Source organism: Lysobacter sp. A289 (assembly GCF_054072675.1).
The window spans coordinates 1,315,185-1,428,725 of record NZ_JBSVRN010000001.1 but is presented as its reverse complement, the minus strand read 5'-3'; the positions used below and the strand labels follow the sequence as shown (position 1 = coordinate 1,428,725).

The window sequence follows — 113,541 nt, the reverse complement described above, 5'->3', positions numbered from 1 at the left end:
ATGCAGTCGGCAATCTTGTCGTTGTGCACGGATCCGAAGTACAGGTTGCCGGCAACCCTGCCAGCGTAGCTGCCGGGGGCCACCAACGTGTTTGATGGGATTCGCCCGTAAACATACACGGTGCCGGTTACCTTCCTGGATTCGCCACTGGGGGGAGTGACGATGACCGGTGTCGTTGCAAGGTATGGTGGCGTGGACGCGCTGGACTCGCCCCATGCTTGGCTTCTCGCCACGTCGGTGTACAGCTGGAACGGCAATGTGTCGGGGTTCGGACCGTTCGCGTCGTCAATTCCAGCCAAGCGACGGTCATATACGTTGCCGCCGCCCGAGGTGGTGTTGCCCAGGCCGATGCAGGCCTGTAGTGACATCGTATGTCCCGAGTTCCCGTTCCCTGGGGCGGAAACATCGCATTCGTAACTGATGGACCCCGTCACGTCGGTGGATCCTGATATTTCCACCGTTCCGAAGGACAAGTCACTTTCCAGAATGCTGCAGGTCGCCGCGGCGTGCGCGGCAGGTGGCGTAACCAACGCAGAGAGGGCCAGCAACAGAACAATCAGGAAGCGCAACCGGTTCATGGCAATGTCTCCGGGGTGCAGGTCAGTGGGCCGATCCGTGGAATCGGGGCCGGGGTGGTGGGGTAGTCGAAGCTGACCTGGCAGTTGCCGGTCGCCGTCGAGATACGAAGGGTGTTGTGGTCGCCGAGGGCATCAAGGTAAACCTCGCCGTCATAGCCGATGAAGGTCGCCGATGCCGGATTCACGGGCAGTACGGCGCTGCTGCCGGCAGGGAGCGGGGTGCCGGTGGCGTCATGCAGCACTACCACCGCAGCCCGCACCGGTTGCACGTCGAATGGCACTTCGGTGCCGGCGCGGTCGCTGGGGACGGCAAACATTTCGATCTGACCGAGCCGCATGTTGGCCGGCAGGTCCATCGGGTCGATCGCCAAACGATTACGCTGCCAGGCGCTGAGTGGGGTGACCAGCAGTAGGCCATTGTCATTGGTGGTGCCGATCAGGCGGTTCTCCAGCTTGACCGGCACCTCGGCGATACCACCGGTGGATACCACCGCGAAGGCATCGTTGATATTGCGCGAGGCGAACACGTCGCCGCTCATCAGCACCAGTCCGCCGTTGGCACCCGCATAGCCGTACCAATTGCCGGCCGAGCCGGCCACGCCGCCGTTGACCCGGCCGTGGTCGCCTAGCCAACCCGCTTCGGCCAGGCCACTGCTGCCGCCACTGCCGTCGGCATGGCTGGCACGCACACGCCAACTGAGGCCACCGACAGTCGGCACCGACTGGCTGATGTCGACGTTGGCACTGTCGCGGCCGGCGTTGCGTTGCAACGAGGTATTGAGCGCACGTCGCTCGCCGAGGTTGACCGAAATGCCGAGGTACAGGCTGCGGTCGTCGCCGTCGTCGAGGTTCTGGTTGATGCTGAAGTTGAGCGCCCAGTCGCGGCCGAAGCTGCGGTTCCAGTACGCGCTGGCGTAGCGGCTGGCCTCGCTTCCGGGGTACTGCAGGCGCAGGTAGCTGGCGCCGAAGCTGCCCAGTTGCCCGGAGTTCCAGCCGACCAGGGCACGGTCGCTGGCCCGCGCCGGCGCCTGGCCATAGCCGGAGGCGATATCGCGATAGTCATCGTGGGTGCGCTGGGTGCTGAGTGACAGGTTGAAGCGCGAGTTGTTCCAGCTGTAGGCCAGCGCCGTCTGCGAGCCAGTCTGGTCGTGCCAGTCGCTGCCGGCGTAGGAGGCGCTGACCACGCCGGCCTGGCCCAGCGACCACACCGCACCGGCGCCGGCATTGCGCAGGTTCTCGCTGCCTTCGCCGTGGGCCTCGATCGTGAAGACATCGCTCAGGCCATAGCGCCATTCGCCGCTGACGACCGGACGATTGCCGTAGGAGAACGACCGCAGGCCGTAGTCTTCGCGGATCAGGCCGGTGGTGACCGACCAGTCCGACAAGCCGCCGGCGAGCAGGTTCTGGCTGGCGTAGAACGGAAAGTTCAGCGTGCGCACCGCGCCGAACGCGTCGGTGATGACCAGTTGTGCGTTGCCGGCGCCGTTGATGTTCGGCTGCGAGGTCAGCTGGAAGGGCCCGACGGGGACTTCGCCGGAATACTGTTTGACACCGTTGACGTAGAGCTCCAGCTCCGACGGCACGGCAACCTCGCCAAGGAACGCCGGTAGCGGGGTGGTCACGCGGTACGGCTGCAGGCCGAAGTCGCGGCCGATGCGGATGCCACCGACGCGGACCGCGCGAGTCCAGCCCAGGTTGCCGGTAGTGGTATCGCCGACGCTGAGGCTGAGCATCGATCGCGGAAATGACCACTCCCAACTGGAATCCAGCCGGACACTGTCGCCCTGCCAGCGTTCGCTCGCATCGCTGCGGAACGCGCGCGTGACCGCGGTGGTGCTGAACACTCCGGTATGGCCGCCAAACGCGCGCAACTCGGCGTAGGCGGTAGCGTTGCTGGAGCGACTTCCATGGTTGGCATAGAGATCATAATTGAGCAGCAGGCCCGGCGAATTTGTGGCGGGCAGGATCTGGTCGCGGTCGGGAGCGATCACGGTGGTCTCCAGGTCGAGCTGCGACAGCGGAGCGGTGATCGACACCCGTTGCAGCGCGGCGTCGTAACTCACCTGTACGCCGGGCAGTTCGTCCAGCGCAACCAGTTGTCCGGACGCGGCATCGGGCAGGTGGAAATTGAGTTGGGCGAGGGTGTCGGCGCGGGCAAACAGGCGGCCATCGCGTGATACGAACGGCAGTAGCAGGCCGGTTGGTTGCTGGTTCAGTTCGACATCAAGATACAGTGGCAGGTCGGTCTGGGCCGAGGGCACCGGACCCAGCGCAGGCACGGACGGGCCCGCCGCCAGGGCATAGGTCGGCAGGCAGCAGGCGAGCAGCAGCAGGGGCTCAACGCGTCGCAGGGTCGAGCGTGAGCGTTTGCTCGACGGCTTCGCCATTGATCCGCACCTTGAAGCTGCCATTGTCGAGATACCGGGATGCGGACGCCGGAAGCACCCAACGCATGGTCTGATCCGGCAATACGTAGCCAACCAGGCCTGGCATCAGTTCGTGGCGCTTGCCGCCGGCATCGAGGTAGGCGAGGTCGGCCAGCTGCGCATGCCTGCGCCCGCGGTTGCCGACCACCAGGGTTGCTGCGTCGTCGGCGCGCTCTATGCGGGGGCTGAGGTCGTAGGTGATCGGGGTGTCGCCGGTCGGCAGCACGAATACCGGGATCGAATAACGCAGCAGGAACTTCAGCCCGGTCTGGTTGGCTGTCTCGCCACTGGGCACTTCGTCGACGATGATCCGGTAGCTGGTCTCAGGGCCGGTTGGCGGTGGGCCGGTGCGGATGACCCGGACCAGTTGACGCGCGCCGCCGGCCAGTTCGACCAGTGGCGGGCTGATTGCAAGATCGGTGGTGGGTTCGAGGGTGTCCGTGCCGTCCTGCTGGGTCCAGCGGAACAGCCGGACCTGGGCACGCACCGGAGTGTCGGTGGCGGTGTTGCTCAGCCAGACTGCTTCGCCTTTTTCGTCGGCATGCAATTCCACCGAAGTAGGTGCGACTTGCAGGCTCGCCGCCAACGCCGGGCCGCAGGGGCCAAGCAGCGCCAACAGCATCAGGGCTTTCCAGCTTGTAGGAATCAATCGGCTCATGGCATTCAAGGCAATCTGCGTGACTTCAATAGGTAATGGTGGCGGTGATGGTGTCGCTGTAACTGCCGGCGCGCGGGTTGTCGATCGTCAACTTGCCGTGGATCTGGATCTCCTGCTCGACGCCGCCGTAGCTGTCGCCGTACACACAGCCGGCGGTGGCGTTGCCCCATTGGGTGCCGGCGGCAGCATTGCAACTGTTGGTTCCGGTATTGCCGCTGTAGAGCTGGTAGGCGATGGTGTCGCCGCCGGCGGCGGCCATTTTTCGATCGTTGGCACCCGTGCCACGCAAGCCCTGGTCCAGGCTGATCCGGTAGGCCACGGGTACGTTGCAGCTGACCCGCAGCGAGCCGAAGGCTTCAAGCGACTGCCCGGGGACCACGGTCTGGTTGCCGAAGGCGACGTCCGCGGCGCTGACGAAGGTGCAGCTCGCGACGACATCGAGATAGACCTCGAATTGCGTCTCCAACGACCCGGCCCGGGCCGGTCCGGCCACCGCGCAAGCGGCCAGCATCGCCGTGCATAGCGCCGACTTGATGGCATTCATGGCTGGAGGAGACCGGGCGAGGCGGTGGCAATCGGGAGCAAGCGACATGGGCGGCATCGCAGCCGCCCATGTGCCCCGGACCGGTCGTGGACGCAGTGTCCGCGCCGGCCCATCCCCAATCAGAATGTGACGGTGGCGGTGACGGTATCTGAGTATTCGCCGGCCAACGCATCGCCGGGGATGGTTGCCGTCGCATACACGATGTGAGGCTGGTCGTACGGTGCTCCGGTTCCGAAGCCCTTGCCGTCACCCGTGGCGACGGCGCCAGCATCCCAGATCGTGCCGGTCGCGCTCTCTTGGCGCAGCTCATAGGAGATGGTGGCGGTGCCGGAGGCGATCTGCATGTTGCGAGTGCCGATGGCGCCGCTGTGAAGGCCGTCGTTTAGTACGAGCTTGTAGCCCGCCAAGCCATTGGTGCACTGCACCGTGACCGAGCCGGTGGAACTGACGGTTCCGGCGGTAGCCGTGCGGTTCGGGAAACTGACGTTTTCCGTCGCGGTCACGTGACACGAGTTGATAATCTCGATTTCGACATCAAACGTCTTGTTGTTGACCGCATGGGCCGGGGCAATCGCGCCGGCGGCGATCAGGGCTGTGGCAAGCAGGCTGGTCTTGAACAGGTTCATGGGACTATCGGCTCCGGCGCTCGTGGCGCGTTACGGGAAGGGCTGCCAAAGTCCTGACGCAAGTGCCGTGCCAGTTTTTCGACAGCCGTTATCGGGTGCCGAATCATTGACTCAGCGGTGTGGCGGGGAATTGGCGCGAGACGACAAATGACCGACTGCGTCACATTAAGTCGGGGGGGCGCGTCACATTCAGTCAGGTGGCAGTTTCGTAAAAGGGCTCGGTTCTGTGACTGCAATCGGATCGCTTGGGTGATGTCCACCCTCATCGCGGCCGATACTCACGCCCCGTTGCGCCTTCCATTTGGGCCGTCGCGGAAATGGGCGATAATGTCTGGATGCCAGTCAATATCAAAACCCCCGAAGACATCGAGAAGATGCGCATCGCCGGCCGCCTGGCCGCCGAAGTCCTGCAGGTTGTCGCCCCGCACGTAAAGCCGGGCGTGACTACCGAGGAGCTTGATCGCATCTGCCACGACCACATCATCAATGTGCAGAAGGCGATCCCGGCCAACGTTGGTTACAAGGGCTTCCCCAAGACCGTCTGCACCTCGGTCAACAACGTCATCTGCCACGGCATCCCCAACGAGGCCAAGGTGCTCAAGGACGGCGATATCGTCAACATCGACGTCACCGTGATCAAGGACGGGTGGCATGGCGACACCAGTCGCATGTATATCGTCGGAACCCCTTCGGTGCTGGCCCAGCGCCTGGTCGATGTCACCCGCGAGGCGATGTTTCGCGGCATCCGGGTGGTGAAGCCCGGCGCCACGCTGGGCGATGTCGGCCATGCGATCCAGCAGTACGCGGAGTCCGAGCGCTTCAGCGTGGTGCGCGAGTATTGCGGTCACGGCATCGGCAAGGTCTACCACGACGAACCGCAGGTGCTGCATTACGGGCGCGCTGGCGAAGGGCTGGTGCTGGAGGCGGGAATGACCTTCACCATCGAGCCGATGATCAACGCCGGCAAGCGTCATACCCGGGTACTGCCGGACGGCTGGACGGTGGTCACCAAGGATCGTTCGCTGTCGGCGCAATGGGAGCACACGGTGCTGGTCACCAATGATGGCGTGGAGATCCTGACCCGCGTGCCAGGCGACGACAACGACCTATGAACGACCCCGACCCTGGCGCCATTCAGGGCGGGCAACAAGATGCAGTATGGGCGGCGAGTGCCCGTGATGAGTTGGCCGTGCACGACGCCGGTTTTGCGGCCCGTTTCGACGCCGATGCCGACATAGACCGGTTGCTGGCCGAGCGCGCGGCGGCGGTGGATGTCGTGGTGCAGGCGGCGTGGCAGCGGAGTATTCCCGCGGACGCAGAGCTGGCGTTGTTTGCCGTGGGCGGCTACGGCCGTGGCGAGTTGTACCCGCAATCGGATATCGACCTGCTGGTGATGGCCGAGCCGGCCGCGTCCCGGGCCCATGCCGATTCGCTGGCCCGGTTCTTTGCGGTGTTGTGGGATAGCGGACTGCCGGTGGGCCATGGCACGCGCTCGCTTGAGCAATGCACCGAGGCCTCGATCGAGGACATCACCGTGTTGACGGCCCTGCTGGAGGCGCGTCCGCTGGCCGCCAACGAGCATGAGCGCCGCGAGTTGCAAGGCGCGGTATCGCCCAGGCTGGTGTGGCCGCCACAGGAGTTCTTCGAAGCCAAGCGCATCGAGTTGCGCGAGCGTCACGCGCGTTTCGACGACACTGCCGACAACCTGGAGCCCAACCTGAAGGAGGGCCCGGGTGGCTTGCGCGACGTGCAGACCCTGAACTGGATGGCGCTGCGGATCATCGGTACCGCCGACATGGAATCTCTGGTCGCCTTTGGCCAGCTTGGCGCTGATGAGGTCGCCACCCTGGAGCGCGAGCGACGTGCACTGGCGCGGTTGCGCTACGGCTTGCACCTGGTGGCCGGCAAGCGCGAGGAGCGGTTGCGTTTCGACTACCAGAAGTTGCTGGCGACCCGACTGGGCTTCGAGGATGTGGGCGGCACCCTGGCGGTCGAGCAGATGATGCAGGGCTTCTACCGCAACGCCTCGCTGGTGCTGCGCATTGGCGAGCGCCTGTTGCAGCGCTTCGAGGAGCAGTTGGAAGGCGAAGCCGAGCCCGAACCGCTGGATGACCTGTTCGAATTGCGCCGGGGCTACCTCGCCGCGCGCGACCCCGAGTGGCCGCACACCCCCGAGCAGGTGTTTGCGCTGTTCGCGACCTGGGCCGCGCGCGGTGAGTTGAGCGGCCTGCATTCGCATACCGCGCGGGCGCTGGCCGAGGCGCTGCCGACGTTCCCGGATTTCGGCCATGCCGAACCGGCGCTGCGGCAGCAGTTCCTGAAATTGCTGCGTGGCACGCAACCGGTGCGCACGCTGACCCGGATGGCGCGGCTGGGTGTATTGGGGCGCTGGATTCCGGCATTCCTGCAGGTTTCCGGGCGGATGCAGTTCGACCTGTTCCACGTCTATACCGTTGATCAGCACACCCTTGCGGTGCTGCGTAACCTGGCGTCGTTCGCGTCCGGCGGGCCGAGTGACCGCTTTGCGTTGGCCCACGAGGTCTGGCCACGATTGCGCAAGCCGGAACTGCTGTTGCTGGCGGCGTTGTTCCACGACATCGCCAAGGGGCGTGGCGGTGATCATTCGGTGCTGGGGGGCGAGGATGCGCGAGTGTTCTGCACCGCTATGGACCTGACCGAGACCGATACCGCGTTGGTCGAATGGCTGGTACGCAAGCATCTTCTGATGTCGATGACCGCGCAGAAACAGGACATTGCCGACCCGGACGTGATCCACCGCTTCGCCACCGCAGTTGCCGACCGCGAACGGCTGGACCACCTGTACCTGCTGACCTGCGCCGACATCGCCGGCACCTCGCCGAAGCTGTGGAATGCGTGGAAGGACCGGTTGCTGGCCGATCTGTACGCGGCTACCCGGCTGGCGCTGCGACGCGGCCTGGAGAATCCCCTGGACGCCGCCGACCGCAGCGCGGAGACGCGTCGTGCGGTGCATTCGATGCTGAGCGCGTTCGGCATCGATGATGCCGGGGTCGATGAGTTGTTCGAGCGCATGCCGCTGTTGTCTTTCCAGCGCGGCCGGCCGGAGCAACTGGCCTGGCAGGCGGCCTCCCTGCGCGGAGTGGCCGCCGGTGATACGCGCGTCCGGGTACGTGCGGTGGCCGCCCATACCGGTGCGCTGGAGGTGTTCGTGCACTCGCCGGATCGCGACGGGCTGTTTGCGGCGATCGTCGCCGTGCTGGACCGCTGCGGGTTGGCGATCCAGCAGGCGAGGGTGCTGGACGGCCCCAACCACACGATCTTCGATACCTTCGAGGTGGTGCCGGTCGATCCGCGCCATGCACCGGTCGCCGATACGGTGGCCAACCGCCTCGCGCTGGCCTTGGATGGCGCGTTGGAGGACATCCGGCCGGCCCGACGCACCTTGCCCCGCCACCTGCGTCATTTCAGGATACCGCCGAGCATCGGTTTCAACGATACCGGCGATGGCCGCAGCACGCTCAGCCTGGTTTGCACCGACCGGCCCGGCCTGCTCGCCGATGTTGCCCAGGCCCTGCGCGACCAGGACCTGCGCGTGCACGACGCACGTATCGCGACCTTTGGCGCCCGCGCCGAGGACGTGTTCCAGATCACCGCCACCGATGCCGACGGCCACAACCAGCCGTTGGACGAGGGCCGCCAGCAGGCGTTGAGCATTGCGCTGCTCGCCTGCATTGAAGGAGAACACCAGTGAGTCCAGGCATTTCCGCGACCGATGAGTTGAAGGCCACCATCGAAGGCGCCTTCGCACGGCGCACCACGTTGACCTCGGCGGAAATCGAAGGCTCCACCCGACCGGTCGTGGAGCGGGTGATCGAAGGCCTCGAGAACGGCGAGTTCCGGGTGGCCGAGCCCGATGGCGACGGCGGCTGGAAGGTCAATGAGTGGTTGAAAAAAGCCGTGCTGTTGTATTTCCGCACCCAGGACATGGAAGTGGTGGAGTCCTACCCCGCACCGTTCTGGGACAAGATCCCGGCGCGCTTTGGCGACTTCGACGAGGCTTCGTTCCGCCAACTCGGCGCGCGCGTGGTGCCTGGCGCGATCGTTCGTCGCGGCGCCCACATCGGCAAGGACGTGGTGCTGATGCCGAGCTTCGTCAATATTGGTGCATACGTGGGCGAGGGCAGCATGGTCGACACCTGGGCGACGGTGGGTTCGTGTGCCCAGATCGGCAACGGGGTTCACCTGTCCGGTGGCGCCGGCATCGGCGGCGTGCTGGAGCCGCTGCAGGCGACGCCGACGATCATCGAGGACCACTGCTTCATCGGCGCGCGTTCGGAGGTGGTCGAAGGTTTCATCGTCGGCCACCACAGCGTGATCGGGATGGGCGTCTTCCTCGGCCAGAGCACCCGCATCTACCACCGCGCGACCGGCGAGATCAGCTACGGTTCGGTGCCGCCATACAGCGTGGTGGTGTCGGGGCAGCTGCCATCGAAGGACGGTTCGCACTCGCTGTACTGCGCGGTGATCGTCAAACAGGTCGACGCCAGGACCCGCTCCAAGACCAGCGTCAACGAATTGTTGCGCGGCCTGGCGGATTAGCCGGGCACATCGAAAAACGGTGGATTACGCCTTCGGCTAATCCACCCTACGATCGCCGGAGTGTAGGGCGCGATGGCATTGCGCCGGATCTACGATCGCCCGGATCGCGAACAACGGAAATGACCAACATGACCACTGTCTATGGCCTCAACAACTGCGATACCTGCCGCAAGGCGCGCAAATGGCTCGACCGCTTCGGTATCGAGCATGCGTTCGTCGATTACCGCGACCAGCGCCAGGCGCCGGAGACGCTGGCCGCGTGGAAGGACCAGTTGGGCGGCTGGGAAACGATGATCAACAAATCATCCACCACTTGGCGCCAACTGCCCGACACCCGCAAGACTCCGGGTTCGGACGCCGAGTGGAAGCTGCTGCTGAAGGAATACCCGCAGCTGATCCGGCGCCCGGTGGTGGTTACCGATGACGGCCAGGTCAGCCAGCGTTTCAGCGACAACGGCTTCAAGGCACGGTTCGGGATCGAACCGTGAGTGGCGTTGTCGACCTTGCCTGCGACTTGATCTCGCGGCCCTCCGTTACACCGAATGATGGTGGATGCCAGGTGCTGGTCGCCTCGCGACTGGCGGGGGCCGGGTTCGTATGCGAGTCGTTTCGTTTCGGCGCCGTCGAGAACCTGTACGCGACCCATGGCGATCCGGCCGCTCCCACCCTGCTGTTGCTGGGCCATACCGACGTGGTTCCGACCGGCCCGCGGGAAGATTGGTCCAGTGATCCATTCGTTCCGGAGATCCGCGACGGCATCCTGTACGGGCGCGGCGCCGCCGACATGAAAGGCAGCGTGGCCGCGTTTGTCGTCGCCGCCGAGCAGTTTGTTGCCGCCCATCCCGGTCACCCCAGCCGCATCGCATTGCTGTTGACCTCCGACGAGGAAGGCGATGCGATCGACGGCGTGCGCCGGGTGACCGAGACCTTCCGCGGGCGCGATGAGCGCATCGACTGGTGCATCACCGGCGAGCCGTCATCCACCGCGGTACTGGGCGACCTGTTGCGCGTGGGGCGTCGAGGCAGCCTGACCGGCACCGTGGCCGTGCGCGGCGTGCAGGGCCACGTGGCCTATCCCGACATGGCGCGCAATCCCATCCACCAGGCATTGCCTGCGCTGGCCGAGCTGGCCGCGCGGGTCTGGGACGATGGTTACCAATCGTTCCCGCCGACCAGTCTGCAGGTCAGCAACCTCCAAGCCGGCACCGGCGCGAGCAACGTGATTCCCGGCGAGTTGCAGGTCCAGTTCAACCTGCGCTACAACCCAGCTTGGAACGCCGCGCAGCTGGAGAGTGAATGCGAGGCGGTTCTGCGGGCCCACGCGCTGGATTACACGATTCACTGGCATCGCAGCGGCGAGCCGTTCCATACCCCCGAAGGCCCGCTGCGTGCCGCCGCGCGTGACGTGCTGGCCGGCTTCACTGGCGCGGCCCCGGAAGAAAGCACCGGTGGTGGCACGTCCGACGCGCGCTTTATCGCGACCCTGGGCACCCAGTGCATCGAGGTCGGTCCGGTCAACGCCAGTATCCACCAGGTCGATGAGCACGTGAGCGTAGCGGACCTGGAAGCCTTGCCCGGACTATATTTGGCCCTGATCGAGCGGTTGCTGCTCGCGGAGACACCATGATCAACAACGACGTACTGCGCAGTATCCGTTTCATGCTCGACCTGAGCGACATCAAAGTGGTGGAGATCACCAGGCTGGCCGATCCGGATTTCCCGATCGAGAAGCTGGATGTGCAGGCGTTCCTGAAGAGGGACGAGGACGCCGACTTCATCGAGTGTCCCGACGACGTCCTCGCGCACTTCCTGGACGGGCTGGTACTGCACTGTCGCGGCCGCGACGAGAGCCTGCCGCCACGGCCGGTGGAAAAGCGGATCACCAACAACATCGTCCTGAAGAAGCTGCGTGTCGCCTTCCAGCTCAAGGACGTCGACATGCACCAGGTCTTCGACGCCGCAGGCTTCCCGATCTCGAAGCCGGAGTTGACCGCATTGTTCCGCCAGGCCGACCACAAGCATTTCCGTCGTTGCGGGGACCAGGTGCTGCGCAATTTCCTCAAGGGATTGACCCTGCGCCTGCGGGGCAGCGAGTAACGGTCGGCCCATCCCGGCGTCAATGCCCGGGCGAAAACCGGGTGCACGAACTCGACGACGTACCTTTAACGCGGCTCTGGTTATACCGATGGCCTGAAGTCACGCCACCTGTTCGCAGCGCGGCGTGTGCTTGTCGTGGCCTGCGCGTGGGAGGGTTCGATGTTCCTGAGTATGCACGAACAAGAACGGCTCATGATTTACCTGGCCGGCAAGCTTGCCCTGGAGCGCAAGGCTCGGGGACTCAAGTTGAATCTGCCCGAAACCACCGCCGTCATCACCTCGTTCCTGCTGGAAGGCGCGCGCAACGGCGAGACCGTCGCCGACTTGATGGAATCGGGCCGCAACGTGCTCGGGTGCGATGACGTAATGGAGGGCGTGCCCGAGATGCTGGCGCAGGTCCAGGTGGAGGCGACATTCCCGGACGGCACCAAGCTGGTAACCGTAACGGATCCGGTGCGATGAAGATCTCCAATCCGTTCGAGAATCCAGACTTCCCGTCCGCGGATCAAGGCGAGCGAAGGCATGCCTCGGACGACCCGGGCCGCGATTATCCGGAATGCACGTCCGAATCGGAGGGACGGACCCGCTCGTCAGGCATTTGCGGGCCAAGCGAGCCGCGCCGCCCGGGTACCGGCGAGCGGCAGGCGCCACGGCGGGAGTCGGCAAGTGAACTGAAAGAATCCGATCCGCTGATCCCGGGCGAGGTGCTGCTGGGGGAGGGCGACATCGAGATCAACATCGGACTCGAGGTGACCACCGTCAGGGTGGTCAACGGAGCCGACCGGCCGATACAGGTCGGGTCGCATTTCCACTTCGCCGAGGTCAACGCCGCCCTCGAGTTCGACCGGTCGGTGGCCTGGGGCCAACGCTTGAACGTGCTCTCGGGCGGTTCGGTGCGGTTCGAACCCGGTGCCGTCGAGGAAGTGGAGCTCGTGCCGATCCAGGGGCAACGCGTTGTTTTCGGCTTGCGCGGGTTATGTGGAGGCAAGCTCGATGACTAGGATTGCACGCGCCGAGTACGTTGCCTCCTATGGCCCCACCAAGGGCGACCGCATCCGCCTTGCCGATACCAACCTGGTGATCGAGGTGGAGGAAGACCGTTGCGCGGGTGGCGATGAAGCCGTCTTTGGGGGCGGCAAATCCATCCGCGAATCCATGGGGCAATCGAGCGCGACCCGTGCCGAGGGCACGCCGGATCTCGTCATCACCGGTGCGGTCATCCTCGATCATTGGGGGGTGATCAAGGCCGATGTCGGCATTCGTGACGGCCGCATCGTTGCACTGGGCAAGGCCGGCAATCCCGAGACCATGAACGGCGTGCATCCCGATCTCGTGATTGGCCCGTGCACCGAGATCATGTCCGGCAACGGCTTGATCATGACCGCCGGCACGGTCGACACCCACGTCCACTACGTGGGTCCGCAGATGCTCGAGATCGCGCTCGCCTCCGGAACCACCACGGTGGTCGGCGGCGGCACCGGGCCGACCGAAGGTTCAAAGGCCACCCTGGCCACGCCCGGATCGTGGTGGATGCAACGGATGCTGGAAGGCTTCGATCCGTGGCCCCTCAACGTGTTGTTTCTCGGCCGTGGCAACACCGTTTCGCGCGAGGCCCTGTGGGAACAACTGCGCGGCGGTGTCGGCGGATTCAAGGTCCACGAGGACTGGGGTGCCACGCCGGCGGCTATCAACGCCGCGTTGTCGGTGGCGGAAGAATCCGGCGTCCAGGTCGCGATCCACTCCGACACCCTCAATGAAGCGGGCTTCGTCGAAGACCTGTTGGAGGCGGTGGCGGGGCGCACCTTCCACTCGTTCCATACCGAGGGCGCGGGTGGCGGCCACGCGCCGGACATCATCCGCATTGCGGGTGAGCTCAACGTGCTGCCGGCTTCGACCAATCCCACCCGTCCTTTCACGCACAACACGCTGGACGAGCATCTGGACATGGTGATGGTTGCCCACCACCTGAATCCGCAGGTGCCCAACGACCTGGCTTTTGCCGAAAGCCGCGTCCGTGCCGGCACGATCGCGGCGGAGGATGTGCTGAATGACCTCGGCGCGATTTCGATCATGTCCTCCGATGCGCAGGCGATGGGCCGCATTGGCGAGGTTGTCATCCGCACCTGGCAGACCGCGCACCGGATGAAGAAAATCCGCGGCAGCCTGCCCGGCGATGGCCGTGCCGACAACCATCGGGCACGCCGCTACGTCGCCAAGTACACCATCTGCCCTGCCATCGCACACGGGCTGGAGAAACACATCGGTTCGGTGGAAGTGGGGAAAATGGCCGACCTGGTGCTGTGGCAGCCGGCTCTGTTCGGTGTGCGGCCGGCACTGGTGTTCAAGGGCGGCATGGCGGCCGTCGCCGCCCTCGGCGACCCCAACGCGTCGATCCCCACGCCTCAGCCCGTGCTCGAACGGCTGGGATTCAACGTGCATACCCGCGCGGCCGCGTCCACCAGCGTCGCGTTCGTATCCCAGGTGGCCATCGACGACGGCCTCGCCGGCCGCTTGAACATTAATCGCCCGCTGGTTGCGATCGAGAATTGCCGGGGGCGAACGAAGAAGGACCTGCCCGAGAACACGGCCTTGCCGCACATCGAAGTCGATCCCGACACCTATGCGGTCAGGGTGGACGGCGAGTTGATCGAGCACGAGCCCGCCACCGAGCTGCCGATGGCGCAGCGCTACTTCCTGTTCTGACGCAGCCAGAATGCCGTCCAAGGCTGCCCTGCTGCTGCTCGCCGATGGACGGTTGCCCGCCGGCGGCTACGCGCATTCCGGCGGTCTCGAACCGGTCGTCCATATGCAGGGTTTGAAGGGCGCCGCCGACGTGGAACGGTTCCTGGAGGGCCGGGCGGCGACCACGGGTCTGGTTGCCGCGTCTTTTGCGGCCGCTGCATGCGAGGCTGCCCGCGCGGGCAATGCGCTCCTGTTGAAGGAACTGGACAGCGAACTGGATGCCCGCATGCCGTCGCCCAGGGCACGCGCCGTTTCGCGCGCCCTGGGTCGCCAGTTGCTGCGGGCGGCCTCGAGCATCCACCCGCACGCTTTGCTCGCGGGTCTGCAGGGGAGTCCACACCAACCGGTCGTCTACGGGGTTGCAGCGGCTGCGCTGGGGCTTGGTGCCCGTGATGCCGCCCAGGTCGTGCTGCACGATGCGGTTGCCGGGCCTGCCTCGGCAGCTGTGAAGGTGCTCAGTCTGGACCCGTTTGCCGTACACGCGGCACTCGTGCGGCTGACAGGTTTTCTCGACGAGTTGACCGCACAGGCGGCCAGCCATGCGCGGACGCCGCCCACGGACTTGCCGGCGATGGGCTCACCCTTGCTCGATATCGCCGCTGAACATCACCACCGCTGGAAGGTGCGGCTGTTTGCCTCCTGAGCCGGCAGCCCGCAGCGCAACCACGATGATCGCGCGTGCATCGCTGGCGACCGAGCAGGTCGTGAGCGACAACGGCCGTGCAGTGAGCCGCGTGCGCGTGCTGCGATCCCACGCCCCTCTCATGCTGCGACCGACGCTGCCGAAAGGCCGCGAGCCGCTGGTTCATCGCATGACCGGCATCGCGCGGGTGTCGTTGGCCACCAGCGCCGCCGGCCCCCTGGGGGGCGACGATTTCGCGCTGGACATCCAGGTTGGCGCGGGCAGCACGTTGGTCCTGAACGAGATCTCGGTCACGCTGCTGCTTCCGGGCGCGCGGGGAGGGCGCTCGCACATGCGTATCACCGTCAGGGTCGATGAGGGTGCAACGTTCCTGTGGCTGCCGGAGCCGGTCATCGCCGCACGCGGGTGCGATCATCTGCATGAGATCGACATCACGCTCGCCTCCGATGCACGTCTGTTCCTGCGCGAGGAGCTGTTGCTCGGGCGCCACCGGGAGCAGCCCGGGCATCTGACCCAGCACGTGCGCGTGATTCGAGCCGGTCGTTCGCTGTTTCAACAACAGCTTGTCCTCGGCCCGGCAGCGAAAGGATGGCGAAGCTCCGCCGTGCTGGGGGCACGCAAATGCATCGGCAGCGTGCTTGTCGTTGACCCCGCATGGCACACCCACACACCCGGCACGCGCGTGCTGGGGCATGACGCGGCGCTGCTGTCCCTCGAGGGTCCCGGCGTCCTGGTGAGTGCGCTGGCGGACGACACGCTCGGGCTGCGCCGGCAGCTCGATCACGGTGTTACGCTGCTCGGGGAGCCGTGGGCACCGGCCACCGCATCGGCCACTGGAGACTGTCTTGACTGATCCCCGGAACACCACGCGAACCCGCTCGCTGCGCCTCGGCGTCGCCGGGCCGGTCGGCACCGGCAAAAGCACCGTCATCGCAACGCTGTGCCGCAATTTGAATGCGGAATTCCGCATTGGCGTGATCACCAATGACATCTACACCGACGAGGACGCCCGGTTCCTGCGCTCGGCCGGAGTGCTTCCCATCGAGCGGATCCGTGCGGTCGAGACCGGCTCATGCCCGCATACCGCCATTCGCGACGACGTGACCATGAATCTGCTGGCCGTGGAAGATCTCGAGAAGGACTTCGCTCCGCTCGACATCGTCCTGGTCGAAAGTGGTGGCGACAATCTCACCGCAACGTTTTCGCCCGCGCTGGTCGATGCGCAGTTGTTCGTCCTCGACGTGGCCGGCGGCGGTGATGTCGCACGCAAGGGTGGGCCAGGCATCGCCCGCGCCGACCTGCTGATCGTCAACAAGGTCGACCTGGCCGAGTACGTCGATGTCGATGTCGAGCAGATGCTGAAAGATGCGCGGGCCGCGCGTGACGACAGGCCGGTGCTCGCGCATTCGAAGAATCGCCACGAAACCGACAAGCAGCTGTGCGACTGGGTCAGGCAGCTTCACACCGCGTTTGTCAACGGCACCCACTCGCCATGCGACCCCGGCCCCATGGCACCGCACCACCATGCCAGCGAGGACGGCGGGCACGTTCACAGTCACGAACACGGCGACCATACGCACCTACACCGGTAACGACGCTCCGGCCTTGCCGGAACTGCCAGGGAGCTTTCGTCATGCGATCGGCGCCGCCCACATCCAGCAAACTCACGGCATTGATCGGGATGGGCGTCGTCAACGCAGCGCTTTTCATCCTCGGCTGGGGCGCCTTCTTCCTGGTGGTCCTGCCCGGCGACTACATCATGGGCGGGCAGGTGGTGTTCGGGACCGGTCTGGCGGTTACCGCGTTCACGCTGGGGCTGAGGCACGGTTTCGATCCCGACCACATCGCGGCGATCGACAACACCACACGCAAACTCGTCGCGGAGGACGGCCAGCACCCGGTCACGGTTGGCTTCTGGTTCGCACTCGGACATTCGACAGTCGTGGTCGTCACCGTCTTGCTGCTGGTGGCGGGACTCAATGTGCTCGCCAGCCAGATCACGCTTGAGAACTCGACGCTGACCTCGATCGCCAGCGTGTGGGGCGTGCTCGTTTCCGGCCTGTTCCTGTTGCTGATCGGCCTCATCAACCTGGTATCGCTGCAGGGCATCTGGCGGGTGTTTCGTAACATGCACAGCCAGCAACTCGACGAGGCCGAACTCGAACGACTGCTGACCAACCGCGGCGTGCTCAACCGGATTCTCGATCCGGTCGCGCGGCGTGTGGACAAGCCATGGAAGATGTACGTGGTCGGGCTTTTGTTTGGGCTCGGCTTCGATACCGCCACGACGATTGCCCTGTTCGTGATTGGTGGTACGGCCGCTCTCACCGCGCCGTGGTACGTGGTGCTGGTGTTGCCCATCCTGTTCACGGCGGGTATGACCCTGGTCGACACGCTCGATGGCGTGATCATGCATCACGCCTACGCATGGGCGTTTGCCTCGCCGGTACGCAAGGTCTATTACAACCTGACGATCACCATCATCTCGGTCGCCGTCGCGTTCCTGGTCGGTGGACTCGGGCTCATCGGTCTTGCAGCGGAAGCGTTTCCCGGCAGCTCCGGATTGCTGGGCTGGATCGCGGCCCTGGATATCGAGAACCTGGGCTATGTGATCGTGGCCATCCTGGTTTTTACTTGGCTCGCGGCATCCGCTTACTGGAGAATCGCGAAGGTGGAATCCCGGTATTCGGGTGACGGTGGTCGCGCCGCCGACACGTGAGCTACATGGGTGCCGGTGACCACCGCCGCTAGTCCTCCAGCGTCAGCTCGGTCCACGACCAGCTCGAGTCGCCTGGACCGGATGGCACTCCGACCGCGTCGCGGGCATGCATCACTTCGGCCAGCCCGGTCGGCACACCGTGCGATCGGTCATAGGCGTAGAGCGTGATGGGCTCGCCGGCAGCGGCCTTGAATTCGAATGTCGCGCCCTCGTCCGGCAGGCCGACCAGGGCGATCTTGCGCCACCTGGTTTCCTGCGCGTGCCAACGCGATGGAGCCAGCGTCTGGCCCTGGATCCGGATCGATGCGACGTCGGCGCTGCCGGGCAGGACCAGACCGCCTTCGATCGCGCCCCGGGCGGAGCGCAGGTGGATCCGCAGCTGGCGTTTGCCATCGATCACTGTGTCCTGTTCGACCTGGAGTACCGGTGGCGCCAGCGCCGGGCCGACGGGACCCGCGAAGCCGCGGCCCGACCACGGCAAAACGCGCTCCGATTCCAATGCAAATCCGTTCTCCCGCAGGAAGCCGGCGGGCAGGTCTGCTCTGGGTTGCAGAAACACCCGCGCGCCTGAATCGGTGCCCACGTAGACCAGGTTCATCGGTCGCGGGACATGGGCATCGAACGCTGGCCGCGCGAGTGCCAGCACGGCGCATGCAATCGTCGCCAACAACGCCGCGCCACCCAGCACGACTTCACCGCGGCCCAGCGACCTCAACGCCGGTATCAGTGGCAGCAACACCAGACCGGTCAGCAGCGTCGCTGCCGGCAAGCCCGGATGGCCGATGGCGCTGTAGCTGTCCACCGCATAGGGAAACCACAAGGCCGCGGCGACCACCGCCGCGACCCCGGCCCACACGCGAGGACGCCCAGGACAGGCGTGGCCACACAGTGCGCCGGCCAACAGCGGCAACAGGCCCATGTGGCTGGCACCGGGCATCGCCATCACGGTGGCGATTGCGATGGCCGCAAAAGGAAGCAAGCTCGCGGCGGCTGTGGTCGCCTCGCCGCACCATCGCTGGAGCAGCCATCCCGCCAGCAGGGTCACCGGCAGCGCCAGCAACACGAAGGTCGCAACAAGAATGCCACCCTGGGCCGTCCATGCCGCCGGCATTGCCCCCAAAGCCTGCATCACCGAGTGGATCGCCCAGCCGATCCCGCCCAGCAGGGCCAGTCCGGCGAACATGCCGGCCCCGGCACCGATCAGTGGCAAGACCCGAACGGCTTCGCGGCGCACCAGACGCACCGCCAGCGCCAGCCAGGCGGCCAGGCCCAGTACCAACAGCCAGACATTCCAGGTGACCGGCCAGCCGGCCAGCGCGGCCCCGAACACATTGAAGAACACCGCGTCGTGACTGGATTTCAGCGGCACTGTGGTACTGGCCAGCGCGCGCGCCATGGCCAGTGCGTTGTCGCCATGTTGCTGCAACGAGCCGGGATCCAGATGGGCGATGTCATCCAATGGCGTGTGGTATCGCGCTGCGCCCCGGGCCCAGGCGAAGTTGACCCCGACCAGGCCCTCGCGCCGGTAGACGGTGAAGTCTGTGTCGTTGGGCAGGGTCTTGTAGATCTCGTAGTCCAGCGATGAACTTCCCGGTCGCGACAGCGCACGGCGCACGGTCGAGACGATTGCGGCGTTGCCGGGCTGGGTCTCGATCAGCAGGCTCGCACCGGTGGTGCCGCGGGCCTCCAGGTTCACCGCCGAGCGGATGTGCTTGAACTCCGGTTCGCGCGCGAAGGCTTCCGCGCCGATCAGGCCCAACTCCTCGCCATCGTTGGCCAGCAGCCAGACATCGCGCGGCAGCGGTGGGCCAGCCTGCAGTGCGCGTGCGACCTCGATGATCGCCGCGACCCCGGCGCCATCGTCGGAGGCGCCCGGCCCGGCGGCCACCGAGTCGTAGTGGGCCGACAGCAGTACCGCGTCTTCGGCACTCGCACCCGCCAGCTTGGCGACGACGTTGTCGACCGTCGCGCAGGCGCTGCCGCCGCAAGCAAAGCGACGCTGGACTTCGGCATCGATTCCCAGCCGTGCGAACTCGGCCACGATGCGGTCGCGCACTGCGGCGTTGGCGGTGCTGCCGGTCGGGTGGGGGCGTTCATCGCCGAGGATGCGGACCAGCACCTGCTTCGCCCGCGCGGCCGAGAATGCCTCGGTCGGCGCATCCATGCCAAGCGGAGCCGGCGGCCGGTTGCCACGCAGCGACAATCCCGCGACCAGCACGAACAACGTCAGCAGGATGGTCGATGCCAGTTGCGAGCCGGTCGGCCCTGCTCCAGTCGGTCGATCACCAGTTGGTCGAGTACCAGTCAGTCGAGCCCGGGCTGCGCGCAGACCCGCGCCAATGGATGGTGTCGTGTGCGGCATCTTCTTCCCCAGGCCCACCGGAAACGGCCTGCCGATGATAGCCGTGATCCGGCTGCACCCGTCATGGCATGCACCGCGGCGACGGTCAGCGCGGCAGGGGGTGCTTCAACGCTTGCCCTACGACGCCTGCGCGATGGGCAAGCCGTGGGCATTCCAGGCTTCGAACCCACCCGCCAGCGGACGCACGTGCTTGAAGCCGCGGCTCTTCAGCTGCCGGGCGAGCAGTGCCGCTGACGCCTCGTTGGGACAGTCGCAATAGATGATCACTTCCGGCTGGGCGGCCATGTCCAGCTCGGCGATGCTGGAAACTGCGATCGCGCCGGGGATCCAGCCCGACAGCTGGCGTTGATCCGCCGGACGCACATCCAGCACCAGTGGATTGATGCCGGTGCCCATCAACTCGTGCAGCTCGGCCGGCGAAATGCGTGCCATCTGGATCAGGCGGATGAAGCGCTGCCGCTTCCAGACTTTGCGCAGGACAAATACCGTGATGGCGGCCAGCAGCAGGATCAGACCGATCCGCCCAAGCGACTCCAGCCGCATCAGGACATCGTTCACGGCCTCGTGGAAGATCGCCCCGGTGGCAACCGCGACGCTCGCCCACAATGCCGCGCCGATGCCGTCGTAAAAGGCAAAGCGGCCCAGGCCGGTCCGGGTCTGGCCCGCCAATGTGGTGGCCAGCGCGGCGAAGCCGGGAATGAATTTCGCGACGATCAGCGATGGCGCGCCCCAGCGCGAATAGATGCCCTGGGTGGTGCCGACGCAGGAGTCCGGTGAAAGTGAAAGGCGGCAGATGAAACGGATCATCGGCCCGCCGAACCGGCGCCCGCCGGCGTACCAGAACGCATCGGCCAGCACGGCTGCGACGGTGGCGACCAGCAGGATCGACCACAGGCTGTCGCCCGACTGCACGGCCATGGCGCTGGTCACGACGATCGGCGGATACGCCGGCACCGGAACGCCGCCCTGGTCCAGCAGGACGGCGATGAACACGACCCACAAGCCGTAGTTCTCGATCAGGTGGATCAGCGCATCCACGGCGCGACTTATGCCGTTGTGTCAGCGGGCGTATGCAGGGAGGCCAGCGCGCCAGTCCATTTGGCCAACTCGTCCAGCATCTGCTGCGCGGAATGGTCGATCAGCTCGTTGGACACGAACGCGCCTTGCTCGTCCAGAGACTTGCCCACCATCGGCACGGCAACGCCTTCGACCATCGGCATCATCTTCAGGGTGGTGACCAGTTGCTTGGCCATCTGCACCGCGCGCAGGCCGCCGGACACACCGCCGTAGCTGACGAAGCCGCAGGCCTTGTAGTTCCACTCGCGGTAGACGTAGTTCAACGCGTTCACGAACGACGGCGTCGGGTTGAAGTTGTACTCCGGGGTCACGAACACGAACGCGTCGGCCGCCGACACGCTGGCCGACCAGGCCTTGGTATGCGCGTGCTCGTACTGCTGCATGGCGGGGTGGGTTGGCTCGTCGTAGACCGGCAGGTTGAAGTCCGCAAGATCGACCAGCTTGACGTCGAACGCGCTGTGTTCGGCAGCGAAATCACTGAACCAGCGCGCTACGGCAGGACCGACACGGCCCGGGCGGGTGCTGGCAATCACGACATGGAGTTGGGGTTTCAAGTGGTGCTCCTTATGGGTGGGTGGTTTTAAAGTTGAGGTGAGAGTATCTAAATGGGAATGGGAAGGCCGGCCCCGCCCGGGAGGATCGGGGGCCGGCTGTCCGTCAGTGCGGCATCCGGCCGAATTGACCGCTGTTGAAGTCGGTGATCGCCTGGTGGATCTCGTCCTGGGTATTCATCACGAACGGGCCGTGGCCGACGATCGGCTCGTCGATCGGCTCGCCGCTGAGCAGCAGGATGGTCGCGTCACTGTTGGCCTCCAACAGCACGTCGCTGCCGTTGCGGTCGAGCATCACCATCTGCGCTTCGCGGGCGATATGCTCGTCGTTGACCTGCACGGTGCCACGCAGGACGATCAGCGCCGCAGTGTGGCCTTCGGGCAACAGGAATTCGGCGGCATGGCCCTGGCTCAGGCGCACGTCCCACACATTCATGGCGGTGAAGGTGCGTGCCGGCCCCGCATGACCGGCGTACTCTCCGGCAATCACCCGGATCCGGCCGGCGTCGCCGGGCAGGGCCACCGACGGGATGTCCGCATCCAGCAAGGTCTGGTAGCCCGGCGCGGACATCTTGTCCTTCGCCGGCAGGTTGACCCACAGCTGCACCATCTCCAGCGTGCCGCCGGTGCGGGTGAAATCGTGCGAGTGAAACTCCTCGTGCAGGATCCCGGACGCGGCGGTCATCCACTGCACGTCGCCGGGGCCGATCTTGCCGCCTGCGCCGGTGGAATCGCTATGCTCGACCTCGCCTTCATAGACGATGGTGACGGTCTCGAAACCGCGGTGCGGATGCTGGCCGACGCCACGCGGCTGGTTTGCCGGCTCGAACTTCATCGGCCCGGCGTAGTCCAGCAGCAGGAACGGGCTCAGGTGCTGGCCATGGCTGTTGTAGGAAAACATCGAGCGGACGGGGAAGCCGTCGCCCACCCAATGCGGCTTGGGGGCGCTGTAGATGCCGAGGACCTTCTTCATCTTGATCTCCTGTTGCTTGGGCCGGAGTGGGTCTGGGCCGATGGAGATAGCTTAATTTCATGACGATTGACCCGGAAGCCCCGGTTTTTTATCCTCATCGTCCTGTATACAGAACAATGGTGGCGTGATCATGCAGGATCTCAACGACCTGTACTACTTCGTGCAGGTGGTCGATCACCGTGGCTTTGCGCCGGCGGGACGTGCGCTGGGCGTCCCCAAATCCAAGCTCAGCCGCCGCGTTGCTACGTTGGAGGAGCGGTTGGGCGTGCGCCTGATCCAGCGCTCCACACGTCGGTTTTCGGTCACCGAGATCGGCCAGCAGTACTACGGGCATTGCAAGGCGATGCTGGTTGAGGCGCAGGCGGCGCAGGAAGCCATCGACCTGACCCGCTCCGAACCCTGCGGAATCGTCCGCGTCACCTGTCCAATCACCTTGCTGGACGCGAACGTCGGCGCGATGGTGGCCGATTTCATGGTCGACAATCCGGGAGTGACCGTTCACCTGGAGGCGACCAACCGTCGCGTGGACGTGGTCGGCGAAGGCATCGACGTGGCCATCCGCGCACGCACGCCACCACTGGAAAACAGCGACCTGGTGATGCGGGTGCTGGCCGTGCGCACCTCATGCCTGGTGGCCAGTCCGACGTTGCTGGCCGGGCGCACGCTGCCGATGATGCCGGTCGATTTCACCGGCCTGCCGAGCGTGGATCTAGGACCGCCGCAATCGCAACATGTCTGGTCGCTGCAAGGCCCGGAAGGTGCCTCGGTCGCGATCCCGCACCAGCCCCGGCTGGTCACCGATGACATGAATGCCCTGCGTGTCGCCGCGATTCGTGGCGTCGGCATCGTGCAGTTGCCGACCATGGTGGTCAGTGATGCGTTAAAGCAGGGCGCGCTGGTGAAGATCGCCCCGGAATGGGCGTCACGAAGCGGTATCGTGCATGCCGTGTTCCCGTCAAGGCGCGGACTGCTGCCCTCGGTGCGAAGCCTGATCGACTACCTTGCGATGCGGTTCGAGCAGCTTGATCAGGAGTGAGTTCTCGGGACACCTGCGCAGATGCAGGCACCTTCCGGGGAAGTGCTTGCGCACGGTATCCATAAGGAGCAGGATCGGCCAATGATCCTCGTTTTCTCCCAGCTTGCATTCGCGTCCGCTGTCACCGGCCCCGGCCCGTGTGCGGCGCATTCTGCTGCGCAGCTCAATTCGAATAATAACGTCAGCCTTCCGCAGGCCGGCGATTAGCGAACGCGACAAACGCTCAATCGATCCCCAAGGCCTGCACTGTGAAGTGCGGGCCTTTTTTGTTTTCCGCCACCCAGCGTCACGGAGCCCACGTCATGTGTTCAATCTTCGGCATCTTCGGCCTGCAGCCCGGCGACGACCTCCCGCAACTGCGGCGGCTGGCGTTGGAACTGTCACAGCGCCAGCGCCACCGCGGTCCGGACTGGAGCGGGGTGTATCTGGACGATGGCGCGATCCTGGTCCACGAGCGCCTGGCCATCGTCGACCCGGCCGGCGGCTCGCAACCGCTGCGCTCCGCCGATGGGCAACTGGTGCTCGCGGTCAATGGCGAGATCTACAACCACCGCGAGCTCAAGGCCTCGCTGGAGCAGCCCTACGACTTCCAGACCGGATCGGATTGCGAAGTCATCAGCGCACTGTTTCGGGAAGATGCCGATATCGTCGGCTGGCTGAACCGCCTCAACGGGATCTTCGCGTTCGCGCTGTGGGATCGGGAACACCGGCGTTACCTGATCGCGCGCGACCCGATCGGCGTGGTGCCGCTGTACTGGGGTCACGACGCCACCGGCCGGCTGTGCGTGGCCTCGGAGATGAAGGCGCTGGTGGAGGTCTGCAACGATGTCGCGCAGTTCCCGCCGGGGCATTACTACGACAGCCGTAGCGGTGAACCGGTGGCGTACTACCAGCGCCCGTGGCGCGAGCACGACGCCACCGTGGGCGTGGAGGTCAGTGCGCGCGAACTGCGCGAAGCCTTCGAGGCCGCGGTGCACCGGCAACTGATGAGCGACGTGCCATACGGCGTGTTGCTGTCGGGCGGCCTGGACTCTTCGCTGGTGGCAGCCTGCGCGGCCCGGTTCGCGCGTAAGCGCATCGAGGACGACGACAGTTCCGAAGCCTGGTGGCCGCGCCTGCATTCGTTCGCCATCGGTCTGGATGGCTCGCCCGACCTGGCCGCCGCCGAGATCGCCGCCGAGGCGCTGGGCACCGTCCACCACGGTTTCACCTACACCATCGAGGAAGGTCTGGACGCGTTGCCGGAGGTGATCCGGCACGTCGAGACCTATGACGTGACCACCATCCGCGCCTCGACCCCGATGTACCTGCTGGCGCGCCGGATCAAGGCGATGGGGGTCAAGATGGTGTTGTCGGGCGAGGGCAGCGACGAGATCTTCGGCGGCTACCTGTACTTCCACAAGGCACCCGATGCCCGCCAGTTCCACGAGGAGTTGGTGCGCAAGATCGACGCGCTGCACAACTACGATTGCCTACGCGCGAACAAGTCGATGATGGCCTGGGGCGTGGAGCCGCGAGTGCCGTTCCTGGATGTCGAATTCCTCGAAGTAGCGATGAGGATGGACGCGACCGCGAAAATGGTCGGGGCCCGAGCCGACGGGACGCGAAGGATCGAGAAGGCCGTGTTGCGTGAAGCCTTCGAGGGCTACCTGCCCGATTCGATCCTGTGGCGGCAGAAGGAGCAGTTCAGCGACGGTGTCGGCTATGGCTGGATCGATGGCCTGAAAGCGCACGCCGCAGCGCAGGTAAACGATCGCGAAATGGCGGCCGCGGCAAACCGGTTTCCGGTCAATCCACCGCAAAGCCGGGAAGCGTATTTCTACCGGCGGATCTTCGAGCGGCTGTTCCCCGGCGAGGCCTGCGCGCACACGGTGCCGGGCGGCAAGTCGATCGCCTGCTCATCACCGGCCGCGATTGCCTGGGATGCCTCGTTTGCCGATGCCGCCGATCCGTCCGGGCGGGCCGTGGCGGGGGTGCATCGGGCGTCGCTGCAGCAATGACTGACGGTGGTCGCGAGTGGCTCCTTCCGACCCAAAGCAAACACTGCTCATTTCTGCAACTGGACTCACGCGATTACTGAAAAGAGCAACCTCGCGATTGACGTCGATGCACCGCACGCGCCCCTATGCCCGGGGCTTGAGGGCCGCGATGAGTTGGTTCAGACTTTCGGCAAGGGGCTCGGTGTCGGCGGCAGAAAAGGACACATTCCGCCGGAAAGCTTCCGGGATCCCCTGCGCGGGCGTGCGCAAGGCGCGCCCCTCATCTGTGAGGGAAATCAGCACCCTTCGCTCATCGGCTACATCACGCCGACGCACCACAAGCCCGCCGGCTTCGAGGCGCTTGAGCAGCGGTGTCAAAGTGCCGCTGTCCAAGTGCAACCGTTCACCAATAGCGCTGACCGCCAGGGGCTCGGACTCCCATAGGACCAGCATCACCAAGTACTGCGGGAACGTGAGCCCAAGTTCGGCCAGCAGCGGCCGATATCGTCGCGTGATGAGATTGGATGCGGCATAGAGACCGAAACAAACCTGGTGGTCCAGTGAAATCAGACCGTCATGTGTACGGCGCGCTTTGCTTTCTGGCATGTTGAGTCCCGTTCGAAAAGTCGGCCGCAATCATTGCGTCAAGTCGATCACGACCTTGCCGAAATGCGCTCCCGACTCGATGTAGCGGTAAGCGTCCTTCACCTCGGCAAACGGGAACACGCGGTCGACCACAGGCTTTATGCCGGCTCCAGCAACGAGTTCGGCTGCCTGCTCAAGCATGTCCCGGCTTCCAACGTAGATGCCAACCATGCGCTTGGCACTGATCGACAGGGTGCTGGGATTGACCTCTCCACCGAAGCCGCTCACACCGCCAATGACAGCAATAGTCCCACCCACGGCCGTGGACGCGACAGAGCGGGTGATCGTTCCCTGTCCACCGACTTCCAGCACCACATCGACTCCCTTGCCGCCGGTCAGACGCAGCACCTCGTCCTGCCACTCGGGGCTTGCACGATAATTGATCGTCGCATCCGCACCGAGGGCGCGTGCTTGCACCAGCTTTTCGTCGCTGGACGAGGTGATGATCGCCTGCAGGCCTGCGGCCTTGGCCATCTGCAAGCCCAAGATTGAAACGCCGCCCGTGCCGAGCAGGAGAACGGTATCGCCCGGACGTACGTCGGACGACTCGAAGATGGCATTCCAAGCGGTGACACCAGCGCATGGGAGCGTGGACGCCGCGATGTAGTCCACCGCGTCCGGGATTTTCACGAGGGTCTCCTCATGAAGCGTGACTTCCTCGGCAAGCATGCCGTCGATGTCACCACCCAAGGCGTTCCGGATCTTGGCTGGATCGGGTCTGCCCTCGCGCCAGCGGGGGAAGAAGGATGCGGCCACCCGATCACCAGGCTGGACACGGGTGACCATCGAACCCACTGCGATTACGTCTCCCGCACCGTCGGAGCAAGGAATGATCGAAATATCCGTCTTCACCGGGTACGCGCCATTGGCAACCATGAGGTCGCGATAATTCAAGGACACGGCCCTTACTTTCACCCGTACCTCGTAGGGTCCGACAGGACGCTCGACAATGTCTTGCAGTTGCAGTCCGTCGATCTTTCCGCCATGCGAAATCCGGTAAGCCTTCATGTTGCCTCCTTAAAAACAAATCTTCAGGTACGTGCGCTCTCCACATTAGAAGCGAGGCGCTCGCGGTCGATTGTACATAAATACATTGCGCGCAATGAAATTGCTTGTTTCAAGGAGGGCCGAACCGGCGCTCCCGTTGGCACAGCCGCGGCGGGCCGACCTCCACTACAGTTCAAACCGCGCAATGACGGTCGGGCTCTTGGCAGGCAGACAACGGCTAATCTTGGCCGCTAGCTGACGTTGTCGAGGGGCAGATCACGACCCATAGCAGACGTCGCTGCAGCGACCCGTCGCTCGACGCGACGCAGTACGCAGAAGAATTTGCGGCGTCCTAACTGTTCATTCAGGCCGATGCCGCTTCGCGGCACGGCTTAGTTCGGAGTTAGCTCGCGCAAGGTTCGGGGTCAGCTCCAGAGCCTGTGGGTGACGGCTCCGACGGCACCTCCGTACAATGAATCGCCTCGCGCTTGTTCAGGTCTTCAGCCTCGCGCTCAGCACCTTGGCCGTGATCAGCAGCCTGTCACCGTAATCAACATTGGAGATATTTCTTGAAGCTCTTCTACACGGCGGGCTCCTGCTCGCTGTCTCCCCATATCGTTCTACGTGAACTCGCGCTGCCATTTTCGCTTGAGGCCGTCGATCCCGGTACCAAGATGACCGCGTCCGGCGCGGACTTCACGAGCATCAATCCCAAGGGTTACGTGCCGGCGCTTCAACTGGACGATGGCGAGGTGCTGACCGAGGGTGCGGCTATTGTTCAGTACTTGGTCGACAAGCATGCCCCCGGCACGTTGGCGCCACTTTCCGGTACGGTCGAGCGCGCCCGCGTCAATGGTCACCTGAACTTCATCGCGACCGAACTGCACAAAGGCTGCGTTCCGCTCTTCAACCCTGCGATGGCGCCCGAAGCGCGAAAAACGATCACAGAAAGTCTCGAACGCAAGCTCGAGGTGATGGAACAAATCCTCGCCGATGGACGACCTTATCTGACCGGCCCGGACTTTACAGTGGCGGACGCCTACCTGTTCACAATGCTGAGCTGGTCGCCCAGGATTCAAGTCGACCTCGAATGCTGGCCAAACCTCGCCGCGTTCAGCAAGCGCGTGCTGGCGCGCAAGGCCGTACAAGCCGCTCTGAAGGCGGAAGGGCTACGACAGGCTGCTTGAAAGCCTGCCACGGGCGGGCTCCTGGCTGTAAGGCCTTCGCCCGCCACGCCGTTTTTTCAAGAAGCCCGCCTTGGACCGGCAAGTTAGGGCTCAGGCCTGACATTCCGACATATGGTCCTTGATGGGTCAGGCCCGGATCCGATTACCGCCGATTTAGTGAACAAGAGCAGGAAAAGGATTTATGTAGTTCACTGCGTTGCTCGCGGGACGGTTCCATGGCACTCCGTCTTATGGCGGCACTTGCGCCAGCCGTTGATTCCGATGCGCACGTCTTGGTTCCTGATAGACGTCACCCTGTCAAACGGGCGGACGTTCCGGAGCAAGATTCAGCGTGCCCCCGCCAGGTGGGCGATTGAGCAGTGCCGCCTAACAATGCGTTCAAGTGTCCCAGATGTCCGCTTCCGGCCGATAGCGGACGTCGGCCTGAAAACCAGCATGGGTAATTTTTCGAGCCATCGATAGCGGGCTCGTCAAAAAAAGCCTAAGTGGCAGCGCGCCCGCCCTTTTAGTCCGAGTTTTCCGGCCTCCGTCGGCCATGCGCCGGCTTCATCGCATTGTGCTCCCTCTCGGGACGCGTAGCGGGCAGCCTGCTCGTGCGCAACCCTGCTCAGAACCGCTGCAGCCCCTGCGCCCGGCTATCGCGAACGCCGATCCGCAGTTTCGCCTTCTATAAGGAAAGTCCGATGCCTCAGCGATATCCGCTCGACCGTAAGGCCCGACCCGATCGCACGACGCCGACCCTGCCGGCGTACGGTGAGCAAAGGAGCAGCGCCCGCTGCGTCGTTGCACTTGGAAAGGTCGTGGCGGTGTCCACCCTGCTGACCGCGGTATTTGTCGCAACAGCAGCGACTCCTGTTCCAACAATACTGGACGATGCCTGCGCGCTCGCGGACGTTCCATTGTCGGACGCGCTGGTGCATGTCCCGTTTGAAACCGTGGACGGGCGCATCTACGTCCAGGCCCGGGTCAATGGGCGCGGGCCATTCCGGTTCGCGGTTGATACAGGTGCAAGTGGGATGGCCCGTGCGGATGCCAGTCTGGTCACTTTGCTGGGCCTGTCGATGCATGGAGAGACCACCACGTCGGACGGGGTAAAAAGCGCGAATGTGGAGACGACCCACCTAGACTCGCTTGAGCTCGGCGGTGTTGTCCGACCCAATTTAGAGGTCATCGCGCGCGACTACAACAGCCGCAACGCTCCGGATGCAGTGTTTTCGGGGATCATCGCTCGCGAGTTCTTTTCCGACGGGCTGCTGGTTATCGATTACCCACGCAAGACCCTGACGTTCAGTCGCGCGCTGCGACTGTCGGCGTCTGGAAATAATGCTCTCGGTTACGAGCGTGCTTTTCGCATACCGGTGTCGATCGGTGCAATGCAGACCGTGGGACACCTGGATACGGGTGCCAATATCGGCTTCGTGCTTCCCCAAGCGTTGTACGAGAAGGTCGCTGCGGGTCCGCTGGAGCAGGCAGGCCGCGCACAGCTCACCAATGGTCAGATCGAGACCCAGCGCGCCACGGTGCATGGGCCCTTCCGGGTCGGAGAGGTAAGCGTCTCCGACGTGGAAGTACGCGTCTCCGCACAATTCCCGGAACTGCTCGTCGGTGCACATGCGCTCCAGAATGCGGTGGTTCTGATCGATCAGCGGTCGAAGACTGTCGCCGTCTGCGATTGAAGGAAGCCGGTCTGCCGGGTCGATCTAGAGTCCCGGCTCCGCCTCTGCAGCCGACCGCTCGATCGCATCCACCAGCTCATGCAGCACGACGGCGTCGTCGAAGCCTGGCGCCCGTCGCGTTCCCTGCCGGATGTCCTGCGCGAGCAGGGCGTAGATGCGCGCCACGTTGCGTGCGGTCGCGTTGTCCGGCAAGCCCTCGTAGACGTTGGCAGGCGGCATCAGCGGCGCCAGTCCAGGGGCATCGCCATTGCCACCCCTCACCGCGAGGTCCACGAGCTGGGCGTGGCCGCTGGCGCCGGTCACCTGGATGTCGCCCTGCGTGCCGTTGATCTCCCACAGCAGGTTGACCCCGCGCGAGACGCCGCCGCGATAGTGGATCGAGAATGCCGCGCCGCTCTCGAGCGTGCCCTGCACCAGCACCTGCTCCGGGCTGGTATTCGCGATGACGTCCCCGCTGTCCTGGACGTGCACCGTGTCCCGGTGGCGGACCAGGCGCGCCGACAGGCTGCGGACACCACCGAGCACCTCGCAAAGTCCGGCCAGCGTATGCGCCAGCGGGATGGTCAACAGCGTCGCGCCATTGCCTGCATCGTAGAGGTAGGCATGCGCGGCATCGGTTTCCCCAGCCCATTGTCCGCCGTTGCCGACCAGCGTGGTCGACAGCACGTCGCCGATGTAACCACCGGCGATGAGGTCGCGTAGGTGCTCGATCTCCGGAGCCACCCGCATCTGCGTGCCGATCGCTGCCACCACGCCGCGCGCCCGTGCCAGGGCGGCCAGCTCGCGCGCCTCGGCCAGGCCGTTGCCCAGTGGCCATTCGCAATACACGTGCTTGCCGGCCTCCAGCGCCGCCGTCACCAGCGCATGGTGGTGCGGCACCTTCACGGTGACCACGACCAGGTCCACCTCGGGCGACTCCACCAGCGCCTGGGCGTTGGCGAACGCATGCGGCAACCCGAACGCTTCGGCGGCACGTTCAGCGCTGGCAAGGCTGGTGTTCGCCACGCCGACCAGCTCGTAAACGTCGACCAGGGCGGCGAGCGCCGGGACGTGGGCCGTTGCGCCCCAATGGATGCCCGGGTTGAGGCCGATCATGCCGACACGGATGCGTTTGCTGTTGTTCACTTCATGCTCCTGGTTGGACCCATGCTGCGGCTGCGGCCCTTTGACCCGAGATGGTCACGCAGACGGGGGTTTCAACCGTAGATCGCGCTGATCTGTTCAGGGCTCATGCCGTGGCCGGGGTCGTGGATGACGATGGTGGCATCGTCCTGCAGGCGGGGTTGCACCACTGGATCCGGCGCTGGCCAAAGCCGCGCACGTGCAGTTGCCTCGATCATGGGTGCTCTATTCGACCGACAGCCCTTCAACCTTCTGCCACCCACGCGGCAACAACCCGCCGCGCGTCGCGCGTCCACCCAGGTAGGCCTCCAGATCCTTCCAGGTCACGGTCATCGTGCGCGCACCGGACTTCACGCTGAGCGATGCCCCCGGTGCGAGCACGGCCACCGCGACCACGTGCTCGGTGCCCAGCTTGGCGCGGGGAATATCAATCAGCTTGTTGCCCTTGCCCTTGTCGAGCTCCGGCAACTCCGAGGCCGGGAAGGCCAGCAGGTGGCCGGCGCTGGTTGCCACGACCACGCGATCCTGCGCCAGGTCGCTCACCGCCGCCGGTTGCAGCACGTTGGCGTTGGGCGTGAGCGACAGCATCGCCTTGCCGGCCTTGTTGCGGCTGGTGAGGTTCTCGAAGCGGGTCACGAAGCCATAGCCGTGCGAGCTGGCGAGTACGAAGCGCTGATCGTTGTCGCCACTGGCGATGGCCTGGAATGATGTCTTCGCGGCGGGGGAGAAACGCGCGGTCAGTGGTTCGCCGTTGCCGCGCGCGGAGGGCAGGCCATGGACCACGGTCGAATAACTGCGGCCGCTGGAATCCAGGAACGCGACCTGCTGGTTGCTGCGGGTGCGGGTGGATGCCAGCAACTGGTCGCCGTCGCGGTAATTCATCGCCGTCGCGTCGACGTCGTGCCCTTTCGCCGCACGCACCCAGCCCTTTTCGCTGAGCACCACGGTCATGGGCTCACTGGGCGCCAGGTCGGTTTCCGACAGCGCCTGTGCGGCGCCGCGTGCGACCAGGGGCGAGCGCCGGTCGTCACCAAATTTTTTCGCATCGGCCAGCAATTCATCCTTGACCAGCTTTTTCAGCTTGCGCTGGCTGCCCAGGATCGCCATCAACTGCTCGCGCTCCTTGGCAAGCTCGTCCTGCTCGCCGCGGATCTTCATCTCTTCCAGTCGCGCCAGTTGGCGCAGGCGGGTTTCCAGGATGTAGTCGGTCTGCTCCTCGCTGAGTGAGAAGCGCTGCATCAGCGCCGGCTTGGGCTCGTCCTCGCTGCGGATGATGCGGATCACTTCATCCAGGTTGAGGAACGCGACCAGCAGTCCTTCCAGCAGGTGCAGACGCTGCTCGACCTTCGCCAGCCGGTGGTTGAGCCGGCGGGTCACCGTGTCGGTACGGAACGTCAGCCATTCGGTCAGGAACGCCTTGAGTCCCTTGACCTGCGGACGGCCGTCCAGGCCGATCACGTTGATGTTGACCCGGAAGCTTTTCTCAAGGTCCGTGGTCGCGAACAGGTGGCCCATCAACTGCTCGACATCGATCCGGTTGCTGCGTGGGATCAGCACGATCCGGGTCGGGTTGGCGTGGTCGGACTCGTCGCGGATATCCTCCAGCCACGGCAGCTTCTTGGCCCGCATCTGGGTCGCGATCTGCTCGATGATCTTGCCCGGCGAGGCCTGGTGGGGCAGGCCGGTGATGACGATGTTCGGACCTTCCTTTTCGTACACGGCGCGGGCGCGCACGCTGCCCAGGCCGGTCTCGTACATCTGCAGCAGATCCGCGCGCGGGGTGATGATCTCGGCCGGGGTCGGGTAGTCCGGGCCGAGTACGTGCTCGCATAGATCGCGAGTGGTCGCGTCCGGATCCTCCAGCAGGCGGATGCAGGCGCTCACCACCTCGTTGAGGTTGTGCGGCGGCACGTCGGTGGCCATGCCGACCGCAATGCCGGTGGTGCCATTGAGCAGCAAATGCGGCAGCCGCGCAGGCATCCACGACGGTTCTTCCAGGGTGCCGTCGAAGTTCGGAACCCAATCGACCGTGCCCTGGGTCAGCTCGGCCAGCAGGACCTCGGCGATCGGGGTCAGCTTGGACTCGGTGTAGCGCATCGCGGCGAACGACTTGGGGTCGTCGCTGGAACCGAAGTTGCCTTGGCCTTCGACCAGCGGATAGCGGTACGAGAACGGCTGCGCCATCAGCACCATCGCCTCGTAGCAGGCGCTGTCGCCGTGCGGATGGTATTTGCCGATGACATCACCGATGGTGCGCGCGGACTTCTTCGGTTTGGAACCCGAGCCCAGGCCCAGCTCGCTCATCGAGTAGATGATCCGCCGCTGCACCGGCTTGAGGCCATCGCCGAGGAATGGCAGCGCGCGGTCCAGCACGACGTACATCGAATAATCGAGGTACGCGCGCTCGGCATATTCACGCAGTGGGACTTGTTCGTAACCGTGGAAAACGGGCCGTACGGAATCAGTCATTGGGTGCGACGGCCTCAGCGGTGCAGTTCGCCTGCAGCCTCGGGCTGGTAGCGGATCGAAAGGACTTCAAGGGTGATCGTGCGGCCGCCAGGCACCGGCCAGTCGATGACCGCACCCACGTGCAGGCCAAGCAACGCGCTGCCGACCGGCGCCAGGATCGACACCTTCTCCGGGCTGCCGTCGGCATCCTTCGGGTAAACCAGTGTCAGCTCACGCTCGGCGGCGCTGTTGACGTCGCGGAAACGGGCGGTCGAGTTCATCGTGATCACGTCATCGGGCATCTCGGCCGGCTCGAGCAATTCGGAGCGATCGAGCTCGTGGCGCAATGCGTCGGTGTTCAGGCCCTGTGCCAGCGGCTGTTCGAGCAGGGACTCCAGACGCTCGTAGTCCAAGCGCGACAGCAACAGCGGCGGGGTGGTGGTAGCGTTCATGCTTCATGGCTCCAAAAGCAATGCGGACGACGCATCGAAAAACGCGCGTCGTCCGCGGGAATCTGTCGTGGTGGGTTGAAGTTAGCTCTGAATCGGGCGCGCATCAACTGCGATGGCAGGAGCGGCCCGTCGAGCCCTTCCCGGATGCATTGTCCCACTTTTCGGGAATTTTATTCGCACGCGGGGCGTTGACAAGACTTTCCGCGCGCCGCAACATACGCGGCCCGCACAGCCAGATTGGTTTTGCGGTTTGCCCGGGTGGCGGAATTGGTAGACGCACTAGCTTCAGGTGCTAGCGGGGGCAACTCCGTGGAGGTTCGAGTCCTCTCCCGGGCACCAACACCGTTCGACGACTACCATGTCGGACAAACAAGAACCCCGCCCCGGCGGGGTTTTTTTTATTGCCGATAGCCTGTCCAACCCGCTTGCTCACTGCTCGGCGGCGATTTTACCTACAGCCTGTTGACGCGGCACCTGTAACATCTCGGCGATGAACAAGCCTCCCAGCAAGCGCCGTGGCGCCAAAAAATCGACCGGCAAGACCGGAACCTCGCAGTCTGCCGGTAGCGCCAAGCCCGGAAAAGCTGGTCGAGGGTCGGCCAAGGCTGGCGGCAAGAAGCCTGGTTGGCTGCCCGAGCCGCCACCGAGCGGTGCCCGCAAGCCGCCGTTGGCGCCGCTGCACGGTAGTGCCGTGTCAAGCGATGGCAGGCTGCATGATCCCCACGCCGCCCGCGAGGCTGCCCGTTACGAGCAGCCCATCGCCAGCCGCGAGATGATCCTGCAGGTGTTGGTTGACTCCGACGGGCCGATGAACGCCGAGGCGCTGGCGGCCCGGCTGGGCCTGGACGAGCCGGAACGTTTCGAGGCGATGACCGCGCGGTTGCGCGCGATGGTTCGCGACGGCCAACTGCTGCAGAACCGCCGAGACGGTTACGTGCCGGCCGAGCAAGTCGACCTGGTCGCCGGCAGCGTGATCGCCAACCCCGACGGCTTCGGCTTCCTGCGCCCTGAGGCCGGTGGCGACGACCTGTTCCTGCCGCCCTACGAGATGCGCAAGGTGATGCACGGCGACCGCGTGCTGGCCAGCGTGACCGGTGTCGACCGCCGCGGCCGCCAGGAAGGCGCGATCGTGGAGGTGCTGGAGCGCCGGCTCAATCGGCTGATCGGGCGCTTCACGCTGGAGGACGGTGTCTGTTATGTCGAACCCGATGATCGCCGCGTCCAGCGCAACATCCTGATTCCGCCCGAGGCGCGCGGCGACGCCCAGCCCGGCAACCTGGTGGTGTGCGAATTGACCCGCTCCCCGGATGCGCGCCGGCCGCCGCTGGGCCGGATCCTGACTGTCCTGGGTGACCGCCTGACCGCGTCGCTGGCGGTGCAGGCGGCGATCCACGGTCACGACATCCCGTATGAATTCCCGCCCGAAGTGCTCGACCAGGCGGCCGCGATCCCGGTGGATGTATTGCCGGCCGAGACCGCCAAGCGCGTCGACCTGCGCGAGCTGCCGCTGGTCACCATCGATGGCGAAGATGCCAAGGACTTTGATGATGCGGTGTGGTGTGAGCCCAACCGCGACGGCTTCCGCGTGGTGGTGGCGATCGCCGACGTGTCCCATTACGTGCGTCCGGGCCATTCGCTGGATGAGGAGGCGCAGAAGCGCGCGACGTCGGTGTATTTCCCCGGCTTCGTGGTGCCGATGCTGCCCGAGGTGCTGTCCAACGGCATCTGCTCGCTGAAGCCCAAGGTCGACCGGCTGTGCTTTGTCTGCGACATGCAGGTCGATCGCGATGGCCAGGTGACCGAGGCGAAATTCTACGAAGCGGTGATGAACTCGCACGCGCGATTGACCTACAACCAGGTCTGGAGCGCGATTGGCGACGGCGTCGAGGAAGACGCCCGGAACGAGGCGCTGGAACAGGTGGGGTCGCTGCTGCCGAACCTGCAGCGACTGCACCAGCTGTACCAGGTACTGGCCAAGGCGCGGGCGAAGCGCGGCGCGATCGAATTCGAGTCCAGCGAAGTGCGCTTCGTGCTGGGCGAGCGCGGCGAGGTGGTGCAGGCCGGCATGCTGGTGCGCAATGACGCGCACAAGCTGATCGAGGAATGCATGATCGCCGCCAACGTGGAGGCGGCGAAGTTCCTGATCAACGCCGAGGTGGTCGCGCCGTACCGCACCCACGACCGGCCGCCGGAGCAGAAGTACGAAGACCTGTTGGAGTTCCTCAAGGAGTTCCAGCTGCGGATGCCGCCGTGGTCCAAGGTGCAGCCGCGTGATTACACCCAACTGCTGCGCAACATCCGCGAACGCGCCGATGGGCCGTTGATCGAGTCGGTCCTACTGCGCAGCCAGAGCCTTGCCGTGTACCAGCCCGAGAACATCGGCCACTTCGGTCTCGCGCTGGAGGCCTACGCCCACTTCACCTCGCCGATCCGGCGCTATCCCGACCTGCTGGTGCACCGCGCGATCAAGCACGCACTCACCGGCGCCAAGGCGGAGCATTTCCGCTACTCGCCCAGCGACATGGCGCAGTTGTCGCTGCAGAGTTCCGAGCGTGGCCGCCGCGCCGACGAGGCCTCACGCGAGGTCGATGACCGCTACCGCGCCGCCTGGATGGAGCAGCACGTGGGCAGCCGGTTCGACGGCGTGATCAGCGGCGTGACCAGCTTCGGCTTGTTCGTGGAGCTGGACGATTCCAAGGTCAACGGCTTGGTCCACGTCACCCAATTGCCGAACGATTACTATCGCTTCGATCCGATCCGCAAGACCCTCACCGGCGAGCGCACCGGCCGCGAATTCCGCCTCGGCGACCGCGCCAGCATCATCGTGATGAAGGCCAGCCTGGAGGAGCGCAAAATCGACTTCCGATTGGCCGAGGAGACCGGTGACGCCAAACCCGTGCCGCCCCGCGCCGAGCCGGCCAAGCGCAAGAAGCAGAAGCGCTGAGAGGCCTGACACATCGTCTACACGGTCCGTCTACACCGTTCCTCCCCTCACGCCTCTATGCCGTCATCCCCCGCCGTTGCGCCGTCATCCCTCCGTCATCCCCGCCGACATCCCCGCCTCCCCGCCGACATCCCCGTCTCTATGCCGTCATCCCCGCGCAGGCGGGGATCCATGGACGTTCGCGACGACATTGTAAAAGCCCGTGCAGGAAGAGCAGCATGGTTCCGAAGATCGATATCGACTATTTCGACGAATAAGGAGAGACGCATGCAATACGCCCTGAAAAGCATCGCGGCTGGAGTCGTGTCAGGCGGAATCACTTATGTCGCATCCATTTACGCGCTCGGCTTCACCAATGCCTTTGGCATGCCAGATGGCTTTCCTCTCGCCCTCTGGGACGCGGCAGTGGTCTTTGGCATAGGCGCCATGCTCGTGGCATTGCTGATCCACTTCCTCGCAATTCGATTGCTTGCCGCCAGAGTCTTTCTCGCCTTCGCGGCATTTGCGGTGACCGGGTTTGCAGCCTTGGTAGTGTCTGGTCTGCTGCCCCATGGCGGCAAGGCTCTTGCAGCATGGTTGATCGGCGCCTTGCTGGCATCGGTGGCCCACAGTCGGCTGCGGTCCGGCAATTCATTCAAGCCGAACCCGCTACACAGGTCGGCTTAGTTCGGGCGTTAGCTGACCAAACATATGCGCATCCTCGCTCTGGCATCATTTTGAGAGTCGCGGAGGCTCGAATCGCTGACTTTTCAGGAAGCGGGTAACGCGTCTCCCGGTCACGACACCATCGTGCAGTCGGCTGTCTGCTCCGCCGCGCCTTACAATGGCCGGCCCTATCGCCATTTCCCGACCCGCATGAGCCAGAAACAATGGATTGCCGGCATCAATGCCGTTACCGCCGCGATCGAGCACGACGCCGACAATGTGCGCGAGGTGCTGATTGAGGCCGGGGCGAAGAATCCGCGCCTGACCGAGATTGAGACGTCTGCGCGCCGGTTCGGGATCGATGTGCGCCGGGTCAACCAGCAGGCGCTGGCCGGCGTGGTCGGCAACCTGCGTCACCAGGGCGTGGTGGCACGTTACGCGGCGGCGAAGACCTGGGGTGAGGACGAGCTGGAAGATCTCGTCGTTGCTGCCGAAGGGCGCGCGCTGATCCTGCTGCTGGATGGCGTGCAGGACCCGCACAACCTGGGCGCCTGCCTGCGCAGCGCGGCGGCGGCGGGCGCTACCGCGGTGATCATCCCCAAGGACAAGTCGGTCCAGGTCAACGCCACCGTGCGCAAGACCTCCGCGGGTGCCGCCGACAGCGTGCCGGTGGTGCCGGTAACCAACCTGGCCCGGACCATGCGGGACCTGCAGAAGCTCGGAGTCTGGTTGTACGGCCTGGCGGGCGATGCGCAGGCATCGCTGTACTCGATCGACCTGCGCGGCAACGTCGGGCTGGTGCTGGGCGGCGAGGGTGATGGCCTGCGCCGGTTGACGCGCGAGAACTGCGACCAGTTGGTGAACATCCCGATGCCCGGCGGCGACGGCGGCGGTGTCGAGAGTCTCAACGTCTCGGTCGCCACCGGCGTAACCTTGTTCGAAGCGGTGCGCCAGCGGCTTTGAGTTTGCAGGGCGCGGGGACGACCCCGCCGCTCCAGTTCATCCGGGGACGGCCCCATCGATACGGAGAACGTCATGGCCTGGATCATCCTGCTACTCGCCGGCCTGTTTGAGATCGCCTGGGCGATCGGGCTGAAATACACCGAAGGATTCACCCGCCTGTGGCCGACGGTCGGCACCCTGACCGCCATGGCGATCAGTGTCGGCATGCTCGGCATCGCGATGAAGTCGCTGCCGGTCGGGACCGCCTACGCGATCTGGGTGGGTGTGGGCGCAGTGGGCACCGTCATCCTGGGCGTGGTGCTGTTCGACGAGCCGGTGAATGCACTCCGGGTCGGCAGCATCCTGCTGATCATCGCGGGGCTGATCGGCCTGAAGCTGGCCACGCCGTAGCCTTGACCGCCACAGCGGCATGGTGGCCATTTACGGCGAGGACGGCATCCGGGCCAGCGGAGCGACACCGGCCATCGGTCCCGGCCACGCATTGACGATCTTGCAGAACAGCTCGGCGGTGCGCTCGGTGTCGTAGACCGCGGAGTGGGCCTCGTTGGCATCCCACTCGAAGCCGGCCGCCTGCACCGCGCGGGCGAGCACGGTCTGGCCGTACGCCACCCCGGCAAGCGTCACGGTGTCGAACACGCTGAAGGGGTGGAACGGGTTGCGCTTGTGACCAACCCGGGTGACGGCGGCATTGAGGAAGTTGAGATCGAAGTGCGCGTTGTGGCCCACCAGGATCGCGCGCTGGCAGCCGTGCTTCTTGCACGCCGCGCGCACCGGGGCAAACACGTGATCCAGCGCCGCGCGTTCTTCCTTGGCGAGCCGGAACGGGTGGTCCAGCACGATGCCGGTGATCTCCAGCGATTTGGGGTCGATATCCAGGCCGGGCGCGGGCTCCACGTGGGCGTTGGTGGTCTCGCCGAGGATCAACAGCCCGTTTTCGTCGATATCCAGCGGCAATACCGCGATTTCGAGCAGGGCATGGCGGTTCCAGTCGAAGCCGCCGGTTTCCACATCGACCACGACTGGCAGGAAGCCGCGGAAGCGGGTGGCCAATGGCGAGACCGTTGACGCGTCAGGGGAGGGTGTTGCAGCAGTTGTCATCGCGGGAGCGTAGCAGACGGGTGCGTCAGGCTTGGCTTGGCGTTTTTTTTCTGGTGCCGACAATGACGCCGCTCGCTCGCAGTTGTTGCAGCATCACATGGCCCTGTTCGATGAAGGCATCGTCGGCGGCAATCGCGGCTTCCGCGGCCAGAGCCCGCAGCTGGCTGCGGCCATCCAATGCGGGCTGTTGTTCCAGTCTCTGCAGCAGGCGGAACGTCAGCGCGCTGAGTTGCTGGAAGTGGACTTTTCCGGCCGCGTCGCGTTGCAGCAGCAGGCAGGTGGGCTCTGGCGGCGGCGTGTCGGGTTGGTACCCGGGGCCGATCCGGTGCACCGGCCATGTGTACGACAGCGGCCACGCCAGCGGCGACACCAGTGGGCGGTCGTCGAGCAGGGCCCCGGAGCCGCCGTCGGGATCGGGAGCGATATCGTCGGCGCGTGCCTCGCTGATCTGCAGGGCCAGTTCGATCCATTCGTAATGGGCCAGTTCCGGCAGCCAGGGCGGGGTGTCGCGTCCCGGTGCATGGGCGTGCTCTCCGGCAGGGTTTTCGTCCTGCGCGACGCGGGTTTCCAGGTAGCGAACAAATTCGCGCGCCACTTCGGTGAACAGAGGGGTGCGTGAAGGATGGTCGCGATAGAAGTCGCGCACCAATGCCGACCAACGGTCGGTATCGGGCGCACCGCCCAGGATCCGTTTGATCACCGGGAAGTTGCCGGCCAGCATCGACTGCAGGTTGTTAAAGAACAACTCGCGATAGACCTTCAGCCGGCGCGCTTCGATACCGGTGGGCGGCGGCGCGTTGTCAGGATCGCGGATGTAGTCGCTGAGTGCGCGCAGGGCGTTGCTGCCGGTCGCTGCCTCGATGTTGCTGCGGTTGCCTGCACCGTTGGTGATGGAGTCCTCAGGCGACACGGGAGGCCTGGCCATGCGGCGGTTCGTGCTGCTCTGCGCGGTGCGGGTCGAGATGCCGGCGCACGATATCCAGCTCGCCCAGCAACTCGCCCAGTGGCGGCAGGTTGAAGTCGCGCTCCAACAAGGTCGGACGCGGGCCGAATGCCCGGTAGGTCTGCGCCAGCAACGCCCATACCGGGTCGCTGACGGCCGCGCCGTGGGTGTCGATCTTGAGATCCGCGGCTTCGTCAAAGTGCCCGGCGACGTGGAGGTAGGCGATGCGTTCGCTGGGTAGCGCGTGCAGGAAGTCGAGGGCGTCGTAGCCGTGGTTGGTCGCGTTGACTACAAGGTTGTTGACGTCCAGCAGCAGGTCGCAATCGGCGCGGTCGAGCACGGCCCGGATGAAGTCGATCTCGCGCATGGCATCGGGCGCGGGCAGGGTGGCGTAGTAGGAGATGTTCTCCACCGCGATGCGCCGGCCCAGCGCGTCCTGGACGCGACGGATACGCGCCGCGACGTGGTCGACGACGGCATCGGTGAACGGCAATGGCATCAGGTCATAGAGCTGGCCCTGATCGTCGCTGCAGGCGCTGAGGTGCTCGCTGTAGATCGGGCATTGGTGTGCGTCCAGGAACCGGCGCAACTTGCCCAGGAAGGTGTCGTCCAGCGGCCCCGGCCCGCCGAGCGAGAGCGATAGCCCATGGCACACAAGCGGATGGCGCGAGGCGAGTTCCCGAAAGTCCTCACCCAACGCGCCACCGACGCCGATCCAGTTTTCCGGCGCGGCTTCGAGGAAGTCGAAACTGCCTGCCGGCGCCACCCGCAACTCGGGCAGCAAGCCGCGTCGCAGGCCCAGGCCGACGGCATGGGGTGCGAGCGCGGCGGTGGACGTCATTGCGATGAGGCAGTCACAGCGAGGCTCACATCGAGCCGCACTTGCCCTCGCCACATTTGCCTTCCGTGTCGGTCTTGGCGGGCATGTCGGCCTTCTTTGCAGCGCGGTGGGCCTTCATCTCATCGGCGTCGATGAAGCCGTCGCCATTGCCATCGTGGGCGGCGAACTTGCTGCTGTCGCCATCATGTGCGGCAGCGAATTCGGCTGGGGACAGCTGGCCGTCCTTGTCGGTATCCATCTTGTCCATGCCGCACATGCCTTCGCCGCACTTGCCCTCGTGGGCGGTTTTCTCGGTAGCTGCCGCGTCCTGTGCGCCGAGCATGTAGCCCTGCGCCAGCGGGGTGGCGGCAAATGCGGAGCTGGCAAGAACGGCGCCAGTGAAGACCAGGCTGCCGGCGAGGGCGGCACTGGCGGCGAAAACGGGCTTGTTCGACTTGTGCGACATGGTGTTGTCTCGTCATTAGCGGCCGCGCCGCGGTGGTGGTAATGCTAGCGCGGTTACGACGCAGGTGGATCAACGCGTGCCGGGGGCTCCCGGTCGGGGCGCCAACGTGTTGCTGTCATCCGCCTTCGGGCGCGGGGGCAGGTCGTCCTCGCCATGGACGAGGAACCAGACGTTCTCGGCGATGTTGGTGGCGTGGTCGCCGATGCGCTCGATGTTCTTGGCCATGAACAGCAGGTGGGTGCACGGGGTAATCACGCGCGGGTCTTCCATCATGTGGGTCAGCAGTTCGCGGAACAGCGCGGTGTAGGCGGTATCGATCGCGACATCGCTTTCGCGCACGCGCTTGGCGGCGTCTACGTCGCTGTCGCGATAGGCCACCAGCACGTCGCGCAACTGGGTCACCGCCAGCCGCCCGATCACTTGCAGCCCGCTGATGTGCGGCAGTGGCGGTGCCAGGTTCAGCGCGGTGGAGCGTTTGGCGACGTTGGCTGCGTAGTCGCCTATGCGCTCGATATCGGAGGTGATGCGGATCGCCGCCAGGATCTCGCGCAGGTCGCGCGCCATCGGCCCGCGCAGGGCAAGTTTCATGACGTCGTGGCTGATTTCCTGCTCGAGCTGGTCGATCGCCTCGTCGTTGTCGATGATCCGGGTGGCAGCCGAGTCGTCGCGACGGGATACCACGTCCAGCGCGGCTTCCAGTTGGGCGGCGGCCATCTCACCCATGCGCAGGGTCTCGTCGAACAGGCGCTGCTGTTCTTCGTCGTAGCTCTTGACGATGTGGTCGCTGGGAGTCGGTGTCATGTCAATGTCCTCAGCCGAAACGGCCGGTGATGTAGTCCTCGGTCTGGCGCTTGGACGGGTTGGAGAAGATGGTGCTGGTCACGTCGTGCTCGATCAGGTCGCCCAAGTACATGAAGGCGGTGTAATCGGACACGCGCGCGGCCTGCTGCATGTTGTGGGTGACCATGACGATGGTGAAATCGTTCTTCAGCTCGGCGACGAGCTGCTCGATGCGGCTGGTCGAGATCGGGTCCAGCGCCGAGGTTGGCTCGTCCAGCAGCAGGACATCCGGGCGCAGCGCGATGGCGCGGGCGATGCACAGACGCTGTTGCTGGCCACCCGACAGGCCCAGTGCGCTGGCCCCGAGCTTGTCCTTGACCTCGTCCCACAGCGCGGCCTGGTGCAGGGCGTGTTCGACGCGCACGGCCATCTCCGCCTTAGACAACTTCTCGTGGTGGCGGATCGCGTAGGCGACGTTCTCGAAGATCGTCATCGGGAATGGCACCGGCTTCTGGAACACCATCCCGACCTTGCTGCGCAACCGGTTCATCGGGTACTTCGGATCGAGGATGTTCTTACCGTCCAGCAGTACCTCGCCGCTGGCGTCCTGCTTGGGATACAGCGCGTAGATGCGGTTGAACACCCGCAGCAGGGTCGACTTGCCGCAGCCCGACGGGCCAATCAGCGCCGTGACCTGCTTCTCCGGAATCGACAGATTGATCCCCTTGAGCGCATGGAACTTGTCGTAGTGGAAGTCCAGCCCGCGCGCAGCGAGCTTGGCCGTCGCATCGATGGCGACTGCGGGGGACATTGCGTTGGTCATGGCCGGGGCCTTGTGGGTACGCGAAAGGGCGGGGCGTTGCAGGAGCTCAGTCATTGGACACCCGGTGGCGGGAAATGATGGCGCGGGCGGCGAGGCTGATCAGCAGCACGAACCCGGTCAGCACCAACGCGCCGCCCCAGGCCAGGTCCTGCCAGCTCTCGTACGGACTTCCGGCGTACTGGTACATCACTACCGGCACGCTGGCGATCGGACCGGTGATGTCGGTGCTCCAGTACTGGTTACCAAAGGCGGTGAACAGCAGCGGCGCGGTCTCCCCGGAGATCCGGGCCAGCGCCAGCAGGATGCCGGTGACGATGCCGGGCATCGCCGAACGGTACATCACCTGCACAATCACCTTCCACTGCGGCACGCCCAGCGACAGCGCGGCTTCGCGCATCTGACCGGGTACCAGGCGCAGCATCTCGTCGGTGGTGCGCAATACCACCGGCAGCACGATGAAGGCCAGTGAGATCGCGCCGGCAATGGCCGAGAAATTGCCGCCGGCCTGCATGACGATCAGGGTGTACACGAACAGGCCCAGCACGATCGACGGCGCCGACAACAGGATGTCATTGACGAAGCGGACCACGGTTCCGATACGGGTGCTGCGGCCGTACTCGGCCAACCAGGTGCCCGCGGCGATGCCCAGCGGGGTGCCGATCCCGATCGCCATCAGGCACATCACCGCGCTGCCGAAGAAGGCATTGCGCAGGCCACCCTCGGCCATGGGCGGCGGGGTGTCCTGGCTGAACAACGACCACTCGATGGCGCCGATGCCTTTGGCGATCAGTGTCCACAGGATCCAGCCCAGGAACAGCAGGCCGATCGCGGTGGCCACGCAGGACAATCCCAGTGCGACCACATTGCCGATGCGCCGGCGGCGGTACAGCGAATCGGCGACGCGCGCCGATGCGCGCGTGGTGGAGGTAGTGGTGGTGGCCATCAGTTGCCCTCCTTGCGCGACAACTGGGCCAGCATAAAGCGCGCGATCGCGAGCACGATGAAGGTCACGATGAACAGCACAAAGCCCAGCAGCAGCAGGGCGGAGCGGTAGGTTTCGGTGGCCTCGCCGAAATCATTGGCGATCAGCGCGGCGATGGTGGTGCCCGGCTCCAGCAGCGAGGCGGTGAAACGGGTCGAATTGCCGATCACGAACGCGACCGCCATCGTCTCGCCGAGTGCCCGGCCCAGGCCGAGGAAGATGCCGCCGATCACCGCCGAGCGGGTGTACGGCAACACGATGTCCCAGCTGACCTCCCACTTGGTTGAGCCCAGCGCGTAGGCGGATTCCTTCAGCCGTGTGGGCACGGTCAGGAACACCTCACGCATCACCGAGCAGATGAACGGCACCACCATGATTGCCAGCACGATGCCGGCGGTGAGCATGCCGATGCCGATCGGTGGCCCCTGGAACAGTGGGCCGATGATCGGTAGCGTGCCCAGGTGCTCGTTGGCCCACGGCGTGACGTACTTGGTCATCACCGGCACCAGCACGAACAGGCCCCACATGCCGTAGATGATCGAGGGGATGCCGGCCAGCAACTCGATTGCGGTTCCAACCGGCCCGCGCAGCCAGCGCGGCGCGACCTCGGTCAGGTAGAACGCGATGCCGAAACTGACCGGTATCGCAAACAGCATCGCGATCGCCGCGGTGACGATGGTGCCGTAGATCGGCACCAGCGCGCCGTAGCGGTTTTCCACCGGGTTCCAATCGGTGCTGAAGAAGAAATCCAGCCCGGTGACCTGCAGTGCCTGGCGACCGCCCCAGAGCATCGACAGCGCCGCCCCGGCAAGCGCCAGCAACACGAACACGACGGTCGCAACCAGCGCGTAGCGGAACCAGCGATCGTTGCGCGCATCCTTGAAATCACGCGTACTGGTTGGCAAGGCAACGGTATTCATCAGTCCAGGAAAACTCCAAGTGGTCGTAGGGCGCATTGTTAATGCGCCCTACGTTCCGATGTCGTGCGTAGGGCGTACTAGGCGAAGCCGTAATACGCCGAACCCCAACCAATCACGGGGTCTTGAACTCCGCCGCCCAATACGCCTCGACCTGCGCCACCAGCTCCGCCGGCAACGGCACGTAATGCAATTGCGATGCCTGCGGCTGGCCGTTCTCCAGCGCCCACTTGAAGAACGCCATCGCGTCCGCGCTGCGCTTGGCATCCTTGGGCTGCTTGTACATCAGGATGAAGTTGGTCGCGGTGATCGGCCATGCCTCGGCGCCCGGGGCGTTGGTGATGACCAGGTTGAAGTCTTTTGCGCCAGCCCAGTCCGCTGTTGCGGCGGCGGCCTGGAACGACTCGGCGCTGGGGGCGACGAAGTTGCCGGCGGCGTTTTGCAGCAAGGTATGGGACATCTGGTTCTGGATTGCGTAGGCGAGCTCGACGTAACCGATCGAGCCATCGATCTGCTGCACGTATGACGCCACGCCTTCATTGCCCTTGCCGCCGACGCCGTCGGGCCACTGCACCGACTTGCCCTCGCCGACCGCGTCCTTCCAGGCCGGGCTGACCTTGTTCAGGTAATTGGTGAAGTTGAACGTGGTGCCCGAACCGTCCGAGCGCTGGACCAGGTTGATTTTCGTCGCCGGCAGTTCGACGCCGGGGTTGAGCGAAGCGATCGCGGCATCGTTCCAGGTCTTGACCTTGCCTAGGTAGATGTCCGCCAGCAGCGCGCCGGTCAGGCGCAATTCGCCGGGGTCGATGCCTTCAACGTTGACCACCGGCACCACGCCGCCGATGGCCGAAGGGAACTGGCCAAGGCCGGCCTCGGCCAGCTCGGCGCTGTCCAGCGGCGCATCGGAGGAGCCGAAGTCCACTGTCTCGGCCTTGATCTGGGCGATGCCGCCGCCCGAACCGATCGACTGGTAGTTGACCATGTTGCCGGTCGCGGTGTGGTAGTCGGCCGACCACTTGGAGATCAGCGGGAAGATGAAGGTCGCGCCGGCGCCGGTGATCTGCGCGGCAACCTGATCGGTGGCGTCTGCAGAGGCCGTCGAACCGGCGGTGGTGCCGGTATCGGTGGTCGGGGCTGAATCGTTGCCCGAGCAGGCGCTCAGAGCGACCGCAAGGGCGAGGGACAGGGCAGCGGTGCGGACAATAAATCGGGCCGGTGTCGGGTTCATGGGTAACTCCGTGACGGAAAGGGCCGGCTTGATGCCAGCGGGTTGAGCCTATGAAATGATATTTTTGTTACATGTGTATGACAGTCGTGCGGCTTTGTTACAGCGCTACCAATAGAACTGCGCACGTGCCTCGACGATATTGGGGTCGTCGCTGACACCAAGACGCTCGCTGTCGACCTGCACGTAGTTCAGTGCGAACTTGAAGTTTTTGCGCCAGTACAAATTGACGCCGGCGGTCAGTGCGTCCATCTGGCCGCCCTCGACCGTGCCGTCGTCGAGGTCGATCGTGTCGTAGCGCAGGCCGAGCTGCCACATGCCGCGGGCCGGATCGGCCGGCTTGGCGGTACCGGGCACTCCGCCCTTGTAGCTCCAGCTCTCGCCGGTCAGGTTGTAGAGCGCGCTGAGGTAGCCGCCGCTGGCGCTGTAGTCGGCGTTGTCATGGCGGCTGACCTCGCCTTGCATGTACTCGCCCTGCAGCTTGAACGGGCCCCGTACCCAGAACGCCTCGGCGCCGGTGGTGGCGAGGCGATCGGTATCGGTGAGAGTGCCGGAGTCGACCAGCCGCACGCCGGCCAGGTCGGCCTGCGGACGGGTGCGCAGGCGCAGGGTGTCAGCGTCGGTGTCCTGGTTCACGTAGGACAGGCCGAAATGAAGGATGCTGCCGTCCTGGTTGATCGGCGCAAAGGTGCCGCGAACGCCGTAACCACTGCCATGGGCGCCGCCGCTGGTCAGTTCGCGACCGAAGCTGCTGGCGGTGATGCTCCAGTCGTCCTGGCCATAGCCATAGGCCACGCCGAGCCGGCGCGATACCGCGAAGGTGTTGGTGGTCATCGCCTTGGAGATGAAGTCGTTGTTCTTGCTCGACGACAGCTCCTCCAGGCTGCTGGGCTGCTTGAACTGGCCGGCTTGCAGCGTGTGGCCATCGCCGAAGCCGTACTCGACGTTGACATCGAGCCACTTGTCGGACTTGGCGTCGTAACCGACCACCCAGTCGACGTTGCCCGGGCCCTTGCCCTTGAGCACCAGTTCCGCGCGGCGCAGTTCGTAGTCGTGGTCACTGCCGTCGCCGGGATCGCCATCAAGGTTGGCGACGTCGTTGTCGTACCAACTGCCGTCGGTCTGGACCATGCCCTCGAAACTGATTTCGGAGCCGCCGATGGTGTCGATGGGGACGCCGGCGTGGATCAGTGGTGCCAATGCGGCGAGTGACAGGCCGACAAGGATCCGCGTTGTAAGACGGTTGGGTTTAAGTTTCATTGCGATGAGATGTCAGTACTGGGGAAGTACGCGCAGGTTAAAGGCCGCAAATGACAGAAATGTGACATCCCTGCAATTTTGTGACGTTTTGATTGCATTTGTGTGGAGGTGTCCTCCCCCGGTGACATGGCGACCTGTTGGTCAGTCCGGCCATGTCCCATCGTCGATGCGGATCCGGCCGGCCGGGGTTTGCCGGAACCCGGCCGCCTGCAGCGCCAGCCCGGACAGGTCGTCGGAAGGCTGCACCCGCGAATGTAACCGATAGCGACCGTTACCGTTGATGGTGAAGTTTGCCTCGACGCGTGGTGCGTCGGTGGTGGTCGGAATCGAGGCGAGCACGATCGAGCCGCTGTCGCCATCGCAGTGCACCGGCCCTTGTAACCGGATCGGCTCGGCGAGGCCAGGAACGACCAGTTCCGCGGCGACCGCGCCGCTGGCCTTCTGGCAGCGGCCGCCGGCGAACACCAGGCTGGCGTTGTCGAAGGACAGGTGCGCGACCAGCCCCGGCAGCGGCCGGTCGATGTCCAGTTGCAGTTGCCCGTTGCTGTGGTCGATGCCGCTGCGGCGACCGCGCAGCAGGTCGACGGACAGGCCGGACGTTGCCAGTTCGAGCCGTTGCACGCCCAGCAGCAGCGACAGCGGCTCCAGTGCGAGGGTGGCATCACCCAGCGTCTGCCCGCGCCACTTGACCGAGCGCAGGCGACCGGACCAGATCGAGCCCGATGCGCCGTCCGCCGACAGGCCCAGCGCATCCGGGTCGATGCCGGAGCCTGCCGCCAATACCAGCCGCAGCGGCAGCGTCGCCAGCAGCATCAGCGCCAGAGTCAGCAGGAACGACAACGCCAGTGCGCGCCGGCTCATGGCGATGGCATGCGGAAGCTCGCCTGCACTTGCAGGCGGCCGTTGCGTTCGGTGATGTCGACGGCCATTGGCGCGATGCCGAGCTGCTGAACCAGTCCGTCGAGCCAGCCCAACAGCACCGGTGCGTCGACCGCGTCGATGCCCACTTCGAGCACGCCGGCCTCGTCGATGCGCTGGCGGCTGACCGGCACCTGCGCGGCCGCGGCGGCATCGAGGATGGCGCGGGCAAAATCGTCGGGCGCGGATGCGGCGGGCCGCTGGGCCTGCAGGGTGCGGATCGCAGCGACCCCACGCGTGACCTCGCGCAGGTCGGCGGTGGCGCGGTCAAGGTGGTCGCGCGCCGCATCGCGCGCGTGCCGCAGCGGCGCGACCACGCCGAACCACAGCGCGAACGCGGCGATCGCGGCGAACATCACCGCCAGCATCCGTTGCTCGCGGAGTTCGCGTGATTGCCACCCGTGCCGGAGCTTGTCGAAGGTGCTCATGCCGATGGCCTCACGGTGATGGCGTACTGGTTGCGGTCGCCGGCATCGCGGCGACCGGTCTCGGCCAGCTCCAGTCCGGCTTCGGCCAGCGCGGTGCGGATGCGTTCCAGCGCGGCCGGTGCAGGTACCACCAGGGTGGCCTGCAGTTCGCCGTCGGCGTAGGCGAGGGCATCGAGTTCGGCGCCGTCGGTTGCCGCGACCGCCGCCAGCAACGCGGCGGCGGCGCGGGCAAAGCCGTCGCCGGCCTGTAGTTCGGCCAGCCGTGCACGCACCGGCGGCAGCGGGTCGGCGTCCTTGCCCAGAGCGGGCAACACCTCGCGGGCGCGGGTGTTGGCCTGGGCTTGCAGGTCGCGCGCGGCGACCTCGTGGCGGATCGCCTGCGCGGCCAGCAACACCAAAGGTGACACCACCAGTACGGCGGCCAGGATTGCCGCGCGGCGCCAGGCCGGCCAACCCTCGCGGCGGGTGGTCTTGCGGGCGAAGGCGTATTGCAGCAGGTCGATCGGCGGCGCCAGCGCGTTGGCGGCGAACGCGGCTTGGGCTTCCGTTTCAGTCAGGACGCGACGCGGCCGTTCGCCGATGACCTGGTCGGCCAGCGCCGGTTCGGCGGCGAAGGCCAGCCGTTGGCCGCGGATCAGCCAATGCCCGCCCATGTCGACGATGACGACCTCGCCGGTGTCGCCCGCGGACGCGTCGTCGGTCGAAGGCAACAGCATCGGCATCGGCACCACGAAATCGGGAGTCATGCCGAGCGCCGCGGCACGGTCGAGCCAGGCCTGCATCGTCGCCGACTCGACCGCGACCACCTGGCGGCTGCCGTCGTCCGCGGCCGGCGCGATCGCGAGATGCAGGGTGTCGACCGGGCCGGCGACATGTTCCGCGACCAGCACGCGCGCCGCCGCCACTGCCTGCACCGGATTGCGCGTCGGCAGTTCCAGCCAGGTCGACAGGCATTCGATGCCGGGTACGGCCAGCACCTGCCGGACAGGGGTCTGGGTCGCAGTGGTGGTCAGGGGCGCATCAGCGTCGACCGTGCGCCGTGCGAGCACGCGGCCGCCGCCATCGACCTGAAGGCAGGTGGCCGCGGCTGCGTGCGTTGCCGGGAGCAACAGCAAGAGGGTGGTGGGGTTCATCGCGATGGGCTCACGCGGGTTCTTCATGGGTCATTCCAGTGGCGCCAGGCGGCGCTCGACCAGCCAGGTGCGGCCGGCATCGTGTTCGAACAACGCGCTCGACACGACCTGCGCGCCGGCGTACTCGATCTGCGACTGCAGGGCGAAGAAGCGCGTCCACAGCGCGACCTGGCTCTTCGCCGACGCCAGCGGTTTGATCCCGTCCAGCAGCCGGTGCGACCAGAAGGTGTCGGCGTCCGGCCAGCCGCCAGGAGGGCGCGCGCGGATCAGCCGGCGTGCCGCATCCAGGCCGAGCGCACCGTCGGTCAGCATCGACAGCAGCACTGCGTCGGTTTCGTCTAGGGTGTTGAGGTTGATCGGCGACAGTGTGTCGGTCGGCAACGCGCATACGTGCGGTCGCAGGCGGGTGTAGATGTCGTCGTCGAAACCGGCGATCGTGCGCAGCTCGCTGGGTTCGGCCAGCAGCGCGCCGCTGGTGCGGTGGGCCGGGGTACGCGACAGGTAGGTCGCGTCCTCGGCGCCGAGTGCACCGGGCACGCTGTCGGAATCGATCCAGTCGACCAGCGCGTCGACCAGTGCGTCAGCCTGATGCGCGGGGACGTCGAGCGCCCGCAGCAGCGCGCCGAACTGTTGGCTGTCCGCTTCGTGTCGCTGCCACAGCTCGGGTGCGCCCTCGACCACGCTGTTGAGGTTGAAGCAGGTAGTGGCGTCGGACAGCCGCGCGCTGATCGCACCGTGCTCGACCGGGAACACGAACGGCCGGTCGTTCCAGTCGCCGACCAGCGTGGTGCGACCCGGGTCGCGCGTCGACAGACGGTCGATCTGCGCCATCGCCAGCGTTTCCGCGCCGCGTGCGTACCACTGCGCCTGCGCCATTGATTGAGCGTTGGATGCCCGGCGCAGGCCGAAGCGGATGTCGTCCAGCACGCTCATCACCAGCACCGACATCACCACGACCAGCAGCAACACGGTCAGCAGTGCGACGCCCGACTGCCGCTTCACGAACTGCCGCCCGGCAGCAGGAACAGCTGCTCGATCCGGCCCAGTCCTTCCAGCTGCAGTTGCAGCCGTACCGCATCGGGCATCGCCGTCGCGCCGCCGGGCCAGCCGTCGATCCACTGGCCGCGGTAGTGGTAGCCGATCGTCGCCGACTCGATGCCGGCCAGCATCACCTGTGGCACGCCGGGCGCGGCGCCGTCGAGCGCGGTGCGGACGCTGCGTTCGAGCTGGCCGTCGACCAGCCGGTACTCGACGTACTGCATCGATGCGCGCGGCTCGGCGTCGGGATTGATCCAGCCGCGGCGAACCAGCGCCAGCAAGGGTGCCGCACCCGACATCGCCCGGCCTTCGCCCGCGGTGCTGCCGATGAAGGCGTTGCGCGCGGGCGTGCCGTCGCGCTCGCGCACCCGGCGCACGGCCGCCTGGGCGAGGTCGGCCTTGAGCAGGGCGCGTGCGCGCTGGAACTCGCCGATCCGATCCATTCGCGCCTGTACCACGCCCTGGTTGTCGGCGGCATACGCCATCACCGAGACCCCGACCGCCGACAACAAGGCGAAGACCAGCAGGGCGACCAGCATCTCGACCAGGGTGAAGCCGCGCGCGTTCATTGCACGCTCCGGAACACGCTGGCTTCCGCGGTGACGCGGTCCTCGCCGGCGGGCATCACGGTGACGTCGATCCGGACGATCGCATCCATGTCGGTCGGGCTGATGGTGCGGATCCAGCGCCAGTCGCGGTCGCCTGCCGATTCGGTGCCGGCGGATTTCGCGGCCAGTTGTGAGGGCGTCGCCAGCATCGCCTCGACCGCGCGGTTGTCGGCGACCACGCCGGCCAGCACGCGCTCCTCGATCACCACGGCGGTGCGGGTGTTCTCGCCGGCAAGGTTCAACAACGCCAGCGCGACCAGGCTGAACACCGCCATCGCGACCAGCATCTCGATCAGCGAGAAGCCCGGCGCGGGCCGATCAGCGCGGCGCATCGACCTTGACCTCGCCGGCGGCGTCCACGCCGACCCGGAGCTGCTGCCCGTTACGTGCCACTCGGACCTGCTCCTCGCGCCCACCGCCGGTCGGTTCGAAGCGGAAGCTGACCTGTTCGCGATTGCCATCGAGCACCGCGGTGGTGCCTTCGGCCCACGCCACCGGCTCGAACGGACCCTCGTCCAGCGGCTGCCACTGACCGAAGCTTTGCCGTGCGAATGCATAGCCCCCTGCATCGACGACCACCTGCACCGCGCGGCTGGTCATGATCGCCTCCTCCTGCGCGCGTACCAGCCGCGCGGCGAGGGTGTCGGCTTCCCGCGCAAGCGTGCCGGCGTCACCCGGCGCGGTCAGCACTACCGCCACGCCCATCAACCCGACGATCACCAGCACCACCATCAGCTCCACCAACGTGAAGCCGCGCAGGCGCGCAGGGAGCCGCGAACAGGTGGGCTGGCGCGACAACGGTCAGTTCCAGTTGCCGATGTCGGTGTTGTCGGCTTCGCCACCCGCCGCGCCATCCGCGCCGAACGAATAGATGTCGAACGCGCCGCGCTCGCCGGGCTGGCGGTACTGGTAAGGGTTGCCCCACGGGTCGGTCGGCAGGCGGCGGATGTAGCCGCCGCGACGGTAGCGTTCGGGACGGGTGAGGCCGGCGGGCGCGCGCAGTAAGGCATCGAGCCCGTGCTCGGTGCGCGGGTAGACGAGGTTCTCGAGGCGGTAGGTCTCGACGGCCTGTTCCAGCACCGACACGTCGGCGCGGGCCTTCTCGACCATCGCGCGATCCTGGCTGGGCATGACGTTGATCATCACGACGGTGGCGAGCAGGCCGATGATGACGATCACCACCATCAGCTCGACCAAAGTGAAGCCGGCGTTGTTGCGGCGGCGCGGAGTGGGGGTGGTTTGCATGGGGTTTCCTCAACCAAGGACCAGGGAGTTGAACTGCAGGATCGGCAGCAGGATCGCGAGCACGATCACCGCGACCACGCCGCCCAGGACGACGATGATGATCGGCTCCAACAGGCTCATCGCGACCGAGGTGAAGGTGTTGAACTCGCGTTCGAGGTAGTCCGCGGCGCGCTCCAGCATCGGCGCCAGCCGGCCGCTGTTCTCGCCGCTGCCGGTCATGTACAGCAGCGTCGGCGGGAACACCCCGGCACGGCGCATCGCGCTCGACAGGCTGCCGCCTTCGCGGATCGAGGCGACCATGGTGTCGGTCGCCGCGCGCAGCACCCGGTTGTGCACGGTGCGCGCGGTGATGACCAGGCCCTCCATCATCGGCAGGCCGCTGGCGAGCATGATCGACAGCGTGCGCGCCATCTGCGCGGCATGGACGTCGCGGACCAGGCGGCCGAGCAATGGCGTCTGCAACACCAGCGCGTCGAAGCGCAGGCGGAACGCCGGTCGCTGCAGCATCCGCGTGAATGCCACCGCGCCCAGGCCCAGCAGCACCAGCGCCACTACGCCCCAGTTGGCCATCAGGTCGGAGATGCCGATCACGACCCGGGTCAGCATCGGCAGCTCGCGGCCCATCGAGTCGAACTGCTCGACCACCTTGGGCACCACGAACGCCATCAGCGCGATCACCACCGCGACCGCGGTCAGCGCCAGCGCCGCCGGGTAGACCAGCGCGGTGACCAGCTTGCCGCGGACTTGCTGCTCGCGTTCGAGCAGGTCGGCGAGGCGTTCGAGGATGTCGGGGAGCGCGCCGGAGCCTTCGCCGGCGGCGACCATCGCCCGGTACAGCGGCGGGAACGCCTTGCCCTGGCGCGCCATCGCGTCGGACAGGCGGAAGCCTTCAAGCACCTGCGCGTGGGTGGCCATCAGCACCCGACGCACCGCACGCTTCTCGGCCTGCGCGCCGATCGTGCGCAGCGCCTCTTCCAGTGGCGCGGCCGAGACCAGCGTCGCCAACTGGCGGGTGACCAGGGCGACGTCCTTGGTGGTGAAACGGTCGAAGACGCCCGCCAGCGACCCGCCCGGCATCGGATCGCCGCCGGCGCGGGCTGGCTCCAGCCGGACCGGCACCAGGCGCCGGCGTTGCAGCCGCGCGCGAGCGTCGTTCGGGTCGGCCGCGTCGAGCCGGCCACTGCGGTTGCGGCCGCGCTCGTCGAGGGCGTCGTAGTCAAACGCCGGCATGGCTGGCGCCCTCAGCCGGCATCGTGTGGTCATCGTCCTCGCGGGTCACCCGCAGCGCTTCTTCCAGCGTGGTCGCACCACTGGCGACCGCGGCGCGCGCCGATCCCGCCAGTCGATCGGCGCGGGCGAACGCGGCACGGGCGAGGGTGTCCTCGTCGGCGTTCTCGCCGATCAGTCGGCGCATTTCGTCGTCGATGGCGATGGCTTCGTACACGCCCATCCGTCCGGCGTAACCGGTGTGGTTGCAGCGCGGGCAGCCGACGGACTGGTAGAGCATGCCGTCGAAGTCGCGGCCCATCAGTCGGAGGCCCAACGCGTCGGCCGGACGCGGTGTGCGGCAGTGCGTGCACAACCGTCGCACCAGCCGCTGCGCCAGTACCAGGCGCACGGTCGAGGCGAGCAGGAACGGTTCCATCCCCATGTCGCGCAGCCGCGTGATCGCGCCGACCGCGTCGTTGGTGTGCACGGTCGACAGCACCAGGTGGCCGGTCAGGCTGGCCTGCACCGCGATCTGCGCGGTCTCGGGATCGCGGATCTCGCCGACCATCACCACGTCCGGATCCTGTCGCAGGATCGCGCGCAGGCCGGCGGCGAAGGTCATGCCGACCTTGGTGTTGACCTGGGTCTGGCCGATGCCGTCCATCGCGTACTCGACCGGATCCTCTACGGTGAGGATGTTGCGGCTGCCGTCGTTGAGCAGGGCCAGTCCCGCATACAGGGTGGTGGTCTTGCCGGAGCCGGTCGGGCCGGTCACCAGCACGATGCCGTTGGGCACGTGCAAGGCCTTGTTGAACGCGGCCTCGACCGCGGCCGGCATGCCGAGCTGTTCCAGTGTCAGCGTGCCCTGGTCCTTGTCGAGGATTCGCAGCACCACCCGCTCCCCGCCGCGCGCGGGCAGGGTGGACACGCGCACGTCGAGCGCCTTGGCGCCCATCGCCACCGAGATGCGGCCGTCCTGCGGGATGCGCTTCTCGGCGATGTCGAGCCGCGCCATTACCTTGACCCGCGATACCAGCAGCGGCGCGATCCGGCTCGACAGGCTGACCGCCTCGCGCATCACGCCATCTATGCGAAAGCGCACCCGGAGCGCCGCTTCGGACGGTTCGATATGAATGTCGGAAGCGCCCAGCCGCGCGCCCTCGGCGATAAGGCCGTTGATCAGGCGGATGATCGGCGCGTCGTCCTGGCTTTCCAGCAGGTCGGCGGTGGCCGGGATGTCCTCGACCAGCGAATCCAGGCTGCCGTGCATGTCGAGCTGGTCGACCGCCTCGGTGGTGCCAAGGCCGGCGTCGGCGTAGACCTCCGACAGCTCGCGGTCGAACGCGGCGCGCGGAAGCCGCGCGACTTGCAGCGGCCGGCCGAGCGTGCGGCGCACCTCGATCAGCGCGGTCGCCGTGGCGTCCTCGCGCAGGCCGACATGGATCGATTCCGCATCGGCCGCGCCGTCGAGCACGACCACGCCGTGCCGCTTGGCGAATGCGTAGGGCAGCGACGGCAGGGCGGCGGTCATGGGGTGGGCAGGGCTTCGGGGGTCCCGGAGGCCGGCGCCGGGTTGCTTCCGACCGGCGGCGCCACCGGCGGCTGCGTCCGCAGGTAGTCGCGCACCAGCACGTCGAGCGCCGCTTCGCGCTGCTTGCCGTCGTCGAGCTGCAGCTGCGAGTTGCGCATGTAGTCGTAGCGCGGCGCGGTCACGCGCTGGGCATCCTCCGGTCCGCCGACGATGGTCGGGCGGATGAACACCATCAGGTTGGTCTTGTCCTTGGACCGGCCGGTGGAGCGGAACAGGCTGCCGAGGATCGGGATGTCGCCCAACAGCGGTACCTTGTCGACCGAACTGCGCTCGGCCTGGTCGAGCAGGCCGCCGAGCACGACGATGGCGCCGTCGTCGACCAGCACCCGGGTCTCGATCTCGCGCTTGTTGAGGATCAGCTCGTTGAAGTCGGCCGAGACCGGTCCGGCGATCGACGACACTTCCTGCCGCAGCTGCAGGGTGATGCCTCCACCGGCGTTGATCTGCGGGGTGACCTCCAGTTGGATGCCGACGTCCTGTCGTTCGATGGTGCGGAACGGATTGGAATTGCTGTCGCCAAGTACTTCGCCGGAGGTGATCGGCACTTCCTGGCCGACCAGGATCCGCGCCGGCTCGTTGTCCAGGGTCATGATCGACGGCGTCGACAGCAGGTTTGAACCGTTATCGCTCTTGACCGCGTTGATGATCAGCCCGAACAAGGTGTCGCCGGCACTGCCCGCGATCCCCGCCAGCCCGCCGGTCAGGCCCAGCAACGATTGCATCGCGGCGTTGCGGGCGGTCTCGGCGAGGTCGGAGTCGTCGTCCTTGAGCAGCGCCGCGCCGGCCAGCTCGGTGATGCCCGGCCCGGAGTTACGGAACTGGCTGATCCCGAACGGCACGCCGTCCTTGTTGGCGGCGGCGATCTGGGCGCCGAGCTCGCTGGCGGCATCGTCGGAAATCTCGACCACGATCGCCTCGACCAGCACCTGTTGGCGGCGCACGTCGAGTTGCTTGATCACGCTCAACAGGGTGCGCTGGGTTTCGGGATCGGCGTTGATGATCAGCGCGTTCTGACCGGGCGCGCGAACCAGGGTCGGGCGCTTGCCGGGCACCGCCGAGATCAGCTGGCCCTGGTTCGTATCGATGCTGACGCCGGCTGCACTGGCGCTGACCTGGGTCTGCGCACCGGTGTATCCCATCGCGTCGGTGGGTTGCCCCACCAGTTGCTGCAACACCGGCAACAATTGTTCCGCGCTGGCGTGCTGCAGCTGGACCACGTGCAGGTCGCCGGTGCTTTCGGCGCGGCGGTCGAGTTCCAGCACCATCTGCACCACACGCTGGATCACTTCCGGGCTGCCGCGGACCACGATCGAGTTGCTGCTCGGCACCGGCAGGATCGACATCGCCGCGTTGCCGCCCTCGGCCCCGCCCATGCCGAACAACTGGTTGACGGTGGCGGCGATCTCGCGCGCCGAGCTGTTGCGCAGGGTGACGGTATCGATCGAGGCGCGGTCGCTATCGATCTGCGCGATCAGCCCGCGGATCCGGCGCAGGTTGTCGGCGTAGTCGGCCACCAGCAGGCTGTTGCCCTGGGGGGTTGCGATGACCACTCCGCCGCGGCCGACCAGCGGCTTGATGGTCTCCGCGGCGATGCGCGCATCGACCCGCTGCAGGGCGATGATGTCGGTCGCGAAGCCGGTCGCGCCGCCGCCGGCCGAGCGCGGCTGCTGTGCGGCGGTGTCGTCGGGGACGACGCGATAGGTTCCGGCGCCCGCCGGCACCGCGATCAGGCCGTTGGCGCGCAGGATCGTTAGCAGCACGCCGAGCAGTTCCGACTCGCTCATCGGCTGGTCGTTGGAGAAGTTGACCGTGCCCTGCACGCGCGGGTCGACGATGAAGTTGGTGCCGGTCGCGCGGGCCACGTCCTGGATGAAGGCGCGGATGTCGGCGTTGCGCACGTTGAACGCCTCCGGCTCGGCGGCCGACTGCGCGATCGCCGGATGCATCGGTTGCAGCGCCAGCGCGAAGGCAAGCACGGCGGCGAGGAAGGGACGGCTCATCGGGGTGCCTGTAGGGTGGTGGTGTGGGTCTTGCCGTCGCGTTGGTACTGGATGGTCAATTGGGCCTGGCCTTTCAGTTCGTCCCGTAATCCCGCCAGCCGGGCGGGGTCGAGTGGACGCCCGTTGACCGACAGCACCACGTCGCCGGGTCGCAATCCGGCCGGTCGCATCAGCGCGGCGCTGGCGCCGGCGGTGATTGCGTAGCCGCCACCTGGACTCTCGATGAGGCCGGTTGCGGTCGATGATTGACGCGGCATCGCAGGGGTACCGGTCGATGCAGCCGGGAAGGGGGGTGCGGTCGCGGCTGGCGGAGCCGTCGGCCTGGGGTTGCCGATCGGCAGCGTCTTCGCTGCGGGCGTGGCGCCCGCGGTGGCAAGCGGCGGCAGCTCCAGCCGGTGCCGGGCACCATTGGCGGCGAGAACCGCGTGTTCGGTGCCGACGGATTCCAGCACGATGCCCGGCGCAATCTCCTGGCTTACGGCGTACGACGCCTGGTCGCCATCCTTGCCAAGGATCGCCGACCCGCGCATTGCCGAAGCAGTGCCACCGTCGCTGCGCACGCCGAACAGGGTGTAGCCGAGAGCATCGCGGCTTGCGGTGCCGGGCGCCCGGGCGGAGCGGAAGAACACATCGGTCAGCGGCAGGGATGGCGGGGCCGGGGGGGCAACCGCGGGCCCGGTCATCGCACCACCGATCGGCCCGATCGGGGTCAGCGCCAGCCACGCCAACCGCGCTACCTGCAGCGCGAGCAGCGTCACCAGCACCAGTTCCGCCCCGACTGGAAGCCGGGCGCGCCACTGGGTGATCTGGTCAGGGGACAGCCGGTTGGGAAGCAAGTGCATGGATCCTGCGGAGGCCGGGACACCGATATTTCAGGCGTGCGCACAGGATGAGATGGTTTGGTTACGGTTTGATTGCAGTTGACACATAAGGTTGCGGCGACTGTCATGATCCGCGGCGGGCAATTAAAAGCCCGGCAGGTTTCCCCGCCGGGCCGCTGCGTCCGGCCACTTCCCCAAGCGCCGGCCACTCTGCACTGGGTGCCTCAGAACGAGGCGCTGATCTCGAACGAATAGCTGGTGCCCAGGTCGTAGCGCATCACGTCGGCGCGACCGCCGCCGAACTCCTGGTACTCGCTGTATTCCTCCCCCAGAATGTTGCGGGCCTCGAAGCCCAAGGTCATGTCGGTGTCCCAGAGCCGGAAGCCCTTCTTCAGCACCAGGTCGACCGTGGTGCCGGGCTCCTGGATGTAGTCGGGCTGGACGACCACGATGCCGTCGGGCGAGTAGCCGTTGATGCCGCGGGCGTTGATGCGCTCGCTGGCATAGCCGACCAGCAGCGTGGCCTGGCTACCGGTTTCCGGGTTCTCGATGCCCAACTGCAAGTTGGCCAGATGCTCCGACTGCCCCTGCAGGCGGCTGCCATCGAGCACCAGCTCGGAGGCGGCCTGTGGGCGGCCGTTGCCGGCAAGGGTGTAGGCGACGTCGCCGTCCTCGACCTGCACTTCCGAATCCGACCAGGTGTAGTTGGTGCCCAGGAACAGGCGGCTGTCACCGGCCCAGTCGAACGGGCTGCCGAAGTACTTGCGGAAGTCCAGTTCCAGGCCGTACACCAGCGCCGATGGGGCGTTGATGAAGCTCTGCTGCCAGCTCGATCCCGAGCGGCCGTTGAGCACCATCTCGACCGGATTCTCGATGTCCTTGTAGAACAGGCCGGCGCTGAAGTACTCGCCCTGGTCGAAGTACCACTCGTAGCGCAGGTCGAGGTTGAGCAGCTCGCTGTCGACCAGGAACGGGTTGCCGATGACCAGACGGTCGCTGTCGAGATCGAGGTATTGCTGCGGCGCCAGCTCGCGGAACTGCGGGCGGGCGATGGTCTGCGACGCACCGAACCGCAATTGCTGGTTTTCGGCGAAGTTCCAGGTCAGCGCGAATGCCGGCAGGAAGTAGTCGTTTTCCAGTGGGGCCGCGGTCGGCAGTGGCTGGCCTTCGTTGAACAGGTCGATTGGCCGCACCTGCTGGGTCGCGTCCTCGTAGCGCACGCCGACGGTGGCGCGCACGGTGCCGGTCAGCTGCGACTCGGCCTCGATGTACACCGCGCTGGTTTCCAGTGAGGCGTCATACGCGGCCGCGCCGGTGCCACCGGTGGTCTCGCGCAGGGTCAGGTAGCCCTGGCTGATGTTGTAGTCCGACAGCAGGTAGTCGGGCCGCTGGTAGCGCTCGTAGAACGGCAGGTTGCCGAGCGACAGCAAGCGGAACTCGCGCGAGACCGCATCACGCTCGGTTTCGGACCAGGCGCCGCCGAAGTTCACGGTGATATCGCGCTCGGTCGGCAGGCGCCAGCTGACGTCCACGCCGGCGTTGTCGACGCGTTCGTTGACCTGGCTGAAGCGGGTGTAGTTCTGCGCCTGCGAGGCGTCGTGCTGCCAGAAGCCGTCGGCATCCTCGCGGTAGCGGAAACCCTTCTCGTACGGCGCGTCGCGGCTGGCGCGCGAGTGGCTGGCGCGCCAGTCGATCTCCAGGTCGCGGTATTCGCCGAACGCGTGCTCGCCGGTCAGCTGGGTGTTGATCATCTCGCGCTCGAACCAGTGGGTGGTGTCGTCGCGCACGTTGTCGCCGGTCAGCAGGCTGTAGCCCTCGCTGCTGCGGGTCTCCTTATCGGTGTCGTGGACGTACATCGTCATCAGGCCGACCCGGTGGCCGTCCCAGTCGACCGCGGCGCCGAGCAGTCCGTTGATGGTGGCGTTGTTGGTGGTCGACATGAACTCGTAGTCGCTCTGCACCGCCATCGCGCCGTTCTCGACCGCGCCGTCCTGCTGCACGCCGAGCTGGGTGCGCCAGCTGTTCTTCATTGCCGCGGTGGCGACCAGGCCGAGCCGCACGTCGTCGCCGACGTCATAGGCGTTGCCCATGCTGATCTCGGCGTTGAAATCCGGGTCGATGCTGTCGGTCGCCTGCAGCAGGTTGAGCGGCGCGTTGGTGAAGCTGCGCGCGATCTTCTTGACCTCGTCGCTGCTGAAGTCGCGCCCAGGGGTGATGCGGTTGCCGGTGGCAATCGCGTCCTTCAGCTCGGCGGTCACCTTGCGGGTGCCGTCATCGAAGCCGAAGTAGTCGGAGTCTCCGCCGCCGTAATGGGTCAGGCCGGCCTGGAAGGTCGTCTCGCTGTTGCCGCCGGTGCCGATCTTGAAGTCGAGAAAGGGCTCCTCGGGGATCACCGCGCTGGACAGGTTGATGGTGCCGCCACCGAACTCGCCGGGCATGCTCGCCGAGTAGGTCTTCACCACCTCGATGGTCTGCAGTACGTTGGTCGGGAACAGGTCCAGCGGCACCACGCGCTTCAGCGGTTCGGGGCTGGGCAGCGGCGAGTTGTTGAGCAGGGCCGAGGAGTAGCGCTCGTTGAGGCCGCGCACGTAAACGTAGCGGCCATGGTTGAGGCTGATGCCCGCCACGCGCCGGAGCGCATCGGCAGCGTTGCTGTCGCCCTGGCGCTCGAGGTCTTCCTTGGAGACGTGGGTCATGACCGCCGAGCTGAGCAGCATCGGCTCCGGGATGTATTCGCCCTGGACCTGGACCGCGTCCAGTTCGGTCGCCTGCATCGGCGCGGCGGCTGCGGCGGTTGCGCTTGTGGCGGCGGGGGCGGACTGCGGCGGTGCGTTGGAGACCGTCTGCGCCAGCGCGATGTTGGGCGCGAGCAGGGCCGAGATGGCCAGAAACAGGCCCGTGCGGGCGGTGGTGAGCTTCATGAGTGGCAGCCTTTCAATGGGTTCGGTGCGTCCGAATAAGCCGATGCCGCGGCCCGGCCGCGGCATCGATGGGGGCCCGGGGTCGCGGACACCGACCCCGTTTCCCGTGGCGTGGCGGCCGCGGCTGCCACGCCCGTTGTCGCCGCTCAGCAGTCGTCGGCGGTCAGGCCGCAGGTCCAGCCCTGCCACCAGGTGTCATTCGCATCCTTGACCGCGCCGATGTAGTCGACGTCGACGAAGGACGCGTTGATCGCGGCCAAGCCCGCGTAGGCCGGTACCGCCGCCTCGGTGGCGCCGTTGATGAAGCCGGCGGTCAGGGTCGAGGCGCCCGTGGAGTTGTTGCTGCCGGCGTTGAAGGCGATGGCCTCGGCACCGGTGGCGCCAGCGGCGAACGGCTCTGCGCACGACAGGAAGGTCGAATCGAAGGTGCCTTCGGTGGTGGCCGACTGGAACTCGACGCAGGCCGGCGCGCCGCCGGTGATCACTGCGTTGTAGTAACCGACCAGGGTCCCCTGGTTCAGCACCACCGCGTTGTCATGACCGGCACCGACGAAGGTGACGTTGGCGAGGTTCGGCATCGAGCGGAACGGCAGATCCTGCGAGCTCATCTCGTTCATGCGGTCGCCGCCACCGGCGCGCTGCACGACCAGGCCGAACTGGATGCCGCCGCGGAAGCCGGAGTCGGTGTCGAAGCTGTCGTCGTCATTGCCGGTAGCGACCAGGTACTTGCCGTTGACCGTGCCGCCAAACCACTCGAAGCCGTCGTCGGAGCTGTTGTGCACCTGCACGTATTCGACCGTGGTGCCGGTGCCGAGGCCGGCCAGGGTGATGCCGTTGAGCTCGACGTCCGGCAGGACCTCGAAGCCGGAGTGCATCACGCGGACGTACTTCAGCACGCCGGTGTTGTCGGCGTCGTCGTTGCCGCCGTAGTAGCCGTTGGCGCCTTCGACCTGCGCTTCGCAGGTGGCCGTGCCCGGCTGCGCGGTGCCCGGGCAGGTGCTGATCGCGGCACGGCCGAGCAGCACGAGGCCGCCCCACTGGCCGATCGAGTCGATGTCGGTGCTGCCTTCGACGCTCTGGCGGCTGGTGAATACCACCGGTTCGGTCGCGGTGCCTTCGGCGAAGATCTGCGAGCCGCGGTTGACCATCAGGAAGTCGGCGCCGGCGGAACCGAACACGGTCACGCCCGGCTCGAGGGTCAGCGTGCCCTTGTTTGCGCCCGGTGCCGGGTTGGCGGCGTCACCGCCCATGTCCATGCCGACATCGGTGCGGCCGTTGACCGAGTACACCACCCCGTCGATCTTCGGGACCAGCAACTCGCCGACGATGCGTGAGGGCAGCTGGCAGTTGAGCAGGCCGGCGACTTCGCCGACATCGCTGGTGCCAGTCGGGCACTCGGCCGCGGTCGGCGGCGGGGTGGTCGGCGGCGGAGTGGTCGGGGGCGGGGTGGTCGGCGGAGGCGTGGTGGCCGGCGGCGGCGGGAACGCGCCTTCGCCCGGCGAGGCCACGTTGTCGGAACCACCACCACACGCGCTGAGCGCGAAGGCCGCGGCCAGGGTCATCAACAGGGTCTTGGAATTGCTGGAAGCAGCCATTTGCACGATCTCTCCGATCACGGGTTGGGTCAATCCACGGGAAACAGATCGGTCAACCGGCACTTTCCATTGCGACCGGGTGCTCTCCGCGTCCCGTAGCGAAGTTTCAGGAAATCTTTATAGGCGCGGTTTGTGACAGCTCGGCTTCAGTAAGCGCAGTTTCTTGATCCAGCCGATGAAAGCCTGATCGGGTCGCCTGGATAAAATTCGCCGTCGTAAAGAAGCTGCAATCAAGCCTGGTCACACTGGTGTCATGAAGCGAGAACTCGCCCCCGACACCGTCGAATGGATCCTTGGCCAGGCACGCGCGGGGCAGCCGCCCGACACGCTGCTGCAACCCTTGCTGGAGGACGGCTGGGAGCAGGGCGAAGCGACCGAGGCGGTCGAGTCGGTGGTGCGCGAATGGCTCGATTCGCACGCGCGTGGCAGCGGGTTGCCGCCGTCGGTGCCGGTGCCGTCGCCGATCGAACTCAACGGGCCGTCGGCATTGCAGGTGGGCGACCACGAGGTGTGCGTCCTGGCGAGTCTGCTGCTGCCGCGGGTGATCGTGTTCGGCGGCCTGCTGGGTGACGACGAATGCGACGAACTGGTGGAGATGTCGCGACCGAAGCTCAAGCGCTCGACCATTCTCGATCCGGACAGTGGCGGCGACGAGGTACATGTCGACCGCACCAGCGCTGGCACGTTCTTCCCGCGCGGCGGCAACCCCCTGTGCAGACGGATCGAGGCACGCATCGCGGCGTTGCTCGACTGGCCACTGGAGAACGGCGAAGCGCTGCAGGTCATGCGCTACGGGCCGGGGGCGCAGTACCGGCCGCACCATGACTACTTCGACCTGGCCTGGCCGGGCTCGGCGGCATCGCTGGCGCGCGGCGGGCAGCGGGTCGGCTCGCTGGTGATGTACCTCAACACCCCGCAGCGCGGTGGCGCCACAACGTTCCCCGAGGCCAATCTCGAAGTCGCCGCGGTCAAGGGCAACGCGGTGTTCTTCAGCTACGACCGCCCGCACCCGATGACGCGCTCGCTGCATGCGGGCGCGCCGGTGGTCGAGGGTGAGAAGTGGATCGCGACCAAGTGGCTGCGCGAACGCCGCCACGATTGATGGGTCAGGTGGCCGTGGTGGCCGGAACCGGTTCGCCCGGGGTCTTGTCCTTGTAGCGGCAGATGTCGCGGATCGCGCAATGCGGGCAGTCCGGCGTGCGCGCCTTGCAGACATAACGGCCGTGCAGGATCAGCCAGTGGTGGGCATCGCGCAGATACTCCTGCGGGATCACGCGTACCAGGATGTCCTCGACTGCACGCACGGTCTTGCCGGGTGCCAGGCCGGTGCGGTTGGAGACCCGGAAGATATGCGTATCGACCGCCATCGTCGGCTCCCCGAATGCCGTGTTCAGCACCACGTTGGCGGTCTTGCGGCCCACGCCGGGCAGCGCCTCCAGCGCGGCGCGGTCATGCGGAACCTCGCCGTCGTGGTGGTCCAGCAACAACTGCGCCATCGCCACCACGTTGGCGGCCTTGGTGTTGTACAGGCCGATGGTGGCGATGTACGGCTTCAACCCGTCCACGCCAAGAGCCGAGATCTGCTCCGGCGTGTTGGCGACCGCATACAACTTGCGGGTGGCCTTGTTGACGCCCACATCGGTGGCTTGCGCCGACAGCGTCACGGCCACCAGCAGTTCATAGGGTGTGGTGAATTCCAGCTCGGTGGTCGGGTGTGGATTGAGCTGTCGCAAGCGTGCGAACACCGCATCGATTTCGACCTTGGTCAGCCGTGATCGCGCCGGCCGCTTGCGGGGGGTTGGGCGGGTCAACGGCCGGCCCCGCCGGTTCCCGGATTGCCGGCGGCTTTGGCTTTCGCCCGCGCCAGGGCAGCGGCAACCGCGACCGGAAGGGCCGGCTGAGACGGGTCCACGCCGGCGGCTCCGGCTGTCGCAGCCACATCGGCCTCCGCTGGTCGCTCCGGCGCGCTGCGTTGCGCCGTGCGCTCGGCGCGGCGACGCTCAAGACGCGCATCGCGGGCGCGGAAACGTTCGCGAGCGGCCAGGGCACGGATGCGGTCCGCGCGCGCAGCCACCAGGCGCGTATGGCAGTCCACGCTGCAGCCGGGGCACGGCATCGCCTTGAGCAGTCCGAGCTGCAAGGCGCAGTCCACATCGCCATCCATCAACGCAGTGGCGACCGGATGCACGCTGGCCCCGCGTGGGTCCTCACAGCCGCAGATGCAGGCCCCGGCCACGAGCTGTCAGCTGCCCTGGAAAGCCGGTTTGCGGCGTTCAAGGAACGCGCTGGTGCCCTCGCGCATGTCGTCGGTGGAGAACATCAATCCAAATTGCGCAGTCTCGTACTCCAGGCCTTCTTCAATCCCGCACTCGCCGCCGACATTGATGCAGTCGATCACCCCACGCAGTGCCAGCGGCGCCGACGCGGCCAGTTGTGCGGCCAGCTTCATTGTTTCGGCCAGCAAGTCGGCGGCGGCCACCGTGCGATTGACGATGCCCAGTTCACGCGCTCGCGTCGCGTCGATCGGCGCGCCCACCAGGCACAACTCCATGGTCGCGGCCCGGCCGGCCAGCCGCAGCAGTCGCTGGGTGCCGCCAAAGCCGGGAATGAGGCCAAGATTGACCTCGGGTTGTCCGATCTTGGCGGCATCGGCGGCGATGCGCAGGTGGCAGCACATCGCCAGTTCCAGGCCGCCGCCAAGCGCAAAGCCATTGATCATCGCGATCACCGGCTTCGGCATTTTCTCCACCCGTCGCATCAGGCGTTGCCCCCGCAGCGAGAAGTCACGGCCCTGGACCGGCGTCAGGCCGTTCATCTCGGCAATATCGGCGCCGGCGACGAACGCCTTGCTGCCAGCGCCGGTCAGCACCACGCAGCGCACGTTGGCATCGTCTGCGGCCGCGTCAAATGCCACCTGCAGCGCGTCCAGCGTCGCCGCGTTCAACGCATTCAGTTTGTCCGGGCGATTGACGGTGATGGTGCGGACTGCGCCGTGGTCGGCGGTGGTGACAATGGAATCGGGCGGAGGAGCATTTGACATGAATGGCGTTTTCCGGTGAAGGGTCGTTTACAGTGGCCAATGGAACTTGCAAACCCAGCGCGCGGTCTGATTTGTTCGTCAGTGGCGGTTAAGCGCTGGCGTCGTTATCCTAGCGCGTCCTATCGGGGCTGTTGACCGATACGGACATCCTATCGGGGCGGTGTCGCCGCTTCGCGCCATCACCGGAGGTTTTACCGAATGAAGTTGCGTTTGATTGCGGTCGCCGTAGCGGCCCTGACCCTGACCGCGGGCCAAGCCTTCGCGCAGGACATCTCATCCGAGAAAGGCAAGCTGAGCTACGCGTTGGGTTATGACGCGGGCAATGATTTTGCCCAATTGGCAGCGTCGGGAGAGCAACTGGACTCTGCTTCCGTGGCCAAGGGCCTGCAGGACGCCATGGCAAAGACCCAGCCGGCCGTTCCCGCCGACCAGTTGCGCCCGGTGTTCGAGAATTTCCAGAAACGCCAGCAAGCGCGTGCGCAGCAGGCTCAGGCGGAATGGAGCAAGCTCGCCGGCGAGAACAAGACCAAGAGCGATACCTTCATTGCCCAGAACAAGGCCAAGTCCGGTGTCAAGTCCTTGGCCAGCGGCGTGCAGTACCGCGTGATCGAAGTCGGTAACGGCGCCAAGCCGACGGCCGCCAGCAACGTGGAGCTGTTGGTTGCCGGCCCATTCCCGTGGGGTGAGCGTCCCCAGGGCGAAGCCGCACAGGCCCGTGCCATGCCGGCGATGAAGCTCAGCGAAGTCGAAATGCCGGCCATGCGTGAAGTGCTGGAGCAGATGCCAGCCGGCTCCAAGTGGGAAGTCACCGTCCCGTCCGACAAGGCCTACGGTGCGGACCCACGTAGCGGGATCCCGCCGAACATGGCCGTGCAGTTCGAGATCAAGCTGGTCGGCGTCAAGTAATACACACTGGAGCAGTACGTCCAGGTGCTTCTGCAAGTCGTAGTCTCCGTCGCGCCGGCTTGCCCGGCGCGATTTTTTTATGAGTGAGCTGCCATGAATGCCCCTTTCCCCGTCATGCTCAGTCCCTGCACCGGCGTGTGTTGCCTGGACGAGCATGGCCGGTGCGAAGGCTGCTACCGCACCGGCGACGAGATCGCGCGCTGGTCGACGATGGGCGATGACGAGCGGCTGCGGATGATCGAGGACGTGCTGCCGTTGCGGGAAGCCGGGCAGGGATGAACCGATCGCCCCTGGTCGCCCGCCTGCCCGAGGCGTCTCGCCTGGAGCGTGCGTTGTACCCGCTGGCGGCGCCACCCACGGGTCCGTGCTGGAACCAGGAAGGGCTATCCGACCTGTTTCCGGCTTCGGCCGTGCACGCGGATGCGGCGGTATTGGTTGGCCTGGTACCAAGACCCGACGCGACCCAGGTCATCCTGACCCTGCGCACGGATGCCTTGCGTCATCACGGTGGCGAGGTCGCCTTTCCCGGCGGACGAGTGGAGGCCGGGGATCAGGACGCCATTGCCGCGGCGATCCGGGAAACCGGTGAGGAGATCGGTGTCGGCGCCGACCAGATCGTACCGTTGGGCTTGCTGGATCCGTTGTTGACCATCACCGGCTTCCGGGTGTTGCCGGTGGTGGCGGTGATCGACCCGGTTCACGTGATCCGCCCCGACCCGGGTGAGGTTGCCGAAGTCTTCGAGGTGCCACTGGATTTTCTGCTTGATCCGGCCAACCTGGTCGATCTGAAGGTCGACTATCGAGGGCGGACCCGCCTGCTCCACGAGTATCGCTATCCGGCGCGACGGATTTGGGGCGCCACCGCGTTTATCCTGTTGAATCTACGGCAGCGGCTGGAGAACGTGAAATGAGCACGCATTCGGGTCGGGGCGGAAGCGCGCCAAGGTGGCAGGCGCTGGTTTCGGCCGAGGCGCTATCGGCGGCACTGGATCGGGACGACGTGACCGTGCTTGACGCGCGCTCGTCATTGGCCGATCCGGCCGGCTGCGAAGCGGCATACCGACAGGCGCATATCCCGGGCGCACGATTCGCCGACCTGGACCGCGACCTGTCCGACCATCGAAAACCCGGCGGCCGCCACCCGTGGCCGGACGCCGCGGACTTCACCGCACGCCTGGGCGGGTGGGGTATCGGGCCGACCGGCCAGGTCGTGGTCTACGACAGTGGCGACGGCGCGCTGTCGGCGGCACGCGCCTGGTTCCTGCTGCGCGCGCTGGGTCACCGCGACGTGGCCGTGCTCGACGGCGGCTGGGCCGGCTGGACCGCGCTGGGACTGCCGATCGAGTCCGGCCTGCCCGAGATACAACCGAGCCGCTACGTCGCGCAGTTCGACGGCAATCGCCTGCTCGACGCCCCGCAGTTGCAGGCGCATCTGGCCAAGGGCGGCATGCTGCTCGACGCGCGCGCGCCAGAGCGCTTTCGCGGCGAGGTGGAGCCGATCGACAAGGTCGCCGGCCATGTGCCCGGAGCGATCAATCGCCCCTACAGTGCAAACCTGCGTGATGGTCGCTTCAAGCCGGCCGCGGAGTTGGCAACCGAGTTCGCCGGCTTGCTGGGCGACAGGACGCCGCAGGACGTGGTGGCGATGTGCGGCTCCGGCGTCACCGCCTGCCACCACCTGCTCGCGATGGAGCACGCCGGCCTTCCCGGTGCACGGTTGTTCACCGGTTCGTGGAGCGGCTGGATCGAGGATCCCAGGCGCCCGATTGCGCAGGGCGAAACACGCTAGGAAAGGCCCGGACAACCAGACTTTTGCGCGTTACTTCTTGAGCTTGGCGACCATGGCGTGCAATGCCGCCTGGGTGCCGGGCTCCATCCATGCGTTGACGAAGCGCTCCAGCTCGATGTGTTCGGGCTGCAGCGCTTCGATCACCGCGGCGCGTGCGATCTGGCGGGTTTGTCGCATCGCTTCGGGCGGCAACACCAGCAGAGTCTGCAACCATTCGCGGGCACGTCGGCTGACGGCATCGGGATCGTTGACCGGGCCCATTTCGACCAACTCGTCCACCAGCCCGATCTGCAGCGCGCGCGCCGCGTCGACCATCTCGCCGGCGACCAGCATCCGCTCGGCGCGGTGTGGGCCGACCACGCGTCGCAGCAATCGCTGGACACCTTCCGGAGCGGTCAGGCCGACCTGGGTCTCGTTGAGGCCGATGCGGTAATCGCCGGCGGCCATGACCCGGTAATCGCAGCACAGCGCGTACACGCAGCCACCGGCAGGAGCATGGCCGGAGATCGCCGCCACCACCGGCACCGGACACGAGGCCAATGCCCGGGCGACGCCGAAGAACGCCTGCCACGCATCGGTCAATGCGCCCCGGTCATCGCCCAGCGTGAGCAGGTAGGGCACGTCCAGGCCGGCCGAGAATATCTTCGGCTGGCCGGACAGAACGATGCCGTGGATATCCACAGCGGTAACGGCGGCATTCAGTTCGTGCAGCAGTTCGCGGCACAGGCCCGGCTCCAGCGCATTGACCGGCGGCCGGGCGAACTTCAACTCGATGATGTTGCCGTGTTCGACGCGCTCGATGAGACTCAAGGGTTGTCCCCGGCGCGCCATCGATAGCGGACGGTATAGGTCAATTTGCTCTCGTCGCCTGCCGCAACCGGTACCTGGAACTCGACGTGGTTGGCGTCTTTTTTGGTCGCGGGCACGCTGCTGGCAACAATCTCCCAATCGCTCCAACGCGGCAGTTGTTCCACCACCTCGATGGTCGCGTCGGACTTCTTGGCGTTGCCCAGGACAATGGCGAACGACTCGGTGATCGTGCGGCCGGCCCGATCCAGCTCGAAATCCGTGGCTTCCCGCTTGGCCGTCAGGTCGAACACCTTGCCTACTTCCAGCCGGATGTCGGCCCCGGCGGGCGTGTGTTGCAGCATCGACTCGCCAAGAAAATCAGCGCCATCGAATACCCGGATCCGCCCGGCGGGCAGGGGCTGGCCCAACCCGGCCGCCTCGGTGTTGTCCACCGATACTGTCGCGTTGACCGGCAGCGTGCCGGTCTGGCCGTGGCGATCGGGTTGGATCAACGGTGTTGGTGGCTGCCATTGCTGTCCCCCGGCATCGACCACGTAAGCGCGCTCGCACGCGATCGCGGCGCGGTGGGCGAACAACGGGAAGCGCTCGGTTCCGCCGTCGCTCAGGCTGACGGTATCGGGCAGTTGGTAGGCGTGGTACTCGCCCGATGTCCGCTGCTCAGGCATCGGTGCCGCAGCGACGAGGGCCATGGTGTCCTCAGCGACACTGCGTCGCGCATAGTGCTGAGTCTGCAGCGGCGCCCGGTTGGGTTCACCCGCGATCAGCGTCAGCCGGGCATCGGCGAAACCCACGCCGGCACGATTGATGACCATCGCGGCGCCATCCAGCGCCAGCTTGCAGGCGGTCGCGTCGGTCTTGTCCAGGGTCGCCAGGTACTCGGCGCGCCATGCCATGCCACCCATCGGATAGCTGAGCAGGAAGTCGGCGTCGCCGGCATCCTGTGCCCGCACCGTCCACCGCAGCTCCGCCTGCTGCGGAAACAGGCGGACGCCGTCGACGACGCTGAAGTTGTCGTACTGGTTGATGACCTTGACCCGGCCATCGCCCATCGCCAGGGTCAGGCCGGCATTGGCGGCCAGCAGTACCCCGGTGTCGGTCTGCTTGGCATTGCCGGCGGTGTGCTCGACCACGATGCGCTGGCCGATCACCTGGGCAACGACATCCGCGGTGCTTTCCAGGCCTGCAAGGTAGCGCTGGGACTCCACCGAGACGCCGTCCGACCTGGGGCGCAACAACGCGGCCTCCACGTCCATCGACGGTGGCACGCTGGTGGCGGAGATCGAATTCAATCCTTCGGTGAGCGTGTAATGCAGCGGCCGCTCCACCAAGGCGTAGCCGGGCATGCCGGCATGGGCCTGGCCGGTCCCGGCGAGTGCGTCGTAGGCACCGCTGTAGATGCTCAATTGAGTGACGCCGACTTCCGCGGCGGCGGCGTCCTTGTCGGCGGGCACGACCGGTGGCGCCACCGGCAACGCATCAGCGCCACTGGGCGCGGAATCCTGGGAGCAGGCGGCGAGCGCGCAGGCGGCGACGAGCAACGATAGGGTGCGGTGCATCGGAAACTCCGGAATCAACCTGTTGGTATCATAAGCTGATGAAGCCCCTCCGCGTCCTCCTCGCCGCCGTCCTATTGGCAACTGCGTTCAGCACACCGCCGGTTATCGCCGCCGATTGCAGTCCGGTAGTAACCGCAGGATGGGTGCGTCTGCCACCCATTTCGATGCCGATGCTGGCCGGATTTGGCACCATCGATAATGCTTGCGACGCGCCAGCAAAGATCGTTGCCGCCAGCAGTCCGGCGTTTGCCGATGTATCGGTGCACGAGACGCGCATCGTGGACGGCATCAGCAAGATGCGTGCGGTGCCGGAGCTGGTAATTCCCGCGCATGGCCATGCCAGCCTCGAGCCCGGTGGCCTGCATCTGATGCTGATGGATCCGCACGCGCCGTTGCAGGCCGACGATACGGTCGTGATCGACTTCCGACTGGAAGATGGCACCCAGGTGCGCGGCCTGTTCCAGGTAGGCAAGTCCAGGTAGGCAAGTCCCGGTTGCGCCAGCCGGGCGACTGACGCGTCTGGAACCTACTGGGTCAGGCAGGCCTCGCGCACACTCGAGGGCAGCGCGGCGGCCTGGCCGCTGTCGCGGTCGATCCACACCATCACCACGTTGCCGTCGCAATACAGGATCTGCGGATCCTGGGCGTCCACAATGCGATGGCCGACGGTCACGCTGGTATTGCCCAGCCGCTCGACAAACAGTTCGATCGACACCTGTGCCGGCCAGGTGATCGGGCGACGGTAATTGAGCTGCGCGGCGGCAACAACCGGGGCGACATGGTCGTCCATGCCCTGGCCGGGCACGCCGAGCATCCACTGCAAGCGCGCTTCCTCCAGGTAGCTGAGGTACTTGGAGTTGTTGACGTGGTTGAACGCATCCAGGTCGCGCCAGCGCACCGGCATCGGTACCTGGATGAGCTTGCGGGGCGAGGGCGCATGCGTGGGGGTTGTCCCGGCCGCGAGCGTCGCCGCCGGCTTCGGCTCGGCACGGGTTTTTTTTGCTGCCGGCTTAGTGGGCTTTTTTGACGTTGCGGTTTTCGCCGGTTCGCGTTTGCCCGATGCCGGCTTTGCCGCCGCTTCTGAAGCGGACTTTGCCGCAGCCGATTTTGCCGCGGCTTTGCGCGGCTTGGCCGGTTTGACCGGCTTCACCGGCTGGTCAATCTTGCCCGGCTTTCCGGGAGTGCTTTTGGATCCGTCGTTGTCGCTCATGCGGCCGTCGTCTTCCTGCGGGTCTTGGGCCCGGTCGGGGTGACCTTGGGCTGGCTGCCGGCCGCCTTGTCATTCGCCCGTGACCGCTCCAGCATCGGCGCCAGGAAGCGACCGGTGTAGGAGTGTTCCAGCGAGGCGATGTGTTCGGGCGTGCCGGTAGCCAGGATGGTACCCCCGCGATGGCCTCCCTCGGGCCCCAGGTCGATGATCCAGTCCGCGGTCTTGATCACGTCCAGGTTGTGTTCGATCACCACCACCGTGTTGCCGTCATCGCGCAGTCGATGCAGCACCGCCAGCAGATGCTCGATGTCGTGGAAGTGCAGGCCGGTGGTCGGCTCGTCGAGGATGTACAGGGTCTGTCCGGTATCGCGCCGCGACAGTTCCTTGGACAGCTTGACGCGCTGCGCCTCGCCGCCCGACAGCGTGGTCGCCGACTGGCCCAGCTTGATGTAGCTCAGGCCGACATCGATCAGGGTTTCCAGCTTGCGCGATATCGACGGGATCGCGTCGAACAGCTCCAGCGCGTCCTCCACCGTCATCGCCAGCACGTCGCTGATGCTGTAGCCCTTGTAAAGGATCTCCAGTGTCTCGCGGTTGTAGCGCTTGCCCTTGCACACATCGCAGGACACGTAGACGTCGGGCAGGAAATGCATCTCGACCTTGATCAGCCCGTCGCCCTGGCAGGCCTCGCAGCGCCCACCGCGCACGTTGAAACTGAAACGTCCCGGCGCGTAGCCACGTGCGCGTGACTCGGGTACCTGCGCGAACAGTTCGCGCAACGGCGTGAACAAGCCGGTGTAGGTTGCCGGATTGCTGCGCGGGGTACGGCCGATCGGCGACTGGTCGATGTCGACGACCTTGTCGAACAGGTCCATGTTCTCCACCGACCGGTAGGGCGCGACCGTGCGTGAGGCGCCGTTGAGCTGGGTGGCGGCCAGTTCGTACAGGGTGCTGTTGATCAGGGTCGACTTGCCCGAGCCGGACACCCCGGTGACACAGGTCAGCAGGCCGGCCGGGATCGCCAGGTCGACATCCTTCAGGTTGTGCCCGGTGGCCCCGCGCAGGTGCAGGATCTGCTTCGGGTTCGGCTTATGCCGCTTGGCCGGGATCTCGATGCGTTTGCGACCGCTCAGGTATTGCCCGGTCAGCGAGCGTGGTGCGGCCATGATGTCGTCGAACGAGCCCTTCGCGACGATCTCGCCGCCGTGTACCCCGGCGCCCGGGCCGATGTCGACGATGTAGTCGGCCAACCGCATCGCGTCCTCGTCGTGTTCCACCACGATCACCGTGTTGCCCAGGTCACGCAGGCGGGTGAGGGTGCCCAGCAGACGCTCGTTGTCGCGCTGGTGCAGGCCGATCGATGGCTCGTCGAGCACGTACATCACCCCGACCAGACCGGCGCCGATCTGCGAGGCCAGGCGGATCCGCTGAGCCTCGCCGCCGGACAGCGAATCGGCCTTGCGCTCAAGGGTCAGGTAATCCAGTCCGACATCGACCAGGAACTTCAGCCGGTCGCCGATTTCCTTGACGATCCTGACCGCGATCTCGCCGCGCCAGCCTGGCAGGTGCAGGCGCTTGAAGAAGGCCAGGGTCTCGTCGATCGGCAACACCACGATCTCGGGCAGGGCGTGGCCGTCGACGAACACATTGCGCGCCGCGCGGTTCAGCCGTTGGCCACCGCAATCGGTGCAGGCGCGCTCGCTGATGTACTTGCTCAACTCATCGCGCACCGCCGACGATTCGGTTTCCTTGTAGCGCCGCTCCAGGTTCGGGACGATGCCCTCGAAGCGATGCTTGCGCTGGTGGCGGCTGCCGGCCTGGGTCAGGTAGGTGAACGAAATTGTGGTCTCGCCGCTACCAAACAGGATCGCTTGGCGGACTTCTTCGCTCAACTGGTTCCAGGGCGTCTCAACGTCGAACCGGTAGTGCTTGGCCAGCGACTGGATCAGCTGGAAATAATACGCATTGCGACGATCCCAGCCGCGCACCGCGCCGGCCGACAGCGCCAGCTCGGGATGTACCACCACCCGCGCGGGATCGAAGTACTCCGCCATGCCCAGGCCGTCGCAGGTCGGGCAGGCGCCGACGGGCGAGTTGAACGAGAACAGTCGTGGCTCCAGCTCCTGCAACGAGTACTCGCACACCGGGCAGCTGTACTTGGAGGAGAAAAGCAGCGGTGTGGCATCGGTGTTGTCCAGCGACATCACTTGGGCCATCCCGTCACCCAGCTTCAGCGCGGTCTCGAAGGACTCGGCCAGGCGCTGCTTCATGTCCTCGCGCGGGCGGAAGCGGTCGATCACCGCCTCGATGGTGTGCTTGCCGCGCAATGCCAACGGTGGCACCGCATCGATCTCGTGCAACTGGCCATCCACCCGGACCCGGACATAACCCTGCGCGCGCAGCTGATCAAACACCTGGGCATGTTCGCCCTTGCGCTCGCGGATCACCGGCGCCAGCAGCATGTAGCGTTGTTCGGCAGTGGCGGGATCCGCACCCAGCGCGATCACCTGGTCGACCATCTGGCTGACGGTCTGCGCGGCCAACGGGTAGCCGTGGTCGGGGCATCGCGGCGTGCCCACGCGCGCATACAGCAGCCTCAGGTAGTCGTAGATCTCGGTGATCGTGCCCACGGTGGAACGCGGGTTGTGCGAGGTCGACTTCTGCTCGATCGAAATCGCCGGACTCAGGCCCTCGATCAGGTCGACATCGGGCTTTTCCATGATTGACAGGAACTGCCGCGCATAGGCGGACAGCGATTCGACATAGCGACGCTGGCCCTCCGCATAGATGGTGTCGAACGCGAGCGAGGACTTGCCCGAGCCGGACAGGCCGGTGATCACGATCAGCTTGTCGCGCGGCAAGTCGAGATCGACATTCTTGAGGTTGTGCGTCCGCGCACCGCGGATGCTGATGAATTCCATCGCCATCGAAAGACCTGCAAAATGGGGGAAGGCCGTCGGCGCAGCCGGCGAACCGGTAAGCGTAGCCAGTGCTTGAAATGGGGGCAAATCGTGGAAACCGAAGAACCACGGTGGATTTGTGCCTGTCCGGTTCATCCAGCAGGCCAGTGACGGTACGGGTTGCCGCAACCCCCTGAAGGGCCTACAATTCCGCTTCTGTCTGCCCTCGACGGCATGGCAAGGACCAAAAATAACTACAGAGGAAACTGGTCATGTACGCAGTAGTAGTCACCGGCGGTAAGCAATACCGCGTCATGCAGGGCGAGACCCTGCGCGTGGAACTGCTCGAAGCCGAAGCCGGCAGCGAGATCAAGTTCGACAACATCCTGATGCTGGGCGATGGCGAGGGCGAAACCACGCTCGGCGATGCGCTCAAGGGTGCCATCGTCAGCGCCAAGGTCATCGGCCACGGCCGTGCGGACAAGATCCGCATCGTCAAGTTCCGTCGCCGCAAGCACCACCGCAAGCAGATGGGTCACCGTCAGCATTACACCGAAATCGAGATCACCGGCATTGCCGGTGGCGACAAGAAGTAAGGAGCAGCAGCCATGGCACATAAAAAGTCCGGAGGCTCGACCCGCAACGGCCGCGACTCCAACCCGAAATACCTCGGCGTCAAGATCTATGGTGGCCAGGCGATCGATGCCGGCAACATCATCATTCGCCAGCGCGGCACCCAGTTCCATCCGGGTCCGGGCGTCGGCCTGGGCCGCGACCACACGCTGTTTGCGCTGGTCGATGGCAAGGTTGATTTCTCGGTGAAGGGGCTGAAGAAGCGCCGCACCGTGAGCGTCATCTCGGCGTGACCCACGCCGGTCAGGCCACGGCTTGACCTGGTGACGAGTCACCCGTGAAAGGCCCCGCTGCGGCGGGGCTTTTCGTTTCCGGGATATCTTGTTGTCCCGGGCACCGTGGTATCCGATGCCCACCGTGCAATCGCATCATCCAGATATTTACCGAGGTCTTGCATGAAACTCGTCGATGAAGCCGAAATCCAGGTCTCAGCAGGCAACGGCGGCAACGGCTGCGTTGGTTTCCGCCGTGAGAAGTACATCCCGCTCGGTGGCCCCGATGGTGGCGACGGCGGTGCCGGCGGCAGTGTCTGGGTCGTTGCCGACGAGAACCTCAACACCCTGGTCGATTTTCGCCACCAGCGTCAGTTCCGCGCCGAACGCGGTGAGGACGGCCGGGGCCGGCAAATGTATGGCAAGGGCGGCGGGGACCTGGTTATCACCGTCCCGGTCGGAACCGTGGTGATGAACGTGGAGACCGACGAGTCCATCGGCGACCTGGTCAGCCACGGCGATCGTCTGCTGGTCGCCAAGGGCGGGCAGGGTGGCTTGGGCAACATGCATTTCAAGAGTTCGGTCAATCGCGCCCCGCGCAAGGCGCTGCCTGGGCTACCGGGCGAGGAGCGGGTGCTCAAGCTGGAGTTGAAGCTGCTGGCCGATGTCGGTCTGCTGGGCTTCCCCAACGCCGGCAAGAGCACCTTGATCCGCGCCGTCTCTGCGGCGACGCCCAAGGTTGCCGACTACCCGTTCACCACCCTGTATCCCAACCTTGGCGTGGTCAGCGTGGAGCAGTACCGCAGCTTCGTGATCGCCGACATCCCCGGCCTGATCGAGGGCGCCGCCGATGGTGCCGGCCTGGGCGCGCAGTTCCTGCGCCACCTGCAGCGCACCAGCCTGTTGCTGCACCTTGTCGACGTTGCGCCAATGGAAGGCGGGGTGGAGATCAGTCCCGCCGAACAGGTGCGCGCGATCGAGCGCGAGCTCGAAAAGCACGACCCGCAGCTGCTGGCCAAGCCGCGCTGGCTGGTGTTCAACAAGTCCGACCTGCTGTTGGAAGAGGAGCGTGACGCTACGGTCAAGGCGATTGTCGACGAGCTGGATTGGAAGGGCCGCTGGTTCCTGGCATCGGCCATTGGCCGCGAAGGCACCTGGCCGATCATGCTCGACATCATGGCGTTCTTCGACCGCCAGAAAGCCGATGCGCTGGAGGCAGCCGCTGAAGCTGAAGCCGTGGCGGAAGCCAATGTCAACAATGATGGCGGCTGACGCCCACGAAAAAACCCGGCCTGGGCCGGGTTTCTTCATGCGGCTTGATTGCCCCGGAAGGGCAACCCGACTCAGGCAGCGGTCTTGATCGCCTTGATGCGGGCGGTCAGGCGGCTCTTATGACGGGCAGCCTTGTTCTTGTGGATCAGGCCACGCGAGCTGAATCGATCGAGGATCGGCTGGGCAACCTTGTAGGCGGCCTCGGCGGCAGCGGCGTCGTTCTCGCCGAGGGCCTTCAGCACCTTCTTCACGGAGGTGCGCAGCATCGAGCGCTGGCTCGCGTTGCGGGCGTTGCGCACGACGGTCTGCTTGGCGCGCTTCTTGGCGGACTTGATGTTTGCCACTGTGTATTCCTGAAAAATTGATTGCTGCGGGTAAGAGAGAATATGGTACGGCGGAAAATCAGACCTGAAAGTATGGGGGATTCAGTGGCTTGCGTCAACAAAAGGAGCCAGCATTGAACATGCCTGCGCCCGGCCGTGGTAGCCGGCAAAGCGGCATGTTGCGCTCCACCGCCGTATTCAGTGCGATGACGTTCATCTCGCGCATTGCCGGCTACCTGCGCGACTGGCTCCAGGCCAGCCTGTTCGGCGCCGGGCCGGCGGTCAGCGCGTTCGTGGTTGCCTACCGGATCCCCAACTACCTGCGCCGGATCTTCGCCGAAGGCTCGTTTGCTTCCGCCTTCGTGCCGTTGCTGTCGGAGCTCAAGCAGCAAGGCGACGGCGAGGCGTTGCAGGACTTCCTGGACCACGTCGCCGGCGCGCTGCTGGCGGTGGTGGTGGTGGTCAGCGGCCTGGGCATCCTGGCCGCGCCGTGGGTGGCCAGGTTGTTCCTCGCCTTCGCCGACCCGAGCGAATCGGAGTTGATACCGCTGACCGCGCAGATGCTGCGGATCACCTTCCCGTACCTGGTGTTCATCTCGATGACCGCGCTGGCCGGCGCGGTACTCAACAGTTTCAAGCAGTTCGGCTTGCCGGCGTTGACGCCGGTGCTGCACAACCTGGCGATGATCGGCGCGATGTTGTTTCTGGCCGGCTACCTGGACGTGCCGGAGAAGGCGCTGGCCTGGGGCGTGCTGATCGCCGGCATCCTGCAGATGCTGGTGTTGTGGCCGGCGATGGGGCGGTTGGGGCTGCGGCCACGGTTCAAGTTCAACCTGCGCCACGAGGGCGTGCGGCGGGTGATGAAGCTGATGCTGCCGACGATTTTTTCCTCGTCGGTATCCCAGGTGAACCTGCTGGTCGGCACCGTGTTCGCGTCGCTGCTGGTGCCCGCCGCCCAGTCGTGGCTGTATTACTCCGACCGGCTGACCGAGCTGCCGCTGGGCTTGTTCGGGGTCGCGATCGGCACCGTGATCCTGCCGCAGTTGTCGCGCCATCACGCCGACAAGGACACCGACGGGTATACGCGCTCGCTCGATTGGGGCCTGCGGATGGTGCTGCTGGTCGGCCTGCCTGCCGCCCTGGGCCTGGCGCTGCTGGCCGAGCCGCTGACCGCCTCGTTGTTCCGCTATGGCGAGTTCACCCCACAAGACACCCGGATGGTCAGCTACGCACTGACTGCGATGAGTATCGGCATCCCCGCCTTCATGCTCAGCAAGGTTCTGTTGCCTGCGTTCTACTCGCGGCAGGACACCCGGACGCCGATGCGCGCGGCGATCATCACCGTGATCGCCAACGTCCTGCTGACGATCGCGCTGGTGACCCCGTTGTGGTGGATGGAAGTGCCGTTCGCCCACGCCGGCATCGCCGCTGCGACCGCGATCGCCGGCATCATCAACGCCGCCTTGCTCTGGCGCTACCTGCGCCGCGACGGCGTCTACCAGGCGCAGTCGGGCTGGGGTCGCTGGTTGCTGCGCATCGGCCTGGGGCTGGTGGCGATGGCGGTGGTCGTGGTGCTGATGCGCGAGTGGATTGGCGACTGGACCGCGATGCGCGGCTTGTGGCGCTGGATCTGGCTACTGGCCGTGATCGCCGCCGGCGCCGGTGCCTACGGCGTGGTGCTGTTGATCGCCGGGCTGCGCCCGAGGCACCTGCGGCAATAGGGAGGGTATCGCCGCGAGCCGGCTATACTTGCGCCGATGAGCAGGCTGTTTAGAGACGTCGACGGCGGGCCCCGATGCCCGCACGGCAGTGTGGTCTGCATCGGCGCCTTCGATGGCCTGCATTTGGGGCATCGGGTACTGGTGCGCCACGCGGTAGCACGGGCGCGCGCGCTTGGCGTGGCGTCGGTCGCGCTGAGCTTCGAGCCGCTGCCGCGTGAGCTGTTCGCCCGGGGCGACCCGCCGCCGCGATTGTTGTCGCCGCGGGCCAAGGCCGAGGGGTTGTTCTGCCTCGGGGTGGATCAGGTCGGTCTGCTGCGCTTCAAGGCCAAACTGGCGGCGATGAGCGCTGAGGACTTCGTGCGTGAAGTGCTGGTCAAGCTGCTGGCGGTGGACGAGGTCTGGGTCGGCCCGGGCTTCCACTTCGGCAAGGGTCGCGCCGGTGATCTCGCCCTGCTGCAACGGATGGGCGCCGAACTTGCCAAGACCGGTCAGGGGTTCGTTGCCGGCCAGATCGAGCCGGTTCTGCTCGATGGCGAGCGGGTCTCCAGCACCCGTATCCGCGAGGCGTTGCAGGCCGGCGATTTCACCACCGCCACGCGCCTGCTTGGACGGCCTTATTCGATCGGCGGCCGGGTCGTGCGCGGTGCCCGGCTGGGACGCACGCTCGGCTACCCGACCGCCAACCTCCGCTTTGCCGGCAAGACCCCGGCCCTGTCGGGGATCTACGCGACCCGGGTGCACGGCATCGACGAGTCGCCGCTGCCGGCTGTGTCCAGCCTCGGTACCCGGCCGACGGTGGATGGCATCGAGCCGCTGCTGGAAACCCACCTGTTCGATTTCGACCGCGACCTGTACGGTCACCGGATCGAGGTCGAGTTCGTCGCCAAGCTTCGCGACGAAGAAAAGTTCGATGACCTGCCAGCGCTGACCGCGCAGATGCACCGTGACGCCGAGCAGGCGCGCGCACTTCTAATGCAACAACAACCTCGAGCCACCGCGTGAGCGATAACAAAGCCCCCAATCCCTACAAATCCACCCTGAACCTGCCATCGACGCAGTTCCCGATGCGCGGCGACCTGCCCAGGCGCGAGCCGGTCACGCTCGCGCGTTGGGATCAGGACGACCTGTATGCCCGCATCCGCGAGAAGGTTGGCGGCCGCGGGAAAAGTTTCGTCCTGCACGACGGCCCGCCGTACGCCAATGGCGTGATCCACATCGGTCACGCGGTCAACAAGGTGCTCAAGGACATGGTGGTGAAGTCGAAGCTGCTGTCCGGCTTCGACGCACCCTACGTGCCGGGCTGGGATTGCCACGGCCTGCCGATCGAGATCGCGATCGAGAAGAAGTACGGCAAGGTCGGGGTCAAGCTCGACGCCGCGCAGTTCCGCGAGAAATGCCGCGAGTACGCCGCCGAGCAGGTCGACCTGCAGCGCGCCGATTTCAAGCGCCTGGGTGTCATCGGCGACTGGGACAACCCCTACCTGTCGATGGCCCCAAGTTACGAGGCCGACATGCTGCGTTCGCTGGCCAGGATCATCGACCGTGGACACCTGCTGCGTGGTGTCAAGCCGGTGTATTGGTGCTTCGATTGCGGCTCGGCGCTGGCCGAGGCGGAGATCGAGTACGCCGACAAGGTGTCGCCCGCGGTCGATGTCGCGTACCCGGCCAAGTCAGACAAGAAAATGGCCAGCGCGTTCGGCGTGGCCCCCGATCCGGGGATCCAGGTGTCGGTGCCGATCTGGACCACTACCCCGTGGACCCTGCCGGCCAGCCTCGCCATCAGCGTCGGTCCGCAGCTGGATTATGTGCTGGTCGAAGGCCCGGTACGCGCAGACGGCGGCCGTCGCTGGCTGGTGCTGGCGCAGGCGCTTGCCGCGTCGTCGCTGGCCCGGTACGGGGTGGATGAAGTCGTCATCCACGGCCACGCGAGCGGTGCCGACCTGGACGGCCTGGTCGTCCAGCACCCGTTCTACGCCGACCGTGATCTACCGATCCTGCTCGGCGACCACGTCTCCGACGAGGACGGCACCGGCAACGTGCACACCGCCCCCGGTCATGGTCAGGAAGATTTCGCGGTTGCCCAGCAGTACGGCCTGGTCGACCAGTACAGCGCCGCCCAGCTCAACCCGGTCGACGCACGCGGCGTGTACCTGTCGGGGACGCCGCCGATCGGCGATGTCGCGCTGGAAAGCCTGCATATCTGGAAGGCCAATGACGTGATCGTCGACGGCCTGCGCGCCAACGACACCCTGCTCGCTTTCGCCAAAATCGAGCACAGTTATCCGCATTGCTGGCGCCACAAGACCCCGGTGGTATTCCGGGCCACGCCGCAATGGTTCATCTCGATGGGGCAGGCCGGATTGCGCGATGACGCGTTGGCGGCAATCGGGGACGTGCAGTGGTACCCCGAGTGGGGCCAGGCGCGTATCGCCGGCATGGTCGAAGGACGGCCGGACTGGTGCATCAGCCGCCAGCGCACCTGGGGCGTGCCGATCGCGTTGTTCATCCATCGCATCAGCGGCAAGCCGCACCCGCGCTCGGTCGAGTTGATGAACCGGGTGGCTGAACTGGTCGAGACCGGCGGCATCGATGCCTGGCATGCGCTCGACCCGGCCAGCCTCCTGGACGGCGAGGCGGCGGACTACGAAAAGGTCACCGACATCCTGGATGTCTGGTTTGATTCGGGCGTGACCCACGAATGCGTGCTCGCCCAGCGTCCGCAAGATGGCCTGCGCAAGCCGGCGGACCTGTATCTGGAAGGTTCCGACCAGCATCGCGGCTGGTTCCAGTCGTCGCTGTTGACCGGGGTCGCGATGGATGGCGTTGCGCCGTTCCGGCAGGTGCTGACGCACGGGTTCGCGGTCGATGCGGCCGGGCGCAAGATGTCCAAATCGCTGGGCAACGTGGTGTCACCGCAGAAGGTCATCGATGCGATGGGCGCCGACGTGCTGCGGCTGTGGATCGCCTCGGCCGACTACAGCAACGAGATGTCGGTCTCCGACGAAATCCTCAAGCGCAGCGGCGACGGCTACCGACGCATCCGCAACACCGCGCGCTTCCTGCTCGGCAACCTGCATGGCTTTGATCCGGCCAAGCACATGTTGCCGGTCGACGAGATGGTCGAGCTGGACCGGTGGATCGTGCATCGTGCGCACGAACTGCAGGGCCGCATCATCAAGGCCTGCGAGGCGTACGATTTCCCCGAGATCGTGCAGATCCTCGCCAATTTTTGCAGCGTCGACCTGGGCTCGCTGTACCTGGATGTCACCAAGGATCGCCTGTACACGATGCAGGAGGACTCGCCCGGGCGTCGCTCGGCGCAAAGCGCGATGTACCGCATCGCCGAGGCGTTCGTGCGCTGGATTGCCCCGATCCTGAGCTTCACCGCCGAGGAGATGTGGGACCACCTGCCGCCGGTCACCGCCGACGGCCCGCGCGAAGGCAACGTGCTGTTCGCCACCTGGTACGACGGCCTGGCGCCACTGCCCGACGACGCCCCGCTGACGGTCGAAGACTTCAAGCGCCTGCTTGCCCTGCGCGAGCAGGTCAGCAAGATCCTCGAGCCGATGCGTGCCGCCGGCAAGATCGGCGCCGCACTGGATGCCGAGATCGGCCTGCGCTGCGGCGTCACCGACCAGAACTGGCTATCGCCGTTCGTCGACGAACTGCGTTTCCTGTTCATCAGCGGCGACGTCAGCATGATCGCCGACGACCAGACCAAGGAACTCGAAGTGCACGCCACGCCCAGCACCAAGCCCAAGTGCGGCCGCTGCTGGCACCACCGCGCCGACGTCGGTAGCCACGAGTCGCACCCAACCCTGTGCAGCCGCTGCATCGACAACGTCGATGGCAACGGCGAACACCGCAAGTGGTTCTGAGACGCAATGCCAACTCCCAAACCCAACGCCCTCATCTGGCTGGCCCTTTCGGCAGTCGTGATCGTCCTGGACCAACTGACCAAGTACTGGGTCCTGACCTCACTGCCCGAATACACCGCCATCCCCGTCATCGACGGCATCTGGAACTGGTACCGCACCTACAACACCGGTGCGGCCTTCAGCTTCCTCAGCGATGCCGGCGGCTGGCAGAAGTATTTCTTCGTGGTGCTCGCCGTGGGAATTTGCGGCCTGCTTGGCTACTGGCTGGCCAAGACCCAACGCGGCGACTGGAAGACCGCACTGCCATACGCGCTGGTGATCGGCGGCGCAATCGGCAACGTGCTCGACCGCCTTATCCACGGCCACGTCGTCGACTTCATCCAGTGGCACTGGCAAGACTGGTACTGGCCCGCCTTCAACATCGCCGACGCCTCCATAGTCGGCGGCGCGATCGGCATCGCCCTGTTCGGCCTCTTGGGGGCACAGCCAATCAAGGACGCCGGTCGCCCGTAGAGCCCGGTAGACGGCGCATCGCGCCGTTGGGTAAGCGGGGCGGTTACGGCGTAAAATAGCGGTATGGATCTGATTCTTGCCAATCCCCGTGGTTTCTGCGCTGGCGTCGACCGGGCGATCGAGATCGTCAACCGCTCGCTGGAGTTATATGGCGCGCCGATCTATGTGCGTCATGAAGTGGTGCACAACAAGTTCGTGGTCGATGACCTCAAGCAGCGCGGGGCGATCTTTGTCGAGGAGCTCGATGAAGTCCCCGACGGGAGCACCGTCATTTTCAGCGCCCATGGCGTATCGCGCGCGGTGCGTGCCGAGGCGGAGCGGCGCGAGCTGAAAGTGTTCGACGCCACCTGCCCGTTGGTGACCAAGGTTCACCTGGAGGTCTCGCGCGAGTGCAAGGCGGGGCGCGACATGGTGTTGATCGGCCACGAAGGCCACCCCGAGGTCGAAGGCACGATGGGCCAATGGCGGCGCGAGGAGGGCAACGGTCAAATCTATCTGGTCGAAGACCTGGCGGACGTTGCCGACTTGGTTCTCGATCAACCCGAACACGTCTCCTACACCACCCAGACGACGCTGTCGGTGGACGACACCCGCGCGATCATCAATGCGCTACGGGCGCGTTTCCCGTCGATCCAGGGACCCAAGAAGGACGACATCTGCTACGCCACCCAGAACCGCCAGGACGCGGTGCGTGAGCTTGCCGCGCGGTGCGACCTGATGCTGGTGGTCGGCTCGGTCAACAGCTCCAACTCCAACCGCCTGCGCGAGCTGGCCGAGCGCGAGGGCGTCCAGTCCCACCTGATCGACGGCGCCGAGGAGATCGACCCGGCCTGGCTGGTCGGTCGCCAGCAGATCGGCATCACCGCTGGCGCGTCCGCCCCGGAAATCCTGGTGCAAGGCGTCATCGAGCGCCTGCGCGAATTGGGTGCCGGCAACCTCAGCGCCTTGCGCGGCGAGCCGGAAAACATGGTCTTCGCCCTGCCCAAGGAGCTGCGGCTCAAACCTGCTGATTGACCCTGCAACCCCGGTAACACTACAATCCAGCCCCTTGCCGGAATAGCTCAGTTGGTAGAGCGGCGCATTCGTAATGCGTAGGTCGTAGGTTCGATTCCTATTTCCGGCACCATGTTGTTCCCGCGGCTTTCCGGCCGTCGGTGAACGATCCAAAGGCCGCGGCCTTGCGAGCTCCCGAAGCTCCGCTCCTGCCGGTTCTTTTGCCGGAGCGCGTCATGCTCGATCTCCACTGCCACATCCTCCCGGGCATCGACGACGGCGCCGTCGATCTCGACATGGCGCTGGAGATGGCGCGCATCGCCGCCGCCGACGGCATCCGCCAGATCGCCTGCAGCCCGCATATCTATCCGGGCATGTATGAGAACGATGCGTCCGGCATCCGCGCCGCCGTCGCCGCGTTCCAGGTGGAGCTCGACCAGCGCGACATCAAGCTCACCCTGCATGCCAACGCCGACGTGCATCTCGTCCCCGGCCTGCTGGAAGGCCTGCGCGAAGACCGGGTGCCGACCATCGCCGGCTCCCGTTACCTGCTGCTGGAGCCCTCGCACCACGTCGCCCCGCCACGGTTCGAGGAGTCGGTGTTCGACTTGATGACCGCCGGCTACGTTCCGCTCATTACCCACCCCGAGCGACTGTCCTGGGTGGAAGATTGCTACGACGTATTCGATCGAATCAGCCGTCGCGGCGCCTGGATGCAGATCACCGCCGGGGCATTGACCGGCCGCTTCGGCCGCCGGGTCAAGTACTGGGGCGAGCGTTTCGTCGGCGAGGGCCACTGCATGGTCCTGGCCACCGATGCCCACCACCCGCAGCGCCGCCCACCACTGCTGGCCGAAGCCCGCGAAGCGGCCGCAATACTGGTCGGGGCAACCGAAGCGACCCACATGGTGCAGACGCGGCCCGCCGGAATCGTTGCGGACCTACCGCCGGACCAGCTCCCACCACCGCTATTCAGCCTCGACGGCTTCATCCCGTCGGGCACAAAGGCCCCCGGTAGCGGCACCGCATTGCGCGACTTCCTGCGCAAACTGCGAGGCGCTCGGGCATAATTCGTGACGCAACGCACCATTGATCCTCAGGGGGATTCACCTTTTGCCGTATTTGACACGTTTGGCCGCGCTTGTTTGCGTGGTATTTCTCGCGGCCTGTGCCAGCCGTGGCCCCGTAGACGATGGCGCCGTCACCGTCCTTCCGCAGGGTGATCCAGTCGCCGAGGCGGTTGGTCGTCCCGAGTACCGCATCGGCCCCAGCGACCTGCTCACCGTCACCGTGTTCCAGGTCGAGGATCTGGATCGCGAGGTCCGGGTCAACAACTCCGGCCAGGTCTCGCTGCCGCTGATCGGCGTCATTGACGTGGCCGGCATGACTGTGACCGAGCTGGAAGCCGACGTCGCCGCTCGCTACGCCGCCAGCTACCTGCAGAACCCCCAGATCTCGGTGTTCGTGCAGGAGTTCTCCAGCCAGCGCGTGACCGTCAGTGGCGCGGTGGAAAAACCCGGCATCTACCCGATCGCCTCGCAGGTGACCCTGCTGCAGGCGCTCGCGCTGGCCGAAGGCATGGGCGAGGTCGCCAGCTACAAGAACGTGCTGGTGTTTCGCACGGTCGGCGGCGTGCGCCATTTTGCCCGTTTCGATGTCGACCAGATCATCGAAGGCCAACTCGACGACCCCATCCTGCAAGGCGAGGACATCGTCGTGGTGGACACCTCCACCGGCAAGATTGCGCTGCAGAACCTGATCAAGCTGGCACCGTTTGTCGCCGTGTGGAGGGCGTACCGATGAACAGCGCACTGGACAACACCGCGGCTGCGTCGCACCAGGAGCTGGCATCGCCCTCGCAACCGAACGATGACGAGATCAACCTGCTGGAATACTGGCAGATCCTGCGCGAGCGCCAGTGGCTGGTGCTGGGCGTGCTTGGGGCAGTGGCCCTGCTGACCCTGGTGTTCACTCTGCTGGCCACCCCGATTTACCGTGCCGGCACCACCTTGCAGATCGAACGCGACACCATGCAGGTGACCAACTTCGAAGGGGTCACGCCGATCGAGTCGCCGACCGACCGCGACTTCTACCAGACCCAGTACGAGCTGCTGCAGAGTCGCTCGCTGGCACTGCGGGTGATCCAGGACTTGAAGCTGGTCGGCAACGCGCAGTACGCCGACCGCATCGAGGCGATCGACGAAGGCCTGGCCGAAAAGACCAGCGGGGACGTCGCCCCGACCACCCGTCAGCAAGCGCACGAACGCGGACTGGTGCAGCCGTTGCTGGAATCGCTGACGATCGAACCGATCCGCAACTCGCGGCTGGTCCAGGTGAACTTCGACTCACCCGACCCGCAGCTCGCCGCGCGCGTGGCCAACGCGTACGCCGAAGCCTTCATCGCCTCCAACCTGGAGCGACGCTTCGACGCGTCCTCCTATGCCAGTACCTACCTTGAAGAGCGGCTGGCCCAGCTCAAGGCGCGGCTTGAGGATTCGGAGAAAGAACTGGTTCTGTTCTCCGAGCGTCAGCAGATAGTATCGGTGGGCGAAGGCTCGCCATCGCTTTCCGCACAGAACCTGTCGCAGCTCAATGCCGCTCTTGCCACCGCCCAGGACCAGCGCATCCAGGCCGAATCAAAGTGGCGCCAGGCCAGTGAAGGCAATGGGCTCGGGCTGCCGCAAGTGGTGCAGAACCTGCTGGTGCAAAAGCTTCGCGAGCAGCGCGCCATATTGGCCTCCGAGTACCAGGAGAAGCTGGGCACTTACAAGCCGGACTATCCAGACATGATCCGCCTGCGCGGCCAGATCGCCGAGCTCGACAGCCAGGTCGCCACCGAGATCGCCAACATCCGCGCCGCGATCCAGACCGACTACGACGCCGCGCGTGGCCGGGAAGCCCTTCTCGGCGAACAGATCACCCTGCTCACCGATGACGTGCTTGACCTGCAGGGACGCAGCATCCAGTACAACATCCTCAAGCGCGAGACCGACACCAACCGGCAGATCTACGATGCGCTGCTGCAGCGCTACAAGGAGATCGGCGTCGCCGGCGGAGTAGGGGCCAACAACATTTCCGTGATCGACCGCGCGATCGTGCCCGACAAGCGCCACTCCCCGCGTCTGGCGCTGAACCTTGCCGTCGGCCTGCTGCTGGGTGGCTTCCTGGGTGTGCTGGTAGCGTTCCTGCTGCACCATCTGGACCGCACGGTGAAGAGCCCGGATGCGTTGCGCGCACTGACCGGGCGGCCGGTGCTTGGCGTCGTTCCGTTGCTTGCCGAAGGCACCAGCCCGGCCCAGGCCGCCGCAGACCTGCGCTCGCCGTTTGCCGAGGCCTATCGCTCCCTGCGCACGGCCTTGCAGTTCTCCACCCAGCATGGGTTGCCGCACAGTCTGCTGGTCACCAGTACCAACGCCGCCGAGGGCAAGTCCACCACGGCGCTCGAGCTTGCCCGCAACATCGCCCAGCTCGGCAAGCGCGTGGTGCTGGTCGATGCCGACCTGCGTAATCCATCCATCCATCGGCTGCTGGGTCTGGCCAATGGCGTTGGCCTGTCCAACGTGCTCGCCGGCGCCTCCGAGGCGGCCGCCGCCCTGCAAATGCTTGATGATCCCAAGCTGACCGTGATGACGTCCGGCCCGTTGCCGCCAAGTCCGCCCGAGCTGCTGGCCGGTGATCGTTTTGCAGCCCTGTTGCACGCATTGCGACAAGACTTCGACGTGATCGTGCTCGATGGCCCGCCGGTGTTGGGCCTGGCCGATGCCCCGCTGCTGGCCCACCGGGTGGAGGGCACACTGCTGGTGGTCGCCGCCGAGCAGACCCGCAGCGACGCCTTGCAGATATCGCTGCAGCGACTGCTCAGTGTCCGCGCGAGCGTGCTTGGCACCTTGCTGACCAGTTATGATCTCCAACGCAAGGGCGAAGGCTACGGCTACACCTACTACAGCTATGGTGGCAGCGGCCGATAATAAAAACGGAATCTGCATATCCTGTCTTGCTACACTCGTGACCGCTTGCACAGAACCTGCACTTTTACCCATCACAAGGAACCATTTATGAAATTGATGTTCGGTCTTGTTCTTTCCCTCGCCAGTGCCACGGCTTTTGCCCAGAGCCAGACGCCGGCGGTTGAAGCTGCCCCGGCTGAAGCAGCTGCTCCAGCGGCCCAGGCGGCACCGTCCTCCGCGGCGGCGGCTGCCACGGCCAAGGCCAAGGCCGCCAAGGCTGCGCTGTTGATTGCCGGTGGCGTTGCCGTCGGTGCCGTGGCGCTCAACAGTTCGGACGATGGCGACGACCGTCCGTCCAGCCCGTAACACCGGCCACCACGCCGAATCTACAAAGGGGCCGAAAGGCCCCTTTGTCTTGGGTCGGTCCGGTGTCCTGCGCCTGGCCATTGCGATCGCGGCGGCCGGGCTGATGGCCGTGCTCGCGGTCCAGCTTGCGCGTGTCGATGCACCGCTCGGTGCACCCGCCGGCCCCGACCGCCTGGTTGCCGCGGTCGATGCGTCCGCCGAACTTCCGGTTAACGCTGCCGCCCTGGCAAGGCAGGCCCTGCAAGACCGGCCGATTGACGGCCGTGCCTACCGCGTGATCGCCCAGGTCGCCATGGCCGAAGGGGACGATGCGCGCGAGGCAACGCTGTTCGCCACTTCCGCCCAGCGCTGGCCGCGTGACCGTATCGCCCAGGTCACGCTCGCCGAGCGTGCGTTTGCCGACGCCGACATCGCCGCCGGCCTGACCCACCTGGATGCCCTGTTGCGCGTCGCCCCCGCCTTGCGGGCGCCATTGCTGGCCAACGTGGTGGCGTTTGTCGATGACACCGAGTTACGCAGTGGCCTGGTCGACCGCCTCGCCCAGGACCCGCCTTGGCGTGGCGCCCTTGTCCGCGCGCTGCTCGCCGAGGACACCCCGGTCGAACCCGCGCTCACGTTACTGGGCGAGCTCGCCGAGCGTCACTCCCTGACGGCCGGCGAGATCCAGGCCCGGGTATCCCTGCTGGACCGCGCCGGCCGCCCCGCGGAAGCCCGCGATGTGTGGCTGCAGACAATGGCGCTCGATGACCGCGCCGCCGCAGGCCTGGTGTTCGATGGCGGCTTCGAACATCCCGATGTCAGCGGCGGCTACGGCTGGCAGGCCAATCCGCCGGCGGGTGTCGCCATCGGTCACGACAGGTCCGATCCGCTGGAAGGCGAGAACGCCCTGGCCATCGTGTTTGATGGCCGCGCCGTCCAGTTTTCCCACCTGCGGCAGCCGCTGGCTCTCGCGCCGGGGCGTTACCGGCTGCAGGTGGGCAGCAACAACGCCGTGCCCAGCGATCGCGCGTTTGTCTGGCGGCTGACCTGCGTCGATGCCGGCAATACCCGCCCGCTGAGCGAGTTGCCGCTGCCACGGGCAAACGGCTGGCAGCATAGCGAGGTCGATTTCACGGTCCCGCCTGATTGCGCGCGGCAGCAATTGCAGTTGCGCCACACCGCACGAACGCTGGTTGAAAAACGAGTTCGCGGAGTTTTGCAAGTGGATGCAGTCTCGATTGAGGCTACCGGCATCACGGATTAGATAAAAAGTTGCCAACAGTTGGCTACTTCCCTATGCTGCAACGCACTAAGTTCGCGACGGTGCGTAGCACGCGCCAACCACAGGGGATGACATGAAACAGTTGCTGCTGGCTCTGGCCACCACGTTCGTATTCGGTACGGCATTTGCACAGACCACGGTTGCCGACCCGGCCACCGCGCCAGCGCCTGTCGCGTCGGACCAGGTCGAAGCCCCGGCTCCGCAGGCAGAAGCCCCGGCTCCGGCGGGACAAGCTCCGGGCACGCCAGTCGCGAAGACCAGTCCTCGCGTACCCAAGGCTTTCATTGGTGCCGGCATCGCCGGTATTGCGTTGATAGCTGCGGTAGCGGGCGACAGCGATAACGACGACCGCCCGTCCAGCCCGTAACCATTAGTTCGGATTGAATTGTCTCCAGGTCGCGTAATGCGACTTGGCGCATATTTACGCGCGGAGTTTTGGAGCAGGGAATGAGGCATGAAGGCTCCGGGGCAATTCCGGACGCCGTGGCTGAGGCAGCTCTTGCGCTGCTGATCGTTGTGGCATTGGCTTTTGGCGGGGGATCGCGCGGGATGGGTGACCTGATGGTTCACCTGGTTGCCGTGCCCGTGCTCGCGTTGGCCGTCTTGCGCTGGCGCCATGCGGCTGCCAGCCGCCTGCAACGCCTGCTGCTGCTTACCTTGCTGGCAGGTTTCGCGCTCACCGCTTTGCAACTGCTCCCGCTGCCCGCGGCCGCCTTCGCTGCGTTGCCGCAACGCAGCGCCGTACTGGCAGACCTCCATACGGCAGGCCTGCAGCCTGCTTGGCTGCCGATGACATTGGACCGGTGGGGCACCATTCGCGCACTGCTGGCACTGGCAACGTTCTGCGCCGCCTGGATGCTGGCCTGCACCTTGACCCCTCAATCCCGCGAGCGCCTGCTCAAGCTGACGCTCGTCGCGGCGTCCGTCATGGCCTTGGTCGGGTTCGCCCAGGCCGCCGCCGGCAGCCATTCGTCGCTGCGTCCCTACGATTACCACCACCCGATGGGCGCCATCGGTGCGTTCGCCAACCGCAACCATTTCGCCGACTTGCTGGCGATGCTGCTGCCATTTGCGCTGGCTTTCGGGATACGCGGTCAGCGTGATCGCCAGCCGGGCGCGATATTCGCGTGGTACGGCGTGGCCGTGATGCTGTTTCTTGCCGCAGCGCTGAGTTACTCCCGCACAGGTTTCGCGTTGGCGTGCGTGGCTGTCGTGGCCAGCTTGCTGGTGTTGCGACCCGGCAGTAACCCGGTCACCAAAGGGCAGGGCAAACGCTTCGCCCCATTGCTGGCCCTCGGGGCCGGCGCGCTTGCCGTGGGTTACTACGCCTGGGATGGCATCGTGCGCCGGCTCGAGCAGGATCCGCTGGAAGACCTGCGCTGGCAGTACGTTGCTCATGGCATCGATGCCGCTACCGCTTACCTGCCATGGGGAAGTGGGCTTGGCAGTTTCCGCGATGCCTACGCGCCCTTCGAGCCCGTGGGCGCGATGGTGAACGTCCACGCCCTGCACGCCCACAACGATTCATTGGAGATCGCGGTCGAAGCCGGCTTGCCGGGCTTGTTGCTGCTGTTGGCATTCCTTGCCCTGCTGCTGGCAGCAGGTTGGACTGCCCTGCGCCAGCCTCCAGGCGAAGCAAAGCTCGTGCTTGCCGCTGCGGTCGTTGCCGCTTGCGTCCCACTTGCGCATTCGCTGGTCGACTACCCGCTGCGCACGCTGTCGATCGCGTCGGTATTCGGACTGGTGGTCGCGGTCCTAGTTTCCGCAGGGCACCGAAGCCCGGTCGCAGCGTCAGCGACGGAACCGATCCATCATCAATCACCGGGGGGTGATTGAACATGTTGTTTTTTGCACCAGTGCAGCAGGGCCGCGAAGGGATCAGCCTCAGTACGGCCAGCAAGTACACCGCATTGTTCAGCGTGATGCTGCGCGGGTCCGACCTCGCAGTGGTCGGCTTGGTCGGCGTACTCGCCTATTGGGTCCGTTTCGGCACGCTGGAGGTGTCGCTCGATTATCAACGCAACATCGTCGCCGGCATGGTGTTCGCATTGATGGTGTTCGGCAATTCTTCGCTGTACCGCAGCTGGCGCGGCTCCGCACTGAGCGCGGAGTGCTTCAAGGCGGCGTGGCTGTGGACGGTAGCATTCGGCATCGCGGTGGTAGTGGCGGTCGGCCTCAAGCTGGCCGGCGACGTCTCGCGCGTGTGGTGGGGCCTCTGGTACGCCGGCACCCTGGTCGGGCTCGGTGGCGTGCGCATCCTTTGCCGCAGTACCGCCGCGCTGACCCGGCAGCAAGGGCTGGACCTGCGCAGCGCGGTGGTGATCGGCGCCAACCGCGATGCCAGTCGCATCATCGCCACCCTGGAGAAGGAACGCTGGGCCGGTATCAAGGTCCACGGCTGGTTCAGCACGCCGGCCGATACGGACCGGATCGAGGAGTCCCCGCATCTCGGCGGCCTGGAAACCTTGGCGGCCTATGTCGAAGCCCGCGACATCCACCAGGTCTGGATCGCGCTGCCGCTGGGCGCGCAGGAACAGATCGACACCATCCTTTCCACGCTCAAGCACTCCACCGCCGAGATCAAGCTGGTTCCCGACCTGTTCGGCATGCAATTGCTCAACCAGTCGATCGGCCAAGTCGCCGGGCTGCCGGTGATCAATCTGCGCGGCAGCCCGCTCGACGGGCATGCGCGCCTGGTCAAGGCGATCGAGGACCGGGTGTTGGCCGCCGTTATCCTGCTGCTGATCGCGCCGCTGCTGGCGATAATCGCGGTCGGGGTCAAGCTCAGCTCGCCAGGGCCGGTGCTATTCCGCCAGCCGCGCCACGGCCGCGACGGCAAGATCATCGAGGTCTGGAAGTTCCGCAGCATGCGCGTGCACCAGGAAGCCGATGGCCAAGTCACCCAAGCGCGCAAGCACGATAACCGGGTCACCCCGTTCGGCCGCTTCCTGCGCCAGAGCAGCCTCGACGAGCTGCCACAGTTCTTCAACGTGTTGATGGGCGACATGTCCATCGTCGGCCCACGGCCACATGCCCTCGCCCACAACCACCAGTACAAGGACGTGGTGCAGGACTACATGCAGCGCCACCGACTCAAGCCAGGCATTACCGGTTGGGCGCAGGTCAACGGCCTGCGCGGTGAAACCGACACCATCGAGAAGATGGCCGCGCGTGTGGAGTCCGACCTGTACTACATGCAGAACTGGTCGCTGGTGCTGGACCTGAAAATTATCCTGATGACAGTCGTGAAAGGCTTCATCGGCAAGAATGCGTACTGAGGAATCTCGGGAAGCCGAGTGTGGCTAGATGAAAGCGATGTTTACCGTCAAAAATAAAAAAAGACTCATCGGAATTGCCGTATTTCTAATGTTTGGGACGTTATTCGGAGCATTTTGCCAGTTCGTAACTCAGGTGGTCCTTGCTAGAACGCTAGGTCCATATGACTACGGGGTTTTTTCAGCTGCACTTGCTCTGGTCACGGTTCTATCTCCCCTGTGTGGCTTTGGCGTTCAGGCATTTTGGCTGAAAGCGTTCGCGGAGGAAGGCGGCGCGGCCATTAGGTGGCTGCCGGGTTCGTTTCGGTTCGTCGGATTAACGACGAGTGCAGTGATTTTAACTATCTTTGCAATTGGGATTGCTGAGCCCAATAATTTAGTGGGTATAGTTACTTGTACGCTCGCACTCGTAGCCGCAGGTAATGCCTTCGCCGAACTTGTAATGGGGAAGTTACAATTAGAGGCGCGGTTTGATCAACTTGCCATTTGGCAGATGGCTCCTCACGTAACTAGACTTCTGCTGTTTGCAATTTTGTTTGCACTGCTGCGTGAGATAGCAGTACAGCAGGCCGCCGTAGTATATCTACTTACGGCGGCAGCAACCGTGCTGGTTGGGAGTGTCTTGCTCAATAGAATGCGCAAAGGAAAGATGGTAATTACCGGCAATGAGCACGCGCCAATCCTGCATGTGAAGCGTGGAGTTCCAAATGTACGGCATGTGGCGAAAAGCGCTTTGCCATTTGGATTGGCCGGCATCTTCTATGTTATATATTTTCAGAGCAACGTAATAACGCTGAAGTATATGAGTGGCGAAATCGCCGTTGGAATATACAGCGTTGCTTTCATGGTGATGGCGGCGATTTACCTACTTCCGAGCGTTGTTTATCAAAAATTATTGCTTCCGCATATCCATCGACTAGCATATAAAAATCTTGGCGAGCTACGGCGTGTTCACAACGTTGGTAGTCTTATTATGCTTGCATTGGGCCTGATTGCTGGGTGTAGCGTGTGGTTTATCGCACCTCTTCTAGTGTCACGCTTATTCGGCGATGACTACGAAGCCGCTGCGACACTCTTAAAAATTTTCGCCGTGTGCGCCCCGATACGATTTGTAGCGACCAGCGTCGGTGCGGTGCTTTCAACTCGGGACCATATGAAGCAGAAGGTTAAGATAATGGGCAGTGTGGCGATAGCAAATGTGATCATAAGTATCGCGTTGATAGGGTTGTTTTCTGAAGTGGGTGCTGCCATCACCGCTGTCATATGTGAGTTCATGATACTAGTTTCTTATTTTTGGTATATGTATCGGCATGTATTTAATCAATATGGGGCGTGGGCTTGAAATCTGTTATCGTCGCGCGTTTCAAGGATATGTTTCGGCCAGGTCGGGATATAGTATTTGCACTGGTCGGCTTTATCTATGATTTTCAGCGCTTCGCGAGATATGGTGGGTGGTTCGGTTTTGATAAGACTGGGAAGGTCAGCTATAAGGTTGTAAAAATCTATCATCGCTTAGAAAAGAGTTTAAGTTTTAGAAATCGGCGTGCCGGGGCGGGGGTAACAGCCGCGGAAGACTTGGTCCGATTTTTACAAAAATATGGTGTTGCTGACACCGATCGGGGATTCCAAGAACTCGTGAGCTTAAAGGTTCTCTCGGATTTTGTAGCTGAGTTGCCACAAGCTGATGAGAAATTCTCTAGTGTGGTCGAGTTTTCGCAGCAGAACTGTCCGAAGCCTGGACTGCCCGGTGGTGTCATGGAGAAAACCGCATCTTTTCTGACAACCGGAAAGCTCGATGAGCCTGAAAAGTTCTTCTTTACCAGGTATTCCGTTCGGGACTTTAGCTCGAAACGCGTTGAGTTCGGTGTCGTTGAGCGCGCGATTGAACTGGCGATGAAGAGTCCTTCAGTATGCAGCAGGCAAGCATGGCACGTTTACTATAGCGAAAGCAGAGAAACTATAGACAAGACCCTTGCATATCAGAATGGTAGCAAAGGCTTCGGGCATGAAGTTCCCGGGCTATTTATTGTGTGTGTAGATTTAAATGCATTCGACACCGCCGGCGAAAGATATCAACACTGGATAGATGGAGGGATGTTTGCCATGTCTCTGATATGGGCGCTCCACTCGCTAGGTGTTTCATCATGTTGTCTTAATTGGAGCAAGGGCGTTCGGGATGATATTGCCCTTCGACGCGCCACGAACATTAAGGGCGAACACACTATAACAACGCTGCTCGCGGTTGGGTACGCGAACGAACATTTAAGGGTATGTCAGTCGGCCCGCCGACCAGTTAGCGATATACTTACGATTTTGGAGTAAAGGTGCGATGGGCTATAAGATTCTTCTAACAGGCCAAAGAGATTTTGGGAACCGTGGATGCGAAGCTATCGTGCGAAGCACTGTAGGGTTGCTCCGTTCTCAATATAGCGATGCTAAGGTGCTGGTCCCTTCAGAAAACAAGGCTGGTGATCAAGCACTTTGGCCAGATGCGGAAGCTCAGGGCGTTGAGTTCGTCAGGGCTTATCGTCCACTCCATACGCGGCCCTGGATCCACGCCCAACGGCTGCCATTCGCTGCCCTAAAGCAAGCTGGATGGCCATTTCCTGCGCCTGATTGGCTGCGTAGGCAAGTTGCTTCGGTAGACCTGGTGATGTCGATAGGCGGTGACAACTACTCCCTTGATTATCGTCTTCCGTCTCTTTTAATGGGTGTCGACAAACTTGCAATGGATTTGGGGAAGCCCCTGGTGCTGTGGGGAGCTTCGGTTGGGCCTTTCGAACGTGATCCGCTATTTGTTCCTGCTGTCTCCCATCACTTTTCCCGAATGTCATTAATAGGAGTGCGTGAGCACGTATCCTATCGCTATCTGACGGAGCAGCTTGGACTAAAAAACGTTATTCAAATGGCAGATCCCGCGTTTACGTTGATACCGCAGGCCGTCGATCGAGGCGCATTTTGGCCCCAGGAAAAAAAGGCAGGCGTTCTCGGGATTAATATAAGTCCGCTGATAGAGCGCTACGTTCAAGCCGGTCAAAATATTGTGTCGGAAGTTATTAGTTTCATACATTCGGCCGTAGAGCGGCAAGGGTTGGCAGTTCTATTGATTCCCCATGTTGTGCCGCTGGGGGGTAAGAAAAATAACAATGACGCCATTTACATGAAGCGGATTCTGGACGGGTGCAGGGGTCTAGGCGGTGCAGTTACCATGACGCCCGCGGGTTTAAACGCTGTGCAGATCAAAAGTGTGGTTAGTCACTTGCGATTTTTCATGGGGGCTAGGACTCACTCTACCATCGCCGCATTGTCTAGCGGTGTTCCCACGGTGTCCATTGCCTACAGCGTAAAAGCATTGGGTATAAATCGGGATATTTTCGGTAATACGTCTGCTGTCATAGAAACCCCAATGGTATCGGAGCGTTCGCTCAGTGAACGCTTGAATTGGCTCTTGGAGAATGAAGGCGATTTACGTAAAAGGCTTTCAGTACGAGTGCCAGAATTGCAGGCGTCGGCAATGAGTGCGGCCGCCACCGTAGGAGGTTTGGTAAGGTGAATGGGGTCTATGCGCCTGTCAGCGTGATCATTCCCTGCTACCAATGTAAGGACACGATACATAGGGCCGTCGCATCGGTGGTATCGCAATCATTAGTGCCTGCAGAAATCATTATGGTCGAGGATTGTAGTGGCGACGGGACATCGGAAGTCCTTCGCGATCTACAGCGACAATACTCGATTGGTTGGATAAAAATAATCGTACTGGAAATTAACTCGGGTCCCGGCACCGCGCGCAACGTGGGCTGGAATGCTTCGCGGCAACCTTATATCGCTTTTCTTGATAGCGACGATCACTGGCACGCGGATAAGTTGAAATTTCAGTTAACCTGGATGGAGGTGAGGCCTGATGTTGCACTGAGTTGCCATGACTGGCCTGATTATCACGATGGCCCAGATAGAGATGTCGATATTGCTCAATACGCGTTCCTGGATATTGTAAAGAGAAGGCTTCTTATTTCTAATCGAATATATACATCGACCGTGATGGTTCGGCGCGATCTTCCACAACGATTTCCTGAATTCAGGAGATATAGTGAAGACTATCACCTCTGGCTTAATATTTGTCTGGATGACGGGCGCTGCGTAAAATCTTTTGCGCCGCTAGCATATCGGCACAAACCAACTTTCGGTGCAGTCGGATTAAGCGGGCAACTGTGGCGCATGGAACTCGGGGAGCTTTCAAACTTCAGGATGTTGTACGCGGCTCGTAAGATTGGCTTGATCTCGTTGATAATCTACTCAGCAGTTTCTATAGTTAAATTTGCAAGAAGGCTCGCGATCAGCAGTCTTCGCAGAGTTACGGGTAGAGTTTGATGGGCATTTTTGTTATTGTTGCTGTCCTAGTTTTGCTAAGCTGGTCAGCCGCAATTTGTTTACGTCCAAACTCGTATATAGCGGGGGCGGGAAAAGCTAATTCCCTAGTTTTATCCGCTTTTGTCGCATTTCCCTTGCTGATGATAGGGGTGGCGATGGCCGGCTTACGTCCGGAAACAGCTGGGTTTGACACGGCGAGATATATTTTTACCTATCAACGAATTAGCTCATCTCTGACCGCAATAGAGGATGGAGCACTTTACTACGGGAATACTGAGTTTTTATGGTGGCCTATCCAGAGTTTTCTTCGGAATCTACTTGATGCCAAAGCCTGGCTGTTGGTTAACTTCCTGTTTGTAATTGCTGCGTCTGCAGTTTGTTACAAGGTTGTCGCCCGTACATACCGTCTCAACTTCCTAATTTTTTCGCTAGCTTTTGCGACTTTCTTCGTGGTCTATGCGGGGAACGGGATGCGGCAAGCGTTGGCAGTGCCTGTCGGTGCCTTGGGCTTCTTCTATTTCTTCAATCGAAGATATATTCTCTGGGCAGTTTGTTCCGTGCTCGCCGTTGGGCTTCACTGGTCTGCGCTGGCCGTTTTCCTGGTCACGGTATTTAGATGTAACGCTTTTAATAGAGATTATTTGTATGTTTTGTTGCCAGCTTTTTGTTTAGCTGCTTCGGTGCTCATGGCAGACCTAGTTGGAATGGTTGTTGACTTTGTGGGGTTTGGTGGATTTTCTGAAAAATATGATTTATATTTTTCCGGGACAAGAGAGTCTCACGTTGGAGCTGTTTGGAAAACTTTAAATTTTTGGTTGTGCTCTGTTTTGTCGCTGGCTTATTTGATTTTTTGTAAGCGGTCATTAAGCCCCTCTGCTTCGTTGCACAGTTATGTGGTTGTTTTTTTGTCGCTTGTTTTTTTTGGCATACGAATTCCAGATTTTTCTGAGCGATATTTCCCATACTTGCTTTTTGTTACGCCACTGATTGTTGCTCTCTTGATAGATAGGCTTCCGTTTTCAGCGCGCTTAAAAAACGTCTCACTTCTCGTTTCATTTTTTTTACTCGCTGTGATGGTTTATGCCAACGAGAGTACGCAGGCTACTCTTGGGTATTCCTTGTCATGAGTGGCAAAAATATGCGGACCATTCGAGTTTTGCATTTTATTGAAGCAGCAGGCGGCGGGGTTCTTAGTGTTGTTTTTGACTCTATCAGGGTGCTCCAGGCCGAGTTTCCGGGCCGTTTTGAATTTACGGTCATGTATTCTTCCCGGGTCGAAACCCCGGATAATATTGAAGACGCCCACCCTGATGTTGGATTTATAAAGATAGATGTTGGCCGAATATTCTTTTCGGTGAATGACTTGCGTGTTGCGTTCTTCGTTGCTCGGGAGTCTAGAAATTTCGACGTCCTGCATTGCCACTCCAGTCGTGCGGGGTTCATTGGACGTCTCTCACGACTGTTTGGCGGATCACGGCGAGTTGCTTATTCGCCGCATTGCTATGCGTTCTTGTCAGAGGAATTTTCTTCTTTTAAGAGAGATTGTGTGTTTTGGGTGGAGCGGGTTCTGGCGATCGTTTCTGGTGCCGTAACCATTGCGTGTGGTGATTCCGAGATGGCTCTTGCAAAGAAAGTTGGTGGAAGTTCGATTCTCATTCGGAATGGGTACTTTTGTCCCAATATGGCCATAAAGGTTTCCGGAGAAAATCCTCCGATCATCGTGGCCGTCGGACGCGACTCCCTGCAGAAGGACCCGGATTTTTTTCTGGAAATCGCCTCCAGATTTGTATCGGATGAATATCGATTTTCTTGGGTGGGAGCGTTGCGTGACCACCCGCTGTCTACCGGTTGGGTGAAGAGAGACGTTGCAGAGAGATTGATTGCGAACAGTGATATTTTTCTTATGACTTCGCGTTGGGAAGGTCTGCCGATTGCGGGGCTGGAGGCGATGGCTTCCGGCAAGCCTCTTGTTGTGCGGGATGTCCCCGGAGCTCGCGATCTTGTTGAGCATGGTGGAAACGGTTTTCTCTATCATTCCATCGATGAGGCTGTGGGGTATCTTCAACGCCTGCGTGACGACCCTGCTCTTCGGGCGCGTCTCGGCCGCCGGTCGCTGGAGCTTGTGCAACATCGCTTCTCTCGTCGCAACTATCTGGCTCTCGTGGATATTTACGCTCCGGAGTTTAAGAAGTGAAGATCCGCCCATTGATACGCAGATGGCCTAACGGCAACTGCCGCCGTCCCGGCTGCGACCCAAGGTGCGCAATTGGGTGCGGTAAGTGAGTTCGTGACGCAGATTTTGGTTTGCGGCGGCGCCGGCTACATCGGCAGCCACATGGCGCGGTGGCTGGCCACACGCGGAATCGGAGTGACGGTGCTCGACAACTTGTCGACCGGCCATCCCGAGGCGGTGCAGTGGGGCGAGTTGCTGGACGCTGATCTGCTCGATCCCGCCTCGCTGGAGCGGGCACTGACTGGGCGGCCGTTCGATGCGGTGATGCACTTTTGCGCGCGCTCGCTGGTTGGCGAGTCGATGAGCCAGCCGTATGCGTACTACGCCAACAATGTCACCGGCACGCTCAACCTGTTGGAGGCGATGCGCCGCCATGGGATCTGCAAGCTGGTGTTCTCGTCGACCGCGGCGGTATTCGGCCAGCCGGTCAGTGAACGCATCGACGAGGAACACCCGAAGGCGCCGATCAATCCCTACGGGGCGAGCAAGCTGATGGTAGAGCGCATCCTGGCCGATGCGGCGTCGGCCTACGGGTTGCGGTCGGTGGCGCTGCGTTACTTCAATGCGGCCGGCGCCAGCGACGATGCCTGCATTGGCGAATCGCATGAGCCCGAGACCCATCTGATCCCGAACGTCCTACGCGCAGCTCTCGGCACCGGCGCGGGCCTGAAGGTGTTCGGCGATGACTATGCAACCCCCGATGGCACCTGCGTGCGTGACTACGTCCACGTCGACGATCTGGCCCAGGCGCATGAACTGGCGCTGGATTATCTGGATCGCCACGAGGGCGCGCACGTGTTCAACCTGGGCAACGGGCAGGGGTTCTCGGTGCGCGAGGTGATCGAGGCCGCGGAAGTGGCGACCGGTCGCGAGATCGGTTACGAGGTGGCCCCACGTCGACCGGGCGATCCGGCAGTACTGGTTGCCTCCAGCGAGAAAGCCAGACGTGAACTGGGCTGGGCACCAGTCCATGCCGATTTGGCGCCGATCATCGAAAGCGCCTGGCGCTGGCACCAAAGGCAGCCTTATTGAACAGGGTGAGTCAGGCCGATGAAGTGCCAGGGCTTGCTGCTTGGCCAGGTGATTTCCACTGTGCGGTGCTTCATGACGCAATCGCGCAGATACAGAAAGAAAAATGAACGCGACGGTCGATTGAAATTGGGGCCGCTCTGATCAGAAGCAACGGGACTGAATTGGTTCAACTGTCCAGTTGCAGGTGTACGTCGTTGGGTTGACGTTCGTGGCTCGCGAAACAGATGCCGGCCGTGAGAACGCCGAGGCATGTCCCCAATGACAATCCAATGATGAATATGATCACGAGCAGTCCTCTCTTCAGGATTCAAGGAAGCATAGGCGACCCCCGATCAGGTTTTGTGTGAACGGCATCTATGAACAGGACATCCATTGGCAACTTCGATTGACGGAATCGGTCCGATTGATTTGCACGCTGGGCGCTTAAAGAAAAATTGTCGCGTCGGCTATTCTGTAAAGAAAACAAGGCCCAGGTAAAGAAAATGAGCTCGATCGGCTATGAATCCCTGCGACAGTCGCTGCGCTTTTAGCCATTCGGCGCGGCCGCGTTCATGACCCTCACCGACGCCGTACTGTTGGCGCTCGCACTCGGTGTCAGTCTGTGGCTTGGTCGTGGCAGCGGCCGGTCGGGCCAGGTGCTACTCGTGCTGTCGGCACTGGCGATTTCAGCGTTGCTGTTCCTGCCGACTGCCTGGCTGCAGACGGCAGCCGGTCCTAGCCTGATGTCGTCGCTGGAGGTGGTTGCCGCGCGGTTGTCGTGGGAGCTTTCGGATGCGGTCCATTTTTTGATATTTGTCTGGCTTGCGTTGCTGTTGCGCGTGTTGCGCCGTGACTTGCGCGGCTGGCGCGGGATTGCGGTGCTGCTGGTATTGGCGGTCGCGGCGGAGTTGACCCAGGGGCTGACCTCTGGACGTGAGGTCCGTCTGGATGACGTCGCCATCAACCTGCTGGGCGCGGGGACTGGGTTGCTGTTGGCGGCAGGGGTGTTGGCGAGGCGCAGGCGCTTTGGTGCCCGGCGGTCTGGCTGACGCGAATGACAAGTTGGCCGGGCGCGGGCCAGCCATGCCGTTTGTGAAGTAACGCATAATCGATCGTGGCGCAGCGTGCGTCACGGCATGCGGCCAAACGGGGACCAGACCATGCAGCACCGCTTCGCGCTGGACACAGCGAACATCGCTATCGTCGGCCTGGGCTACGTAGGCTTGCCGCTGGCGGTGGAGTTCGGCAAGCAGTACGACACGGTTGGGTTCGACACCAACGGGGCGCGGGTGGACGCGTTGGCTGGTGGTCACGACAGCACGCTGGAGGTGGAGCCGGAGCTGCTGGCATCGGCCACGCGGCTGGGCTTTACGTCGCAACTCGACGGTATTGCGCGCTGCAACGTCTACATCGTCACTGTGCCGACCCCGATCGACGCGGCCAAGCGACCGGACCTGACGCCGTTGATCAAGGCCAGCGAGGCGATTGGCAGCGTGCTGCGAGACGGCGATACCGTCATTTACGAGTCCACCGTCTTCCCCGGTTGCACCGAGGAAGTCTGCGTGCCGATCCTGGAACGGGTGTCGGGGCTGAAGTTCAACCAGGGCTTCTACTGCGGCTACTCCCCCGAGCGTATCAACCCCGGCGACAAGGCCCACCGCGTCACCAACATCCTCAAGGTGACCTCCGGTTCCACGCCCGAAGTCGCCAGCTTCGTCGACAGCCTGTACGCCAGCATCATCACCGCCGGCACCCACAAGGCCAGCAGCATCAAAGTCGCCGAGGCCGCCAAGGTCATCGAGAACACCCAGCGCGACCTCAACATCGCGCTGGTCAACGATCTCGCGATCCTGTTCAACAAGCTCGGCATCGACACGCTGGAGGTGCTGGAAGCAGCCGGCACCAAGTGGAACTTCCTGCCGTTCCGGCCCGGCCTGGTTGGTGGCCACTGCATCAGCGTCGACCCGTATTACCTGACCCACAAGGCGCAGGAGGTTGGCCATCATCCGCAGGTGATCCTGGCCGGCCGCCGCACCAATGACGGCATGGGCGGCTACGTTGCCGACCAGGTGATCAAGTTGATGGTGCGCAAGTGCATCAATCCGGTGCGCGCGCGGGTGCTGGTGCTGGGGCTGGCATTCAAGGAGAACTGCCCGGACCTGCGTAACACCCGCGTGGTCGACATCGTCGCGGCGCTGCAGGACTACAGCGCGCAGGTGGATGTGTTCGATCCGTGGGTGGATGCGGCCCAGGCGCAGCACGAGTACGGCCTGACGCCGGTTGCCACCCCAGAGCAGGGCGCCTATGACGCGGTGGTGCTGGCGGTCGCCCATGATGAGTTCCGCGCGCTCGGAGCCGACGGCATCCGCGCACTCGGCAAACCGGGTTCCGTCGTCTACGACGTCAAGTACGTGCTGCCGCGCGAATCGGTCGACGGCCGGCTGTAGGCAAAAAAAGCTAATGAACAAGAGTGGATTACATTGAAAATTCTGGTCACCGGCACCGCCGGTTTCATCGGCTCGCACGTCGCGCTCAAGTTGCTCGAACGCGGCGATGAAGTCGTCGGCATCGACAACCTCAGCGACTACTACGATGTGACGCTGAAGCAGGCGCGATTGGCGCGGTTTGCCGACAATCCGCGCTACACCCACATCCAGGCCGACCTGGCGGACCGCGAGGCGGTCGAGGCGGCGTTCGCGACCCACAAGCCGCAGCGGGTGGTCAACCTGGCCGCGCAGGCGGGCGTGCGTTATGCGGCGCAGAACCCGCACGTGTACGTCAGCAGCAACGTCACCGGGTTTTTGCACATCCTGGAAGGTTGCCGGCATCACGACGTCGAGCACCTGGTGTTCGCCTCGACCAGTTCGGTCTATGGCGCCAACACCACCATGCCGTTCTCCGAACACCAGTCCACCGAGCACCCGTTGACGTTGTACGCGGCGACCAAGAAGGCCAACGAGATGATGGCGCACAGCTACGCGCATCTCTATGGCATCCCGAGCACCGGGCTGCGGTTCTTCACCGTGTATGGCCCGTGGGGGCGGCCGGATATGGCGCTGTTCCTGTTCACCAAGGCGATCCTGGCCGGCGAGCCGATCAAGGTGTTCAACCACGGCCACCACAAGCGCAGCTTTACCTATGTTGATGACATCGTCGAGGGCGTGATCCGCGCACTGGACAACCCACCCGTCACGAACCCCGACTGGAACGCCGCCGCGCCGGACCCGGCGACCAGCAACGCGCCGTACCGGTTGTTCAACATCGGCAATGAGGACACCGTCGAGTTGCTGCGCTATATCGAAGTGCTGGAGCAGTGCCTGGGCCGCAAGGCGAAGATGGAATTGCTGCCGTTGCAGGCCGGTGACGTGCCCGACACCGAAGCCGATGTGTCCGCGTTGGTCCAGGCCGTGGACTATCGGCCGCAGGTGTCGGTGGAGGAGGGCGTGGCCAACTTCGTGGAGTGGTATCGGGCCTATTACACTGATGCCTGATACACCCGATCTCTCCCATCTCGACCGGCTTGAGGCCGAAAGCATCCACATCCTTCGTGAAGTGGCTTCGGAGTTCCAGAATCCGGTGATGATGTATTCGGTCGGCAAGGACAGCTCGGTACTGCTGCACCTGCTGGTCAAGGCGTTCTATCCGGCCAGGCCCCCGATCCCGCTGCTGCATGTGGATACCGGCTGGAAATTCCGCGAGATGATTGCGTTCCGCGACCAACGTGTGAGGGAGATGGGGGTCGAGCTGCACGTGCACACCAACGCCGACGGGGTTGCCCGGGGCATTGGCCCGATCAGCCACGGCGCGACCGTGCACACCGACGTGATGAAGACCCAGGCGCTCAAGCAGGCGCTGGATCAGTGGGGTTTCGACGCGGCCATTGGCGGTGCCCGCCGGGACGAGGAGAAATCGCGTGCCAAGGAGCGGATCTTCAGCTTCCGCAACCGACAGCACTACTGGGATCCGAAGAACCAGCGCCCCGAGTTGTGGAACCTGTACAACACCCGGATCCACAAGGGTGAATCGGTACGCGTGTTCCCGATTTCGAACTGGACCGAGCTGGATGTCTGGCTGTACATCTTCCGCGAGAACATCCCGGTGCCGTCGCTGTATTTCGCCAAGGAACGTCCGGTGGTGGAGCGCGATGGTGCGCTGATCATGGTCGACGACGACCGGCTGCCATTGCGGCCCGGTGAGACGCCGATGATGAAGAAAGTCCGGTTCCGGACCCTTGGTTGCTACCCGCTGACCGGCGCGATCGAGTCCGAGGCCACCACGCTGGAGGCGATCATCGCCGAGATGCTGGTGTCCACCACCTCCGAGCGCCAGGGACGGGTGATCGATCAGGATCCATCGGCCTCGATGGAGAAGAAGAAACAGGAGGGCTACTTCTGATGAGCCTGCCTGAGCGCACCCCGACCGACCAGGCCGCCATCGCCGCCTACCTGCAACAGCACGAAACCAAGAGCCTGCTGCGCCTCATCACCTGTGGCAGCGTCGATGATGGCAAGAGCACGCTGATCGGGCGACTGTTGCATGACACCCGGTGCTTGCTGGACGACCAGGTAGCCGCGCTGGCCGCCGATAGTCGCAAGTTCGGTACCCAGGGTGACGGGGTCGACTTCGCGCTTCTGGTCGATGGCCTGGCCGCCGAGCGCGAGCAGGGCATCACCATCGATGTCGCGTACCGGTTTTTTTCCACCGACCAGCGCAAGTTCATCGTTGCCGACTGCCCCGGCCACGAGCAGTACACCCGCAACATGGCCACCGGTGCGTCCACCGCCGACGTGGCGATCATGTTGGTGGATGCGCGTAAGGGCCTGCTGACCCAGACCCGCCGACACAGTTATATCGTCTCGCTGCTGGGCATCCGCCACGTCGTGCTGGCGGTCAACAAGATGGACCTGGTGGATTACGACCAGAAGGTCTTTGATGACATCGCCGCGAGCTATCGCGTGCTGGCCGGTCAATTGGGCATTCCCGATGTCACCTGCATTCCGCTGTCGGCGCTCAACGGCGACAACATGCTGGAGCGTTCGGCCGCGACCCCGTGGTATCAGGGTGTGCCGCTGCTGCCGTACCTGGAAACCGTCGACTTCAGCGAGGCGACCAGGATCGGCGGCTTCCGCTTGCCCGTGCAATGGGTCTGCCGCCCGGACCAGAACTTCCGCGGGTTTGCAGGCACCGTGATTTCCGGCCCGGTGGTGGTGGGTGACGAAATCGCGGTGTTGCCCTCTGGCCAGCGTTCGCGGGTGGCCGCGATCGTCACCGCGGGCGGCGACCTGGATTTCGCCCGGCCCGGCCAGGCGGTGACCCTGACCCTGGCCGACGAGATCGACGTGAGCCGCGGTGATGTCATTGCGGCGGCCGGCAACCTGCCGGAGGTCGCCGACCAGTTCGCGGCGCACATGCTGTGGCTCGGCGAGACGCCATTGTTACCGAGTAGGCGTTATTGGTTGAAGATTGGCACCGGCACGGTTGGCGCCCAGGTCACCGAGATCAAGCACAAGGTCGACGTCAACACCCAGGAGGAGCTGGCCGCGAAGACCCTGGAGCTGAATGAAGTGGGCTACTGCAATCTTTACCTGGACCAGCCGATTGCGTTTGAAAGTTATGCCGACAGCCACGAGTTGGGTGGCTTCATCCTGATCGACCGCCAGAGCAATGCCACGGTTGCTGCCGGGACGCTCGCCTTCGCGCTGCGACGTGCTTCCAACATCCATTGGCAACACGTCGACGTCGACAAGCCGGCCCGTTCGCGGATCAAGGATCAGCAGCCCAGGTGCGTCTGGTTCACCGGCCTGTCCGGATCCGGCAAGTCCACGATTGCCAATCTGGTGGAAAAGCGCTTGCTGGCGATGGGCCACCACACCTACCTCCTGGATGGGGACAACGTCCGCCACGGCCTCAACAAGGATCTGGGTTTTACCGATGGGGACCGGGTCGAGAACATCCGCCGGGTGGCGGAAGTGGCGAAGTTGATGGTCGATGCGGGCCTGATCGTGCTGGTCAGTTTCATCTCGCCGTTCCGCGCAGAGCGACAGATGGCCCGCAGCATGTTCGACGAAGGCGAGTTCGTAGAGGTATTCGTGGACACGGCGCTGGAGGTCGCGGAACAACGCGACGTCAAAGGCCTGTATGCGCAGGCGCGCGCGGGAAAGATCCCGAACTTCACCGGGATCAGCTCGCCCTACGAGCCGCCCGTGCAGCCGGATGTCCATCTGCGCACCGCGCAGATGGCCCCCGAGGCACTCGCCGAGAGCCTGGTGGCGAAGATCGTCGAGGGGTGAGGCGGCGGGGCGCACTCCCCAATCTCATTCCCTGCGACGCGTGCAGGCTAAAGTGATGGCCGGTCCATCCGGTCTTCGCATGCATGTCCTCGTTTCCTAATAAATCATCGACCAAGCCGGCCCCCAAAGCGAGGGTCGCCTACGTGTGTTCCGAGTGCGGGGCCGACCACAACAAGTGGCAGGGGCAGTGCGCGGCGTGCGATGCGTGGAATTCGCTCAGCGAGTTCGTGATCGAGTCGGCGGCGTCGTTGAAAGTTTCGGCCGCCGCACCTTCGCGGCGCAGTGGCTGGGCGGGCAAGGTGGATCCCCCGAAGGTGACGGCGTTGAAGGATGTCAGTCACACCGGCGAGGCTAGGGTCTCCACCGGGATCGGAGAGCTGGACCGGGTACTGGGCGGCGGGATGGTGCAAGGATCCGTGGTCCTGGTCGGCGGCGATCCGGGTATCGGCAAGTCGACGTTGCTGCTGCAGGCGGTATCGAAAATGGCCGGGTCTTTACCGGCTTTGTACGTCACCGGCGAGGAGTCACTGGCCCAGGTGGCCGGCCGTGGCGCGCGGCTGGGCTTGTCGCTGGACGGGGTGTATGCGCTGGCCGAAACCGGGGTCGAGCGGATCCTTGAGCAGGCGGTGGAGACGCAGCCCAGGCTTATCGTCGCCGACTCGATCCAGACTCTGTGGACCGAGTCGCTGAGCGCCGCGCCCGGCTCGGTCAGTCAGGTCCGCGAAAGTGCGGCGCGCTTGGTGCGCTATGCCAAGGAGACCGGCACCGCGGTATTCCTGGTCGGCCACGTGACCAAGGAGGGCGGCATCGCCGGCCCCCGGGTGCTGGAGCACATGGTCGATGCGGTGCTGTACTTCGAGGGTGAGTCGGGCAGCCGGTTCCGGGTTCTTCGCGCGTTCAAGAACCGCTTTGGCGCAGTCAACGAGCTGGGCGTGTTCGCAATGGGCGACAAGGGCCTGCGCGAGGTATCCAACCCGTCGGCGATCTTCCTGTCCGGCAGCAGCACGCCGCAGCCCGGCAGTTGCGTGATGGTTACCCGCGAGGGCACCCGGCCATTGCTGGTGGAGGTGCAGGCACTGGTGGATGCCTCGCCGCTGTCCAATCCGCGGCGGGTCGCGGTGGGCATGGATCAGAACCGTCTGGCGATGCTGCTGGCGGTGCTGCACCGGCATGCGGGAGTGGGCGTGGGTGACCAGGACGTGTTCGTGAATGTGGTCGGCGGCATCCGGGTGCAGGAAACCGCGGCGGACCTGCCGGTGTTGCTGGCGGTATTGTCGAGCTTGCGTGATCGGCCCCTGGCCGAGCAGACGATCGCGTTTGGTGAGGTCGGACTGTCCGGCGAGATCCGTCCGGTACCCAACGGCGAGGATCGGCTGAAAGAGGCCGCCACCCACGGTTTCAAGCGCGCGATCGTGCCCAAGGGCAACGCGCCCAAGAGCGGCAAGATCGGCGCCATGCAGGTGGTTGCGGTGGAGCGACTGGCCGAAGCGGTGGAAGCAGCAACAACGTAGGCGCAATAGCGAAGCGCATTGCATCACCCGGCAAGTCGCATCACCCCACGTAGGGTGTAATAAGCGAAGCGCATTGCACCACCCCGCGCCGCCTTACGCCCCCGGTATCCCCAGCACCAATTCCAGCACGAACTTGCTTCCAAAAAACGACAGCACCAGCAACACCATCGCCGTCAACGTCCAACGCACCGCGACCGAGCCACGCCAGCCATAGCGCCAGCGGCCCAGCAGCAGGGCGCCGAATACCAGCCACGACAGCACGCTGAGCACGGTCTTGTGGACCAGGTGTTGGGCAAGCAGGTTGTCGACGAACAGCATGCCGGTCAGCAGGGTTGCCGAGAGCAACACGAAGCCAACCTTGATGGTGCGGAACAACAGGGTTTCCAGTTCCGTCAGGGGAGGCAATGCGCGCAACCAGCCGTGGACTTCGCGCCGGCGCAGGGCGCGCTCCTGCAACCACAACATCACCGCCAGCAATGCGGCGATCGCCAGGGTGGCGTAGGCGAGCAGGGCGGTCCAGGCATGCAGCTGCAGGCGCCAGTCGAGCGGTTCCGGCGGCAGGTGTCCGTGGATGTGGTAGCCGGCCAGGGTGATTGCAGCGAGCGGGAAGACCACCACGCCGAGCGTGGCCATCCGTCCCTTCATGCCGACGATCACGGTCAGCAGCGCCATGCCCAGCGTGACCAGCGACAGGGCGGCATAGAAATGCATGTCTGCACCGCCCGTACCGCGCCACGCGAGCAGGTGCGCGGCGGCGTGCAGGGCCACGGCAATCGCGGCTGGCCACGACCAGCTGCCGCCCGGCCGCTCCGTGCGACTGATGCTGGCGACCAGCAGGCCGGTGGCAACGAGATACAGCACGATGGCGATGAGAACGATTGTCATCGCGGCAGTGTCGCATAGCCATTGCGTCGCCGGATCATGCCATGCAGCAAACCGACGAAGGCCGCGGTCCATGCCAGCAGTGAGATGACCATGAACGTCATCGGCATCCAGGACAGGAATTGCAGGTCCAGCGCGAGGATCATTTCGTGGGTGCCGGCGGCATACATGCCCAGCGGGAACACCGCGCCCCAGTACAAGGGGTCATAACGAAGCGGGGTCCGGTTGATCACGTAGCGCCACACCCCCAGCACCAACAGCATCGGAATCCACCAGGTGCCGGTGGCCCAGTAAAACACCGTGAACCCTTTCAGGAATGGCAGCATCGACAGCAGCAGGGGCGCGTCGGTTGCGTTGACCACCAGTAGCGAGCCGGCCAGGGTCGAGATCGCCATCGCGCCCATGTTGATCCAGTACGGCGGCTCCAGGTCGGTGGGCCGCAAGGCAAAGAACGTGTAGCGATAGAAGATCAGCGACATCATCCAGATGTAGAGCATCCCGCCCCACAGCCACATCGACAGGGCCAGGAAGTTGAATTCCAGCTGCCACGGCGGTCCGACGTAGGCGGCGAGCAGGGCGCTGAGCACGGCCACCGACTGGGTGGCCACCACCGCCAGCAGCCAGCCGCCATTGATGCCGCGGTCCAGGGTCGGCTTGACCGTCTTGACCGTGAGCAGCGCGAAGATCGTGTAGGTGAAGCCCAGCCACAGCAGGCAAGCCAGGCCCCAGGCCAGCAGCCCGCCGAGCACACTGTTGCCGATGACCAGGCACTGGCTACCCAGCACGCTGGTCGCCGCGATGATGGTGAAGAACCCCGGCCCGCGGAGATGGTCGCCCAGGTCACGACGGAAGGCTTGCGGGTAACGGGCCAGCCGGGTCAGGTACAAACCCCACAACACGACGTAGAGCATCGCGTTCAGCGCGAACAGCCCTTGGCCGATGCGCGGCAACCCGAGCAGGTGGCAGGCCAGCGAGACGATGCCGGTCGCCATGACCATACCGAAGTAGGCGGGCGACAAGCCTGCCAGGCCGGTGGCGCCGGTCAAACCCGCCGGTGGCAGGGGCGGGGCCGAGGCGGTGGGCAAACCGGGCGTGACCGGGGGAGTGGGTGGGGTCGGGTCCATCGTGATGCCTGCGGGATACCCGTTTATGTTCGCATGGCGCCGGGAGATTCGCCCCACGGGCTATACTTTCGGCCCGCTTTTGTTTCCCTTCCACAGGTAGTGCCGCATGTTCGAATCCCTGACCCAGCGCCTGTCCGGCACCATCGAACGCTTGCGTGGCCGCGGTCGCCTGTCCGAGGAGAACATCCGCGAATCGCTGCGCGAAGTCCGCATCGCACTGCTGGAAGCCGACGTTGCGTTGCCGGTGGTGCAGGCGCTGATCGAGCGGATCAAGGTCCGCGCGGTCGGCCAGGAAGTGCTGAAGTCGCTGACGCCGGGCCAGGCCCTGATCAAGGTCGTTCGCGATGAGATGACGACGGTGATGGGCTCGCAGGCCAGTGAGCTCAACCTCAACGTGCCGGCCCCGGCGGTGATCCTGATGGCCGGCCTGCAGGGCGCGGGCAAGACCACCACCGTGGCCAAGCTCGCCAAGCACCTCAAGGACAAGCGCAAGAAGAAGGTGATGGTGGTGTCGGCCGACGTCTATCGCCCGGCCGCGATCGAGCAGTTGAAGACCTTGGCCGAACAGGTCGATGTCCTGTTTTTCGCGTCCAGCGCCGACCAGAAGCCCGAAGCGATCGTGCGCGCGGCGATGGAAGACGCACGCAAGTCCTACGCCGATGTCCTGATCGTCGATACCGCCGGCCGGCTGGCGATCGACGAGGCGCTGATGGCCGAGATCAAGGCGCTGCACGCCGTAGCCAAGCCGGTCGAGACCTTGTTTGTGGTCGATTCGATGACCGGTCAGGACGCGGCAACCACGGCCAAGGCCTTCGGTGAGGCATTGCCGTTGACCGGTGTGGTGCTGACCAAGACCGACGGTGACGCGCGTGGCGGCGCGGCGTTGAGCGTGCGCTATATCACCGGCAAGCCGATCAAGTTCATCGGTGTCAGCGAGAAGCCCGACGGCCTGGATGTGTTCCATCCCGAGCGCGTTGCCAGCCGTATCCTCGACATGGGCGATGTGCTGTCGCTGGTCGAGCAGGTCGAGCAGCAGGTCGACCAGGACAAGGCGCAAAAGCTCGCCGAAAAGGTCGCCAAGGGCAAGAAGTTCAACCTGGAAGACATGCGCGACCAGCTTGAGCAGATGCAGAACATGGGCGGCATCACCGGCCTGATGGACAAGCTGCCCGGCATGGGCCAGATCCCGGACTCGGTGAAGGCGCAGGTGACCGGCAAGGAAGTCCCGCGGCTGGTGGCGATCATCAACTCGATGACGAAAAAGGAGCGTCGCAACCCGGCGTTGCTGAACGGCTCGCGTCGCAAACGCATCGCCAGCGGTGCCGGGGTGACCCCGGCAGACGTCAACAAGCTGATGAAGCAGTACCAGCAGATGGAAAAGATGATGGGCAAGCTGGGCCGTGGCGGCATGAAAGGCATGATGCGTGGCATGAAGGGAATGATGGGCGGCCGCGGCGGCATGCCCTTCTAAGCGCCGTCACAGGCGTCCGATTCCCTTCTCCCGTTCGCTGGGCTTCCCCTCGCGCCGGAGACCCCTATATAATCGTCGGCTTACCTCGCCACCCTGGCGACTGGGCACCACAGGACACAACAGATCATGGTCAAGATTCGACTGGCTCGCGGCGGCGCCAAGAAGCGCCCCTTCTACCACATCGTCGTCACCGACAGCCGTAGCGCCCGCAACGGCCGCAACATCGAGCGCGTCGGTTTCTACAACCCGGTTGCTGCCGGTGGCGAGAAGCGTATCGAGCTGAACACCGAGCGCGTCCAGCATTGGCTGGGTACCGGCGCGCAGCTGACCGAGAAGGTCGCCGTGCTGTATCGCGAAGCACTGAAGTCGGCCGATGCGCCGGCCGAAGCGCCGGCTGCGACCGCCGCCTGAGTTGCAGGTCGCGCGTCCTGCGCGCGACCGTTTGAATGATGAACGACTCCGGGCGCCGCATCCTCCTTGGCAGGGTGCTTGGCGCCCTTGGTTTGCGCGGTGAAGTGAGGCTCGAGTCGTGGACCGAGCCGCGGGCCGCAATCTTCGGCTACCAGC

The 113,541-nt window shown here is 64.7% G+C and carries 105 protein-coding genes, 2 tRNA genes and 3 pseudogenes (2 of these 110 running past the window's edge); 61 read left to right on the top strand and 49 right to left on the bottom strand.

What is annotated here, in order from left to right:
* The 5 genes from ACW5DN_RS06520 to ACW5DN_RS06500 form a co-directional block, all read right to left on the bottom strand.
* Positions 1-578, bottom strand: the 5' portion of a protein-coding gene (locus ACW5DN_RS06520) for a Csu type fimbrial protein (protein WP_456961918.1). It extends 448 nt beyond the left edge of the window; 578 of the gene's 1,026 nt are visible here — the first part of the coding sequence; the start codon lies at positions 576-578; its stop codon lies off the left edge, out of view.
* Positions 575-2,965, bottom strand: coding sequence for a fimbria/pilus outer membrane usher protein (locus ACW5DN_RS06515; RefSeq protein WP_456961917.1), 2,391 nt, complete (start codon positions 2,963-2,965; stop codon positions 575-577). The genes ACW5DN_RS06520 and ACW5DN_RS06515 overlap by 4 nt, the downstream gene beginning before the upstream one ends.
* The gene (locus ACW5DN_RS06510; protein WP_456961916.1) at positions 2,916-3,662 is read right to left on the bottom strand and encodes a fimbrial biogenesis chaperone; all 747 of its coding nucleotides are present in this window, start codon (positions 3,660-3,662) and stop codon (positions 2,916-2,918) included. The genes ACW5DN_RS06515 and ACW5DN_RS06510 overlap by 50 nt, the downstream gene beginning before the upstream one ends.
* 25 nt (positions 3,663-3,687) lie before the next feature.
* Complete coding sequence (locus tag ACW5DN_RS06505; RefSeq protein WP_456961915.1) at positions 3,688-4,206, bottom strand: Csu type fimbrial protein; 519 nt, start codon at positions 4,204-4,206, stop codon at positions 3,688-3,690.
* 119 nt (positions 4,207-4,325) lie between these two features.
* Positions 4,326-4,832 carry a Csu type fimbrial protein gene (locus tag ACW5DN_RS06500; protein WP_456961914.1) on the bottom strand — a complete coding sequence of 169 codons (507 nt, stop codon included), beginning with the start codon at positions 4,830-4,832 and terminating at the stop codon, positions 4,326-4,328.
* A gap of 335 nt (positions 4,833-5,167) precedes the next feature.
* Between ACW5DN_RS06500 and map the strand changes: the two genes are divergently transcribed.
* From map to ACW5DN_RS06435, 13 genes and pseudogenes are all read left to right on the top strand, one after another.
* Positions 5,168-5,944 carry a type I methionyl aminopeptidase gene (map, locus tag ACW5DN_RS06495; protein ID WP_456961913.1) on the top strand — a complete coding sequence of 259 codons (777 nt, stop codon included), beginning with the start codon at positions 5,168-5,170 and terminating at the stop codon, positions 5,942-5,944.
* Positions 5,941-8,562 (top strand): [protein-PII] uridylyltransferase, encoded by a 2,622-nt coding sequence (gene glnD / locus ACW5DN_RS06490; RefSeq protein ID WP_456961912.1) that lies wholly within the window; start codon positions 5,941-5,943, stop codon positions 8,560-8,562. Before map ends, glnD begins: the two co-directional genes overlap by 4 nt.
* Before the next feature lie 17 nt (positions 8,563-8,579).
* Positions 8,580-9,410: pseudogene (dapD, locus tag ACW5DN_RS06485) on the top strand (2,3,4,5-tetrahydropyridine-2,6-dicarboxylate N-succinyltransferase); the annotation flags it as partial.
* Positions 9,411-9,538: 128 nt separating this feature from the next.
* The gene (locus ACW5DN_RS06480) at positions 9,539-9,898 is read left to right on the top strand and encodes a Spx/MgsR family RNA polymerase-binding regulatory protein (RefSeq protein WP_456961911.1); all 360 of its coding nucleotides are present in this window, start codon (positions 9,539-9,541) and stop codon (positions 9,896-9,898) included.
* Positions 9,895-11,037: a succinyl-diaminopimelate desuccinylase gene (dapE, locus tag ACW5DN_RS06475; protein WP_456961910.1), complete on the top strand. Its 1,143-nt coding sequence runs from the start codon at positions 9,895-9,897 to the stop codon at positions 11,035-11,037. The genes ACW5DN_RS06480 and dapE overlap by 4 nt, the downstream gene beginning before the upstream one ends.
* Entirely contained in the window at positions 11,034-11,507 is a 474-nt protein-coding gene (locus ACW5DN_RS06470; RefSeq protein WP_456961909.1) for a DUF1456 family protein, read from the top strand. The genes dapE and ACW5DN_RS06470 overlap by 4 nt, the downstream gene beginning before the upstream one ends.
* 159 nt (positions 11,508-11,666) lie before the next feature.
* Positions 11,667-11,969, top strand: a complete 303-nt coding sequence (locus ACW5DN_RS06465; protein WP_456961908.1) for an urease subunit gamma — start codon at positions 11,667-11,669, stop codon at positions 11,967-11,969.
* Positions 11,966-12,508 (top strand): urease subunit beta, encoded by a 543-nt coding sequence (locus tag ACW5DN_RS06460; RefSeq protein ID WP_456961907.1) that lies wholly within the window; start codon positions 11,966-11,968, stop codon positions 12,506-12,508. Before ACW5DN_RS06465 ends, ACW5DN_RS06460 begins: the two co-directional genes overlap by 4 nt.
* Positions 12,501-14,210, top strand: coding sequence for an urease subunit alpha (locus tag ACW5DN_RS06455; RefSeq protein ID WP_456961906.1), 1,710 nt, complete (start codon positions 12,501-12,503; stop codon positions 14,208-14,210). The genes ACW5DN_RS06460 and ACW5DN_RS06455 overlap by 8 nt, the downstream gene beginning before the upstream one ends.
* A 10-nt stretch (positions 14,211-14,220) precedes the next feature.
* The gene (locus ACW5DN_RS06450; protein ID WP_456961905.1) at positions 14,221-14,892 is read left to right on the top strand and encodes an urease accessory protein UreF; all 672 of its coding nucleotides are present in this window, start codon (positions 14,221-14,223) and stop codon (positions 14,890-14,892) included.
* Positions 14,893-14,917: 25 nt separating this feature from the next.
* The gene (locus ACW5DN_RS06445) at positions 14,918-15,745 is read left to right on the top strand and encodes an urease accessory protein UreD (protein ID WP_456961904.1); all 828 of its coding nucleotides are present in this window, start codon (positions 14,918-14,920) and stop codon (positions 15,743-15,745) included.
* Positions 15,738-16,484, top strand: a complete 747-nt coding sequence (gene ureG / locus ACW5DN_RS06440; RefSeq protein ID WP_456961903.1) for an urease accessory protein UreG — start codon at positions 15,738-15,740, stop codon at positions 16,482-16,484. The genes ACW5DN_RS06445 and ureG overlap by 8 nt, the downstream gene beginning before the upstream one ends.
* Before the next feature lie 41 nt (positions 16,485-16,525).
* Positions 16,526-17,611 (top strand): HoxN/HupN/NixA family nickel/cobalt transporter, encoded by a 1,086-nt coding sequence (locus ACW5DN_RS06435; protein WP_456961902.1) that lies wholly within the window; start codon positions 16,526-16,528, stop codon positions 17,609-17,611.
* 28 nt (positions 17,612-17,639) lie between these two features.
* Here ACW5DN_RS06435 and ACW5DN_RS06430 read toward each other — a convergent pair whose 3' ends face one another.
* From ACW5DN_RS06430 to ACW5DN_RS06415, 4 genes are all read right to left on the bottom strand, one after another.
* Positions 17,640-19,775, bottom strand: coding sequence for a M20/M25/M40 family metallo-hydrolase (locus ACW5DN_RS06430; RefSeq protein WP_456961901.1), 2,136 nt, complete (start codon positions 19,773-19,775; stop codon positions 17,640-17,642).
* 315 nt (positions 19,776-20,090) lie between these two features.
* Complete coding sequence (locus ACW5DN_RS06425; protein ID WP_456961900.1) at positions 20,091-21,011, bottom strand: rhodanese-like domain-containing protein; 921 nt, start codon at positions 21,009-21,011, stop codon at positions 20,091-20,093.
* 8 nt (positions 21,012-21,019) lie between these two features.
* A complete protein-coding gene (locus ACW5DN_RS06420) occupies positions 21,020-21,604 on the bottom strand; it encodes an NADPH-dependent FMN reductase (protein ID WP_456961899.1) in 585 nt (194 codons plus the stop codon).
* Between the two features lie 103 nt (positions 21,605-21,707).
* Positions 21,708-22,574, bottom strand: coding sequence for a pirin family protein (locus ACW5DN_RS06415; protein ID WP_456961898.1), 867 nt, complete (start codon positions 22,572-22,574; stop codon positions 21,708-21,710).
* Positions 22,575-22,704: 130 nt separating this feature from the next.
* Between ACW5DN_RS06415 and ACW5DN_RS06410 the strand changes: the two genes are divergently transcribed.
* Together ACW5DN_RS06410 and asnB are read left to right on the top strand one after the other, a co-directional pair.
* Positions 22,705-23,610, top strand: coding sequence for a LysR family transcriptional regulator (locus tag ACW5DN_RS06410; protein ID WP_456961897.1), 906 nt, complete (start codon positions 22,705-22,707; stop codon positions 23,608-23,610).
* A gap of 302 nt (positions 23,611-23,912) precedes the next feature.
* Positions 23,913-25,610: an asparagine synthase B gene (gene asnB / locus ACW5DN_RS06405; RefSeq protein ID WP_456961896.1), complete on the top strand. Its 1,698-nt coding sequence runs from the start codon at positions 23,913-23,915 to the stop codon at positions 25,608-25,610.
* 123 nt (positions 25,611-25,733) lie between these two features.
* On the opposite strand, the gene ACW5DN_RS06400 is transcribed toward asnB, so the two are convergent.
* Positions 25,734-26,195 carry a MarR family winged helix-turn-helix transcriptional regulator gene (locus tag ACW5DN_RS06400; RefSeq protein ID WP_456961895.1) on the bottom strand — a complete coding sequence of 154 codons (462 nt, stop codon included), beginning with the start codon at positions 26,193-26,195 and terminating at the stop codon, positions 25,734-25,736.
* Between the two features lie 30 nt (positions 26,196-26,225).
* Positions 26,226-27,242 carry a zinc-dependent alcohol dehydrogenase family protein gene (locus ACW5DN_RS06395; RefSeq protein WP_456961894.1) on the bottom strand — a complete coding sequence of 339 codons (1,017 nt, stop codon included), beginning with the start codon at positions 27,240-27,242 and terminating at the stop codon, positions 26,226-26,228.
* Between the two features lie 548 nt (positions 27,243-27,790).
* Here ACW5DN_RS06395 and gstA point away from each other — a divergent pair.
* Entirely contained in the window at positions 27,791-28,408 is a 618-nt protein-coding gene (gstA, locus tag ACW5DN_RS06390) for a glutathione transferase GstA (RefSeq protein ID WP_456961893.1), read from the top strand.
* 683 nt (positions 28,409-29,091) lie between these two features.
* Entirely contained in the window at positions 29,092-30,084 is a 993-nt protein-coding gene (locus tag ACW5DN_RS06385) for an aspartyl protease family protein (protein ID WP_456961892.1), read from the top strand.
* Positions 30,085-30,108: 24 nt separating this feature from the next.
* Here ACW5DN_RS06385 and ACW5DN_RS06380 read toward each other — a convergent pair whose 3' ends face one another.
* From ACW5DN_RS06380 to rnk, 4 genes are all read right to left on the bottom strand, one after another.
* Positions 30,109-31,209: a Gfo/Idh/MocA family protein gene (locus ACW5DN_RS06380; RefSeq protein WP_456961891.1), complete on the bottom strand. Its 1,101-nt coding sequence runs from the start codon at positions 31,207-31,209 to the stop codon at positions 30,109-30,111.
* Positions 31,210-31,280: 71 nt separating this feature from the next.
* On the bottom strand, positions 31,281-31,424 hold the full coding sequence (locus tag ACW5DN_RS06375) for a hypothetical protein (RefSeq protein ID WP_456961890.1): 144 nt from the start codon (positions 31,422-31,424) through the stop codon (positions 31,281-31,283).
* 7 nt (positions 31,425-31,431) lie between these two features.
* Entirely contained in the window at positions 31,432-33,675 is a 2,244-nt protein-coding gene (gene parC, locus ACW5DN_RS06370) for a DNA topoisomerase IV subunit A (protein ID WP_456961889.1), read from the bottom strand.
* A gap of 14 nt (positions 33,676-33,689) precedes the next feature.
* A complete protein-coding gene (gene rnk / locus ACW5DN_RS06365; protein ID WP_456961888.1) occupies positions 33,690-34,106 on the bottom strand; it encodes a nucleoside diphosphate kinase regulator in 417 nt (138 codons plus the stop codon).
* A gap of 252 nt (positions 34,107-34,358) precedes the next feature.
* Between rnk and ACW5DN_RS06360 the strand changes: the two genes are divergently transcribed.
* From ACW5DN_RS06360 to sugE, 5 genes are all read left to right on the top strand, one after another.
* Positions 34,359-34,445: transfer RNA gene (locus ACW5DN_RS06360), tRNA-Leu, on the top strand.
* 151 nt (positions 34,446-34,596) lie between these two features.
* The gene (rnr, locus tag ACW5DN_RS06355) at positions 34,597-37,050 is read left to right on the top strand and encodes a ribonuclease R (RefSeq protein WP_456961887.1); all 2,454 of its coding nucleotides are present in this window, start codon (positions 34,597-34,599) and stop codon (positions 37,048-37,050) included.
* Positions 37,051-37,317: 267 nt separating this feature from the next.
* Positions 37,318-37,716, top strand: coding sequence for a hypothetical protein (locus ACW5DN_RS06350; RefSeq protein ID WP_456961886.1), 399 nt, complete (start codon positions 37,318-37,320; stop codon positions 37,714-37,716).
* 189 nt (positions 37,717-37,905) lie between these two features.
* A complete protein-coding gene (gene rlmB, locus ACW5DN_RS06345) occupies positions 37,906-38,658 on the top strand; it encodes a 23S rRNA (guanosine(2251)-2'-O)-methyltransferase RlmB (RefSeq protein ID WP_456961885.1) in 753 nt (250 codons plus the stop codon).
* Between the two features lie 72 nt (positions 38,659-38,730).
* Positions 38,731-39,048 carry a quaternary ammonium compound efflux SMR transporter SugE gene (gene sugE / locus ACW5DN_RS06340; RefSeq protein WP_456961884.1) on the top strand — a complete coding sequence of 106 codons (318 nt, stop codon included), beginning with the start codon at positions 38,731-38,733 and terminating at the stop codon, positions 39,046-39,048.
* Between the two features lie 30 nt (positions 39,049-39,078).
* Here the strand turns inward: sugE and rnt are convergent, their stop codons facing one another.
* The 24 genes from rnt to ACW5DN_RS06220 form a co-directional block, all read right to left on the bottom strand.
* Positions 39,079-39,756: a ribonuclease T gene (rnt, locus tag ACW5DN_RS06335; RefSeq protein ID WP_456961883.1), complete on the bottom strand. Its 678-nt coding sequence runs from the start codon at positions 39,754-39,756 to the stop codon at positions 39,079-39,081.
* A gap of 25 nt (positions 39,757-39,781) precedes the next feature.
* On the bottom strand, positions 39,782-40,681 hold the full coding sequence (locus tag ACW5DN_RS06330; protein ID WP_456961882.1) for an HvfC family RiPP maturation protein: 900 nt from the start codon (positions 40,679-40,681) through the stop codon (positions 39,782-39,784).
* Positions 40,656-41,540 (bottom strand): HvfB family MNIO-type RiPP peptide maturase, encoded by an 885-nt coding sequence (locus ACW5DN_RS06325; RefSeq protein WP_456961881.1) that lies wholly within the window; start codon positions 41,538-41,540, stop codon positions 40,656-40,658. Before ACW5DN_RS06325 ends, ACW5DN_RS06330 begins: the two co-directional genes overlap by 26 nt.
* Before the next feature lie 25 nt (positions 41,541-41,565).
* The gene (locus ACW5DN_RS06320) at positions 41,566-41,985 is read right to left on the bottom strand and encodes an HvfA family oxazolone/thioamide-modified RiPP metallophore (RefSeq protein WP_456961880.1); all 420 of its coding nucleotides are present in this window, start codon (positions 41,983-41,985) and stop codon (positions 41,566-41,568) included.
* A gap of 69 nt (positions 41,986-42,054) precedes the next feature.
* Entirely contained in the window at positions 42,055-42,786 is a 732-nt protein-coding gene (gene phoU, locus ACW5DN_RS06315; RefSeq protein WP_456961879.1) for a phosphate signaling complex protein PhoU, read from the bottom strand.
* Between the two features lie 10 nt (positions 42,787-42,796).
* The gene (pstB, locus tag ACW5DN_RS06310; RefSeq protein ID WP_456961878.1) at positions 42,797-43,588 is read right to left on the bottom strand and encodes a phosphate ABC transporter ATP-binding protein PstB; all 792 of its coding nucleotides are present in this window, start codon (positions 43,586-43,588) and stop codon (positions 42,797-42,799) included.
* Between the two features lie 46 nt (positions 43,589-43,634).
* The gene (gene pstA / locus ACW5DN_RS06305; protein WP_456961877.1) at positions 43,635-44,531 is read right to left on the bottom strand and encodes a phosphate ABC transporter permease PstA; all 897 of its coding nucleotides are present in this window, start codon (positions 44,529-44,531) and stop codon (positions 43,635-43,637) included.
* Positions 44,531-45,490, bottom strand: coding sequence for a phosphate ABC transporter permease subunit PstC (gene pstC / locus ACW5DN_RS06300; protein ID WP_456961876.1), 960 nt, complete (start codon positions 45,488-45,490; stop codon positions 44,531-44,533). Before pstC ends, pstA begins: the two co-directional genes overlap by 1 nt.
* 112 nt (positions 45,491-45,602) lie before the next feature.
* Entirely contained in the window at positions 45,603-46,715 is a 1,113-nt protein-coding gene (gene pstS / locus ACW5DN_RS06295) for a phosphate ABC transporter substrate-binding protein PstS (RefSeq protein ID WP_456961875.1), read from the bottom strand.
* Between the two features lie 105 nt (positions 46,716-46,820).
* Positions 46,821-47,972: an OprO/OprP family phosphate-selective porin gene (locus tag ACW5DN_RS06290; protein WP_456961874.1), complete on the bottom strand. Its 1,152-nt coding sequence runs from the start codon at positions 47,970-47,972 to the stop codon at positions 46,821-46,823.
* A 141-nt stretch (positions 47,973-48,113) separates the two neighbouring features.
* Complete coding sequence (gene gspN, locus ACW5DN_RS06285; RefSeq protein WP_456961873.1) at positions 48,114-48,833, bottom strand: type II secretion system protein N; 720 nt, start codon at positions 48,831-48,833, stop codon at positions 48,114-48,116.
* Positions 48,830-49,318, bottom strand: coding sequence for a type II secretion system protein GspM (gene gspM, locus ACW5DN_RS06280; protein WP_456961872.1), 489 nt, complete (start codon positions 49,316-49,318; stop codon positions 48,830-48,832). The genes gspN and gspM overlap by 4 nt, the downstream gene beginning before the upstream one ends.
* Entirely contained in the window at positions 49,315-50,478 is a 1,164-nt protein-coding gene (gene gspL, locus ACW5DN_RS06275; protein WP_456961871.1) for a type II secretion system protein GspL, read from the bottom strand. The genes gspM and gspL overlap by 4 nt, the downstream gene beginning before the upstream one ends.
* Before the next feature lie 3 nt (positions 50,479-50,481).
* On the bottom strand, positions 50,482-51,453 hold the full coding sequence (gspK, locus tag ACW5DN_RS06270) for a type II secretion system minor pseudopilin GspK (protein ID WP_456961870.1): 972 nt from the start codon (positions 51,451-51,453) through the stop codon (positions 50,482-50,484).
* Positions 51,450-52,058, bottom strand: coding sequence for a type II secretion system minor pseudopilin GspJ (gspJ, locus tag ACW5DN_RS06265; protein ID WP_456961869.1), 609 nt, complete (start codon positions 52,056-52,058; stop codon positions 51,450-51,452). The genes gspK and gspJ overlap by 4 nt, the downstream gene beginning before the upstream one ends.
* Entirely contained in the window at positions 52,055-52,429 is a 375-nt protein-coding gene (gspI, locus tag ACW5DN_RS06260; RefSeq protein ID WP_456961868.1) for a type II secretion system minor pseudopilin GspI, read from the bottom strand. The genes gspJ and gspI overlap by 4 nt, the downstream gene beginning before the upstream one ends.
* Positions 52,416-52,895 carry a GspH/FimT family pseudopilin gene (locus ACW5DN_RS06255; RefSeq protein ID WP_456961867.1) on the bottom strand — a complete coding sequence of 160 codons (480 nt, stop codon included), beginning with the start codon at positions 52,893-52,895 and terminating at the stop codon, positions 52,416-52,418. The genes gspI and ACW5DN_RS06255 overlap by 14 nt, the downstream gene beginning before the upstream one ends.
* 3 nt (positions 52,896-52,898) lie before the next feature.
* Positions 52,899-53,342, bottom strand: a complete 444-nt coding sequence (gspG, locus tag ACW5DN_RS06250) for a type II secretion system major pseudopilin GspG (RefSeq protein ID WP_456961866.1) — start codon at positions 53,340-53,342, stop codon at positions 52,899-52,901.
* A 9-nt stretch (positions 53,343-53,351) separates the two neighbouring features.
* Entirely contained in the window at positions 53,352-54,572 is a 1,221-nt protein-coding gene (gene gspF, locus ACW5DN_RS06245; RefSeq protein WP_456961865.1) for a type II secretion system inner membrane protein GspF, read from the bottom strand.
* Positions 54,559-56,082: a type II secretion system ATPase GspE gene (gene gspE / locus ACW5DN_RS06240; RefSeq protein ID WP_456961864.1), complete on the bottom strand. Its 1,524-nt coding sequence runs from the start codon at positions 56,080-56,082 to the stop codon at positions 54,559-54,561. The genes gspF and gspE overlap by 14 nt, the downstream gene beginning before the upstream one ends.
* On the bottom strand, positions 56,079-58,142 hold the full coding sequence (gene gspD, locus ACW5DN_RS06235) for a type II secretion system secretin GspD (protein WP_456961863.1): 2,064 nt from the start codon (positions 58,140-58,142) through the stop codon (positions 56,079-56,081). The genes gspE and gspD overlap by 4 nt, the downstream gene beginning before the upstream one ends.
* Positions 58,139-58,984, bottom strand: coding sequence for a type II secretion system protein N (locus ACW5DN_RS06230; RefSeq protein WP_456961862.1), 846 nt, complete (start codon positions 58,982-58,984; stop codon positions 58,139-58,141). The genes gspD and ACW5DN_RS06230 overlap by 4 nt, the downstream gene beginning before the upstream one ends.
* A gap of 203 nt (positions 58,985-59,187) precedes the next feature.
* Entirely contained in the window at positions 59,188-61,884 is a 2,697-nt protein-coding gene (locus ACW5DN_RS06225; protein ID WP_456961861.1) for a TonB-dependent receptor domain-containing protein, read from the bottom strand.
* A 146-nt stretch (positions 61,885-62,030) separates the two neighbouring features.
* The gene (locus tag ACW5DN_RS06220; protein WP_456961860.1) at positions 62,031-63,479 is read right to left on the bottom strand and encodes a hypothetical protein; all 1,449 of its coding nucleotides are present in this window, start codon (positions 63,477-63,479) and stop codon (positions 62,031-62,033) included.
* A 253-nt stretch (positions 63,480-63,732) separates the two neighbouring features.
* On the opposite strand from ACW5DN_RS06220, the gene ACW5DN_RS06215 reads away from it, so the two are divergent.
* Positions 63,733-64,581: a 2OG-Fe(II) oxygenase gene (locus tag ACW5DN_RS06215; RefSeq protein ID WP_456961859.1), complete on the top strand. Its 849-nt coding sequence runs from the start codon at positions 63,733-63,735 to the stop codon at positions 64,579-64,581.
* Positions 64,582-64,585: 4 nt separating this feature from the next.
* On the opposite strand, the gene nth is transcribed toward ACW5DN_RS06215, so the two are convergent.
* The 3 genes from nth to ACW5DN_RS06200 are packed head-to-tail and all read right to left on the bottom strand — an operon-like array spanning position 64,586 to position 66,519.
* Complete coding sequence (gene nth / locus ACW5DN_RS06210; protein WP_456961858.1) at positions 64,586-65,290, bottom strand: endonuclease III; 705 nt, start codon at positions 65,288-65,290, stop codon at positions 64,586-64,588.
* Positions 65,287-65,715, bottom strand: a complete 429-nt coding sequence (locus ACW5DN_RS06205) for a hypothetical protein (protein WP_456961857.1) — start codon at positions 65,713-65,715, stop codon at positions 65,287-65,289. The genes nth and ACW5DN_RS06205 overlap by 4 nt, the downstream gene beginning before the upstream one ends.
* 6 nt (positions 65,716-65,721) lie before the next feature.
* Positions 65,722-66,519, bottom strand: a complete 798-nt coding sequence (locus ACW5DN_RS06200) for an enoyl-CoA hydratase/isomerase family protein (protein WP_456961856.1) — start codon at positions 66,517-66,519, stop codon at positions 65,722-65,724.
* Positions 66,520-66,717: 198 nt separating this feature from the next.
* Here ACW5DN_RS06200 and ACW5DN_RS06195 point away from each other — a divergent pair, with 198 nt between their 5' ends.
* The 3 genes and pseudogenes from ACW5DN_RS06195 to ACW5DN_RS06185 all read left to right on the top strand — a co-directional run bounded on the left by ACW5DN_RS06195 (position 66,718) and on the right by ACW5DN_RS06185 (position 69,214).
* Positions 66,718-67,425, top strand: a complete 708-nt coding sequence (locus ACW5DN_RS06195) for an FKBP-type peptidyl-prolyl cis-trans isomerase N-terminal domain-containing protein (RefSeq protein WP_456961855.1) — start codon at positions 66,718-66,720, stop codon at positions 67,423-67,425.
* Positions 67,426-67,518: 93 nt separating this feature from the next.
* Positions 67,519-68,336 (top strand): annotated as a pseudogene (locus tag ACW5DN_RS06190) (NUDIX hydrolase).
* Entirely contained in the window at positions 68,333-69,214 is an 882-nt protein-coding gene (locus ACW5DN_RS06185) for a sulfurtransferase (RefSeq protein WP_456961854.1), read from the top strand. Before ACW5DN_RS06190 ends, ACW5DN_RS06185 begins: the two are co-directional and overlap by 4 nt.
* A gap of 30 nt (positions 69,215-69,244) precedes the next feature.
* Here ACW5DN_RS06185 and ACW5DN_RS06180 read toward each other — a convergent pair whose 3' ends face one another.
* Positions 69,245-70,045, bottom strand: a complete 801-nt coding sequence (locus ACW5DN_RS06180) for an enoyl-CoA hydratase/isomerase family protein (RefSeq protein ID WP_456961853.1) — start codon at positions 70,043-70,045, stop codon at positions 69,245-69,247.
* Complete coding sequence (locus ACW5DN_RS06175; RefSeq protein WP_456961852.1) at positions 70,021-71,580, bottom strand: DUF4139 domain-containing protein; 1,560 nt, start codon at positions 71,578-71,580, stop codon at positions 70,021-70,023. Before ACW5DN_RS06175 ends, ACW5DN_RS06180 begins: the two co-directional genes overlap by 25 nt.
* Before the next feature lie 38 nt (positions 71,581-71,618).
* On the opposite strand from ACW5DN_RS06175, the gene ACW5DN_RS06170 reads away from it, so the two are divergent.
* A complete protein-coding gene (locus tag ACW5DN_RS06170; protein ID WP_456961851.1) occupies positions 71,619-72,062 on the top strand; it encodes a copper chaperone PCu(A)C in 444 nt (147 codons plus the stop codon).
* A gap of 44 nt (positions 72,063-72,106) precedes the next feature.
* Here the strand turns inward: ACW5DN_RS06170 and ACW5DN_RS06165 are convergent, their stop codons facing one another.
* Together ACW5DN_RS06165 and uvrA are read right to left on the bottom strand one after the other, a co-directional pair.
* A complete protein-coding gene (locus tag ACW5DN_RS06165; protein WP_456962976.1) occupies positions 72,107-72,484 on the bottom strand; it encodes an acyl-CoA thioesterase in 378 nt (125 codons plus the stop codon).
* A gap of 302 nt (positions 72,485-72,786) precedes the next feature.
* Positions 72,787-75,717: an excinuclease ABC subunit UvrA gene (uvrA, locus tag ACW5DN_RS06160; protein WP_456961850.1), complete on the bottom strand. Its 2,931-nt coding sequence runs from the start codon at positions 75,715-75,717 to the stop codon at positions 72,787-72,789.
* A gap of 245 nt (positions 75,718-75,962) precedes the next feature.
* Between uvrA and rplU the strand changes: the two genes are divergently transcribed.
* The 3 genes from rplU to cgtA all read left to right on the top strand — a co-directional run bounded on the left by rplU (position 75,963) and on the right by cgtA (position 77,807).
* A complete protein-coding gene (gene rplU / locus ACW5DN_RS06155; RefSeq protein ID WP_456961849.1) occupies positions 75,963-76,286 on the top strand; it encodes a 50S ribosomal protein L21 in 324 nt (107 codons plus the stop codon).
* A gap of 12 nt (positions 76,287-76,298) precedes the next feature.
* Positions 76,299-76,556: a 50S ribosomal protein L27 gene (gene rpmA / locus ACW5DN_RS06150; RefSeq protein ID WP_456961848.1), complete on the top strand. Its 258-nt coding sequence runs from the start codon at positions 76,299-76,301 to the stop codon at positions 76,554-76,556.
* 162 nt (positions 76,557-76,718) lie between these two features.
* A complete protein-coding gene (cgtA, locus tag ACW5DN_RS06145) occupies positions 76,719-77,807 on the top strand; it encodes an Obg family GTPase CgtA (protein ID WP_456961847.1) in 1,089 nt (362 codons plus the stop codon).
* A gap of 71 nt (positions 77,808-77,878) precedes the next feature.
* On the opposite strand, the gene rpsT is transcribed toward cgtA, so the two are convergent.
* Entirely contained in the window at positions 77,879-78,151 is a 273-nt protein-coding gene (gene rpsT, locus ACW5DN_RS06140) for a 30S ribosomal protein S20 (RefSeq protein ID WP_456961846.1), read from the bottom strand.
* Between the two features lie 119 nt (positions 78,152-78,270).
* On the opposite strand from rpsT, the gene murJ reads away from it, so the two are divergent.
* The 28 genes and pseudogenes from murJ to radA all read left to right on the top strand — a co-directional run bounded on the left by murJ (position 78,271) and on the right by radA (position 109,497).
* Positions 78,271-79,851 carry a murein biosynthesis integral membrane protein MurJ gene (gene murJ / locus ACW5DN_RS06135; protein WP_456962975.1) on the top strand — a complete coding sequence of 527 codons (1,581 nt, stop codon included), beginning with the start codon at positions 78,271-78,273 and terminating at the stop codon, positions 79,849-79,851.
* A 36-nt stretch (positions 79,852-79,887) separates the two neighbouring features.
* Complete coding sequence (locus tag ACW5DN_RS06130) at positions 79,888-80,853, top strand: bifunctional riboflavin kinase/FAD synthetase (RefSeq protein WP_456961845.1); 966 nt, start codon at positions 79,888-79,890, stop codon at positions 80,851-80,853.
* Between the two features lie 62 nt (positions 80,854-80,915).
* Entirely contained in the window at positions 80,916-83,729 is a 2,814-nt protein-coding gene (gene ileS / locus ACW5DN_RS06125) for an isoleucine--tRNA ligase (protein ID WP_456962974.1), read from the top strand.
* Positions 83,730-83,735: 6 nt separating this feature from the next.
* The gene (gene lspA, locus ACW5DN_RS06120; RefSeq protein ID WP_456961844.1) at positions 83,736-84,242 is read left to right on the top strand and encodes a signal peptidase II; all 507 of its coding nucleotides are present in this window, start codon (positions 83,736-83,738) and stop codon (positions 84,240-84,242) included.
* 63 nt (positions 84,243-84,305) lie between these two features.
* Complete coding sequence (ispH, locus tag ACW5DN_RS06115; RefSeq protein WP_456961843.1) at positions 84,306-85,256, top strand: 4-hydroxy-3-methylbut-2-enyl diphosphate reductase; 951 nt, start codon at positions 84,306-84,308, stop codon at positions 85,254-85,256.
* A 36-nt stretch (positions 85,257-85,292) separates the two neighbouring features.
* A tRNA-Thr gene (locus ACW5DN_RS06110) sits at positions 85,293-85,368 on the top strand.
* A 103-nt stretch (positions 85,369-85,471) separates the two neighbouring features.
* Positions 85,472-86,305 carry a tyrosine-protein phosphatase gene (locus ACW5DN_RS06105; protein ID WP_456961842.1) on the top strand — a complete coding sequence of 278 codons (834 nt, stop codon included), beginning with the start codon at positions 85,472-85,474 and terminating at the stop codon, positions 86,303-86,305.
* A 52-nt stretch (positions 86,306-86,357) separates the two neighbouring features.
* A complete protein-coding gene (locus ACW5DN_RS06100; protein WP_456961841.1) occupies positions 86,358-87,038 on the top strand; it encodes a polysaccharide biosynthesis/export family protein in 681 nt (226 codons plus the stop codon).
* Positions 87,020-88,435 (top strand): annotated as a pseudogene (locus tag ACW5DN_RS06095) (GumC family protein); the annotation flags it as partial. The gene ACW5DN_RS06100 and the pseudogene ACW5DN_RS06095, both read left to right, overlap by 19 nt.
* 9 nt (positions 88,436-88,444) lie before the next feature.
* Positions 88,445-89,203, top strand: coding sequence for a CpsD/CapB family tyrosine-protein kinase (locus ACW5DN_RS06090; protein WP_456962973.1), 759 nt, complete (start codon positions 88,445-88,447; stop codon positions 89,201-89,203).
* Positions 89,204-89,290: 87 nt separating this feature from the next.
* Positions 89,291-89,548, top strand: a complete 258-nt coding sequence (locus tag ACW5DN_RS06085; RefSeq protein ID WP_456961840.1) for a hypothetical protein — start codon at positions 89,291-89,293, stop codon at positions 89,546-89,548.
* 49 nt (positions 89,549-89,597) lie between these two features.
* On the top strand, positions 89,598-90,791 hold the full coding sequence (locus ACW5DN_RS06080; protein WP_456961839.1) for a hypothetical protein: 1,194 nt from the start codon (positions 89,598-89,600) through the stop codon (positions 90,789-90,791).
* A gap of 91 nt (positions 90,792-90,882) precedes the next feature.
* Entirely contained in the window at positions 90,883-91,176 is a 294-nt protein-coding gene (locus tag ACW5DN_RS06075; protein WP_456961838.1) for a hypothetical protein, read from the top strand.
* 80 nt (positions 91,177-91,256) lie between these two features.
* Positions 91,257-92,645 carry an O-antigen ligase family protein gene (locus ACW5DN_RS06070; protein ID WP_456961837.1) on the top strand — a complete coding sequence of 463 codons (1,389 nt, stop codon included), beginning with the start codon at positions 91,257-91,259 and terminating at the stop codon, positions 92,643-92,645.
* 2 nt (positions 92,646-92,647) lie between these two features.
* Positions 92,648-94,087 carry an undecaprenyl-phosphate glucose phosphotransferase gene (locus ACW5DN_RS06065; protein WP_456961836.1) on the top strand — a complete coding sequence of 480 codons (1,440 nt, stop codon included), beginning with the start codon at positions 92,648-92,650 and terminating at the stop codon, positions 94,085-94,087.
* A 28-nt stretch (positions 94,088-94,115) separates the two neighbouring features.
* On the top strand, positions 94,116-95,426 hold the full coding sequence (locus ACW5DN_RS06060; protein ID WP_456961835.1) for an oligosaccharide flippase family protein: 1,311 nt from the start codon (positions 94,116-94,118) through the stop codon (positions 95,424-95,426).
* Positions 95,423-96,406 carry a nitroreductase family protein gene (locus ACW5DN_RS06055; protein ID WP_456961834.1) on the top strand — a complete coding sequence of 328 codons (984 nt, stop codon included), beginning with the start codon at positions 95,423-95,425 and terminating at the stop codon, positions 96,404-96,406. The genes ACW5DN_RS06060 and ACW5DN_RS06055 overlap by 4 nt, the downstream gene beginning before the upstream one ends.
* Before the next feature lie 7 nt (positions 96,407-96,413).
* Complete coding sequence (locus tag ACW5DN_RS06050) at positions 96,414-97,637, top strand: polysaccharide pyruvyl transferase family protein (RefSeq protein ID WP_456961833.1); 1,224 nt, start codon at positions 96,414-96,416, stop codon at positions 97,635-97,637.
* Positions 97,634-98,452 carry a glycosyltransferase family 2 protein gene (locus ACW5DN_RS06045; RefSeq protein ID WP_456961832.1) on the top strand — a complete coding sequence of 273 codons (819 nt, stop codon included), beginning with the start codon at positions 97,634-97,636 and terminating at the stop codon, positions 98,450-98,452. Before ACW5DN_RS06050 ends, ACW5DN_RS06045 begins: the two co-directional genes overlap by 4 nt.
* Entirely contained in the window at positions 98,452-99,579 is a 1,128-nt protein-coding gene (locus ACW5DN_RS06040) for an EpsG family protein (protein ID WP_456961831.1), read from the top strand. The genes ACW5DN_RS06045 and ACW5DN_RS06040 overlap by 1 nt, the downstream gene beginning before the upstream one ends.
* A complete protein-coding gene (locus ACW5DN_RS06035; RefSeq protein ID WP_456961830.1) occupies positions 99,576-100,646 on the top strand; it encodes a glycosyltransferase in 1,071 nt (356 codons plus the stop codon). Before ACW5DN_RS06040 ends, ACW5DN_RS06035 begins: the two co-directional genes overlap by 4 nt.
* 93 nt (positions 100,647-100,739) lie before the next feature.
* Positions 100,740-101,717 (top strand): UDP-glucose 4-epimerase GalE, encoded by a 978-nt coding sequence (galE, locus tag ACW5DN_RS06030; protein ID WP_456961829.1) that lies wholly within the window; start codon positions 100,740-100,742, stop codon positions 101,715-101,717.
* A 551-nt stretch (positions 101,718-102,268) separates the two neighbouring features.
* Positions 102,269-102,745 carry a VanZ family protein gene (locus ACW5DN_RS06025; protein WP_456961828.1) on the top strand — a complete coding sequence of 159 codons (477 nt, stop codon included), beginning with the start codon at positions 102,269-102,271 and terminating at the stop codon, positions 102,743-102,745.
* Between the two features lie 111 nt (positions 102,746-102,856).
* Positions 102,857-104,143 carry a Vi polysaccharide biosynthesis UDP-N-acetylglucosamine C-6 dehydrogenase TviB gene (gene tviB / locus ACW5DN_RS06020; protein WP_456961827.1) on the top strand — a complete coding sequence of 429 codons (1,287 nt, stop codon included), beginning with the start codon at positions 102,857-102,859 and terminating at the stop codon, positions 104,141-104,143.
* Between the two features lie 33 nt (positions 104,144-104,176).
* On the top strand, positions 104,177-105,187 hold the full coding sequence (locus ACW5DN_RS06015; RefSeq protein ID WP_456961826.1) for an NAD-dependent epimerase: 1,011 nt from the start codon (positions 104,177-104,179) through the stop codon (positions 105,185-105,187).
* On the top strand, positions 105,180-106,091 hold the full coding sequence (gene cysD / locus ACW5DN_RS06010; RefSeq protein ID WP_456961825.1) for a sulfate adenylyltransferase subunit CysD: 912 nt from the start codon (positions 105,180-105,182) through the stop codon (positions 106,089-106,091). The genes ACW5DN_RS06015 and cysD overlap by 8 nt, the downstream gene beginning before the upstream one ends.
* Positions 106,091-107,986 carry a sulfate adenylyltransferase subunit CysN gene (gene cysN, locus ACW5DN_RS06005; RefSeq protein WP_456961824.1) on the top strand — a complete coding sequence of 632 codons (1,896 nt, stop codon included), beginning with the start codon at positions 106,091-106,093 and terminating at the stop codon, positions 107,984-107,986. Before cysD ends, cysN begins: the two co-directional genes overlap by 1 nt.
* 83 nt (positions 107,987-108,069) lie before the next feature.
* Complete coding sequence (gene radA, locus ACW5DN_RS06000) at positions 108,070-109,497, top strand: DNA repair protein RadA (RefSeq protein WP_456961823.1); 1,428 nt, start codon at positions 108,070-108,072, stop codon at positions 109,495-109,497.
* A 93-nt stretch (positions 109,498-109,590) separates the two neighbouring features.
* Here radA and ACW5DN_RS05995 read toward each other — a convergent pair whose 3' ends face one another.
* Together ACW5DN_RS05995 and ACW5DN_RS05990 are read right to left on the bottom strand one after the other, a co-directional pair.
* The gene (locus ACW5DN_RS05995; RefSeq protein ID WP_456961822.1) at positions 109,591-110,382 is read right to left on the bottom strand and encodes a cytochrome C assembly family protein; all 792 of its coding nucleotides are present in this window, start codon (positions 110,380-110,382) and stop codon (positions 109,591-109,593) included.
* Positions 110,379-111,503, bottom strand: coding sequence for a tellurite resistance/C4-dicarboxylate transporter family protein (locus tag ACW5DN_RS05990; RefSeq protein WP_456961821.1), 1,125 nt, complete (start codon positions 111,501-111,503; stop codon positions 110,379-110,381). Before ACW5DN_RS05990 ends, ACW5DN_RS05995 begins: the two co-directional genes overlap by 4 nt.
* Before the next feature lie 106 nt (positions 111,504-111,609).
* Here ACW5DN_RS05990 and ffh point away from each other — a divergent pair, with 106 nt between their 5' ends.
* The 3 genes from ffh to rimM form a co-directional block, all read left to right on the top strand.
* A complete protein-coding gene (gene ffh, locus ACW5DN_RS05985) occupies positions 111,610-112,974 on the top strand; it encodes a signal recognition particle protein (RefSeq protein ID WP_456961820.1) in 1,365 nt (454 codons plus the stop codon).
* Positions 112,975-113,100: 126 nt separating this feature from the next.
* Positions 113,101-113,385 (top strand): 30S ribosomal protein S16, encoded by a 285-nt coding sequence (gene rpsP / locus ACW5DN_RS05980; protein ID WP_456961819.1) that lies wholly within the window; start codon positions 113,101-113,103, stop codon positions 113,383-113,385.
* 38 nt (positions 113,386-113,423) lie between these two features.
* Positions 113,424-113,541: the 5' end (the start) of a ribosome maturation factor RimM gene (gene rimM / locus ACW5DN_RS05975; protein ID WP_456962972.1), read on the top strand. Its footprint extends 398 nt past the window's final position; only the first 118 of its 516 coding nucleotides appear in the window; its start codon is at positions 113,424-113,426; its stop codon lies off the right edge, out of view.

Coding starts and splice junctions, on each gene's coding strand:
- ACW5DN_RS06515 (WP_456961917.1), bottom strand. CDS start 2,965: ATGGCGAAGCCGTCGAGCAAACGCTCACGCTCGACCCTGCGACGCGTT.
- ACW5DN_RS06510 (WP_456961916.1), bottom strand. CDS start 3,662: ATGAGCCGATTGATTCCTACAAGCTGGAAAGCCCTGATGCTGTTGGCG.
- ACW5DN_RS06505 (WP_456961915.1), bottom strand. CDS start 4,206: ATGAATGCCATCAAGTCGGCGCTATGCACGGCGATGCTGGCCGCTTGC.
- ACW5DN_RS06500 (WP_456961914.1), bottom strand. CDS start 4,832: ATGAACCTGTTCAAGACCAGCCTGCTTGCCACAGCCCTGATCGCCGCC.
- map (WP_456961913.1), top strand. CDS start 5,168: ATGCCAGTCAATATCAAAACCCCCGAAGACATCGAGAAGATGCGCATC.
- glnD (WP_456961912.1), top strand. CDS start 5,941: ATGAACGACCCCGACCCTGGCGCCATTCAGGGCGGGCAACAAGATGCA.
- ACW5DN_RS06480 (WP_456961911.1), top strand. CDS start 9,539: ATGACCACTGTCTATGGCCTCAACAACTGCGATACCTGCCGCAAGGCG.
- ACW5DN_RS06470 (WP_456961909.1), top strand. CDS start 11,034: ATGATCAACAACGACGTACTGCGCAGTATCCGTTTCATGCTCGACCTG.
- ACW5DN_RS06465 (WP_456961908.1), top strand. CDS start 11,667: ATGTTCCTGAGTATGCACGAACAAGAACGGCTCATGATTTACCTGGCC.
- ACW5DN_RS06460 (WP_456961907.1), top strand. CDS start 11,966: ATGAAGATCTCCAATCCGTTCGAGAATCCAGACTTCCCGTCCGCGGAT.
- ACW5DN_RS06455 (WP_456961906.1), top strand. CDS start 12,501: ATGACTAGGATTGCACGCGCCGAGTACGTTGCCTCCTATGGCCCCACC.
- ACW5DN_RS06450 (WP_456961905.1), top strand. CDS start 14,221: ATGCCGTCCAAGGCTGCCCTGCTGCTGCTCGCCGATGGACGGTTGCCC.
- ACW5DN_RS06445 (WP_456961904.1), top strand. CDS start 14,918: ATGATCGCGCGTGCATCGCTGGCGACCGAGCAGGTCGTGAGCGACAAC.
- ACW5DN_RS06435 (WP_456961902.1), top strand. CDS start 16,526: ATGCGATCGGCGCCGCCCACATCCAGCAAACTCACGGCATTGATCGGG.
- ACW5DN_RS06430 (WP_456961901.1), bottom strand. CDS start 19,775: ATGGATGCGCCGACCGAGGCATTCTCGGCCGCGCGGGCGAAGCAGGTG.
- ACW5DN_RS06415 (WP_456961898.1), bottom strand. CDS start 22,574: ATGAAGAAGGTCCTCGGCATCTACAGCGCCCCCAAGCCGCATTGGGTG.
- ACW5DN_RS06410 (WP_456961897.1), top strand. CDS start 22,705: ATGCAGGATCTCAACGACCTGTACTACTTCGTGCAGGTGGTCGATCAC.
- asnB (WP_456961896.1), top strand. CDS start 23,913: ATGTGTTCAATCTTCGGCATCTTCGGCCTGCAGCCCGGCGACGACCTC.
- ACW5DN_RS06400 (WP_456961895.1), bottom strand. CDS start 26,195: ATGCCAGAAAGCAAAGCGCGCCGTACACATGACGGTCTGATTTCACTG.
- ACW5DN_RS06395 (WP_456961894.1), bottom strand. CDS start 27,242: ATGAAGGCTTACCGGATTTCGCATGGCGGAAAGATCGACGGACTGCAA.
- ACW5DN_RS06385 (WP_456961892.1), top strand. CDS start 29,092: ATGCCTCAGCGATATCCGCTCGACCGTAAGGCCCGACCCGATCGCACG.
- ACW5DN_RS06375 (WP_456961890.1), bottom strand. CDS start 31,424: ATGATCGAGGCAACTGCACGTGCGCGGCTTTGGCCAGCGCCGGATCCA.
- parC (WP_456961889.1), bottom strand. CDS start 33,675: ATGACTGATTCCGTACGGCCCGTTTTCCACGGTTACGAACAAGTCCCA.
- rnk (WP_456961888.1), bottom strand. CDS start 34,106: ATGAACGCTACCACCACCCCGCCGCTGTTGCTGTCGCGCTTGGACTAC.
- rnr (WP_456961887.1), top strand. CDS start 34,597: ATGAACAAGCCTCCCAGCAAGCGCCGTGGCGCCAAAAAATCGACCGGC.
- ACW5DN_RS06350 (WP_456961886.1), top strand. CDS start 37,318: ATGCAATACGCCCTGAAAAGCATCGCGGCTGGAGTCGTGTCAGGCGGA.
- rlmB (WP_456961885.1), top strand. CDS start 37,906: ATGAGCCAGAAACAATGGATTGCCGGCATCAATGCCGTTACCGCCGCG.
- sugE (WP_456961884.1), top strand. CDS start 38,731: ATGGCCTGGATCATCCTGCTACTCGCCGGCCTGTTTGAGATCGCCTGG.
- rnt (WP_456961883.1), bottom strand. CDS start 39,756: ATGACAACTGCTGCAACACCCTCCCCTGACGCGTCAACGGTCTCGCCA.
- ACW5DN_RS06330 (WP_456961882.1), bottom strand. CDS start 40,681: ATGGCCAGGCCTCCCGTGTCGCCTGAGGACTCCATCACCAACGGTGCA.
- ACW5DN_RS06325 (WP_456961881.1), bottom strand. CDS start 41,540: ATGACGTCCACCGCCGCGCTCGCACCCCATGCCGTCGGCCTGGGCCTG.
- ACW5DN_RS06320 (WP_456961880.1), bottom strand. CDS start 41,985: ATGTCGCACAAGTCGAACAAGCCCGTTTTCGCCGCCAGTGCCGCCCTC.
- phoU (WP_456961879.1), bottom strand. CDS start 42,786: ATGACACCGACTCCCAGCGACCACATCGTCAAGAGCTACGACGAAGAA.
- pstB (WP_456961878.1), bottom strand. CDS start 43,588: ATGACCAACGCAATGTCCCCCGCAGTCGCCATCGATGCGACGGCCAAG.
- pstA (WP_456961877.1), bottom strand. CDS start 44,531: ATGGCCACCACCACTACCTCCACCACGCGCGCATCGGCGCGCGTCGCC.
- pstC (WP_456961876.1), bottom strand. CDS start 45,490: ATGAATACCGTTGCCTTGCCAACCAGTACGCGTGATTTCAAGGATGCG.
- pstS (WP_456961875.1), bottom strand. CDS start 46,715: ATGAACCCGACACCGGCCCGATTTATTGTCCGCACCGCTGCCCTGTCC.
- ACW5DN_RS06290 (WP_456961874.1), bottom strand. CDS start 47,972: ATGAAACTTAAACCCAACCGTCTTACAACGCGGATCCTTGTCGGCCTG.
- gspN (WP_456961873.1), bottom strand. CDS start 48,833: ATGAGCCGGCGCGCACTGGCGTTGTCGTTCCTGCTGACTCTGGCGCTG.
- gspM (WP_456961872.1), bottom strand. CDS start 49,318: ATGAGCACCTTCGACAAGCTCCGGCACGGGTGGCAATCACGCGAACTC.
- gspL (WP_456961871.1), bottom strand. CDS start 50,478: ATGAAGAACCCGCGTGAGCCCATCGCGATGAACCCCACCACCCTCTTG.
- gspJ (WP_456961869.1), bottom strand. CDS start 52,058: ATGAACGCGCGCGGCTTCACCCTGGTCGAGATGCTGGTCGCCCTGCTG.
- gspI (WP_456961868.1), bottom strand. CDS start 52,429: ATGCGCCGCGCTGATCGGCCCGCGCCGGGCTTCTCGCTGATCGAGATG.
- gspG (WP_456961866.1), bottom strand. CDS start 53,342: ATGCAAACCACCCCCACTCCGCGCCGCCGCAACAACGCCGGCTTCACT.
- gspF (WP_456961865.1), bottom strand. CDS start 54,572: ATGCCGGCGTTTGACTACGACGCCCTCGACGAGCGCGGCCGCAACCGC.
- gspE (WP_456961864.1), bottom strand. CDS start 56,082: ATGACCGCCGCCCTGCCGTCGCTGCCCTACGCATTCGCCAAGCGGCAC.
- gspD (WP_456961863.1), bottom strand. CDS start 58,142: ATGAGCCGTCCCTTCCTCGCCGCCGTGCTTGCCTTCGCGCTGGCGCTG.
- ACW5DN_RS06230 (WP_456961862.1), bottom strand. CDS start 58,984: ATGCACTTGCTTCCCAACCGGCTGTCCCCTGACCAGATCACCCAGTGG.
- ACW5DN_RS06225 (WP_456961861.1), bottom strand. CDS start 61,884: ATGAAGCTCACCACCGCCCGCACGGGCCTGTTTCTGGCCATCTCGGCC.
- ACW5DN_RS06220 (WP_456961860.1), bottom strand. CDS start 63,479: ATGGCTGCTTCCAGCAATTCCAAGACCCTGTTGATGACCCTGGCCGCG.
- ACW5DN_RS06215 (WP_456961859.1), top strand. CDS start 63,733: ATGAAGCGAGAACTCGCCCCCGACACCGTCGAATGGATCCTTGGCCAG.
- ACW5DN_RS06200 (WP_456961856.1), bottom strand. CDS start 66,519: ATGTCAAATGCTCCTCCGCCCGATTCCATTGTCACCACCGCCGACCAC.
- ACW5DN_RS06195 (WP_456961855.1), top strand. CDS start 66,718: ATGAAGTTGCGTTTGATTGCGGTCGCCGTAGCGGCCCTGACCCTGACC.
- ACW5DN_RS06185 (WP_456961854.1), top strand. CDS start 68,333: ATGAGCACGCATTCGGGTCGGGGCGGAAGCGCGCCAAGGTGGCAGGCG.
- ACW5DN_RS06180 (WP_456961853.1), bottom strand. CDS start 70,045: ATGGCGCGCCGGGGACAACCCTTGAGTCTCATCGAGCGCGTCGAACAC.
- ACW5DN_RS06175 (WP_456961852.1), bottom strand. CDS start 71,580: ATGCACCGCACCCTATCGTTGCTCGTCGCCGCCTGCGCGCTCGCCGCC.
- ACW5DN_RS06170 (WP_456961851.1), top strand. CDS start 71,619: ATGAAGCCCCTCCGCGTCCTCCTCGCCGCCGTCCTATTGGCAACTGCG.
- ACW5DN_RS06165 (WP_456962976.1), bottom strand. CDS start 72,484: ATGCCGGTGCGCTGGCGCGACCTGGATGCGTTCAACCACGTCAACAAC.
- uvrA (WP_456961850.1), bottom strand. CDS start 75,717: ATGGCGATGGAATTCATCAGCATCCGCGGTGCGCGGACGCACAACCTC.
- rplU (WP_456961849.1), top strand. CDS start 75,963: ATGTACGCAGTAGTAGTCACCGGCGGTAAGCAATACCGCGTCATGCAG.
- rpmA (WP_456961848.1), top strand. CDS start 76,299: ATGGCACATAAAAAGTCCGGAGGCTCGACCCGCAACGGCCGCGACTCC.
- cgtA (WP_456961847.1), top strand. CDS start 76,719: ATGAAACTCGTCGATGAAGCCGAAATCCAGGTCTCAGCAGGCAACGGC.
- murJ (WP_456962975.1), top strand. CDS start 78,271: ATGCCTGCGCCCGGCCGTGGTAGCCGGCAAAGCGGCATGTTGCGCTCC.
- ACW5DN_RS06130 (WP_456961845.1), top strand. CDS start 79,888: ATGAGCAGGCTGTTTAGAGACGTCGACGGCGGGCCCCGATGCCCGCAC.
- ileS (WP_456962974.1), top strand. CDS start 80,916: ATGCGCGGCGACCTGCCCAGGCGCGAGCCGGTCACGCTCGCGCGTTGG.
- lspA (WP_456961844.1), top strand. CDS start 83,736: ATGCCAACTCCCAAACCCAACGCCCTCATCTGGCTGGCCCTTTCGGCA.
- ispH (WP_456961843.1), top strand. CDS start 84,306: ATGGATCTGATTCTTGCCAATCCCCGTGGTTTCTGCGCTGGCGTCGAC.
- ACW5DN_RS06105 (WP_456961842.1), top strand. CDS start 85,472: ATGCTCGATCTCCACTGCCACATCCTCCCGGGCATCGACGACGGCGCC.
- ACW5DN_RS06085 (WP_456961840.1), top strand. CDS start 89,291: ATGAAATTGATGTTCGGTCTTGTTCTTTCCCTCGCCAGTGCCACGGCT.
- ACW5DN_RS06075 (WP_456961838.1), top strand. CDS start 90,883: ATGAAACAGTTGCTGCTGGCTCTGGCCACCACGTTCGTATTCGGTACG.
- ACW5DN_RS06070 (WP_456961837.1), top strand. CDS start 91,257: ATGAGGCATGAAGGCTCCGGGGCAATTCCGGACGCCGTGGCTGAGGCA.
- ACW5DN_RS06065 (WP_456961836.1), top strand. CDS start 92,648: ATGTTGTTTTTTGCACCAGTGCAGCAGGGCCGCGAAGGGATCAGCCTC.
- ACW5DN_RS06060 (WP_456961835.1), top strand. CDS start 94,116: ATGAAAGCGATGTTTACCGTCAAAAATAAAAAAAGACTCATCGGAATT.
- ACW5DN_RS06050 (WP_456961833.1), top strand. CDS start 96,414: ATGGGCTATAAGATTCTTCTAACAGGCCAAAGAGATTTTGGGAACCGT.
- ACW5DN_RS06040 (WP_456961831.1), top strand. CDS start 98,452: ATGGGCATTTTTGTTATTGTTGCTGTCCTAGTTTTGCTAAGCTGGTCA.
- ACW5DN_RS06035 (WP_456961830.1), top strand. CDS start 99,576: ATGAGTGGCAAAAATATGCGGACCATTCGAGTTTTGCATTTTATTGAA.
- ACW5DN_RS06025 (WP_456961828.1), top strand. CDS start 102,269: ATGACCCTCACCGACGCCGTACTGTTGGCGCTCGCACTCGGTGTCAGT.
- tviB (WP_456961827.1), top strand. CDS start 102,857: ATGCAGCACCGCTTCGCGCTGGACACAGCGAACATCGCTATCGTCGGC.
- cysD (WP_456961825.1), top strand. CDS start 105,180: ATGCCTGATACACCCGATCTCTCCCATCTCGACCGGCTTGAGGCCGAA.
- cysN (WP_456961824.1), top strand. CDS start 106,091: ATGAGCCTGCCTGAGCGCACCCCGACCGACCAGGCCGCCATCGCCGCC.
- radA (WP_456961823.1), top strand. CDS start 108,070: ATGTCCTCGTTTCCTAATAAATCATCGACCAAGCCGGCCCCCAAAGCG.
- ACW5DN_RS05995 (WP_456961822.1), bottom strand. CDS start 110,382: ATGACAATCGTTCTCATCGCCATCGTGCTGTATCTCGTTGCCACCGGC.
- ACW5DN_RS05990 (WP_456961821.1), bottom strand. CDS start 111,503: ATGGACCCGACCCCACCCACTCCCCCGGTCACGCCCGGTTTGCCCACC.
- ffh (WP_456961820.1), top strand. CDS start 111,610: ATGTTCGAATCCCTGACCCAGCGCCTGTCCGGCACCATCGAACGCTTG.
- rpsP (WP_456961819.1), top strand. CDS start 113,101: ATGGTCAAGATTCGACTGGCTCGCGGCGGCGCCAAGAAGCGCCCCTTC.